Raw genomic sequence first — 92,599 nt, 5'->3', positions numbered from 1 at the left:
CCCGGCCCGCTCGCCCGGCCCGCTCGCCCGGCCCGCTCGCCCGGCCCGCTCGCCCGGCCCGCTCGCCCGGCCCGCTCGCCCGGCCCGCTCGCCCGGCCTCGCCGGCCTGATGTGACTCGCACCGGCCGCGCCCGATCTTCGCGTGCCGTCGCCAATTCCGCCCCTCCCCGGCGTGCCTTCCTCTCCTCGCCAGCCGGTAGAAGCCGGGGTCGATCCCGATGCCGCGGAGTCAACGCTGCGGGCCTGCGGTCAATGGGCCTGCACTGACGGCCAGAACCGTCCTTCGATCACGCCGCCAAGATCGAATCAGTGCCTGGCGTGGGTCAGTGTTCCCGGACGCGGGCCGCTCGGTCCTGCCGCCATGATCGAAGGACGGCCGCGGCCGCTCGGACGGCCAGCACGCTCCTTCGATCACCGGAAAGATCCACTCCGGGCGGAACAAAAAGTACACAGAGACCTATCCGGACACGGTCCCGCCGGATCGGACGCTCCAACCCCTCCCGGCGACCGCGCTTCGTTCCAGTCAAGATCGAACGGACGTGGGAGCAGTGGAGTCTCGCCATCGCCTGATCCCGCCAGTTCCGGCGCGGTCGCACCGCCACCGTTCGACCGACGCATGAACCATCGCACCGCTCGGTCACGGGCTGTCGTCGGACCCGATCGTGGCGATCTGCGCGTGATCGGGTGAATGCCGGCAGCGCCGCCTGATCGCCGGTAGGGCCGGTCACATCCCCGGACGCCAGGGGTGCGACCAGGGCACCGTCCGAACGTGACCCCGCCCCCTACAGCCGGTCGCCGCGTCGCGGACTCGGGCCGGGCACCGTCACGGGCCCGGTCGCCGCGTCGCGGGCGCCGGCCAGGGCACCGTCACTGGGTTGTCGCGACGGATGCCCGGGCCGGGCGGGGTGGGCGTCAGGGCGCCGACTTGGTCGAGGTCGGCTTCGGCGTTGCGGTCGTCGACGGCGGGCTGGACCAGCCCGACCTCGAAGGGCTGGGCGAGGTGGTCTGGTTGCCGCCGCCGGAGTTGGACTGGGGCTGCCAGACGCGCACCTCCGAGAAGGTGACGTTGGCGGGGTCCGCGGCCGTGAAAGCACCCAGGTTGACCTTGCCGCGCTTGATCAGGTCGTGGTTCTTCGTGCCGAGCTTGGTGCCGTTGACCCAGACCGAGATCTCGGTGCCGATGGCGACCAGGGTCACGTACGGGTCGCCCTCGATCTTGACGGGCCACGAGGCCAGTTCGTTGTCCGGGCTGGGGGCGTTGTCGCCCAGGGCGTACAGGCGGATGACGCCGTCGCAGACGCCGACCGTGTAGCCGCGGTCACCGGTGCGGGCCCAGATGCCGGCGCAGCCGGTTTCCCGGTGCACCTTCGCCTCGATACCGACGTCGGTCAGCGACACGTTGAGCGGGTCCTTCAATGTGCAGCCGGTCAGGCCCTGCCGCTCGGACGTGACGTGCAGGTTGCTGTCGGTCGCTTCGCACCTGCCGCCCTCGGACTCGTCCTGTGACATCCACAGGTCGTGCAGGCCGCGCTGCGGGAACAGCTTCCAGTTGTTGGGCAGCCACGACGGGCGTTCCTCGCGGGGCTTCGCGGGGATGTCCAGCACCTGGCTGGTCGACGACGAGGACGGGGCGGGGGTGGTGCTGGTCGAGGTCGAGGGCTGCTGATCGGCGGTGTTGTCGGACTTGTTGTTGCCGACCTCCGTGTAGACCACGTAACCGGCCAGGCCCAGCGCCAGGATCAGGATGCCGACCAGGAGCGGGACCGCCACGTTGCGCCGGCGGGGCGGCGGCAGCGGCTCCTCCCGCGGGATCGGCGGCGCGTAGTCCATGCGCGTCGCCGAGGGCGACACGTAGCCCTGCTGCACCGGCGGCTGCGCGAACCGCGGCGGCTGCGGCGGCTGGACCGGTGCGTGACCCTGCTGGTAGGCCTGCTGGTAGCCCGCCTGCTGCACCGGCGGCGGGGTCGTCGGACGGATCCGCTGGGTGGCCTCGGCATCACCGAAGCCGGGGCTGACCGGCGCACCCGCCGGGTAGCCGCCGTGGAACCCGCCAGGGCCGCCGCTCACCGGCGGCGGCGCGCTGACCGGCACGTTGCTCGCAGGTGGCGCGCTCATCGGCGGCCCGCTCATGGGCGGTGAACTCATCGGAGGCGCGCTCATCGGAGGGCTGCTCACGGGAGGGGCGCTCATCGGCACGGCGCTGACCGGCGCCACACCGCCGGGTGGCGTGGCGACCGCCCCCTGCGGGAATCCCGCGGCCTGCGCCGCCTGAGCCCCGCCGTAGATCGCACCGGCCGCGCCCGCGGCACCCGCGACGGCCTGCCCCTGACCGCCCTGCGGCGGCTGCGCGCCCGGCGGCTTCGCGAGGCCACCCTGCTGCGCCCCACCAGGCGCCCCACCCGGCGCCGCGGCGGCCGGCGCGGCCGCGCCGGGCTGGACGCCGACATTCACCCACGCGCGGAGGCTGCCCTCGGCGACCACCATCTCCGGCTGCTCGATGATCGTCGGCGCGACCCCGAGCTCCTTCTGCAGCAGCGTCGCAACGAGCGGGATCCGGCTCGAGCCGCCGACCAGGAACAGCCCGGCGAGCTTGCTGTTGTCCAGCCCGGCCCAGCGGACCACGGCCGCCGTGGTGCGGACCGTCTGCTCCAGCATCGGCCGGGCGAGGTCCTCGAACGCCTCGCGGGTGATGGCGACGTCGGCGGCCGCGATCGGCACGTGCAGCCCCGTCGTGGGGGTCCGCGACAGCATCTCCTTCGCCACCCGGGCGTCGTCCCACAGCAGCCGGCGGTGCCGGCGGTCCTCGGTGGTCTGCGGGCTCTCCAGCCGCGCCCACACCGGAGCGTCTTCCAGCTGCCGCTTCGCGTGGTCGACGATCAACGCGTCGAGGTCGATGCCGCCCAGATCGTCGATGCCGTCGACCGCGCGCACGTCGAAACCGTCCCCGGCGCGGGTCACCACGCTGGCGTCGAAGGTGCCGCCGCCGAAGTCGTACACGAGCAGGCCCTGCTCCGCGGTGAGGGGCTTCTGCAGCACACCGGCGAAATAGTGCGCGGCGGCCACCGGCTCGGGCATGAGCGCCGGCTGTGGCAGCCCGGCGATCGTCGCGCCCTCCACGAGCGCCAGGCGCCGCGACACGCCCCACGCCGCCGGGTGCGTCAGCGTCACCGCGCCGACCTGCCCACCGGCGACCCGGCGAGCCTCCGACGCGACGTGCGACAGCACCGCCCCGATCAACGCCGGGACCGTGAACTCACGGTCACCGAGCAGCACCGTGCCGTCGTCGATGCGCCGCTTCGGGCTCGCCTCGAACCGCGCCGGGTCGACCCGGGCCGCGTGCACCGCATCGCGGCCGACGAGGACCTGCCCGTCGGGCTGCGCGTAGACGCAGGACGGCAGCAACGGCGAACCGTCGAACAGCAAGGGGCGGACCCGCCCATCCGGCCACGCGAGCAGCGCAACGGTATGGGAGGTCCCGAAGTCGATGCCCAGACGCGGACCGGCAGCCATGCGGGCGAGTGTAGGCCCCCGGTACGACACCTGGCATGCTCGTGCCCATGACGGTCGACGTCGGCGGCGAGGCGCCGGACTTCGTGCTCAGGGACCAGAACAACCAGGAGGTCCGCCTGTCGGATTTCCGCGGCCGTAAAGCCGTGCTCCTGGTCTTCTACCCGCTCGCCTTCACCGGCACCTGCCAGGGCGAACTGTCCACGGCCGGCGACTTCCAGTCCGACGCCGTGCAGGTCCTCACCGTCAGCGTCGACTCGCCCTACAGCCACAAGGTCTGGGCCGACCGGGAAGGCTATGACTTCCCTCTCCTGTCGGACTTCTGGCCGCACGGGGCGGTGGCTCAGGCGTACGGGGTCTTCAACGACCAGCGCGGCTTCGCCGACCGCGGCACGTTCCTCATCGACACCGCCGGCGTCGTCAGGTTCGCCGAGCACCACGGCCCGGGCACGGCCCGCGACCAGGATGCCTGGCGGACAGCGATCGCATCGTTGCAGAGCTGATACACATCTGGTACCGACTGGGGCGGATGAGGCGCGGCAGGTAGCATCCTGGATACCCGGGACAGCAGTTCGGGGCGCGTAGCTCAGTGGAAGAGCACCCGCCTTACAAGCGGGGGGTCGTTGGTTCGAACCCAACCGTGCCCACAGTGTTTTCTGCGCCTTCGGCGCGGCGGGGGTTCCCACCCGCACCTCCATGGCCGCTGCACGGCCACTGACCGGCGCTGCGCGCGGTCAGCTCACCAACTCTTGTGGCGGTATCGCCGGCCGCGCTCTGCGCCTTCGCTGGACGGACCACCACCTTGCCGTCCGCACGGGGTCGCGCCTGGTCCGCCGCTGCCCGCGTCCGACCAGGTCAGACTACTCGTGGGTACGACACTTCCGGCCCGCTGGAGCGCCCTCCCTCCCGTGTGCGACACGGGCGTCCTGGGCCGCGGCCCGCCCTCCGAAGCTCATCGCGGTGGACGGCCGGCACGCAGGGCACCCTGGAGGCCAGGCTCGGCTTGCGGGCGCAGCCGCTGGAGGGCGCCGGTCGAACCGTAGATCCGGCGCGGCGGCCAGCCCGATCAGGCGCCAGGTGCGCGGTATTCGACAGCCTGCCGAACCGCTTGGTCGACCTCTGCAGGGCTGAGCAGCACCACGGTCCTGGTGGTTGCTCCACCGGATGCGCCGATCGCGAAAGCGACGGCGGCGGCGGACTTGTTGTCGGGCAGTTCGCAAATCACATGCGTGTCTTGCTCGCCGAATGTGAAGTCGAACGATTCAAGGTGCCCACCGACACTTTCGGCCATCTTGCCGGCCGCTTCGACCCGCCCGCTGCCACCGTCCTGCATGAGCCCGCGGAGTCCGTCGAGCGTGTAAGTCGCCTCGATGAGAAATCTGGGCATCGAGATCACCCCCTCCCGAACAAGGGTAGTCGCCGGGCTGCACCGGCCGGAGCGGTCTGACAGCCGGCGGCAGAACCGCTCCATTGAGGTGGCCTCGACGATGGAAATGTGTGCTACGCGCTCCAGGAACGGCGGGCGACTTTCGGTGGCCATCACCAGCGCGTCGGCCAGGGCGGTGCGCGCAACGTGATCCTGGAGCAGAGCACCAAAGGAGGCGGCCGGCATCCCAAGGCGCGGCCAGCGTCCGTACGGCAACACCTACGGCAACCGGCACGAACGCTGGGGGACTGCGCGAACCGGCGGTGGCAGGATCACCTCAACATCGACGGTCGGAGGTTCGCGTGGACGCGCCGGAGTGGCAGTACCTGGTCCCGTTCAGCGGGAGCGTGGCCGCCGCACTCGCACAGCTTCGTGCCGACTTGTTTACCCCTGATGACTACTACTGGCCGCACGGCGGCGATCGGCTGAAGCCGACGGCGGAGGATGAGCTGCTGTCCGACGGGTGGATCCTGGAGGACAGCACTCATTCGATCTTGGATATCTTCGAGGTTGGTGTCGGCGATCCCGCCGACGATGACGCCTACTGCAAAACCTTTGAGGTGACGGACGCCGAGTGCGAGCGGGCGCTTGGCACGACACGGGTGACGGCGGACGACTTGGCGCGCCTGGATGGCCAGCTGGCGGAAACCCTCGGCCACCTTCTCACGGGCTACGGGGTTGGGCGACATCTGATCATCTACGCCGACGGGATGCCCGACCAGATCTTGTTCTTCGGCCACTCGGGAGACTGACCAACGCCACGCAGACCGCTTGCGGCACGACGGGTTCGGACAGGCTCTTTGAACTGCGGAAATCCCGACCATCCTACAAGCGGGGGGTCGTTGGTTCGAACCCAACCGTGCCCACTTGACCGGCGACGGCCCCCGCACAGACGGGGGCCGTTGCCGTCCAGCACCGTCAGTAGCGGAACGAATGAACGATGGTGCGCAGGCTGCCGGAGAGCTCGGCCAGGCTACCCGGCGGCTGATGTCGTCGGTGGCCCGGGCGGTCTCCTGGGCGAGGTCCTTGACCTCGGAGGCGACGACCGCGAAGCCCTTCCCCGCGGCGCCCGCGCGGGCCGCCTCGATGGTGGCGTTGAGGGCCAGGAGGTTCGTCTGCTCGGCGATCGAGGTGATCACCTTGATGACGTTGCCGATCTCGGCGGAGGAGTCGCCGAGCTTGCTCATGACGGTGTTGGTGGTGCCGGCGACCTCGACGGCGCGGCCGGCGACGGTCACGGCCTGGGTGGCGCTCTGGGCGATCTCGCGGATCGAGGCGCCCATCTCGGTGGCGCCGGCGGCGACGGTGGAGATGGCGCCGGACATCTCGGTGGCCAGGCCGGCGACGGCGCTGGCCTGGCGGGCGCCGGTCGCGGCGCCGCCGGAGCTCTGCGCGCTGGTGGTGGCGAGCTCCTCGGAGGCGCTGGCGAGGACCGTCGAGTGCTCGGCCAGGGTCGCCACCGTCCGGCGCAGGTTGCCGGTGGCGGTCCGCAGGGCGTCGGCCATCTGGCCCACCTCGTCGCGCTGGTCGACGGCCGGGTCCTGGGTGAGGTCGCCGTCGGCGACGGCGCGCAGGACGTGCGAGACGCGGCCCAGCGGTTGCACGATCGAGCGGGCGATGTACAGCGCGAGCGCGACGGCCAGGGCGAGCGCGACGGCGAGCAGGACGATGACGGTGAAGCGGACCGAGGACACCGTGTCGCCGAACTCCTTGCCCGCGACCAGTGCCGCGTCGGCGCAGGCGATCTCCGTGTCGATGAGCCCTTCGTACACCTTGCGCAGCTCGCGGTTCGGGCCGAAGGCGGCGGTCACGGCGGCCGCCCGGTCGGTGCCGAACAGGGTGAACTCCGCCCGCAGCGCGGTGAACCAGGCGTCGGTGGCGGTCTGGATCTCCTGGACGGCGGCGTCGGACCGGGCCAGGGCCAGCGCCGAGGCCAGCGCGGTGTTGACCGTCTCCTGCCGGCCGAGCGCCTCGTCGCGGAAGGTGACGTCACCGCCGAGGAGGTAGCCGCGTTCGTCGTTGGCGGCCGCCTTCGCGGTGAGGGCCGCCTTGTTCAGCGCGGTGATGTACGGCACCGAGTGGCCGACCTCTTCGTTGCGGGTGTGGCTCAGCCCCGCGATGCCGACGAGGGCGAAGATCCCGGTCGCGGCGGTGCCGGCGATCGCGACGGCCGCGACGATGAGGATCTTGGTGTAGACGCGGAGGGAGCCCAGCCAGCGGCGCATGGGGACGTCCTTTCGGATGTTCTGTCCCGCTGAACGGCCGACGGCGACGGCATCTGAGGAAAAGCAGGCGAAGATGTCGCCGTGGACAGTTGGGTGCCGTTCCGCCGGTCGGACACCGCGAAGGTGGTCGACCTGGTGCGTGCCGTCGCGGACGCCCGCGACCCGGGTGAGCACGGCGAGGGCGTCGAGGTCGTGCTGGAGGCCCCGCGGACGCGGTGGTGGCGGGCGTTGTTCAACCGGGACGACGCCCTCGCTCAGGCGCGGATCGTGGTGACCCGCGACGGCGGTGCGGTGCGCCACCCGTTCGACATCCAGCTGGTCACCGCGCACGGCGCCGACGCGGCGCACCGGCTCGGGAGGCGCACCGGATGGGCCGTGAGCAACTCCAACGGCCTGGCGTTTCTCATCCACAAGGGGCCGGACCCCGACTTCGGCGAGCTGGTGACCGGCGCGGTCGAGGCCCTGGCGAAGCTGCGCCGCCAGCCCCGCGACGGGGGCTGGCGGGCCAGGGTGGACCGGGGCATCACAAGGAGTTGATGGTCTCCAGCTCGTCCGCGGACAGCGAGAAGCCGAGCACCGACAGGTTCTCGGTCATCCGCTCCCGGCGGGTCGACTTCGGGATGATGACGATGTCGTGGTGCAGCTGCCAGCGCAGCACCACCTGCGGCACCGTCACGCCGTGCGCCGCCGCGATCGCGACCAGCCGCGGATCGTCCAGGGGCGTGTTCTTCAGCGAGCTGTACCCCTCCACGACGACCCGCCGGGCGCGCATGTCGGCGAGGAAGTGCTCGTCGTGCTGGGCCGGGCTCCACGCGACCTGGTTGACGACGGGCACGTCGCCGGTCTCCTTGATCAGCTGGTCGATGAGCGCGGTGTCGTAGTTGCTGACCCCGATCGAGCGGGTCAGGCCGGCGTCGCGGGCCGCCTGGAACGCCACCCAGGTCGGCACCGACTTCGCCCGCGACGGCGGCCAGTGGATGAGCCACAGGTCGACGTGGTCGACGCCGAGCGCCTTGAGGCTGGCCTCGATCGTCTGCCGCTCCAGGCCGGACTGCGACGGCGGGAGCTTCGTGGTGATGAAGATGTCCGAACGGTCCACGCCGCTGTCGCGCAGCGCCCTGCCGATCTGCTCCTCGTTGCCGTACATGGTGGCGGTGTCGATGTGCCGGTAACCGACGTCGAGCGCGGTGCGGGTCGACTCGTACGCCGACGAGCCGGTGATCTGCCAGGTGCCGAAGCCGATGGTCGGCAGCTGCACCCCCGGAGCGAGCTCGACGGTCGGGATCTCGTGTGCCATGGCCCAATACTGCCCCAGCCGGTAGCGTGCGATCATGTCGGACTTTCCTCCCGGGTTCCAGTTCGGTGTCTCGACCGCCGCGTACCAGATCGAGGGCGCCGCGGAGAAGGACGGCCGCGGCCTGTCCATCTGGGACACGTTCAGCCGCACCCCCGGCACGACCAGGGGCGGTGCCACCGGCGACGTCGCCTGCGACCACTACCACCGGTGGGAGTCCGACCTCGACCTGATCCAGGAGCTCGGCGCCACCGCGTACCGGTTCTCGATCTCCTGGCCCCGCGTCCAGCCGACCGGCGCCGGCCCCGCCAACGCCGCCGGCCTGGCGTTCTACGACCGGCTCGTCGACGGCCTGCTCGCCCGCGGCATCGACCCGCTCGTGACCCTGTTCCACTGGGACCTGCCGCAGGCCCTGCAGGACCTCGGCGGCTGGGGCAACCGCGACACCGCGATGCGCCTCGGTGAGTACGCCGAACTCGTCGGCGAGGCCCTCGGCGACCGGGTGAAACTGTGGGTGACGCTCAACGAGCCCTACATCCACCTGGTGCTCGGTCACGTCCTGGGCGTCCACGCCCCCGGCCAGCAGCTCGGCCTGGACCTGCTCCCGGTCATCCACCACCAGCTCCTCGGCCACGGCCTGGCCGTGTCGGCGCTGCGCCGGGTGTCCACCGCGCCGATCACCCTCGCCAACAACTACTCGCCGGTGTGGCCGGCGAGCGACGCCGAGGACGACCAGACCTCCGCCATGTTCTACGACCTGGTGCAGAACCGGCTCTTCACCGACCCGGTCCTGCTCGGCGCGTACCCGCCGATCGTCGAGGGGCTCACCACCGCCGACATCGACTCGATCGTCCTGGACGGCGACCTGCAGGTCATCTCCCAGCCGATCGACGCCCTGGGCGTCAACTACTACAACCCGAGCCTCGTCGGCGCCCCGCAGCCCGGTGAGGACCTGCCGTTCCACCGCGCCGAGACCATCCCCGGCTACCCGACCACCGACTTCGGCTGGCCGGTCGTGCCGTCGGCGCTGCGGGACCTGCTGGTGACGTTGCGCGACACGTACGGCGAGAAGCTCCCGCCGATCTGGATCACCGAGAGCGGCTGTTCCTACGCACCGGTCGACGACCAGTTCCGCATCGACTACCACGCCGGCCACCTCACCGCCGTCCGCGAGGCGATCGCGGCCGGGGTCGACGTCCGCGGCTACTGTGCCTGGTCACTGCTGGACAATTTCGAGTGGGCCGAGGGCTACGACCAGCGCTTCGGCCTCGTCCACGTCGACTTCGACACCCAGGAGCGGACCAGGCGGCGGTCCTTCGACTGGTTCCGGGAGGTTTGCACCTCAGCTGCACCCCGCCCGGACTTGCAGGGCGGACCGACCGGATGACATCGTCGATGCGGGGCAATCCGTAGCGTTGCGCAGGTCAGTTGTGCGCAGTGTTGGGAGTCGTCGTCGTGACCGAGCAATACGCCGGAGCCCTGCTCTACCTGGTCCCGGTCATCGTGGCGGCCGTCGTCGCGTTCGTGGTCACCCGGCCGGAGAAGGACGAACCGGCCCCGGTGGCCGCCGCGCCCCTGGACGCGTTCCCGGCACCCCGCCGGATCCCGGCGCAGCGCAGCTCCAGCCCGCCGGTTTCGTCGTACACCGGCCACAACCGCCGCAACTCCACCTCGCCGCAGCAGTCCCCGACGCTGCTGCACGCCGCGCTGTCGTCGCACCTCGCCGCGGTGTCCCGCACCGCGACGTCCACCACCGCGCCGCTGTCCTCGAAGCAGCCGGTCGTCCGCCCGGCCCGGCTCGTGTCGATCCGCCGCCCGGCCCGCATCCCCCGGCGGCCGCTGCACCAGTGCCCGCACAAGCTCGGGTCATAGATGCTGCATGCCGGTGCCGACGTCGATGTGGCTCTGCGGCGACAGGCGTAGCTGCGGCCGCCGCCGCCCGTCCACGGCCTGCTTCCGCCGGCCGACCGTCAGGTGGAAGTTCACCAGGTAGGCGCCGTCCTCGCGGCGCAGCGTGGTCAGCCCGAAGTGCTCGCGCATCTCGCACAGCCGGGCACTGTGGCAGTCGACCCACAGGTGCAGCCCGTTCTCGTCCTTCACGACCGGCGACACCTGGACGGTGACCCGCTCGCCGACGAACGCCGTGCCCCAGGCCGCCACGTTCCGGCTCGGCGCCTCACCCTTCATCACCGAGATGTGCGGCCGCGCCGCCGGCTTGAACACCACGCCGGTCGGTTCCACCAAGGCGAGCGCTTCGGCGGGGACGCTCAGCAGGTACCAGTCCGGCTCGTAGACGATCTCACCCAGCAGCTGCGGGGCGCCGACGTAGTCCTCCAGCCGGGTGGACATCGCGGTCAGTCCCCGGTGGCGCCGAAGAACAGGATCTGCGCCGGCCCGTCGGCACCGTGGATGATCAGGTGCCGCCCGACGCCGCGCCCGGTGAGCAGCGCCTCGATCGGCCCCTCGAGGTCGGGCGGCAGGTCGTCCGCGGTCGGGTGGGCCGTGCCGAACACGGCCGTGCACTCGGCGTCCGTCACCTCGAACGTCCGGCCGAACGTCCTCTCGCCCCGGGGGTCGCCGGTGCCCACCTCGAAGACGTCCAGGACCGAGTGGGTCATGCTCTCGCGGACGTTCCGGTCGGCCCAGAGTTCCTCCTCGGTCGCCGGCTTCGGCCGGTCGCTGCCGTACGGCCAGTAGTAGTCGCCGGCGGCGAACACGTCGGCGCGGAGCCGCTGGAGCGTGGCCGCGACCCCGCCGTCGTAGGGGACCAGGTAGTCCCATCCTGACGCACCCATGTGGACCTCCGCCCGGTCGACCGTTGCGGAGATCCTGCCACGGCCCGGCCGGAGGCAACCTGGCGAGCCGTCCGCGTTGTGTCTCAGTTGGACGGGGGACGCGTCCGCGAGGAGGCAACATGTCGGAGCCGGCTGGATTCCGTGAGTACGTGCTGGCCCGGCAAGCCGCGCTGCTGCGCACGGCGCGGTTGTTGACCGGGGACTGGCAACAGGGCGAGGACCTGGTCCAGACGGCCCTGGTGAAGGTCTGGCCGCATTGGGAACGCCTGATCGCCGGTGGCGCCGATCCGGACGGCTACGTGCGGCGGGTCATGGTGACCAGCTACCTGACCTGGCGTCGCCGTCGCTGGTGGGGGGAGCAGCCGACGGCCCAGCTGCCGGACGTCGCCGACACCGGCGACGCGTTGGCCGGTGTGGACCTGCGGGATGTGCTCGCGCGGGTGCTGCCGGCGCTGCCGCCGGCCCAGCGCACGGTCCTGGTCCTGCGGTTCTACGAGGACCTGTCGGTGGAGCAGACCGCGCAACTGCTCGGATGTTCAGCGGGCACGGTGAAGAGCCAGACGTCGAAGGCGTTGGAGAAGCTGCAGGCCGCGGCCGTGCCGGGAGGGAACCGATGACCATGGATGACCTTGAGCAGCGGGTTTCGGTTGCGCTGGACGAGCTGGTCCAGCAACCGGCCGGGTCCCCGTCGTTGTTCGACCGGGTGGCGGACCGGGCCCGCCGCCGCCACCGTCGTCGTCTGGTGGGTGCGGCAGTGGTCGCCGTGGGGGTCGTCGCCGCCGGGAGTCTCGCGCTGCGCCCGGGCGGTGGCGACACGACGAGCGCGACAGTGGCCACCGCGTCGTGTCCGGGTCAGGATCCGGGGCGGCCCGCCAACCCCGACCGCCCGGATCTGGCTGATCGGCTCGTTCCGGGCAGACCGGTCATTGCCACCCTCTGCCGGTATCACCGACCGGACGAATCCGCCCCCTCGGGGACGCTGGCCCGTTCGGTCGTGATTCGAGACGCCGATGTGACCGCGCTCGCGGCAACGCTCAATTCGGGGCAACCGATGCTGAAGGACGCGGTGTACAGCTGCCCGGGGTTCTCGAGAGGATCGATGATCGCCATCTTCGAATACCGCGCCGGTGCGGCGGTCACGGTCTCGATCTCGTTCAGCGACTGCGAGCTCGCGTCGAACGGCCCCGTGACGGTGTTCACCCCGCAACTGGCCCTGCAGCGGCTGACGGACCTGGTCGGGAAGGACCCGGATTAGCGCGGGACCGTCGAGACGCTCGATGCCGGTGAGGTCCCACATCCGTGCGTTCTGCAATCGGGATGGAACGAGCCTCGTCGAATGCGGCGGCCCGGACGAGCCGTGCGGGCTGCGAGCTGTCTGGTCGATCTGGGTGGGCACGGTCACGCGAGGGCGTCGAGGTATCCGGCGACCGGGCCGAACGTGAGGACCCCGGACTGGGCGCCGGCGTGTTCGGCGGCGGCTGGGAGCAGGGCGGCGCGCAGGGCGCGCATCGTGGGACGGTCGTCCAGGGCCACGGCCGCGCGGGCGGCCAGGCACAGGCGGGCCTCGAGCAGGGCGTCGTGCGGTGACGGGGGCAGGGCGCGCAGCGCGGCCAGCGCCTCGGCCGGGTGGTCGGCACGCAGAAGCAGCAGTGGGCGGACCCACGGCTCGTACGGGCCCCAGTCCGTGGAGGGGTAGCTGCCGAGGCTGAGCAGGGACAGGCTCAGCAGGCCGTCGGCCATGCCGGGCATGTCGGCGCGGGACAGGGCGTCGTGCGCGGTGCGGTACGCGGGCTCCGAAGGTTGCCGCAGTGCCGTGTACAGCGCGGTGAAGACGCCGACCAGTGGCAGGTCGTAGCGGGTGGCGAGGGCTCCGGCGGCGGAGGCGTGCCGGTCGGCACGAGGCAGGTCGCCAAGGGCGGCGGCGGACTGCAGCTGGATCAGGTGGCCGAGGACCTCGAACGTGACGAGGTCGTGCCGGGCGGCCAGGTCGGTGAGTTCGGCGCCGATGGCGGCGCGGGCCGGGGCCAGGCCGGTGCGGTGGAAGGTGTGCATATAGCGGGCGTTCAGGGCCACGGCCAGTTGCAGCGGGTCCCCGGTGGTCCGGGCGATGCGTTCCGCCGCGATCGCCGCGAGCAGCCCCTGGTGGGTGGTGGTGCCGCGCAGCTCCAGGGCGAGGGTGCTCAGCAGGCGCCCCCGGTGCGCGTCGTCGAGCGGGGTGCGCAGGGCCCGGGTCGCGGCCGTGACGAGCTGCTGGGACAGGTGCTCGTCGTCGTTACGGGGCCAGACGGCGGGGACGTCGAAGGTGGTGAGGGCGGCGGGGTCGGGGGCGACGGCGGCGCGCAGGCGGCGGGACTCGGCCAGATGGCCGGTGACGGCGAGGGCGCGGGACAGGCCCATCAGCACCGCGGGGGTGGTGCCCGCCAGGCGCCAGAAGCGGGCGGCCTCGTGCGGGTCGCCGCGGCGTTCGGCCCGGGCGGCGGCGGCTTCGGCGTACCGGGCGGCAGCGGCGGCGTGCGCGGGACCGGCGTGGCCGAAATGGTGGGCGAGGGACTCGACGTCGGACGGGTGGATGCGGGCGAGCGCGAGTCCGGCGTCGGCGTGCCAGGCGCGGCGGCGCAGGGCCGACAGGTCGCCGTAGACGGTGTCGCGGATCAGGACGTGGGTGAACCGGAGGCCGCCGTCGGTGAGGAACCCGGCGTCGACGGCCGGGTCGAGGACGGACGGGTCCGGCAGGAGGGCGGCGAGGACGTCGGGGTCGACGTCGCGGCCGAGGACGGCGGCGAGCCGCAGCGCGGCCTGCGCGGGCGGCGGCAGCTGGGCGAGGCGGTGGCGCAGGACGTCGCGTACCCCGGCTGGCACTTCCTGCAGGGCGCCGGCGCCCTCGTCCTTGACGAGCCGGGCGAGCTCCCGGACGAAGAACGGGTTGCCGCCGGTGCGCCGGTGCACGGCCGCCGTGTCGAGGTCACGGCCGGCGACGGCGCGGGCGAGGGCCGCGGTGGCGGGCTCGGACAGGCCGCCGAGGAGGATCCGCAGCGGCTCGGCGCGGGCGAACCGGGCGAGGGCGGCGGTGAGCGCCGGACCGATCTCGGTGGCGCGGAACGTCCCGGCGAGCAGGACGGGACCGCGGACCGGGTCGCGTTCGGAGAACAGGCCGGTGAGCACGTCGAGGGTCCCCTCGTCGGCGCGGTGCAGGTCGTCGGCGATGAGGAGCACGGTGGCGGTCCGGGCGGCCGCGCTCAACGCCTCCACCGCGGCGCGGCGCCGGCGGAGGTGGCCGGCGGCGGGGTCGGCGATCGGCGTCGCGGTGGCCGGCCGTAGGACCTCGGGGTGGACGGCCTGGGCGCCGTCGTGTTCGGGGGCGTGGCCCCATGACACCGTCCAGCCGGCGGCGGCGAGGTCGCGGGCGAGGGCGGAGACGAGCGCGGTCTTGCCGGCGCCGGGTTCGCCGGACACGAGGGCGAGGACCGGCTGGCCCGCGGAGACGGCGTCGGCCGCGGCCCGCCGGAGCCGGTCCAGTTCCACGTCCCGCCCCACGAGGTCCGGCGCCCGGGACGGCGACCAGGACGGCCCCCAGAGCGACGACCCAGGCGCTGACAAAGGCGCTGGCCCGGACGCCGGCACCGGCGCCGCACCGGCCAGCGACGGCGACTGGGTGAGGATGCCGGTTTCCAGGGCGCGCAGGCCCGGGCCCGGGTCGATGCCGAGCTCGTCGGCGAGGACCGTCCGGGCCCGGCGCAGCGCGGCGAGGGCGTCGCCCTGGCGCCCGGACCGGTACAGGGCGAGCGCCAGCGACTGCCAGGCGTCCTCCCGCAGCGGGTGCGCGGTCGTGTGGGCCTGCAGCTCGGCGGCAGCGTCCGCGGGGCGGTCGAGGGCGAGCAGCGCGGCCGCGTGGCGTTCCACGGCGAGGGCGCGCAGCTCGTCGAGGCGGTCGATCTCGGCCCGGGCCCACGGCGACGCCTCGAACTCGGCGTAGGCGGGCCCGCGCCACCAGCGCAGCGCCTCGTCGAGCCGGCGCACCGCGTCCGCCGGGGCGAGGTCGCGGGCCGCGTCCACGGTGGCCTCGAACCGCCAGGCGTCGACATCGGCGGCCCGCAGCGCGTAGCCGGGTGGCTCCGTCACCAGCACCGTCGCCGGCCGGCGGGCGGCGCGGTCCGGTTCGATCGCGCGCCGCAGGTCGGCGACGAACGTGCGGATCGCCGCGACCGCCCCGCGCGGCGGGTGCTCGGGCCACAGGTCGTCGACGAGGACGCCGACGGGGACGACCCGGCCGCGGGCGACGACGAGCCGGGCGAGGACGGCCCGCTGGCGGGCGCCCTGCAGCGGGACGGGTCCGGCGCTGGTCGCGGCCTCCACCGGACCGAGCACGCCGAACCTGACCACCCCAGTAATCTACTGCTCATCGGACACTCATCGGCGCCGCGCAGGCTGGGCCGCATGAGGATCAACGGCTTCGACTACCAGCAGGTCCCGGTCGCCGGTGGGGTGGCGCTGCACACCGCGGTCGGCGGCGAGGGGCCGCCGGTCGTGCTCCTGCACGGCTTCCCGCAGACGCATCTGATGTGGCGGCACGTCGCCGCCGACCTGGCCGCCGACCACACTGTGATCTGTCCGGATCTGCGGGGGTACGGCGACAGCAGCAAACCCGCCGGCACCGGCGCGTACGCGAAGCGGGTCATGGCCGCCGACGTGGTCGCGCTGGCCGCCGCGCTCGGCCACGACCGGTTCGCCCTGGCCGGGCACGACCGGGGTGCCCTCGTCGCGTTCCGGGCCGGACTCGACCATCCGGACGCGGTGACGCACCTGCTGTCCCTCGACGTGCTACCGACGCTGGACATGTGGGACGTCATGCGCGGCACCACCGCCTCGGTCGGGTTCCACCTGTACCTGATGGCGCAGCCGCCGGGGTTGCCGGAGACGCTGATCGGGGCGAGCCCGGACGCGTTCTTCGGCCATTTCCTCGACCTGTGGGCGCGGGACCCGGCCACGATCCCCGCTCCGGTGCGGGACGTGTACCTCGCTGCCTGCCGTGACGCCGTCGCGTCGATCGTCGCGGACTACCGGGCCTCGGCCGGCGTGGACGTCGAGCACGACCTGGCCGACCGGGCGGCGGGCAGGTCGCTGCGGATGCCGGTGAGCGTGCTGCAGCAGGACTGGGGTGCCGCGCTCGGGTTCGACGCGGCGGCGCGGTGGCGGGCGTGGGCGCCCGACCTGGAGCACACGACCGTGCACTGCGGGCACTTCATGGCCGAGGAGTCACCGACGGAGGTGGTTCGGGCGATCCGGGCGCTGCTGGCCCGCTGAAGCTCAACTCCGGGCCGCGAGCGTCGATGCGTGAGGTAAAGACCGTCATTGGGGGCTCCCGCATGAGTACAACCTCGGCATCGCCGCGTCGCGGCATCGGTGACGTGCCGGTCGGCGCGAAGATCTTCGGCGCGGTGTTGATCGTCGTCGTGACGTTCGCGGTCGTGGTGGGCCTGTGTTTCACTGGCCTCAAACGGCTGGCCGACGGCGGGCAGGCGGTGTACGACGACGGGGTCCGGCCCACCCAGACCCTCGCCCAGCTGCGCGCGGACGTCCTCGCGGACCTGAACACGACGGTGAAGTACTACATCTCCAACGCCGAGTGGCGGGCGAAGCACCTCGAGCAGATGAAGAAGCTCGACGCCGGCATCGCCGCGTCGATGGAGCGGTACGCCGGTGAGACGGCCGACCCGGCCAGCTTCGACAGCCTCCGCAAGGACTGGGAGTCGTACAAGCAGGTGCGCGACGGCGAGGTCCTCACCGCCGCCGACAAGAGCGACCTGAACGGCTTCTGGACCGGGTACAACAAGTCCGAGCTGCTCACCGACGACATGAACAAGCGGTTCGAGAGCCTCGTCGCCAGCCAGGCCGCCGCGGCCGCCGCGGAGGCGAAGGCGGTCAAGGACAAGCGGGCCGGCACCAACTGGCTGGTCCTCGGCGGCGCGGCGCTCAGCCTGCTGCTCGGTCTTGCCGTGGCGTGGCTGGTCACCGGGGCGGTGGTGGGCCCGCTGCGCCGGGTCACGACCGTGCTGGAGGCGGTGGCCGACGGTGACCTGACCCGCCCCGCCGACGTCGGCGGTCGCGACGAGGTGGGCCAGATGGCCTCAGCGCTGAACCGGGCCATCGCCAGCATGCTCACCGCGGTCCAGACGATCAGCGCCAGCGCCACCGCGCTCGGCGGGTCGTCGCGGAACATGGCCGGCATCAGCGACAAGCTGGCCGGGGGCGCGACCCAGACCGCGCAGCGCGCCGGCGCCGTCCGGCACGCCGCCCAGGACGTGGCCGGTCACGTGCAGACCCTCGCCGCCGCGGCCGAGGAGATGGGCGCCGCGATCCGGGAGATCGCCTCGAGCGCCGGCGACGCCGCGGCCGTGGCGGGCGAGGCGGTCACCTCGGCGCGCGAGGCCACCGGCATCGTGGGCCGGCTGGGCGAGTCGTCGTCCGAGATCGGCAACATCGTCAAGGTGATCACCTCGATCGCCGAGCAGACCAACCTGCTCGCGCTGAACGCCACGATCGAGGCGGCCCGCGCCGGCGACGCGGGCAAGGGCTTCGCCGTCGTCGCGAGCGAGGTGAAGGACCTGGCCCAGGAGACGGCCCGGGCGACCGAGGACATCGCGGCCCGGATCCAGACCATCCAGGGGGAGACGACCGCCGCGGTGGCCGCCATCGAGGGGATCACGCAGATCACCGACCGCATCAGTGACCACCAGACGACGATCGCCTCGGCCGTCGAGGAGCAGACCGCCACGACCGGCGAGATCAGCCGGAGCGTCTCGGAGGCCGCCTCCGGCGCCGACGAGATCGCCCGCAACATCGGCGGCGTGGCCGACGCCACCGAGTCGACGAGCCAGACCGTCGAGGAGTCCCGGTCGGCCGCCGACGCCCTCGCCCGGACGGCGGAGGACCTCAACATGGCGGTCGGCCGCTTCCGGGTCTGACGGATCGTCCGAAAGGGTCCCCGCACAGCACAATGGCCGGCCTCCACGAGGCCGGCCATTGTGGGTGGTTCAGTGCGACGGTGCCGGTTCGAGCGGGTCGACCCGGTGCCGGCCCTCGCCGTCGCCGTCCTCGCCGCCGGAGGGCGCCGCCGGGGTGACCGCGGCGTGCCGGCCCTCCCGCTTCAGCCGGCGGCGTTCCTTCACGCCTTCGGCCATCGTGTACAGCGTGGGCACCAGCACCAGCGTCAGCAGGGTCGAGCTGATCAGGCCGCCGATGACGACGATGGCCAGGGGCTGCGAGATGAACCCGCCCTCACCGGTGAGACCGATCGCCATCGGCGCCAGGGCGCAGATCGTGGCGACGGCCGTCATCAGGATCGGGCGGAGCCGGTGCCGGCCGCCCTCGATGACCGCCTGGCGGACGGGCATGCCGCCCTCCCGGTACTGGTTGATGAGGTCCATCAGCACGATCGCGTTGGTGACCACGATGCCGATGAGCATCAGCACGCCGATCATCGCCGGCAGGCCCAGCGGGGTGCCCGTCGCGAGCAGGAGCAGGATCGCCCCGGTCGCGGCGAACGGGATCGACACCAGCAGGATGAACGGCTGGGCGATGCTGCGGAACGTCGCCACCATGATGATGAAGACGATCGCGATCGCGGCGAGCATGGCCAGGCCGAGCTGCGCGAACGCCTCCTGCTGGTCCTCGGTGACGCCGCCGAGGGTGACGGTCGCGCCGGCCGGCAGCTTCAGCGCGTCGAGCTGCTTCTGCAGGTCCCCGGAGACCTCGCTCAGGCTGTCGCCGGTGGACCGGCCGGTGACCGAGGCGCTGCGGTTGCCGTCGATGCGGGTGATGGCGACCGGGCCGGCGCCCTCCTTGACGTCGGCGACCTGGTCGAGCCGCACGAACGGCGGCGTCGCGCCCTGGACCGGGATCTGCAGCGCCTTCAGCGCCGCCAGGGTCGCCGGGGCCGGGCCGGAGCGCAGGATCAGGTCGCGCTGCTGGCCGTCGACGGTGAGCTGGGCGAGGTTCTGCCCGCGGTAGGCGGCGCTGACGATGCCACCGACCGCCGCGTCGGACAGCCCGTACTTCGCGGCCACATCGCGCTTGACCTTCACGTCGACCCGCGGGTTGCTGGCCGCCAGGTTGCTCTCGACGTCCGCGATGCCGGGCGTGCTCTTCATCGCGTCCTGAGCAAGCTTGGCCGCGGCGGCCAGGTCGTCGGTGTTGTTGGCCTTGATGACGACCTCGAGCTGGTCGCCGGAACCGCCTCCGCCACCGCCGGCGGTGATCTTCACGGTGCCGAACGCCTTGTTGTCGACGACCTGCGTGCGCAGCTCCTCGATGACCTTGTCGACGTCGGCGTCCTCCTTCGCGGTGACCGAGAAGTTGGCCGTGTTGCCCGACTGCGCGCCGGCCCAGCCGAAGCCGGCCGAGGCGCCGATGGTGACCTGGTAGGACTCGATGTCGCCACGGGCGCCGAGGAGGTCCTCGACCTTCTTCGCGGCGGCGTCGGTGACGGCGAGGCTGGAGCCGACCGGCAGCTCCTGCGAGATGGAGAACTCGGTCTGCCCGCTCTGGTCGATGAAGTTGGTCTTCAGCTGGGTGGCCAGACCGATCGTCGCGAAGAAGACGAGGATGCTGACGCCGACGGTGATCCAGCGGGTACCCCGGCTGCGGGTGACCCAGGAGATGATCGGCACGTAGGTCCGCTGGAGGCGGCCGCGCTCCTCCTTGTCGAGGGCCTTGGCGAGGATCGCCTCCCGCTCCAGGGCGCCGACCTGCTTCGGCGGCTTCAGGAACCAGTACGCGAGGACCGGCACCACGGTGAGCGAGACCAGCAGCGACGCGACCAGCGCGACGGTGATGGTGATCGCGAACGGGCGGAACAGCTGCCCGGCGAAGCCGCCGACCAGGCCGATCGGCAGGAACACCGCGACCGTGGTCAGGGTGGAGGCGACGACGGCGCTGGTGACCTCGCGGACGCCGGTGAGGATCGCGTGGCGTTTCTCCTCGCCGTATTCCAGATGTCGTTTGATGTTCTCCAGCACGACGATGGAGTCGTCGACGACCCGGCCGACGGCGATGGTGAGCGCGCCGAGGGTGAGCAGGTTCAGCGAGTAGTCGCCGAGCCACAGGCCGATCAGCGCGACGACCACCGACAGCGGGATCGACACCGCGGTGACGAGCGTCGAGCGCAGCGACACCAGGAACACCAGGATCACGATGACGGCGAAGAGCAGGCCGAGGGCGCCCTCGGTGCTGAGGCTCTTGATGGACTTCTCCACGAACGGCGCCTGGTCGAAGACCGAGGTGATCGCGACGTCGCCGCCGAGCTCCTTCTTGAGCTCGTCGAGCTTGTCCTGCACCGCGTGGCTGATCTTGACCGCGTTGCCGTCCGGCGAGGCGGTGACCGCGATGCCGAGGCTGGGCTTGCCGTTGGTGCGGGTGATCGACGTCGTCTCCGCGGTCTTGAGCTCGACCTTCGCGACGTCGCCGAGCTTCGTGGCCGGCGTGACGTTGAGCGCCTTGAGGTCCTCGATCGTGGAGAGGGCACCGCCGACCTGCACCGCGAGGGAGCGGTCACCTTCGGTGAGGGTCCCGGCGGGGAACGACACGCCGTTGGACTTGAGCGCGGCGGTCACCGTCTGGGCGTTGACCCCGGCCGGGAACGCCTTCGCCGGGTCGAGGGTGATCTCCACGTCCTGCGTCGCCGCGCCGGTGACCTCGACGGTGCGCACGCCCTCGATCCCCTGCAGCGCGGGCACGACGATGGCGTCGAGCTGCTGCGCGAACGCGATCTGGTCGCCGGTCTTGCTGGCGGCGAGGACCACGGCCGGCAGGTCGTCGGTCGAGCCGGCGATGACCTGCGGCTCGACGGTCGACGGCAGCGTCGACTTGATCCGGTTGATCGCCGTGGAGATCTTGTTGGTGATGTCGTCGATGGACGAGCCGAACTCGAACGACACCTGGACCGTCGCGACACCCTCACGCGTGGTGGAGGTGATGTCGGTGAGGCCGGGCACGCCCTGCAGGGCCTTCTCGATCGGAGCGGTGACCTGCTCCTCGACGATGTCCGGCGACACGCCCGGATAGGGCGCCAGCACGAACGCGGCTGGGAAGTCGATCGACGGGATGAGCTGCTGTTTCAGTGACGGGATGGCAATGGCGCCGAAGCCCAGGACGACGATCGCGATGATCGCGACCAGCCCCCGGTTCGCCAAACTGAGCCGGGCGAGGAACGACATGGTCTGGAGTCTTCTTCCGATCGGCTAAGACAGACGTTAGTTCGTGTGATGCTAACCGTTCGCCTCGCGCAAAGTTTTTCCAGGGGGTAAAACATTCCTGTGACGATTCACAGGAATGCGCTGCTGCTGCGCGTGATGACAGCCGAGCAGCGTCTGCGCACCCTGTTCGCGTATGACCGGACGAACCGGATTTTCTCAGTAAACCTCACGATGCAGCAGCTCAAGGTGCTTATTCTGCTCACCCGGCACGACGGGATCCCCTCGCAGGAGCTCACCAGACACCTGGGCGTGACGTTGGCCACGCTCTCCGGCATCGTGGACCGCCTCGTCGCACACGGCTACGTGACCCGGACCGAAGACCCCCACGACCGGCGGATCCGCCGGATCCACCTGTCGCCCGCCGGCCGCGAGGTGCTGACCGAGATCATGGACAGCGGCAACCGGGCGCAGCAGCGGCTCCTCCAACGCCTCGACGACGAGACCCTGCTCATGCTGGAGGCGGTGCTGTTGCGCCTGCTCGACGCCGCCCGCGCCGACGCGCTGGAGCAGGGCATCGAAATCCCGGATGACGAGGCCACTAGTCTGGAGGTGTGACGGTTCGAGTGCGTTTCGCCCCCTCCCCGACCGGGATGTTCCACGTCGGGGGTGCCCGTTCGGCCCTGCAGAACTGGATCTACGCCAAGCAGCAGGGTGGGGTGTTCGTGCTGCGGATCGAGGACACCGACGCCGCGCGCAACCGGCCGGAGTGGACCGAGGGCATCCTCAACGCCCTGGAGTGGATCGGCATCGCCCGGGACACCTACGAGGGCCCCTACTTCCAGTCCACCTACGCCGAGCAGCACACCGCCGCCGCGCACGAGCTCTACACCGCGGGCAAGGCGTATTACTGCGACTGCACCCGCGAGCAGGTCCAGGAGCGCGCCGGCGCCCAGTTCCGCGGCTACGACGGCTTCTGCCGCGACCGCGCGCTCGGCCCCGGTGAGGGCCGCGCGCTGCGCTTCCGCGCCCCCGACGAGGGCTCGACCGTCGTGGTCGACCTGGTCCGCGGCGAGCCGACGTTCGACAACAAGCTCATCGAGGACTTCGTCATCGCGCGCGCCGACGGCTCCGCGGTGTTCCTGCTCGCCAACGTCGTCGACGACATGACGATGGGCATCACCCACGTCATCCGCGCCGAGGAGCACCTGCCCAACACGCCGAAGCAGCAGCTGCTGTGGGCGGCGCTGGGCCGCACCCCGCCGGTGTGGGCGCACGTTCCGGTGGTGGTCAACGAGAAGCGCCAGAAGCTGTCGAAGCGCCGCGACAAGGTCGCCCTGGAGCAGTACCGCGACGAGGGCTACCTCGCCGACGCCATGCGCAACTACCTGATGCTGCTCGGCTGGGCGCCCTCCAACGACCGCGAGATCGTGCCGTGGTCGGTCATCGAGGACGAGTTCCGGCTCGAGGAGGTCAACCCGTCGCCGGCGTTCTTCGACGAGAAGAAGCTCCGCGCGTTCAACGGCGAATACATCCGCGCGCTGGCCCCGGAGGCGTTCGCCGAGGCGTGCCGGCCCTGGCTGACCGGCACCCCCGTCGCGCCCGGCGGGACCCCCGTCGCCGCTCCCCCGTGGGACCCGGCCGACTACGACCCGAAGGTGTTCGACGCCCTCGCCCCGCACGCGCAGACCCGCATCGCGCTGCTGGCCGAGATCGTGCCGAACGTCGACTTCGCGTTCCTCGCCGAGCCGGCCGTCGACGAGGCCGCGTGGGCGAAGGCGATGAAGGACGGCGCCGCGGACCTGCTCGGCGCGGCGATCGCCGCGTTCTCCACGGCCGCGTGGGACGCGGAGACGCTGAAGTCGACCCTGGAGGCCGTCGGCGCCGAGCGGGGCCTGAAGCTCGGCAAGGCCCAGGCCCCGATCCGGGTCGCGGTCACCGGCCGGTCGGTGGGGCTGCCGCTGTTCGAGTCCCTCGAGGTCCTCGGCCGCGACCGCACCCTCACCCGCCTCCGTGCAGCGGTGGCGAAGCTCTAGCGTTCGTCGTCCCACGCCATCGAGGTGATCAGCCACCCCGATGGCGTGCGGACGAACTGGGTGGAGATCCGGCCGGCCGCCGCGAAGGCGACCCCGTCCTGGACACCCCGCTTGTCGTAGACCGACCAGCGCTGCGCGACGTTGCCGAACACCTGCGTCTCCCCGGACCGCTCCGATTCGTGGAACTGCGTCAGCGCCCCCGACTCGACCAGCGCCAGCCGGGGTGCGATGAAGCCGTCCACCGTCGCCACCTCGGGCGCCTTCACCAGTAGCCCTTCCGGGATGAACAGGGTCCGGATCGCCTCGTAGTCCGGGCGCCCACCGGGCTCGAACGACACGGCCCGGAAGAAGTCGTGCAGCAGTGTCTCCATGTCCACGTGTGTAACACGCCCCGGCGCGGGTAGCGGTTCGCCTCGTGAGAAGCCTGGTCTGCGCCCTCGGGGTCGCCACGCTCGCCGGCGCGCTGCTGGCGCCGGCGCGGGTGCACGCCGAGCCGGCCGCCCCGCACACCGGCATCCAGGTGCGCGACGGCCGGCTGGTCGAGGCGACCGGCAGCGACCTCGTGTTGCGTGGCGTCAACCACGACGTCATGTGGTACCCGGACCGCAACGGGGCGTTCGCCGGCATCAAGGCCGCCGGGGCCAACGCCGTGCGCATCCCGCTCGGCATCGGGCATCAGTGGCGGCGCAGCGGTGCCGAAGAGATCAAGAAGGTCGTCAGCCTCTGCAAGGCGAACCGGCTGATCTGCATCCTCGACGCGCACGACACCACCGGGTTCGGCCAGGACAAGAAGGCCGCGACGATGGCGCAGGCCGTCCAGTTCTGGCTCGGGGTCCGCGACGCCCTCATCGGCGAGGAGGACCACGTCATCGTGAACATCGCCAACGAGCCCTTCGGCAACGGCGCCACGATGCCGTGGGTGCAGCAGACCACCGACGCGATCCGGGCGCTGCGGGCGGCCGGGTTCCGGCACACCCTGATGGTCGACGCGCCCGGCTGGGGCCAGGACGAGTCGTTCGTGATGCGCGACAACGCCGTGAAGGTCCGCGACGCCGACCCGACCGGCAACACGCTCTTCGACATCCACATGTACGGCGAGTTCGACACCGCGGCGAAGGTCAACTCCTACCTGAGCTCGTTCACCGACCGCCGCCTGCCGATCCTCGTCGGCGAGTTCTCCGGCGAGCACCAGTGGGGCGACCCCGACGAGGACGCGATCATGGCGTACGCGGAGGCCCGCGAGCTCGGCTACTTCGGCTGGTCGTGGAGCGGCAACGACAAGCAGTACAAGTACCTGGACCTGGTCGACGACTTCGACGCGGGGAAGCTCACCGCCTGGGGCCGCCGCTTCATCTCCGGCCCCAACGGCCTGACCACCGACACCCGCGAGGCCACGATCTACCGCAACGGCGCCGTCGCCCCGCCCCGGGCGCCGCAGCAGGTCCGGGTCGTCAATGTCACCAGCTCGACGATCACCATCGAGTGGAAGCCCCGGCGCAACGCCGTCTACCAGGTCGTCGCCGTCGACGGCGCGGCCGAGACCCGGGTCGCGACGACCAACCGGGCCACGGTCACGCTGTCCAAGCTGCGCGGCTCCACCGACTACACCTACGCGGTGTACTCCCGGGACCTGCTCGGCACCCGCTCACCGCGCTCGGCCATGGTCGCCGCCATCACCCCACCGGCCCGGCCCGGCTAGGCCACACGGCGGCGGTCAGGAACCCGGCGACCGTCAGCCAGAGCAGCGCCAGGATGCCCAGCTGCAGGACCACGTTGTGCCAGGCGCCGGCGGTGCCGTCCGACATCGCCAGGGGCCGGGGCCCGCTGACCCAGCCGTCGACGGCACCCGCCGGCCTGGCGTCCTGATAGATGCTGACCCGTTCGACTTCGAACGACCCGTCGGCGGCGCGGAACGTACCCTCACAATCGAAACCGTGCTCGAGTGCCGTGCAGTCCTCGACGGTGAGCGTGCCCCGCACCCCGCGGCCCTCGCTGGACCGGTAGGCGTCCGACAGCGACCGTGCCCCGTCGTAGGCGAACGCGAGCAGCCCGACGAGGACCGCGAGGGCGACCGCGCGGGTCCAGCCGGACCAGTCCCGGGGCCGCCACGCCGGCAGCGCCCCGCCGCGCAGGATGCCGGCCGCCCATCCGGCCACCACGACCCCGACCAGGATCCCGGCGGCGGCGTGCCCCTGCTGGATGAGGATGCGGTCGTCGTCGCCGTAGCGGCCCTTGAGTTCCTGCACGACGGTGCACGCGTAGCCGCCGTAGCCCAGGCAGAGCACCGCGGCCAGCCCGACCCACGCGGCGGCCTTGACCCTCGCTGTGATCACGCGCCGAGCGTAGGGCTCAACCCGCCGGTTCGGACGGTCGGCTTTCGGCCAGTGGCAGCAGGGTGCGGCTGCGGCCGGGACGCGGGTACTCGACCGCCGCGGCGGCGAGACGGGTGGCGTGCTCGCGCTGCTTCTGCCAGTGCCCGTACAGCGCGCCCTGCTGAGCAAGGCGGGACACGGCGCGGATCGTCTCCGGGTCGACGTCGCCCGGCGGCGCGTCCCGCCACGGCGTGCCCGGCAACGGCATGAACACGTGCGAGTGGATCCGGGCGCCGAGGTCCGCGAGCTCCTGGGCGAGCCGCAGCGACGCCTCCGCGTCCGCCGGGTCCTCCCCTGGCATCCCGAAGATCATGTCGACGTTGATCCGGAACCCCTCGGCGATGCCGATCCGCACGGCCCGCCGGACCGACTCGACGTCGTGCCCGCGTTTCGCGGCCTCGAGGACCCGCTCCGACCCGGACTGGGCGCCGACGATCAGGTTGTCGTTCGCGCAGTACCGCTTCACCAGCCGCAACGCGTCGACGGTCATGTGCTCCGGGCGGATCTCGCTCGGGAACGACCCGAAGAACACCCGCCCGTCGGGGCCGATCCCCTCCTTGCAGCTGGCCAGGAGCTCCTCGACCGCGCCGAGGTCCGGCTCCTCCCCGTCGGTGCCGTAGGACAGCGACGTCGGCGTGATGAACCGCACGTCCCGCTTGCCGAGCTCCCGCATCCGGTCGACATGCCAGCGCACGTTCTCCACGCTGCGGTGCCGGAACCTCGCGGAGAACATGAACGGGGTCTGGCAGAACCGGCACGCGTAGATGCAGCCGCGGGTGATCTCGATCGGGTTCATCCGCTTGTACGTGAGGGGAAACGCCCGGTAGGTGCCGAGCGGCTCCTTGTGCGCCTTGCCCGTGCGCGTGAGCTTCCCGTGCTCGTCGCGGTGGACGAGGCCGGTGATCCCGGCCGGGTCACCGCCGCTGTCGACGAGGTCGAGGAACGTCCGCTCCCCCTCCCCCACGGCGGCGACGTCCCAGCCCGCGTCGAGGGTCTGCACCGGCTCCGCGGTCGCGTGCACCCCGCCGGCGACGTGCACCGCCCCTGGTGCCTGTTCCTTGATGGTCGCGAGCTCCTCGGCGAGGGCGGCCGCGTCCGGCGAGTAGAACGACCACAGCACGAGCTTGCGGCCCCGCCGGGTGGTGATCGCCTCGATCGTCGCCTGCGCCGACTCGGCGAACACCACCTCGTACCGGGTGCCGGTGACGTGTTCCTCCAGCGCCGCGAGCAGCGTGTGGAAGCCGTACGTCACCGCCTTGCGGTACCGCAGGATCAGGACGAGGTCGGGGCCGCTCACCAACCCATCCTTGCAGCCTCCGATCAGGTGTAGGAAATGGCCGGGGGCTGACTGCCACGCAGCGCCTGGCCGATGAACTCGAAGAAACGGTCGGCCTCGGAGCCGAAGGGGTTGTCGGCCACCATGTAGGTCCAGGTCGAGGAGGGACGTCGCAGGCCGAGGTCGGCGAGGGTCGTGGCGTCCTCGGATGCCGCGTCGAGGGTGTGCCGGGTGGCCGCGGCGGCCGCTTGTGCCAGGCGGCGGAAGTCGTCGGTGGCGATGAGGTTGAACTCGTCGAGCGGGTCCTGGCGGCCGAGCACCCGCAGGTGGATGCCCTCGCGGACCTCGGCGAGCAGATGCAGGTGCCGGGTCCAGGCACGGTCGAGGTGGTAGAGCGCCACCTCGGTCGCGAGCCGGCGCCGGTCCGGCCGGGTCCACCGGTGCGGCTGGTCGGAACCGGCGGTCCAGACGTGCGCCAGGTGGTCCTCGAGCGCGGCCGGGTCGGTGAGCAGCCGTTCGCGGGTGTCGAGCTGCAGCCGCCGGTGCTGGTCGGTGGCCGTGTGGTAGCGGCGGGTGGTGCGATGCAGCTGCAGGAGCTTGCCCTCGGCGACGCGCTGGGCGTGCTCGTAGATCCGGCGGAACCGTTTGTCGCGGATCCGCCCGTCCGCGTCCACCGTTCGCGGGTCCATGTTGATGACCAGGTGCTCGGTCACCACGTCATCGTCGAGACTGGTGTAGTACACCGAACGACCCGGGTCGCCCTGCCGGCCCGCCCGGCCGCGGAGTTGATGGTCGAGCCTGGCGCTGTCGTAGCGCCCGAGTCCGAGCACCAGGAGCCCGCCCGCCGCGACGGCCCGCGGGGCGAGCCGGATGTCGACGCCACGACCGGCCATCTGCGTGGACACGGTGACGGCCGCGTGCTCCCCGGCGCGGGCGATGATCCCGGCTTCGGCGGCGTCGTTCTTGGCGTTGAGCACGACCGCAGCCACGCCGCGGCCGGCCAGGAGCCCGGCGAAGCGCTCGGAATCGGCCACGCTCGCCGTGCCGATCAGCACGGGCTGGCCGGCCGCATGAGCGGCCCGCACCCTGTCGGCGGCGGCCGCGTCGCGCTGCTCGGCCGTCAGATAGAGCCGGTCGGGCTCGTCGACGCGGATGCCGGGCCGGTTGGTCGGGATCGCGCCGGTGCGCAGGTCCAGGTCCTCCGCGAGACGAACGGAGGCGTCCAACGCGGTGCCGCTCATCCCGGTGACGACCCGGTAGCCACGGGCCACGGTCTCGACCAGCATCTGGTCGAGCACCTCGGCCGGCGCGGTCACCTCGAGGCCTTCCTTGCGCTCGATCGCGGCGTGCAGGCCGTCCGGCCACCGCTGACGGTCGGCGACCCGGCCGCGGGCGTCGTTGACCAGCCGCACCTGCCCCTCGGCCACGATGTAGTGCACGTCGCACTCCATGAGCGCGTGTGCGTGCAATGCCACATGCGCCGCCGTCAGCAGGCCGACGTGATCCTTGGCGTACAGGTCGTCGACGCCGAGGTGCTCCTCCAGCGCCGCGATCCCCGCCTCGTTGAACGACACGTTGCGCCGCTCGCCGTCGACCTCGTAGTCGACGCCCGCCGTCATCGCCGCGACCACCCCGGCCAGCGACGCCTCCTCCGGCCGCGGTTCGCCGTCCCCGGCGATCACCAGCGGGACCATCGCGTCGTCGAGCAGCACCGCGTCGATCTCGTCGATCACCGCCGCGTCGAGGTCCGGCACCAGCCGCTGCGCATCCTCGAACCGTTGCCGGTCGCGGAGCAGGTCGAACCCCACCTGGTGCACGGTCGCGTAGACCACGTCGCTGCGGTACGCCGCCCGCCGGTCGGCGTGGTCCATGCCGTCGACCACCGCCGCGCACGACAGCCCGAACGCCGCGAACAGGCTCGCCCCCGCGTGGGCGTCCCGACCGGCCAGATAGTCGTTGGCCGAGAGCACGTGCACCCGCCGGCCCGTCACCGCCAGCCCGGCCGCGACAAGGAACCCCACCAGGGTCTTGCCCTCACCGGTCTCCATGTCCACCACCCGGCCGCGGAGCATGCTCACCGCCGCCAGCAACTGCACCTCGAACGGCTCCATCCCCAGCCGGCGCCGCGCGACCTCGCTCGCGACCGCGAGATGTCCCACCAGGTCGCCGTCATCGGCAAGATCTGTGTTCGCGGTGCGCCCGGCGCGCTCGGACAGCGCCTCGTCGTCAAGCTCATGCAGCGCGGCACGTTCGCGCAGGACGGCCTCGACCAGCGGGGCGAACCGGCGCAGGTTTGCCGTCCCCGGCTCCTGCCGGAACCGTCGCACCAGCACAACAGCCCGCCGCCACCACGACGAGGGATCACGCAGCTGCTCCAGCCGGCCCATCATCCCAGGTTAGCCCCCGCGATCGATGTCAACGCCTGATCGCCGGCCGCCGTTCCTGGCCGCTGGTTGCGGTCCGCGGTTCTGGTCAGCGAGCAACCATCCGATCGATGGCCGAGGAGTCCAACCGCCGACCCACCACCGAATCCACAATCTTGGTGGTGATCGAGTCCTTGGTGGACTTGCTCGGCCGGCGGAAGCGGTCTGCGACCAGCGCGCTCCATCGGCTGGCGGTCCGGGCGGGTGTGCTGGACTAGATGCTGTGGTGGAGCGCTCGGTAACGCTGGTCGTGTGCGGAGCTCCGCTGACCCTGCGGACCGCCGACCTGGTCGGCGCGCCGCAGGCCGGTGGTTGGCGACCACGGGTTGTCGGGACACCGTCCTCGGCGGAGTGGCTCGACGCTGGCGCCGTCGAACGTATGACAGGACTCCCGCCGCAGTTTGACTTCCGCGCGCCCACCTTGGCCGGGCGCGCCGATCCTCCTGCAGCACTGGCAGTTTGCCCGGCGACGTTCAACACGGTGAACAAGGCCGCAGCCGGTGCGATGGACACGTACGCGCTGGGTCAGCTCTGTGAGGCACTCGGCATGAGGCTGCCAGACGACCCGCACTTCTGTGCGGGTCGTTTCGCACTGCGGGACGGTCACCTTCAGTAGCACCACGATTGCTCACAACGGCGCCACGCGACTCCACATCGCCTCGTGAACTGGCGCCGGGGCAGGTGCCGGACGCCATCATGCGAAGGGGGACGGCTCCGTGCGCAGCTCGTGGGCGCCGTCCTCGCGGGTGACCTCGTAGTAGAGGCGGCCCGGGATCGCGGTCAGGTAGCGCAGGCCGTGCGGGGCGTGCGGGGAGCCGCACGGCTCGGCGTCCGCGGCCGTCAGCGGCCCGAACAGGCCGTCGGGGCCCAGGGTGCCGCGGGCGGTGCCGGTGCGCTCCTCCCAGTTCTCCTCGGCGGTGGCGCGGCCGTCGTACGTGGCCGTCAGCTGCCCGTCGCGGACGGTCACGGCGCTCAGCCGGACGCCGCGCGCGTCCCAGCGGCCCGGGCGCGGCGCGAGGGCGACGCCCCGCCAGGTCCAGTCGACGCCGTCGGGGCTGGTGGCGTACCAGGTGGACATCCGGTCGGCGTGCTCGGCGGTTTCGAGGGGGTGCACAGAGGCCCACAGGTGCCAGCGCCGGCCGTCGAAGTGCAGGACGGGGTCCTTGACGCCGATCTCGTCGGAGCCGGGCAGCACCGTGAGCGCGGGCGCCTCGCCCAGCTTCTCCGGCTCGTCGGCCTCGAGCAGGTCGACTCTCCAGTGTTTGGTACCGGGGGTGGCGACGCTGACGTACAGCCGCCAGCGTCCCTCAGGGGTGACCACCAGCGCCGGGCGTTCCAGGGACGCGCCGCCGAAACGCTCCTTCGACACCTCCGCGACCGGGGTGAACGTCACGCCGTCGGCGGAGCGGGCGATCACGTTGGCGTAGCCGCGCCCGGATCCGATCGGCCTGCGCAGCCGGTACGCCAGAAACACCGACGACTCGTGCACGATGGCGCTGGGACCGCCGGCCCAGTTGCCGGCGCCGCCGGCAGGGGGCGCGACGACGAGCTCGGAACCGGTCTGACGGGGCAGCTCTGGCACGTGCGGATCTCCCGACTCTCAGTGGTAGTTGCTCGCGTGGTCAAGGCTCAGCCAGTCCGCGTACGACTCGCCGGAGACCTCCTGCAACAGCTCGATCTCCGCAACGAACCGCGGCAGCAGCGCGGCCCGCTGCTCCGGGGTGACCTTCGGGCGGCGGCCGTGCTGGCGGTGCAGCAGCGCCAGCAGCGGACCGCTGAACGCGTGCCGCACCGGCACCGGGAAGTGATGCCCGATCCTCCCACCGTTGCGCAGCAGGAAGCGCACTCCCGCGTTGAACCGCGTGTCGGCGACGTAGCGGCGCACGTTCTCCGGCGGGATCTGCGCCACGTGCCCGGTGGCGACGCCGAGGAACTCGCAGACCCGGTCGACGGTGCCGCCGGGGTCGTCGCGCAGGTCCTTGTACCGCAGCAGCAGGATCTGCTCCCGGGGGAAGTACTCCAGGAGGTGCCGCAGCTGGCTGCCGTACTGCCCGAGCGCGGTGTAGTGCCAGAAGTCCGCCCAGCCGGCGGCGGTGCGGGCCGGCTCCAGGGCGACCGCCTTCTCGAAGTCCGCCTCGGCCTCCAGCCCGGCGCCCCACAGGTGCGACCAGTTGGAGTGCGCCCGGTCGACCGGGTCGCGGAGCAGCAGGATGATCTTCGCCTTCGGGATCAGTCGATGGATGCGTTTGTGGGCTTCGTGGTCGTACAGGTAGAACGGCGTCGCCTCGCCCAGCAGCGCGCCCGGGGGTGCCGGGTCGAACAGCGCCTCGTACTCGTCGCGCCGCCAGATGTGTTCCTGATACGTCTGCCGGTCCCCGGGCCCGCCGTTCGTGGGCGGCGGCCCGTCGGAGAGGAAGAACTTGGGCTCCTTGACCTCGGACAGGAAGAGCTGCGGGTGTCGCACCAGCGCCGCGTGCAACGCCGACGTGCCCGCCTTCGGCACTCCGGCGACCAGGAAGTCCGGCAACGCCATCGAAGCCCCCTTTACCCATCGAATCAGTAGGGATCTAGCCTAACCGCCACGGACGAGGGACGACAACGGAGCGTGCCGATGTCATGCTGCTGCGCATGAGTGGGCCGCAGCGGAGCGAGGACCCGCGAATCGGGGGCTCAGGGTGGCGCGCTCAGGCCGGCGCCGGAGCGCAGCGGAGGTGATGGCATGAGCGTGGTCTCCGTGATCAACTACAAGGGCGGGGTCGGCAAGACCACATTGACCGCGAACATCGGCGCCGAGCTGGCCGCCCGGGGCCGCAAGGTGCTCCTCGTCGATCTCGACCCGCAGGCCAGCCTCACGTTCTCCTTCTACCGGCCGGCCGAGTTCGAGTCGCGGCCGACGATCCTGCCGTGGTTCGACGGTTACCTCGCCACCCGAGCCGCCGAGCCGCTGCACCGGTACGTGGTGAGCCCCCGCGAGGTCAACGCCGTCGTGCAGCCCCTCGGCGGCCAGCTCGACCTGCTCGCCGGCGACCTCGGGCTCATCGAGGTCGACCTCAACCTGGCGGCCGCCCTGGGCGGTGCCCGGCTGCAGACCGGCAACCCCCGCTACCTGCCGGTGCACCGTCTGATCGCCGACGCCCTCACCGACCACGCGTTCGGTGGCTACGACGCGGTCCTCATCGACTGCGCGCCCAACTTCAACCTGGTCACCCGCACCGCGATGGTCGCCAGCGACCACGTCATGGTCCCGGCCCGCCCCGACTACCTCTCGACCCGCGGCATCGACTACCTGCGGGCCCGCATGTCCCGGCTGGTCGAGGAGTACAACGCGATCGCCCCCCGCCCGATCAACCCGGAGATCATCGGCGTGGTCTACACGATGGTCCAGTACACCGGCGCCGGCCCGCTCATCTCGCAACGCACCTCGGTCAACGAGACGTCCCGGATCGAGATCCCCGTCTTCCGCCAGACCATCCGTGACAACAAGACCGCCGTCACCGACGCCGGCGAGCGCAGCCTGCCCGTCGTCCTCGCCCCGCCGGGCACCGCCTCGATCGAGACCCTACGATACGAGTTCCAGCAGCTGACCAGCGAGTTCCTGGCCCGCACCAGGATCTGAGGAGCGTCTTGCGATGACCGACCCCGCCGACCTGGCGCACGACGTGCTGCTCAAGATCGCCGCGTTCGTGAAGTCCCTGCCGGCCGACCAGCTCGCCGACCTCGCCTCGGGCGAAGCCCGGCTGTCCCTGGTCCCACGCGGCGGCCGGGCCGCCGCGCGGGCCACCCCGGCGCGGCCCCTGTCCCGGCCCGTCGCCGAGATCGAGGCGATGCTGGCGGAGATCGGGACGCGGGCGGCGGCGGTGCAGTACCTCAACGACGAGCGGCTCACGGTCGCGCAGCTCCGCGAGCTGGCGAAGGTGCTCGGGGTGGCGTTGCCCAGCAAGTCCACGAAGGATTCGATCACTACGAAGATCGTGGATTCGGTGGTGGGGCGGCGGCTGGACTCCTCGGCTATCGACCGGATGGTCGCCCGCTGACCGCATCACACGCATCCGTCATCCAATCGAGATGCGCACCGGACCTCCCTTGACTGGTCCGGTCCTGATGGTTGAGGAGCTAGCGTTGTGCGCCGCCGGCACCCGCCCCGCACCCGCTCGACCACGGCCCCAGCTACCTGCTCGAACCACGGCGCCCGCCTCGCTCAGGCGGACGGGGGAAGCCGTCGGCACGGTCGGTTCCGGGTTCAGTCGGTCTCAGTTTGAGCTTCGGCGGGTTCGACGCGCTGGCGCAACCATCGACTGAACCTCCCGGTGTTGTTCTCTGCTGCCACGTATTCCCCCGACGGCAGGATCACGCCGAGGCAGTCGACCGCGATCAACTGCATCTGCAGGCCGTCCATGGCGACGAGACCCGTTGACACGAGCCGCGAACGCAGATCGTCCGGAGACGTGCCGACTCCGTCGAGGAACCGCACCAGCTTCGGGTCATCCATGCTCACGCTCCGGCCGGCGCACAGCCGCTGCAGGACCAGAAACTCCTCCCTTGACAGGAAAGCCGGGCTCCAAGGCTCGGTTACGGGAAGTGCGGCGAGGTCCTCTTCTGTCGGCTCGACGTACGACAGGTGCCATCCGCCGGTCGCCGCTCTTGCGGTCAAGAGTTTGCGCGGAACCTCCAGGTCGAGATCATCACCCCACAGATGCGGCAGTCCGAACTGCTCATCGAGTCGAGTCCAGATCAACTCCAGGAGGATCAGCATCGGGTTGACCGGTGTGGAGACGTAGAACGGCCACTGGTCGTCGACGAGCTGCGCCGAGTACGGTCGGCCGTTCATCTTCACGATCGAGTAGTTGCCCGAGACGATGAGCTGCGGTAGCGATGCTGGGCTGAAGCCTTGCACGCCGATGTTCTCGCCGAGAAGCTTGACGAACGCCTTGCGGAAGGCCGTCTCGCTCTGGAATCCGTGGTAGCCGAGTGCGACGCGGATGATCGAATGTTGCTCATTGATCAACGCGTGAAAGATCATCTGATGCTCGACGGCGAGGCTGTCGAGCTGGTCGTACGGTGGCGCCACCAACCCGGTCGTCTCGGAGAACGCTCTGCGGGCCAGCTCGATGCTGACGGGCTCGGCCGGTGCCTCGGCGGCTCGGAGTTCCTTGTCGTTGCTCTCCAACTGCCCCAGCGACCGCAACAGATCGAGCGATTCGGCCATCTGGGCGCTGTACAGGGTCTTCTTGACCTCGATGACGGCGATGACGTCCTCGACCGGCCAGACGAAGGAGTCGGTGTAGGGGATCGACTCACCGGTGCCGTGCACAAGCATGCAGTCGAGCTGATGTGACAGGTTCCCATTGCGATCCTTGGCGAAGCCGGTGACAACGTTCAGCTCCAGGCCCTCGGGGAGAGACTGGGCCAGGAGCTCGGACGAGAGCCCTTCGTACATGTCACCGATCGTCGGCCCGTGCTTGACCTCGACCGCGTCCAGCTGCGGGATCTTCTCGTGGGTGATACTCGACAGCAGGTCTGCAACCGTCCGGATCATGGAGTCACCTTAGGTTTCCGCTGCTGGCATCCAGCCGAGCCCATCGCCGCGTACTGCCAACGAGTCAACGACTCAGCACCCTGGTGGAAGGTCGGGCTGGTCGGAGACCCTACGCGAACCGCAACATTTGTCAGGGACGGCGGTGGCGACCGGACGGCCGGGACCGCTCAACCTGCGCATCCAGCAGCGCGGCGGCCCGTTGCAGCACCTCGTCCCACATCGGCACCGGCGCGCCCCCGACCACCAGCGCGGCAAGGTCCTCGGCGAGCCGGTCCAGCTGCGCCATGTCGAGGGTCGGATCGGCGTCGGGTTCGATGACCACCCGCTGCCGCGGGATCCGTGAGGTGACGTCCGGCCCGGACTCGATCGGCAGCGGATCCCCGGCGCACACGATGTCCAGGTATCGGATCGTGCGGGTGAGCGCGACGAACAGCAGCCGGTGCCCGCGCTCGTCCTCGGCGACGATCTCCTCCGGCTCCACGACCACGACCGCGTCGAACTCCAGGCCCTTCGCCTCCTGAGGGCTGACGAGGTTGATCGCGCGGTCCAGCTCGCCCTGGTCGGCGCGGCCCCACTGCAGGTCGTTGGCGTGCAGGGCGAACTCGACCTCGGCGCGGCAGGCGGCGGGGCAGACGATGCCGACGAACCGGCCGCCGAGGGCGTGGTCCTTCGCGATGAGGGCGGCCCGGCCGGCCCGCTCGGCGGGTTCGACGACGTGGACACCGGGGTCGCCGGGGCCCTCGCGGACGGCTCTGGTCGGCTCGACGTCGGGAGCGGCGACGGGGAGGAGCTCGGCGGCCAGTTCGTAGACCTGGCGCGGGACGCGGTAGCCGTAGCGGAGCCCGACGACGACCTGGGGCAGCTGTGCGGGCAGGTGCTCGGTGACCTCACCCCAGTGGTCGCGGGCCCAGGCGCCGGTGGACTGGGCCAGGTCGCCGACGACGGTGAGGGAGCCGGTCGAGGAGCGGCGGGCGACGGCGCGCAGCTGCATGGGTGAGAGGTCCTGGGCCTCGTCGACGACGATGTGCCGGTAGCGGCGCGACACCCCGTTGAGCAGTTCCTCGAGCTCGTCGAGCAACGGCAGGTCGGTGTTGCTCCAGATCTGCTCGGAGAGCTTGTCGGCGCCGCGGCGGTGCAGCAGGGCGAGCTCGTCGGGGGTGAACTCGCCGGCGGCGGCGTTGGCCAGCCTGACCTGCGAGCCCAGCAGGGTGCGCAGGAACGCGGCGGCGCTCTGCAGCGGCCAGAGACGTTCGAGGAGGTTCTCGACCGGGCCGAGGCGTTCGGGGTCGGTCGGGCCGCCGCGGCCGCGGACGAGGTCGGCGAGCTGGGCGCGGAGGCGCTGGCGGCGTTGCGCGTAGGGGCCGCCGGCCTGCCGGGCGGCGGCGACGGCGGCGGCCACCTCGACGCCGGAGAGGGTGACGAACGTGCCGTCGAAGAGCATGCGTTCGGCGGGTTCGGGGGTGCCGACCCGGCTCTCCAGGCGCGGGCGAGCAGGCGGGCCATCCGCGCCTCACCCTTGAGCCGCCGGGTCTGCGGGCTTTCCGGCCGGCCGCGTTGCACGGGCGGGCCGAGCTGGTCGATGTCCAGCTGCGCCACGTCGGTGTCGCCGAGGCTCGGCAGGACGGTGCGGATGTAGCGGGTGAACGCCGGGTGCGGGCCGACGACGAGGACGTCCTGGGGGCGCAGCCGGTCGCGGTGGTTGAACAGCAGCCACGACACGCGGTGCAGGGCGACGGCGGTCTTCCCGGTGCCGGGGCCGCCCTCGATGACGAGCAACTGGTCCAGCGGTGATCGGATCAGCCGGGACTGGGCGCCCTGGATGGTGGCGACGATGTCGGTCATCGCGCCGGTGCGGCCCCGGTCGAGCTCGGCGAGCAGCGCGCTGTCGGGGCCTTCGAGCTCCGCGACGGCCTCGGCGAGCTGGGCGAAGACGACGTCGTCGAAGTCGCGGATCTGGTTGCCGGCGCACTGGAACGTGCGCTTGCGTTGCAGGCCGCGGGGGTCCTCGTGGGTCGCCTCGTAGTACAGCGCGCCGATCGGGGTCTGCCAGTTGACGACGAGGACCTGCCGCTGGTCGTCGAGGATCGTCTCGCGGCCGATGTAGAAGACGTCATCGACGCCGGCGTCGGCGGGCTCGCAGTCGATCCGGCCGAACGCGACCTGCTCCTCGGGTGCGGCGAGGGCCTCCTTGCGGACGCGCCGGAACAGCGCGAGGCGGCGGCCGGCGCCTGCGTTGGCGGCCGCGTCGGGGACCTCGCCGAGTTCTTCCCGGACGCGTTCGCGGTGCTTGCGGGCCAGATCGAAGTGCTGCTGCTCAGCGGCCAGCTCGGCTGACTTGGACTGCACGGGCCGCCTCTCCGCGATCTACCACGCTACGTGATCTCCAGGTTACCCGCTGACAGGGACCGCGGTCGATCCCCGTTTGGTGGGCAAACCGGCGGGTAGCGGCTCGCCGTGCTGATCAGAGCGGCGTTCCTCGCCCTGCTGCTGTCATTGCTGGGCGCGGCGTACGTCTCGGTGGAGCCCGCCTACGGGGCGACCGGGATCAAGGCCACCGGTGGGCACCTCGTCGAGGCCAACGGGGAACGCCTGGTCCTGCGCGGGGTGAACCACGGGTACTACTTCAACAAGGGTCCGGCCTCGGTGTTCGCCGACATCAAGGCGAGCGGGGCCAACTCGGTGCGGGTGGCCCTGTCCAGCGGCACCGCGTTCCCCGCGACCAGCCCGGCGGAGGTCGCCGGCATCATCGGCCAGTGCCGGGCGAACCGGCTGATCTGCGTGCTCGACGTGCACGACACGATGGGGTACGGCACGGAGCCGGGCGCGGCGACGATCGCGCACGCCGTCGACTACTGGCTGACGCTGCGCAAGGTGCTGCTGCGGCAGGAGTCCTACGTCGTGATCAACATCGCCAACGAGCCGTCGGGGCACGCGGTGAACACCGACTGGATCGGCGACACGAAGACGGCGATCCAGCGGCTGCGCACCGCCGGGCTGCTGCACGCGATCATGGTCGACGCGCCGAACTGGGGCAACGACTCGTTCAACGTCATGCACGACCACGCGGCCGAGGTGTTCGCGTCCGACCCGGAGCACAACACGATCTTCGACGTGCACATGTACGGGCCGTTCAACACCGCGCAGAAGGTCGCCGACTACCTCGACACCTACGTCCGGCAGCGGCTGCCGATCGTCGTCGGGGAGTTCTCCTCGATTCACCAGTACGGCGACCCGGACGAGGACGCGATCATGGCGTACTGCGCGCGGTACGACCTCGGGTACCTCGGCTGGGCCTGGAGCGGCAACAGCCCCGAGTACCACTATCTGGACATGGTCGACGGCTTCAAGGCCGCGAAACGCACCGACTGGGGGCGGCGGCTGATCGACGGCCCGAACGGGCTGCGGCAGACGTCGAAGGAGGCCGGGATCTACGGCGGCTTCTGGTTGGCGGCCAGACGATGAAAAGCTGTGCGGGTGACGAACCAGGAGCTGCCGGAAGGGCGTGACAGCCAGGAGCTGCCGAAAGGGCGTGATAGAGGCGGGAGCCTCGAAGCGAGCGTGCGCTCGATCGAGCGGGCGGCCGGCGCCCTCGCGACCGCGAGCGTGGCGCGGATGGACGAGACCCTGCCCTGGTTCCGGGAGCTGCCGGCCGACCAGCGCGCCTGGGTGATGCTGGTCGCGCAGGCCGGCGTGCGGTCCCTGGTCGAGTGGCTGCGCAACCGGCAGGAGGGCGGGGCGCTGCCGCCGGACAACTCCGACGAGTTCTTCGACGCCGCCCCCCGGGCCCTGGCCCGGTCGATCAACCTCGGCCAGACGGTCCAGCTGATCCGGGTGACCATCGAGGTCGTCGAGGAGCAGCTGCCGCACCTGGCCGCCGCCGGCGAGGAGGCCGGGATCCGCGAGGCGGTGCTGCACTACAGCCGGGAGGTCGCCTTCGGCGCGGCCCGGGTCTACGCGCGGGCCGCGGAGACCCGGGGCGCCTGGGACGCGCGGCTGCAGGCACTGCTGGTCGACGCGCTGCTGCGCGGCGACTCCTCCGACGTCCTGGCGAGCCGGGCGGCGGCGCTGGGCTGGGCGGACGCCCCGCCGGTCGCGGTCGCGGTCGGCCGGTCACCGGGTGGGGAGGCCACGGCGGTCCTGCACACCGTCTACCGGGCGGCGCGCCGGATCGGGGTCGAGATCCTCGGCGGGGTGCACGGTGACCGCCTGGTCGTGGTCCTCGGCGGCGCGCCCGACCCGATCGCGGCGACCGAGCGGCTCCTGGTCGGCTTCGGCGACGGGCCCGTGGTGGTCGGGCCGGCGGTGCCGTCGCTGGACGAGGCGACCGAGTCCGCCAGGGCCGCCCTGGCGGGGTTCCGGGCCGCGCCCGCATGGCCGGCCGCCCCCCGCCCGGTGGCCGCCGCCGACCTGCTGCCGGAGCGCGCCCTGGCCGGCGACGCGGAGGCCCGCCGGATCCTGCGGCAGGACATCTACGGCGCGCTGGTCCGCGCCGGTGGCGAGCTCCTGGAGACGCTGGACGCGTTCTACGCCGGCGGCGGGGTCCTGGAGAGCGCCGCACGGGGGCTGTTCGTGCACCCCAACACCGTCCGGTACCGGCTGCGCCGCATCGGCGAGGTGACCGGATTCGTCCCCCTGGTGCCACGTGACGCGTTTGCCCTGCGGATCGCGCTGACGATCGGCAGACTGGATCCGTTCGCGCCCGCGCCGTCCGGCCAGCCGCCGCAGTGACACATCCCACCGGCCCGACCACGCCGCAAAGGTGACGCATCTCGCAGCCGGGGTGACGCAGGTCGCAGCCAGGACGGGCAAAATGTAGCGGTGGGTGAGCGCACGGAACTGTTGGGGCAACACCACGCAATCTTTTGTAGACTTCCTACAAACGAGGTGGTCCACTTTGGTGCGTAGCGCTACCCGCGTGATTGACGGGAATCCGGAAAAGTCATAGACGTGCTCGCTGTACTCGCCCCAGGGCAAGGCTCCCAGAAACCCGGCTTCCTGACACCGTGGCTCGCGCTGCCCGGCGCGGAGGCCCGTCTGCGCTGGTGGTCGGTCCTCGCGGGGGTCGACCTGGTGCACCTCGGCGCCGAAGCCGACGCCGAGGAGATCAGGGACACCGCCAAGACCCAGCCGCTGCTCGTGGCGGCCGCGCTGCTCACCGCCGAGCAGCTGCCGCTGGACAACGCGAACATCTTCGCCGGCCACAGCGTCGGCGAGCTCGCCGCGTCGGCCCTGGCCGGGGTGCTCAGCGCAGAGGCCGCGGTCACCCTCGCCGGGGTCCGCGGCCGGGAGATGGCCGCCGCCTGCGCGCTGGAGCCGACCGGCATGAGCGCGATCCTCGGCGGCGACCCCGACGAGGTGCTCGCCGTCATCGAGGCCGCCGGGCTGCACCCGGCCAACCGCAACGGCGCCGGCCAGGTCGTCGCCGCCGGTTCGCTCACCGGCCTGGAGAAGCTCGCCGCCGCCCCTCCGGCCCGTGCGCGGATCATCTCGCTGCAGGTCGCCGGAGCGTTCCACACCCCGTTCATGGCGCCGGCCGAGGAGGCCCTCGCCACGATCGCGGCCGGGGTCAGCACGTCGGCGCCGACGAGGCCGCTGCTGTCCAACCTGGACGGCACGGTCGTCGACCACGGCCCGGACATGCTGCAGCGCCTGGTCCAGCAGGTGACCGCGCCGGTGCGCTGGGACCTGTGCATGGCCGCCCTCGCCGACCGCGGCGTCACCGCCGTGATCGAGCTGGCGCCCGCCGGGACCCTCGCCGGGCTGGTCAAGCGCACCATCAAGGGCATCGAGATCGCCAGCGTCAACACGCCGGACGACCTGGCCGCCGCTCGTGATCTGATCGCGCGGCACGGCAGCGCGCCCGACCAGCCGCTCGCTCGCATTGGAGACCAGCTATGAACCAGCCGACCGGGTCGAAGATCCTCGCGTTCGGGCACTACCAGCCGTCGCAGGTGGTCACCAACGACGACCTGTCCAAGGTGATCGAGACCAACGACGCCTGGATCCGCGACCGGGTCGGCATCGCCGAGCGCCGCGTCGCCGGCAGCGAGAGCGTCGCCGACATGGCGACCGCAGCCGCCGGGAAGGCCCTCGCGGCGTCCGGACTCACCGCCGCCGACATCGACCAGGTGATCGTCGCGACGTGCAGCTCGATCGACCGCTGCCCCAACGTGGCGACGCGGGTCGCGGCGAAGCTCGGCATCATGGCGCCGGCCGCGTATGACCTCAACACCGCCTGCTCCGGGTTCTGCTACGGCCTGGCCGCCGCCGACCACGCGATCCGCGCCGGCGCGAGCCGCAACACCCTGGTCATCGGCGCGGAGAAGCTCTCCGACGTGGTCGACTGGACCGACCGGACCACCGCCGTGCTCTTCGGCGACGGCGCCGGTGCCGCGGTCGTCACCGCCACCCAGGAGGGCGAGGAGGCCGGCGTCGGTCCCGTCGTCTGGGGCTCCGCGCCCGAGAAGGGCGACGTGCTGAAGATCGAGGGCTGGCGCCCGTACATCAAGCAGGAGGGCCAGGCGGTCTTCCGGTGGGCCACCACGGCCATCGCGCCGTACGCGCAGGCCGCCCTGGACCGGGCCGGCGTGCAGGGCAAGGACATCGCCGCGTTCGTGGCGCACCAGGCCAACACCCGCATCATCGACGGCATCGTCAAGCGGCTCGACCTGCCCAACGCGATCATCGTCAAGGACCTCGTCGAGTCCGGCAACACGTCGGCGGCCAGCATCCCGCTGGCACTGTCCAAGGCCATCGAGCGGCGCGAGGTGCCCTCCGGGGCGCCGGTGCTGCTGTTCGGCTTCGGTGGCGGCCTCACCTACGCGGGGCAGGTCATCCGCTGCCCGTGAGCTCCCGCTCCCGTTCCAGGCTCATTGTTGTTCCACCAGCGTTCGACTCCGTGTCGGCTCTGCGTCAACCCAAGGAAGGAAAGCTCTATGTCCACCCGTGAAGAGATCGCCGGCGGTCTCGCCGAAATCCTCGAAGAGGTCGCCGGGGTCAACCCCGACGACGTCGCCGAGGAGAAGTCGTTCACCGACGACCTGGACGTCGACTCGCTGTCGATGGTCGAGGTCGTGGTGGCGGCGGAGGAGAAGTTCGGCGTGAAGATCCCGGATGACGAGGTGCCGAACCTCAAGACCGTCGGTGACGCCGTGTCGTACATCGTGAAGTCGCAGGCCTGACAAGCCGTTGTCGCGGTCTCGGGTCCGGACGGTCACCCCGAACTGCCCGAGACCGCGCCGAAACAGAGGGTCAGCCAGAGAGGTAGTTGTGCTGTGAGTGTTGAGGTCGTCGTCACCGGTCTCGGGGCCACCACGCCCCTGGGCGGGGATGTCGCGTCCACGTGGGATGCCATGCTCGCCGGGAAGTCGGGTGTGTCGCCGCTGACCCAGGAATGGGCCGCGCAACTGACCGTGCGGATCGCCGCGCAGTTGGCCGTCGAGCCGAGCACAGTGATCGACCGGATCCAGGCCCGCCGCCTGGACCGCTCCGAGATGACCGCGATCATCGCCGCCCGCGAGGCGTGGGCCGACGCCGGTTCGCCCGAGGTCGACAAGCTGCGGCTCGCCGTCAGCGTCGGCACCGGCATCGGCGGCGCCCAGACCCTGCTCAACCAGGACGACATCCTGGAGGCCAGCGGACCCCGCAAGGTGTCCCCGCACACCGTGCCGATGCTGATGCCCAACGGCCCGGCCGCCTGGGTCGGTCTCGAGCTCGGCGCGCAGGCCGGCGTGCACTGCGTCGCCAGCGCCTGCGCCACCGGCGCCGAGGCCATCGCGCACGGCCTGGACCTGATCCGGCTCGGCCGCGCCGACGTCGTCGTCGCCGGCGGCACCGAGGCCGTCATCCACCCGCTGCCGATCGCCGGGTTCGCCGCGATGCGGGCCATGTCGATCCGCAACGACGAACCCGAGCGCGCGTCGCGCCCCTGGGACAAGGGCCGCGACGGCTTCGTCCTCGGCGAGGGCGCCGGCATCATCGTGCTCGAACGCGCCGACCACGCCCGCGCCCGCGGGGCCCGGATCTACGCCCGGCTCGCCGGCGCCGGTCTCACCTCCGACGGGTACGACATCGTCCAGCCGCACCCCGAGGGCGACGGCGCCGTGCGTGCCATCGACTTCGCGCTCCGCGACGCCGGGGTCGCCAAGTCCGACGTGGTCCACGTCAACGCGCACGCCACCTCGACCCCGGTCGGCGACCTGGCCGAGATCAAGGCGCTGCACCGGGCGCTCGGTGACCACCCGCTGCTCACCTCCACCAAGTCGATGACCGGGCACCTGCTCGGCGCGGCCGGTGCGGTGGAGTCGATCGCGACGATCCTCGCGATCTACCACGGGATCGTCCCGCCGACGATCAACCTCGACGAGCCCGACGACGAGCTGGACCTGGAGGTGGCCACGCACAAGGCGCGCCACCTGGACATCCCCGCCGCCCTGAACAACTCGTTCGGGTTCGGCGGCCACAACGCCGCGCTGGTGTTCGCCCGCGCCTGAGGCCCGTGGAGCTGCGATGACGCGCATGTCCGCCCGGATCGCGGACCTGCGCGACCCGGAGGCGCGCCTGCGTGCCCTGTTCGACCAGGGCACGCTGCGCCTGCTGGCACCCCGCGACGACAGCGGGGTGGTGACCGGGCGGGGCGCCGTCGACGGGACCCCGGTCATCGCGTTCGCGACCGACGCCACCCGGATGGGCGGCGCGATGGGCGACGCCGGCTGCCGCCGGGTCGTGGACGCCATCGACGCCGCCATCCGGGAGCGGGTCCCGGTCATCGGCGTGTGGCACTCCGGTGGTGCCCGCCTCGCCGAAGGGGTGCTCGCGCTCGACGCCGTCGGGCAGGTCTTCGCCGCCACGGTCCGGGCCTCCGGACGCGTCCCGCAGCTCTCGGTCGTGCTCGGCCCGGCCGCCGGCGGCGCCGCGTACGCCCCTGCCCTCACCGACATCGTGATCATGAGCGACGCCGGCCGGATCTTCGTCACCGGCCCCGAGCTGGTGCGCAGCGTCACCGGCGAGCAGGTGGACATGGACCGCCTCGGCGGTCCCGAGCCACACGGCCGCCGCTCCGGCGTCGTGCACGTCACCACCCGCGACGACGCGTCAGCGCTCGCCGCGGCCCGCGGCCTCGCCGCACTGCTGGGCCGGCCGGGCCGCCTCCGCGTCGACGACGTCGCCGAGGCCGACCTCGGCGCGTTCCTGCCGCCGGAGCCCGACCGGGCCTACGACGTGCGGCCCCTCGTGGACGGGGTCCTCGACGCACCCGGCGTCGAGCTGCACGCGGGCTGGGCGCAGAACGTGGTCACCACACTCGGCCGCTTCGGAGGTCGTACCGCCGGCGTCGTGGCCAACAATCCACTGCGGCTCGGCGGCTCCCTCGACGCGACGGGTGCCGAGAAGGCGGCCCGGTTCGTGCGCATGTGCGACGCCCTCGGCGTGCCGCTCATCGTCCTCGTCGACGTCCCCGGCTACCTGCCGGGGCTCGGCCAGGAGTGGGACGGCGTGGTCCGGCGCGGCGCGAAGCTGCTGCACGCGTTCGCGGAGGCGGTCGTGCCCAGGGTCACGCTCGTCACCCGCCGGGCCTATGGCGGCGCGTACATCGCGATGAACTCCCGCTCGCTCGGCGCCACCGCCGTCTTCGCCTGGCCGGGCGCCGAGATCGCCGTCATGGGCGCCGGCACCGCGGTCAACGTCCTGCACCGCAGGCGGCTCGCGGCCGCCGCCCCCGAGGACCGGGAGGAGCTGCGGGCCCGGCTCGTCGAGGAGCAGACCGAGGCCGCCGGCGGCGTCGGGCGGGCCGTGGAGATCGGGGTGGTCGACGCCGTGGTCGAGCCCGGGCTCACCCGCGGCCGGATCGCCGCGGCGCTGGCCGGCGCGCCGCTGGCCCGCGGCGCACACAGCAACATCCCGCTGTAGGCCGCCTTTTCCGTGATCCGGAAGACCTTGTGCACTCACTTGTGCACTCAGGGGTGCGCAAGGTCTTCCGGATCACGGACAGCGGGTCAGGCGCAGGCGGTGGCCGGGAGGCCCTGCACCGGCACGGGTGAGCGGCCGGGTGCCTTGGCCTTGCCGACCAGCACGTCGGCGAGGGCGGACATCGACGCCTGCGAGGACGAGTACGTCGCGACCAGGGTCCCCTTCGCGGAGCGCAGGACGTGCGGGGTGTCGAGGGCGACCGTCACCGCCGCCGACGTGGACAGGTCCGAGGCGCCCTTGCCGTAACCCACGAGCCGGACCTCCGCGCCGCCCTGCTGCACCACGGTGGCGCCGGCGGCGGTCAGGGCGGCCTCGAGCCAGCCGCGCGCCGTCTCGCTGCCGGCGGCGGTGACCCGGACCGGGCCGGTGACGAGGGCGCCGGAGCAGGGGCCGCGCAGCACGGTGACGGCCGCCGCGGCGCTCGCCCGGGCGGCCGCCTTCCCGGCGTCGCCGTTGACGGCCGAGGCGGCGGGCCGCGGGACGGCGGCGAGCCGGAACTTCAGCGTCAGGATGCGGGTCGCGGCCTCCGTGAGGCGCTGCTTCGGCAGCCGGCCGGAGCGCGCCGCGTCGAGGAGACCCTTGTAGGCGTCGGTCAGCTTCGGCGGCATCAGCAGCAGGTCGTTGCCGGCGAGGACGGCACGCACGGCGGCCTCGCCCGGGCCCCACTTCTCGGCGGGCTCCATGTTGAGCGCGTCGGTGACCACGACACCGGTGTAGCCGAGCTTCGTGCGCAGCAGGTCGATGAGGACCTTGCTGGAGAACGACGCCGGCACACCCGGGTCGATCGCCTTCACGTCGAGGTGGCCGGACATGACCAGGCCCGTCCCGGCGGAGGCGGCGGCGACGAACGGCGGCAGGTCGCCGCTCTCCAGTGCGTCGAGGCTCTGGCTGAGCACCGGCAGGCTGCTGTGGCTGTCGACGGTGGTGTGGCCGTGACCGGGGAAGTGCTTCACGGTCGCGGCGACACCGGCGGCCTGCAGCCCCCGCACCGCCGCGGCCACCTGGAGCGCCACGAGCTTCGGGTCGCTGCCGAAGGAACGGGAGCCGATGACCCCGCCGGGCTGGGCGCCGAGGACGTCGGCGTCGGGGGCGAAGTCGACGTTGATCCCGATGGCGGCAAGCTCGGTGCCGGCGGCCTTCCACGCGGCCTCGGTCAGCGCCGGGTCGTTGCCGGCGCCGAGGGCCAGGGCGCTGGGCAGCTGCACCATGCCGTCGCGGATGCGGGTGACCTGCCCGTACTCCTGGTCGGTGCCGATGAGCAGCGGGATCCTGGCGGGCAGGCCGAGCGCGGCCGCCTGCAGTCCGCCGGTGAGCTTGGTGACCTGGGCCGGCGACTCGACGTTGGTGGTCTTGTTGGTGCCGGCGGTCGGGTCGTCGGCGCTGCTGGACACCAGGATGACGCCGCCGAGGTGGTACTTCCTGACGATCTCCGCCGGAGTGGCGGCGCCGGCGTAGGCCTTGTTCGCCGACACGGAGCCGGAGGAGACCTTCTCGGCGTCGTTGCCGTACGCGTAGGGCATCAGCAGCTGTCCGACGAGCTCCTCGTCGGACAGCCTGGCGACGAGGTCGGCGGCCTGCTTCGCCGGGTCACCGCCGGGCACGACGGCGGAGTCCTGCGCCGTCGCCGACGGTGACGGCGCCGCGGGCCGGTCGTCGGTGCATCCGCTGAGCAGCACGGCGACGGCGGCGAAGGGCGCCAGCAAGCGTGGCATGGGTCCTGGCACCGTGCCACTCAATCATGCACGTGCAAGTCACCCGACCCGGGTGAGCAGTGTCATGGGGACGCCGTCGGCGGCGTGGCGGTAGGGTTCCAGCTCCGCGTCCCACGGACCGCCGAGGGCCTTCTCCATCGCGTGGGCGAGTGTCTCGTACCCCCGCGACGTGGCGATCAGGCTGCGCAGCCGGTCCTCGGACAGCACGATGTCGCCGTTGGCACTCGTCGAGCCGTGAAAAAGGCCACGGCCGGGCACGTGCATGAACCGCTCGCCGTCGACACCGGAGCTCGGCTCCTCGGTGACCTCGAAACGGATCATGGGCCACTGCCGCAGGGCAGCCGCCAGCTCGCCCCCGGTCCCAGTCGCGCCGGACCATGAGCATTGCGCCCGCCGAGCTGACGGCTCGACAGGCTGTGGCGTCCACTCGAGTCTGACCGGCGCTCCGAGGACGCGCGCGATCGCCCACTCGACGTGCGATGACACGGCGAGCGGTGACGAGTGAACATATATGACGCCACGCGTGGGCACGTATGACCTCCCGGAGACCGAGGTGCGTCTTCCCCTACGACCTCGAACCCGGCACGATCTGCCCTGTAGCTATGTGCTTGTGGGACTCATGATGACGATGTTGTGCGCGGTGCGCCAGAGAATCGGCAACTCGGGTCCTACGAAATGTCCAACGGGTGGAGCCCCCACCAGGTAACTCGTTTTTTTGACCGAACCTGCCGGGTGTTACAGTTTTGCTGTCTTCAGCAGTTCAGGCTCGACAAGGAGTTCCCGCCGTGGCGAACAACACCTCCAAGACCGCGCGGGCCTCAGTCCGCGCAGGCCAGGCCGGCGCGTCCGGCGCCCTGAGCGTGCTGGGTGAGTTCAAATACCTCATCCCGCTCAACGGCGGCAAGCACGTCTACGTGCGCAACCTGACCAACGGCAAGACCAACCGCCTCAGCACCATCTCCGACGCGTTCGTCGAGGAGATCCGCGTCCTCGCGGGCGCCGGCCACGCTGCGAAGGTGCGGGTCGAGCTGCAGGCGCTCAACATCGCCCACCCCGGCCACGGCTGGGACGCGACGGAGCGGCGCCTCGTCGACGCGGGCGTGTTCGAAGCCGCCTGACGCGTTGCACTTCCAGCCGCCGCCCGGGAGCTCCCGGGCGGCGGTTTCGTGCTGCACCGGGTTCACTCCCGGAATGCTCCCGCAGATCACCGGGGTAATTCGACGTACTTCCGGGTAACAATGGACCATGGGTACCGTCGTCTCCTCCTCCGTGGTGAGGCTCGCGGACGGCGCCGGCCTGTACAGCGTGCTGTATCCGCCCGCCTCCGACGGTGCGGGTGCGGCGCGGACCCCGGTGACGGTGGTTCTCCTGCACGGCTGGACGCTCGACAACCGCCTCTGGCGACAGCAGATCGCCGACCTCCCGGCCCGCCTCGGCGCCGTCGTCGACATGCCGGTCCAGCTCCTCACCTTCGACCTGCGCGGCCACGGCCGCTCCTCCGCCACGTCGGGCACCGACGCGACCCTCGAGCAGCTCGGCGACGACCTCGCCGAGGTCCTGGACGCCCTGGTGCCCACCGGGCCGGTCGTGCTCGTCGGGCACTCCCTCGGCGGCATGGCGATCATGGAGTACGCACAACGCCACGCGAAGTCGTTCGCCGCCCGCACCGTCGGCGTCGTGCTCGTGTCGACGTCGGCGGAGGGTTCGTCCCGGACCAGCTACGGGCTGAGCCCGCGGCTGGCCCGGGTGATGCGGATCCTGGAGATCCAGGGCGCCGGCCTGCTCGCCCGCTCCGGCGCGTGGCGGCCGCACCGCCGGCTGATGCCACTGCTGGCGCCGGGGGTCCGCTGGCTGGTGTTCGGCCACCGGGTCGACACGTCGTGGGTGGCGCTGACCGCGTCCATGGTCGGCAACGCGCCGCTGTGCGCGATCGGCGGGTTCCGGCCGTCGGTCGACCTGCACCACCGCGTCGACACCCTGGCCGCGATGCGGGGCCTGCCGGCCGCGGTCCTGGTCGGCACCCTGGACCGGCTGACGCCACCGGCCTGCGCGGCGACGATCACCGGCGAACTGCCCGACGCCGAGCTGATCACGTGCGAGGACGCCGGGCACATGCTGCCGATCGAGCGACCCGACATGGTCACCGACGCGATCGTCGGCGTGGTCCGGCGGGCGGCGAGGTCCACGGGAGCGGTCCCGGCGCGGACGAAACGCGTGCCGACGAAACGTGGACCGGCAGCGGTCCTGGCGCCGGCGAGGCGCGAGCCGACGAAACGCGAGTCGGCAGCGGCAGCGGTCCCGGAGCCGACGAAACGCGAGTCGGCAGCGGTCCTGGCGCCGGCGAGGCGCGAGCCACCGAAACGCGAACCGGCAGCGGTTCCGGCGCCCGCGAAACGCGAGACGCCGAAACGTGAACCGACGAAACGTGACGAGGGCATCCCTGCACCGACGACGACTACGGAACCGGTCCCGGTGTCGGCGACCGGCTTCCTAGCCACCGTACATCAGCCCAAAAAATCCACCGATATTCCGTCACCGCTGACGAACGCAGTGTGACAACGCCGGCGTGTCGGCGCCGCACAGCCTGTGTCAATCACGCCGTCTGCGTCAGTCACGCAGGGCGTTTGCTTCAGTCACGCAGTCAGCGTCACTGCGGTGCGGTCACCGTGACGCCGTCCAGCGTACGCACGAAGTCGGCGCCGAGCGCGGTCGCCGGCGTGTGCGTGCCGGGCGCGATCCCGCCGGCGAGCACCCGCTGCACCGCCCGCAGCGACGCGTCGGCCGTCAGCGCGTACGCGTTCGGCCCGGTCAGCGTCGCCGTCATGGTGTTCCCGGCGCCGTCGGTCACCTCGCCCCACACCTCACAGCCGGTGGCGGCGCGGCGCGTCGTGGACGGGCCGCCGGCCGGGACCAGGGCCCTGGCGACGGCCCGCAGCGGGCCGAACTTCAGCAGCCGGACCAGCGGCGACCCGGCATTGCGGGGCAGCCGCATGTATACCGTGATGTCCCCGATCCCGGTGGAGTGGTGGGCGGTCACGAGGTCGCCCCACCGGGTCGCGCCCACGGTCCGCTCCCCCGACGGGAAGGGCACGGTCCGCGACGGCGTGCCGAACGGCGTCGCGACCAGGGTCCCGCCGACGCGGCGGCGGCCACCGGACGCCGCCTCGCCGAGGGAGGTCCGGGCCGTGCCGCGGCTGAGCCCGCCCGGCGCGTCGAACGCCAGCTCGAGGGTCGTGGCGCCCGGCATGGCGGCGACGAGCATCGCGGCGAGGCAGTCGGTCGGCACGACGTCGAACCCGGCGCCGGTGAGCAGGACGACGCCGGCGGTCACCGCCCGTGACGACTGCGCGAACATCCAGTCGAAGACGTCGAGTTCGCCGGTGATGTCGAGGTAGTGCACGCCGGCGGCGAGGCAGGCGTCCACCAGGGGGCGGGCGGTGTCGGCGAACGGGCCGGCGCAATTGACGACGGCGGTGACGCCGTCGAGGTCGGGTGCGGAGAGCGGGAACGCCCGGTGCGGCAGTCCGAGCTCACCGGCCAGACCCGCCACGGCGGCCGACCGGCCGGCGAGAACCGGACGTTCGCCGCGGTCGGCCGCGAGCCGGGCAAGAAGTGACCCGCTGTAACCGTTCGCGCCATACACCATCCACGTCACGGTCGTCACCGTATGAGAGGGTGGAGGCGAAGACCACCGCGGGGAGGCGACTGTGCATCACATCGAGACGTGGATGGCCACCCTCTCGCCCATCTGGGTTTATCTGCTCGTCGGCGGTGTGATCGGGATCGAGAGCATGGGGATCCCGGTGCCGGGCGAGATCACGCTCGTCACCGCGTCGCTGCTGTCGGTGACGACCAGGATCGACCCGTGGCTGGTGGCCGCGTCGGCGTCCGCGGGCGCGATCATCGGCGACTCGATCGGCTACTTCATCGGCCGGCGCGGCGGGCGGCATCTCCTGGAGCGGGTGGGGCGGCGGTTCCCGAAGCATTTCGGGCCGGCGCACCTGGCGAAGGCCGAGCGGGCGTTCCAGCGGTGGGGCGTGTGGGCGGTGTTCTTCGGCCGGTTCATCGCGCTGCTGCGCATCCTCGCCGGGCCGCTCGCGGGCGCCCTGCACGTGCCCTATGGCAAGTTCCTGGTCGCCAATGCCCTGGGCGGTCTCACCTGGGCGTTCGGCACCGTCTTCGCCATCTACACGATCGGCCAGGCGGCGGAGAAGTGGCTGAAGGACTTCTCCTGGATCGCCCTCGCGGTGGCGGTCGTCGCGGGCCTGGCCACGACCCTGTGGCTGCGCCGCAAGGCGGCCGCGGAGGCCCGGGCACTGCGCGAGGAAGCCGAGAAAGCGCCGGCCATCACACCGTGAAGCGCGACAAAACGCCGGCCACCACACCGTGAAGTAGGCTCGTAGGGTTGTTTTTTCAACCCGGGTGCTAGGGGTGGGGCGTTGAACGACGCGGTTCGCGAGTCGGAGATCGCCGCCGAGCAGGCATACCTCGACCGGGTCTACACCCGTCTCGACCAGTTGCGGATCACCGCCGCCGAGGTCGAGCGCGAGGGATACAGCCTGGCCAAGGTCGGTAACTTCGGCGCGCTGGTCGAGCGCGACGCCATGGTCTACCACGCCGCGAAGCGGCGCCGGGCCCTGGAGAGCGAGCACGACGGTCTGGTCTTCGGCCGGTTGGATCTCGGCCCGGACGGCCGTTCCGGCGACGGCGCGGACGCCGCCTCGGCGGATCCGGTCGTGCCCGGGGGTGAGGTTCGTTACATCGGCCGGCTCGGGCTGCGCGACGAGACCTATGAGTCGCTCGTCGTGGACTGGCGGGCGCCGGCGGCGGCACCGTTCTACCGGGCCACCCCCACCGACCGGATGGGGGTCGTGCGCCGGCGGAGCATCCGCAGCAGCAACGAGAAGGTCATCAGCATCGAGGACGACCTGCTCGACCCGGAGGCCGCGCCGAGCGAGATGGCGGTGATCGGCGACGGGGCGCTGCTGGCGAACCTGTCCCGCGCGACGGGCACCGGCATGAAGGACATCGTCGCGACGATCCAGCGTGAGCAGGACGACGCGATCCGCTCCCCCAGCCTGGGCGTGACGATCGTGCGCGGCGGGCCCGGCACCGGCAAGACCGCGGTCGCCCTGCACCGCGCGGCCTACCTGCTGTATGCGGACCGTAACCGCTACGAGTCGGGCGGTGTGCTCGTCGTCGGCCCGTCGGACGTGTTCGTCGGATACGTGTCGCGGGTGCTGCCGTCCCTCGGCGAGGACACCGCGTCGCTGCGCTCCCTCGGCCAGCTCCTGGAGGGCGTGCAGGGCAGCCGGCACGAGCCGCCGGAGGTCGCCGCGATCAAGGGCTCGCTGCGCATGCAGCGGGTGCTGAGCCGGGCGGCCCGCGGCCCGGTGCCCGACTCGCCGGACCGCCTGCGCGTGTTGTACCGCGGCGAGTTGCTGGTCCTGGAGCGCCCGGCGCTGGACGACCTGCGCCGCACGGTGCTCAACCTGGGGGTGCGGCGCAACGCCGCGCGGGCGAAGGCGGCCGGTCACGTGCTGGACGCGTTGTGGCGGCAGAGCGTCGAGCTGCTGCCGTCGGGGCGGCAGCAGAAGCGTGAGGAGTTCGCGCCGGACATCGCCGAGCGCCCCGAGTTCGTGGCGTTCATGCGGGCCTGGTGGCCGGTGCTGCGCCCGGCGCAGGTGCTCGGCTGGCTCACCGACCGTCACCGGGTGTCACGGTGGGCGAACGGCGTGCTGAGCAACCGGGAGATCGCGGTGCTCGCCGGCGCGATCCACCCCGACGACCCGTCGGTCGAGGACGTGGCGCTGCTGGACGAGCTGCAGGAGCTGCTCGGCGACCCGCCGGTGCGCAAGCGCGCGGCGCGGGACCCGTTCCAGGTCGCGGAGGGTGTCCGGGAGGTCACCACCTACTCGGACCGGATGGCGGCGGCCCGGGCGCAGGCCGTGGAGCGCCCGACCGACTACCGTGACTACGCGCACATCATCGTCGACGAGTCGCAGGACGTGTCGCCGATGCAGTGGCGGATGATCGGCCGCCGCGGACCCAACGCGACGTGGACGATCGTCGGCGACCCGGCGCAGGCGGCGTGGGGTGACGCGGCCGAGGCGGACCGCGCGATGGACGGCGCGATCGGCAGCCGGCGGCGCTCGGCGTTCACGCTGACCACCAACTACCGCAACTCGGCTGAGATCTTCGAGGTGGCCGCCCGGGTCATCCGCGCGGCGCAGCCGGACATCGAGCTGCCGACCGCGGTGCGGTCCTCCCACCAGAAGCCGGTGCTGACGACCGTGGACGCGCCGGACCTGGAGGCGGCGACGCGGGCGGCCGCCCAGACGCTCCTCGACCAGGTCGAGGGCACCGTGGGGATCATCACGCCCACGGCCCGCCGGGACGAGATCGCGAAGTGGGTCGACGGGATCGACGAGCGGGTGCAGACCGTCGGCGCGCTGGACTCGAAGGGCATGGAGTACGACGCGGTCCTGGTGGTCGAGCCGGCGCAGATCAGGGACGAGGCGAAGACCGGGTTCCGCACGCTCTACGTGGCGTTGTCCCGGGCAACCCAACGTTTGACCACGGTCGGAACCGCGCCCTTCTGAACATTGTTCCCACAGTTCCCTGTTCGAGTTTGTTGACTTCTGGTCGGCTAGGTTCGAAGCTGTAGCGCATGCGAGCGCACCCAGCCGCCCTTCAAGGGGGTGTCCACCCGGCCGTCAACTTCGGCCGGGCCACCGGGGTGCACACCGTCCCTGGCGCCGTAACGTCTGCGTTGGAATCTGCGATGGGATTTGCCATCCGCGCAGCCGCGCCAGCCGCTGCGCCTGCGAAGGGAACGGCGTGATGCTCGCACAGCAACGTCAAACGGCCATTCTGGATCTGGTGCGCCGGCACGGTGGCGTTCGGGTGAGCCAGTTGGTGCGCCAGTTCGGCGTGTCCGACATGACCATCCGCCGGGACCTGGAGGCCCTTGCCGACCGCGGTCTGGTCGACAAGGTCCACGGTGGCGCCACCATCGCCGGCCCCGGGTCCACCGAGGAGCCCGGCTTCGACGCCAAGTCGGTGCGCCAGCGCAACGAGAAGGCGGCCATCGTCGAGCGGGCCGCCAAACTCATCGAACCGCACACGGCGGTCGCGCTGTCCGCCGGCACGACAACGGCGGCGCTCGCCGCACATCTGGTCGATGTCCCGGGACTGACCATCGTCACCAACTCGATCCCGGTCGCCGACACGCTGTACCACGCCGGGCGGCCCGACCAGACGGTCGTGCTCACCGGCGGCATCCGCACCCCGTCCGACGCCCTCGCCGGCCCGGTCGCGGAGGCGGCGATCGGCTCGCTCAACGTCGACGTGCTGTTCCTCGGCGTCCACGGCATGAGCCCCCGCACGGGTTTCACCACGCCGAACCTCATGGAGGCCGGCACCAACCGCCTGATGGTCTCCGCCGCCCGCAGGCTGGTCGTGCTGGCTGATCACACCAAATGGGAGATGGTCGGGATTGCGACCATCACCCCGCTCGACGAGGCGGACATCCTCATCACCGACGTCGGGCTCGCCGCCGAGGCACGGGTGCAGCTCGCAGAGCGCGTCGGTGAACTCATCGTGGTCGATCCGAACGGTTAGCCACCCCAACTGGAGAACGAGTGAAGCGCACGGTCACCCACCTCGCCGACGGTCGGGAACTCATCTACTACGACGAACGCGACGACGCGTCCCGGGACGCCGTCGACCAGCGGGAGCTACCGCCTCCGCCCGCAGCGTCAGAGATGCGTCACGACCCCATCCTCGATGAGTGGGTGGCCATCGCCGCGCACCGGCAGTCCAGGATCTACCATCCGCCGTCCGACCAGTGCCCGTTGTGCCCGTCCACCCCGGACTGGCAGAGCGAGATCCCGGCGGGCGAGTACGACGTGGTGGTGTTCGAGAACCGGTTCCCCTCGTTCAGCCACCGGGTGGGGCCCGAGCAGGGCGACATCCTGCCGGGCCTGGTGCCGACCCGGCCGGGCGCGGGCCGCTGCGAGGTCGTCTGCTTCACCTCCGACCACAACGCGTCGTTCGCGTCGCTGTCCACGGCCCGGGTCCGCACCGTGATGGAGGCCTGGGCCGATCGCACCGCGGACCTGTCGACCCGGGACGACGTCGAGCAGATCTTCTGTTTCGAGAACCGCGGGACCGAGATCGGCGTGACGCTGTCGCACCCGCACGGGCAGATCTACGCGTACCCGTTCGTCACGCCGAGGACCCGGCAGATGCTCGCGTCCGCCCGCGCCTACAAGAAGGGCAACCTCTTCGCCGACGTCCTCGCCGCCGAGCAGGCCGACGGGTCGCGGGTGGTGGCGCGCAACGCGCACTGGACCGCGTTCGTGCCGGCGGTGGCCCGCTGGCCGTTCGAGGTCCACCTGTACCCGCACCGGCAGGTCGCCGACATCCCGGCGCTGGGTGTGGCCGAGCGGGACGCGTTCGCCCCCATCTACCTGGAGGTGCTGCGCCGCCTCGACGGGATGTTCGGCCTGCAGATGCCGTACATCTCCGCGTGGCACCAGGCGCCGGTCCGGGTCGACCGGGACCTGGCCTACCTGCACCTGCAGCTGTTCAGCACCCGCCGGACGGCGACCAAGCTCAAGCACCTGGCCGGATCCGAGTCCGGCATGGGTGTGTTCGTCAACGACGTGCGGCCGGAGCACGCCGCCGAGATGCTGCGGGGGGTCCAGCTGTGACGACAGCCGCGGAGCGCCTTCAAGAGGCCGGGAAGGCCGACAGCCTGTGGGTGAGCCCGGGCCGGGTCAACCTCATCGGCGAGCACACCGACTACAACGACGGGTTCGTGCTGCCGTTCGCCCTGCCGCACGCGACGGCGGTGAGCGGGACCCGGATCCCCGAACGGCACTGGGTGGTCACGTCGGAGCAGACCGGTGAGACCGTCACCTTCGACCTGAGCGAGAAGGTCGAGGGCTGGGCCGCCTACGTCGCCGCCGTCGTGTGGGTGCTGCGCGAGGCGGGCGTGGACGTGCCCGGCGCGCAGCTGCGGATCACCTCCGACGTGCCGTTCGGCGCCGGCCTGTCGTCGTCGGCGGCCCTGGAGTGCGCGACGATGGCCGTGCTGGCGGATCTGGCGGAAGCCGACCTGCCGCTGCGGGACCGGCCGCGGCTGGCGCAGCGGGCCGAGAACGAATACGTGGGCGCGCCGACCGGCATCATGGACCAGGCCGCGTCGACGCTGTGCCAGGAGGGTCACGCCCTGTTCCTGGACTGCCGGTCCCTGGCGACCGAGCAGGTGCCGTTCGACCTCGCCGCGGCCGGGCTGAAGATCCTGGTGGTGGACAGCAAGGCGCCGCACGCGCACGTCGACGGCGAGTACGCGGCCCGCCGCAAGGCCTGCGAGGAGGCCGCCGGGATCCTCGGGGTGGCGGCGCTGCGCGACATCGACGTCGCCGGGCTGCCCGACGCCTTGGCGAAGCTCGACGACGAGACGATGCGCCGCCGGGTGCGGCACGTGGTGACGGAGGACCAGCGGGTCCTGGACACGGTCGCCGCGCTGCGCGCCGGTGACCTGCGCGCGGCGGGGCCGCTGATGACGGCGTCGCACGAGTCGATGCGTGACGACTACGAGATCACGGTGCCGCAGGTCGACACGGCGGTGCGGGTGGCTCTGGAGCACGGCGCGCACGGCGCCCGGATGACCGGCGGCGGGTTCGGCGGCTGCGTCCTGGCGCTGGTCGACGAGGAGGACTGCGACGCGGTGGAGGCGGCGGTGCGGGAGGCGTTCGCCGCGAACGGCTTCACGCCCCCCGACACCTTCGTGGTGACCCCGGGACCGGGGACCAGCAACATCAACAAATGAGGCGGGCGTCGGCCCAGTCGGCGTGGTCGTAGTCGATGGAGCCGGCGCCGGCGGTGACGAGCCGCAGGTTGGTGCGGCCGGCCACGGCCACGTCGACGGCGGCGGGGGCCGCCGCGGTCACGGTCGGGCTGGTCCACAGCGTGACGCCGTCGGCGACGACGCTGAACACCACGCCGGTGGACGACGTGCCGACCTCGGCGTCGATGCCGGCGACGGCGGTGAACCGGCTGCACGCCCCGCCGAGCGGCACGGTGACGTCGCCGGCGGCGTGGACACCGACCCCCTTCGGGTAGCTGACCCCGCCGACGGTGATGAGGCTGCCGTCGCCGGCCGCCTGTTCGCCGTTGGAGGTGTCCCGTTCGGCGGGTCCCCAGCCGTTCACGGCTGTGCCCCAGGTGCGGTCGCTGACGGCCGTACCGGCGCCGCTGCCGCCGCAGACCAGGGTCGGTGATCCCCAGTCGGCGTGGTCGTAGCTGATGCCGTTGCGAGCGTCGGTGACCCGCAGTTCCAGGGTCAGGTAGCCCCCGGTGGACACGGTCAGCCTGGTCGGCGCCTGCCCGCCGGATTTCACGCCGGTGAAGCCGAGCAGCCGGCCGTCGCCGTACACCGCGAACCGCACCGATCCGTTGGTGCCGACCTCGCCGTCGACGCCCACCTGCGCGGTGAACGTGCGGCAGTTGCGGCCGAGGTAGACGTGGACGGCGGCGTCGGCGTGCACCCCGATGCCCTTGCTGAACGTGGTCCCGCCGACGCTGAGGCCGGGCCCGTCGGCGGCGGCCTGCTCGCCGTTGGCCCGGTCGCGTTCCGCGGGCCCCCAGCCGTTGCTGGAGGCGAGCCAGGGCAGGTCGCTCACCTGGAGCGTGCCAGCGGCCGGCGGCGCGGCCAGGGTGCCGGCCCGGGTGACCCGGAACATCACGACACCGTGTGCCGGCACGCTCGCCGAGAGCGTTCCCGACGTGGTCGCGGTGGCACCTGTCCAGAGGTTTTTCGTGGTGTACGACGATGAGCCGCCCAGACCGAGTGCCGCGGTGGACGTGGAGACGGTCGTCGCCGATCCGCCGCGGTTGAACAGCACGGTCGCGACGGAGCCGTCGCTCATCGGTTTGGCCCACACCTCGGTGTCGCCGTTGTCCGCGACGCGGCGGCCCTGTGAGCCGCCCCAGTCCTGGTTGACGGCGATGACGTCGGCGTTGCGCAGGACGCCGAGCGTCGTGGCGGAGACGCTGCGCAGGTCGTTGCCGAGCAGCAGCGGCGAGGACAGCAGCGACCAGAGCGAGAAGTGCGCGACGTTCTCGTCCTGGGTCAGGCCGCCGTTGCCGACCTCGAGCATGTCGGGGTCGTTGTAGTAGCCCTTGCGGGCGAAGGTCTCCAGGCCCGCCTGCTGGTCCAGCAGCGAGGTGACGCTGCCCCAGCTGTCGTTGATGTCGCCGGTGGTGCGCCAGAGGCTGCCGCCCACGTTCGGCGCGAACTCCCACGGCGCGTCGTTGCCCCAGTTGCAGATGCTGTAGACGATGTGCCGTCCGGTGGCCTTCAGCGCGTCGCCCATCGCCTTGTACCGCTGGGCGGCGGGCCGGCCCTGGTTGTTGCAGTTGTCGTACTTGAGCAGGTCGACGCCCCACGACGCCCAGGTCTGCGCGTCGACGGTTTCGTGGTCGAGGCTGGCCGGCAGCCCCTGGCAGGTGGCGGTGCCCGCCGAGGAGTAGATGCCGAGCTTGAGACCGCGGGCGTGCACGTAGTCGGCGATGGCGGCGATCCCGCCGGGGAAGCGGACCGGGTCGGGACGCAGCCGGCCCTGCCCGTCGCGGGTCGAGGCCATCCAGCAGTCGTCGATGTTGACGTACGTGTAGCCGGACGCCTTCAGCCCGGTGCTCACCATGGCGTCGGCGGTCGCCTTGATGAGGTTCTCGTCGATGTTGCAGCCGAACCGGTTCCAGCTGTTCCAACCCATCACGGGGGCGGTGACCGGGCCGGGCTGCGGGGTGGCGGTGGCGTCCGCCGGTTTTGTCGCGATCATAGTGACGACTGTTGATGCGAGCAGGGCCGTGGCGGCGGCCGTCAGGGCGCGTTTCAGCGCCCGGGGACTTCGGGTCATCCCAGCTCCCAGGTTCAGTAGGATCGAAAGTGTTGGATATTGTGGCATACGCGGGGAGCGAATGGACACGATCGATCGCCCCGGTGTCGGGACAACTTCGGCAAGGTCTCGAGCATGTGACAGTTGGTGTTTGGTTTTGGGCGGGTGGGTGGAAGTCTTGACAGAAAAAGTTGGAGGATGAGTGAATGCGGTACACCCCGAACGCGGCGTAGCTCGCGCACGGGATCTCGACCATCTACCAGGAGGTCAACCTCGTCCCGCTGATGAGCGTGGCGCGCAACCTCTTCCTCGGCCGGGAACCCCGCAACCGGCTCGGCCTCGTCGACGTCGCCCGGATGAACCGGGAGGCCGCCGAGATCCTGGCCGGCTACGGCATCACCTCCGACGTGCGCCGCCCGCTGGGCCTCATGGCGCTCGGCGCGCAGCAGATGGTCGCGCTGGCCCGCGCGGTCATGGTCGACGCCCGCGTCGTCGTCATGGACGAACCGACGTCATCGCTCGAACCCCGCGAGGTCGAGACGCTGTTCGGGGTCATCCAGCGCCTGCACGAACGCGGCGTCGGCATCATCTACGTCAGCCACCGCCTCGACGAGCTGTACCGCATCTGCGACGCCGTCACCATCCTGCGCGACGGCAAGCTCGTGCACACCGGCCTCATCAAGGACCTCGACCGGCTGCAACTGGTCTCGCACATGCTCGGCCGGCCGATGTCCGACGTGCGCAAGGCCGGCTTCACCAGCTTCGGCGGCGAGCACTCGGCCGCCGGCGGCAGGCCCGTCCTGCGGTGCGCCGACCTCAACAGCCGGCACAAGCTCACCGGGATCAGCTTCGAGGTGCTCCCCGGCGAGGTCGTCGGCCTCGGCGGGCTGCTCGGCGCCGGTCGCAGCGAGACCATCAAGGCCGTCGCCGGGGCGCTGCCACTGGACAGCGGCACCGTCGAGGTCGACGGCGCCGCCCTGCGCCGGCCCAACCCGGTCGCCGCGCTCAAGGCCGGCATCGCGGTGCAGCCCGAGGACCGCAAGGCCGAGGGCCTCGCCCTGGGCCTGTCGATCCGGGAGAACATCGCCCTGGCCGTCCTGCCCCGCCTGTCGACCGCCGGCGTCGTCTCCGAACGCAAGATCGACAAGATCGTCGAGACCTTCATCTCCCGGCTGCGGATCAAGGCCTCCGGCCCGCACCAGCGCGTCGGCGACCTGTCCGGCGGCAACCAGCAGAAGGTCCTCCTCGCCCGGCTCCTCGCGACCGGGCCCAAGGTGCTGCTGCTGGACGAGCCCACCTGCGGCATCGACGTCGGCGCGAAGGCCGAGGTCCAGGCGCTCATCGACGAGCTCGCCGCGGAAGGCCTCGGCGTCGTCCTCGTCTCCTCCGACGCCGAGGAACTCGTCGAGGGTTCCGACCGTGTGGTCGTGCTGCGCGACGGCGCCGTCGCCGGCGAGCTGCGCGGCGCCGAAGTGACTACGGAGCATCTGATGAACGTGATCGCGACGGCGGCGTCATGACGGCGCCGTCCCTTGCCAAGAGCCGCGGCTTCGACGCGGCAACCGTGCGCCGGCTGCTGCCCGTGTACGGCGTGTACGTGGCGCTCGCCGTCCTCGTGCTGTTCAACATCGCCTGGACCGACAACTTCCTCGCCTGGAACAACCTGCGCATCCAGCTCGTCCAGGTCACCCCGGTCGTCATCGTCGCGCTCGGGATGGCCCTGGTCATCGGCACCGAGGGCATCGACCTGTCCGTCGGGTCCGTGATGGCGCTCGGCGCCGCGCTCATCCCCCTGTACCTCGGGTACGGGATGATCCCGGCGATCGCGCTCGCCGTCGTCGGCGGCGTGTTCGTGGGCCTCATCAACGGCAGCCTCGTGGCGTTCGTCGGGCTCCAGCCGATCGTGGCGACCCTCGCCATGCTCGTCGCCGGCCGCGGCGTCGCCCTGGTCGTGTCCAACGGCAAGTACAAGGACATCCGCGACAAGGACTTCCTCGCCATCGGCACCGACGCGTTCCTCGGCGTGCCCTACACGGTGTGGATCGCCGCCGTCCTCGCCGTCGTCGTCGGGTTCGTCGTGCGCCGGACCGTGTTCGGCCGGCGGCTGCTCGCCGTCGGCGACAACCGGGCCGCCGCCCAGCTCGCCGGCGTCCCCGTCAAGCGGGTCCTGATCACCGTGTACGTCATCGCCGCGGTCCTCGCCGCGATCGCCGGCGTGATCCAGGTGTCCCGGATCGGCTCCGCCGACGCGTCCCGCATCGGCCTGCTCATCGAGCTGTCCGCGATCACCGCGGTGGTCGTCGGCGGCACCCCGCTGACCGGCGGCAAGGTCCGCGTCCTCGGCACCGTCGCCGGCGCCTTCCTCATGCAGCTGCTGACCGCGACGATGATCGCCAACAACCTGAAGGACTCGACCGCCCAGATGGTCCAGGCGGTCATCATCCTGGTCGCGGTCTACACGGCCCGCGAACGGAGGACCCGATGACGCTCGTCGCCGAACCCAAGCTCGAGAAGGCCGAGGCGGCCTCGCTGCGCACCGAGCGCATCGTCGAGCTCGTCCAGCGCCAGGGCGCCCTCGCCGTCCTCGCCATCGTGCTCGTCGTCGGCCTCGTCGTGTACGACGACTTCCGTAGCTTCGACAACGCCGGCACCATTCTCGTCTCGGCCGCGCCGGCGGCCCTGATCGCGCTCGGCATGACCTTCGTGATCATCACCGGCGGGATCGACCTGTCCGTCGGCTCGCTCTACGTCCTCGGCGGGGTCCTCGCGGCGTGGGCCTCGCAGTACGGGATCGCGGCCGCGTTCGCGGTGCCCCTCGCGGTCTGCGGGCTGTTCGGGCTCGTGCAGGGCCTCGTCATCGCGTACGCGCGGCTGGCGCCGTTCATCGTGACGCTCGCCGGGCTCCTCGGCGCGCGGGGGCTCATGCTCGCCCTGTCCGACGAGGGCGGCACCACCTACCTCGTGGACCCCGGCGCCTTCAAGGACTTCGGCAAGGGCGAGCTGTTCGGCATCAAGTACGCCGTCTACCTGGTCGCGGTGCTCTTCGTGATCGGCATGGTGACGCTGTACCGCACCCGCTTCGGGCAGTCCGTCTACGCCATCGGCGGCAGTGAGGACGCGGCCCGGCTGATGGGCGTGCGGATCCGCGGCACCCAGATCCGGGTCTACGTCCTGTCCGGGCTCCTCGCCGGGCTCGCCGGGTCGATCAACGCGGCCCGCCTCGGCTCCGGCGTCACCGTGCTCGGCACCGGCATGGAGCTCGACGCGATCGCCGCCGTCGTCGTCGGCGGGACCCTGCTCACCGGCGGCGCCGGCACCCTCGGCGGCACGATCGCCGGGGTCCTGCTGCTCCAGGTGATCCAGAACCTGATCAACCAGGACGGCGGCGTCTCGTCGGCCTGGCAGACGGTGATCAGCGGGACGTTCATCGCGCTGGTCGTCGTCGCCCAGACGTACCTCGCCAAGCTGCGGCGGGTCGCGTCGGGCTAGCGCTCCCCCGCTCTCCAGGGGCACTCCGGTCGTACTTTCGGCCAGAGTGCCCCTGCCGTTTTGCATCTTGCATCGCTGACTCACCGACACAGAGCGCACACGTTGTGCGACTCTGGCGGCTGTGAAACACCCAACATGAACTCCTTGCCGCGTCGGAACTACCCCTGGGAACCCGTCGGCGTTGGGAGGTCAGTGTGAGCGTGCCTGGGTACCGCGACATACCAGGTCAGCAGTGGGATCCGCACCTGTCCGTAGATCCCCGGGAGGCGGAGGACTTCCTCGAGCAGTACTACCGGGAGAACCCGCAGCGGGGCGACCTGAGGGAACGCCTCGCCCGGATCACCGACGAGATCGCCGAAACGGGCACGTACGCCCATACGCACGCCGAACTGGTCTTCGGCTGCCGCGTCGCGTGGCGCAACGCGAGCCGCTGCATCGGCCGGCTCTACTGGCGCAGCCTCGTGGTGCGCGACCTACGCAAGATCGTCGCCCCGGACGAGATCTTCGAGGAGCTCGTGCGGCACCTGCGCCTGGCAGGCCAGCGCGAACGCAACGTGATCCGCCCCGTCATCTCCGTCTTCGCCCAGCACGTCCCCGGCCGCGACAACTCCCGCCTGTGGAACGAGCAGCTGATCCGCTACGCCGGCCACCGCCACACCGACGGGCCCCACGCCGGCACGATCGTCGGCGACCCCCGCTACACCCAGTTCACCGAGACGCTGCAGCAGTACGGCTGGCGCGGCAAACCCGACAACCCCTTCGACGTGCTCCCCATCGCGATCGAAGGCCCAGGCGGCGACGTCAACCTCTACGACCTGCCCGAGAGCGCGGTCTGGGAGGTGCCGATCGAGCACCCGACCCTGCGCTGGTTCGCCGAACTCGGCCTGCGCTGGCACGCCGTCCCCGCGATCGCCAACATGCGGCTCACCATCGGCGGGGTCGACTACCCCCTCGCCCCGTTCAACGGCTGGTACATGGGCACCGAGATCGGCGCCCGCAACCTCGCCGACGCCGACCGCTACAACCTGCTGCCGGTCATCGCCGAACGCATGGGCCTGGACACCAGCACCGAACGGTCCCTGTGGCGCGACGGCGCCCTGCTCGAACTCAACCGGGCCGTGCTGTGGTCCTTCGACCAGGCCGGCGCCCGGATCAGCGACCACCACAGCGAGTCGGAGCGGTTCCTGGCCCACATCGCCAGCGAGGAACGCGCCGGCCGGGAGACCCCCGCGGACTGGAGCTGGATCGTCCCGCCGATGAGCGGCGCGGCGACCGGGGTGTTCCACCGGTACTACCACGAGGCAGACCAGCGGCCCGCCTTCTACCTGGACACCGACGCCCGTGAGCTCGGCCGGCGGGGCCGCTCGCCGATCGTGCCGCAGGTCCCGGACGAGCCGACGGCGTGCCCGTTCCACGAGTCCGAGCCGGCCGCCGCCGGCGAACACCGCGGCTGGTTCGGCCGCCTGTTCCACCGCACCTGACCCGAGTCCGAGCCGGCCACTCTCCCCGAGCACCGCGGCCGGTTCGGCTGACCCGTCGCCGCACCCGCGAACCGCGGACCGTCGCTCCAACCCGCGAACCGTCGTCACTCCACCCGCGGACCGCCGCTCGATCCTCGGACCGAACGTCGGAGGTTCGGTCCCGGCCGGCTGCTCACTGGCACCGTACCCCAACACTCCTAATCGATCTCCGAACCCGTCGCCAACCCATCACCATGCGTGGCAACGGGTTGGCGGCGGTCAGCCTTCAGCCCTTCAGCACCACGTGCAGCGCGTTGACGGCCACGTCCACTTCCTGCTTGCTCACCAGCAGCGGCGGGGCAAGCCGCAGCGTCGAGCCGTGGGTGTCCTTCGCCAGGACGCCGTGGGCCATCAGCGCCTCGCACGCCTGCCGGCCCGTCATCAGCGCCGGGTCGATGTCGATGCCCGCCCACAGGCCGCGCCCGCGGATGGCGGTCAGGCCATGGCCGACGAGGGCGTTGAGGCGCTCGTGCAGGTGCGCGCCGACGGTCCTGGCGTTCGCCTGGGGTTCGCCGGTGTTCAGCAGGGCGATGACGGCACGGGCGACGGCGCACGCGAGGGGGTTGCCGCCGAACGTGGAGCCGTGCTCGCCGGGGCGCAGGACGCCGAGGATGTCGTGTGAGGCCGCGATCGCCGACACCGGCACGATGCCGCCGCCGAGGGCCTTGCCCAGCACGTACATGTCGGGGACGACCGGGGTGGAGGCGAACGTCTCGCCGGTGCGGCCGAGGCCGGACTGGACCTCGTCGGCGATGAAGAGCACGTTGCGGGACGTGCACAGCTGCCGGACGCCGGGCAGGTAGTCGCCGGGCGGGACGAGCACACCGGCCTCGCCCTGGATGGGTTCGATGAGCACGGCGACGGTGGTGTCGTCGACGGCGTCGGCGAGGGCGGCCAGGTCGCCGTACGGCACGATCCGGAAGCCGGGCGTGTACGGGCCGAAGTCGGCGCGCGCGTCCGGGTCCGTGGAGAAGCTGATGATCGTGGTGGTGCGGCCGTGGAAGTTGTCGGCGGCCACGACGATGGTGGCCTGGCCGTCGGGGACGCCCTTGACCTTGTAGCCCCACTTGCGGGCCACCTTGATCGCGGTCTCGACGGCCTCGGCGCCGGTGTTCATCGGCAGGACCAGGTCCTTGCCGCACAGTTCCGCGAGCTCCTGGCAGAACGGGCCGAACTGGTCGTGCAGGAACGCGCGGCTGGTCAGCGTGATCCGGTCCAGCTGCTCGTGCGCGGCCCCGATCAACGCCGGGTGGCGGTGGCCGAAGTTGAGCGCGGAGTAGCCGGCGAGGCAGTCCAGGTAGCGGCGGCCGTCGACGTCGGTGACCCAGGCGCCCTCACCGGAGGCGAGGACGACCGGCAGCGGGTGGTAGTTGTGCGCGGTCCAGCGCTCGGCCTGATCGACAAGAAGGCCGGTGTGCCCGGTGAGAGCGGTGGTCATGCGCGCACCTCCAGCGTGCAGCACTTCGGTCCGCCACCGGCCTTGTGCAGTTCGGACACGTCGACCGGAACCGGCTGGAACCCTTTCGACGCTAGCGCTTCGGCGAGGCGGGTGGCGGCGGACGGCAGGACGACGCGGTGGCCGTCGCTGACGGCGTTGAGGCCGAGGACGGCGGCGTCGGCGGCGGTGGCGATGACGGCGTCCGGGTACAGCCGGCGCAGCACCGCCTGGCTGCCGGGCGAGAACGCGCCCGGGTAGTAGGCGACGTTGGTCGGCGACAGGACCGTGAGCGCGGTGTCGAGGTGGTAGTAGCGCGGGTCGACGAGCTGCAGGGTGATCACGGGCCGGCCGAACAGTTCCTGGGCCTCGGCGTGCGCGGCGAGCTCGGTGCGCAGGCCGGTGCCGGCGAGGAGGTGCTCACCGGCGAGGAGGATGTCGCCTTCGCCCTCGTTGACGCTCTTCGCCGCGTACACGTCGAAGCCCTGCTGGTCGAACCACGCCAGGTAGGCGGGGCCCTCGTCGGCGCGCTCCGGGTGGCGGAACTGGGCGCCGTAGACCTTGCCGTCCACGACGGTGGCGCCGTTGGCGGCGAACACCATGTCGGGCAGCCCGGGCAGCGGGTCGATGAGGTCGACGGTGTGACCGAGGGACAGGTAGAGCTCGTGCAGCCTGGTCCACTGTGCGACGGCGAGGCCGGCGTCGACGGGCGCGGTCGGGTCCATCCAGGGGTTGATCGCGTAGTCAACGGCGAAGTACGTGGGTCGACACATCAGGTAGCGACGGCTCATGCGATCAAACCTAGGCGGGCCGAGCTCAGCGTTCCATTGCGGAAAATTGCTTGTTGTCGCGTTTTCCTTGTCTGGTACGCCCAGCGAACAGCGATTCGTTGCGTCAACCGGGTGCAGCACGGTTGCCGCCACCCGCCTCCCGGTCGACGCCGCCCGCCACGGGCACGCTCAGCGCAGCTCCCGCCACTCCCCCGGCTGGGCCAGCAGCCCGGAGACGCAGTCCATCGCGGGCTCCTCGGCGTCGAACTCGTAGGTGCGCACCCGCCCCTCGGCGCCGCCCTCACGGGACTCGACCCACCAGTGACCGGCGTCCTCGAACAGATAGATGTCGCGGCGGGCGAGCCGCCCCCAGGTGCCGTTCCACCAGTGCTTCCTACGCTCCATGAGGAGATATTCGAACACACGTGCCAACCCCCGCGGAAGTCCGCCACGCCCATATCGATCAGGTCTGCTGCATGACGGTTAGCCGGGTGGCGCGCCGGGTACGCCAACGCATGCCTGAGCCACGGAATCTGGGGGGCTGACCATGGTGCAGGACCTCGTCGGCCTGCTCGTCGCCGAACACCGCCGGCTCGAGTCGCTGTTCGCCGACATCGAGACGGCGCAGTCGCCGGCTGCCCGGCGGACCGCCCTCGACGCCGCGGTCACCATGCTGGCCGCGCACACCGCGACCGAGGAGCGGCTGCTGCACGGGCACCTGCCGGCCGAACTCGCCGAGTACGAGGCCGCCGAGCACCAGCGCATCGACGAACTCGTGGCGCGGCTGACCGCGCTCAACGACGTGGACCCCGAGTTCCGGCTGCTGCTGGAGACGCTGCTGGAGACGGTCCGGGAACACGTTCAGGAGGAGGAGACCGAACTCTTCCCGCGGCTGCCGCAATCGGTGCGTGTGACGGAATGACCTGACGGGTAAGCCGCTATTTATGGCAGTTCCGGAGGACAGGCAGCCGCTGATCGCCACGCTGAAACGCGCCGCGTATCACCTGAAGGACTCGGGCATCCCGTTCTGCCTGGCCGGCAGCTTCGCGGTCTACGCGCGCGGCGGCGAGTCCGTCGACCACGACATCGACTTCCTCATCAAGGCCGAGGACGCCGAACGGGTCCTGACCGCCCTGTCGGATGTCGGGTTCCGCGGTGAGGTGCCGCCCGAGGGCTGGCTGGTGAAGGCGTTCGACTCAGTGGGGGATCAGGACAACCTGATCGACTTCATCTTCTGCCCGGTGCAACGGCCGGTGACGGACGCGACCCTCGCCGACACCGACGTGATCGCCGTCAACGCGTCCCACATGCCGGTGCTGTCCGCGACCGAACTGATGATCCACAAGGTGCTGACGTGGTCGGCGCACTACTGCGACTACGCCCGGGGGTTGCCGGTCGCGCGGTCACTGCGGGAACAGATCGATTGGCCCCGCGTCTACCGGGAAACGGCACACTCCCCGTACGCACATGCTTTCCTGTTCTTGATCGACCGCCTCGGCGTGATGTCGCTGGACGAGACCAGCGCCCTCGCCGCTTCCCTGTGAGGAGGCACTCGTGATCATTGACCAGCACGTCGAGAGCGAGCTGCACCAACTGCTGATCGAGGACGTCCGGATCGCCGAACAGGGCATCCGGGTGGTCCGCACCGAGGACGGGGTCAGCCTCGTCGGCGAGGTGGAGAGCGCCGAACGCCGCGATTTGATCTGCCGGGTAGTCGCCGAGGCGTTCCCGGCGCTGCCGGTGCGCTGCAACATCGGGCTCACCCGGGTCAACGAGCCGAGCGACGTGGAGGAACTATGACGTCCGAAGCCGAAGGTTGCGTCAGTGGTTGCGTCAGGGTCGCCGCGGTCGGCGACGTCCACCTCGACGCCGACGTGCTCGGCCGGTACCGGCCGGCCCTCGAACACGTCGGCGCCAAGGCCGACATGCTGCTGCTGGCCGGTGACCTGACCCGGCACGGCACCGCCGACGAGGCGCGGTGCGTGGCACAGGAGTTCGGCGGGCTCGCGGTGCCGGTGATCGCGATCCTCGGCAACCACGACTATCACTGCGACGAGCAGGCGGACGTGACGAAGGTGCTCGAGAGCGGCGGGATCACCGTCCTGGAGTGCTCCGGCACCGTCCTGCGGGTCGGTGACGTCCGCGTCGGGATCGCCGGGACGAAGGGGTTCGGCGGCGGGTTCGCGGGCGCCTGTGCCAGCGAGTTCGGCGAACCGGAGATGAAGGCGTTCACCCGGCACAGCCGGGAGCTGGCGGAGTGCTTCGGGGCCGCCCTCGCTGAGCTCGACTGCGACGTGCGGATCGCGTTGACGCATTATTCGCCGGTGCCGGAGACGCTGCAGGGCGAGCCGCTGGAGATCTACCCGTTCCTCGGTTCGTATCTCCTGGCGCAGGCGATCGACGCGGCGCCCGGGGTCGGGCTCGCGGTCCACGGGCACGCGCACGCCGGATCGGAGCGGGGGACGACGCCTGGCGGTGTTCCCGTCCGGAACGTCGCCCACCCGGTGATCAAGCAGGCCTACAACGTGTACCAGCTGTCCTCGGTGCTGGCCCACGCGTAGCGGGGGCTGCCGCCCTTCGCCCTCAGCGACGTCACAGCGGTGCCACCAGGGCGCCGCGCAGGTGGGTCAGGGCGTGGGCGAGCAGCCGGGAGACGTGCATCTGGGAGATGCCGAGCCGGTCGGCGATCTGGGTCTGGGTCATGTTGCCGAAGAACCGCATCGCGATGATCTTCTGCTCGCGCTCCGGCAGCTGGACGATCAGCGGCCGCAGCGACTCCCGGTCGTCGACGGCCTCCAGGTCGCGGTCGACACTGCCGAGGAGATCTGCGAGCTCGGCGCCGGCCTCCTCGCCGTTGGCCGGCGCGTTGATCGACAGGGCCCGGTAGGCGTGACCGGACTCGATGCCCTCGATGACGTCCTCCTCGCTCACCTCGAGCTTCTTCGCGAGGTCGGCGACGGTCGGTGAGCGGCCGAGCTCCTGCGCGAGGTCACCGGAGACCTTGGAGATCTCCAGGCGGAGCTCCTGCAGGCGGCGGGGCACGCGCACGTCCCAGCCCTTGTCCCGGAAGTGCCGCTTGAGCTCGCCGACGATCATCGGGATGGCGTAGCTGGTGAACACGGCACCGCGGGCCGGGTCGTAGCCGTCGACGGCCTTGATGAGGCCGATGGTGGCGACCTGGTTCAGGTCGTCGAGGAGCTCGCCGCGGTTGCGGAACCGGCGGGCGAGGTACTCGGCGAGCGGCAGGTGCAGCTCGATGATCCGGGCGCGGGTGCGCTCCCGGGCGGGGCTGCCGGCGGGCAGGTCGGGCAGGAGCTGGAGCAGCGAGTGCGCCTCGACCTCGCCGTCCCGGTGCCGGCCGCGGTTGCGCCCTCGGCCGGGCGGGGCGGGGGCGACCGGCCGGACCGCCGGTTCGACGACCAACTGCGCGACGACGACCGTCGGCGCGACGACCTGCGTGACGGTCTGCGCCGCACGCCGAGCGGCCGGTTCCGCTGTGGTTTTCGCCGCCCGGCGGCGGGTGGCGGCGGGTGGCGCGGCCGACTGCACCGCCTGCTGCGCGGTGGGTTTCGCGGTCCGGCGGCGGGCGGTGGCGGGCTTGGTCACGGGACGGTGGGCGGTGGCGGTCATGGGGGATCCCCCTGCCTGCGCTGCCATGGCCGTGCGCCACTGTGCGGGCTGCGGCCACGGGAGGAGAGTCGCCAGATGAACGCCCTGGTCTCGAGCGTCCGGCGCGCACCCGCCGACGGCGATCGCGGCTGTTTGACGATCGCGGATATCAGCTGTTCAGCTGATGCTGCGGGTCATACAAACGTACGCCTGCCGCCCTGTGATGACAAGGTTACGAAGTGACGTCGGTGAGCGCCTCGTCGTCGGCGTCGGCATCGGCGTCGGTCTCGGCGTCGCCGGTCGTGGTGCCCTCCCCGGTCACCGCCCGGTAGACCCGTTCGACGTCCGCGGCGGTGCGTTCCCAGGTGTACCGGGAGCGGACCCGGTCGATCGCGGCGCTGGCGTAGCTCATCCGGCGCACCTCGTCGCCGAGCAGCCCGCGCAGCGCGCCCGCCATCGCCGGCACGTCCCGCGGTGGCACCAGCAGGCCCGTCACGTTGTCGATGACGCTCTCCCCGATGCCGCCGACCTCGTACGCGACGACCGGCACCCCGCACGACATCGCCTCCAGGGGCGTGAGGCCGAACGGCTCGTACCAGGGCGCGCAGGCGAGGACGTCGGCGGAGCGGTACCAGCCGGGCAGGTCCTGCTGCGGCACCGCACCGACGAGCCGGACCCGGTCACCGACGCCGCACCGGTCGGCGAGCTCCATCAGCCGCCGCGCCTCCGGGTCACGGTCGATCCGGTCCGGTGCCGGTCCCCCGACGACGACGAGCTCGGCACCGGGGACCCGGCGCAGCGCCTCGACGAGATCGGCGAAGCCCTTGCGGGGCAGGAGCGGCCCGACGCTGAGGATGCGGCGCATCCCGGGCCGCAGATGGTCGGCGCGGGGGCCGCTGGGCGCGAACCGTTCACCGTCGACGCCGGACGGCACGATCACCGTGTCGGCGCGGCGGATACCCATCCGGCCGAGCTCGGTGACCTCGTCCTCGCACTGCGCGACGACCCGGTCGGCCATCGTGCCGAGGGTGCGTTCCAGGCCGACCCGGGCCTCGGGGCTGCTGTCGTGGTCCTTGAGCAGGCGCCGCTTGACCGTGCCGAGCCCGTGGTACGTCTGCACGACCGGGATCCGGTGCTCGGCGGTGGCGGTGAGGGCGGCCAGCCCGCTGAGCCAGAAGTGGCCGTGGATGACGTCGGGGCGGGCCGCGTCGTCGCGCCAGTGCGCGGCGAGCCACCGGCCGAAGTCACCGACGTGCGGCAGCAGCGCGTCGACGGGCAGTTCCTCCGCGGGGCCGGCCGGCACGTGCTCGACGGTGTACCCGTCCGCGGTCCGGACCACGTCGTCGGGCGCGGCCCCGTCCCGGCGGGTGTAGACCCGCACGTCGTGCCCGCGGCGTCCGAGCGCCTCGGCGAGCGCGGTGACGTGGGTGTGCTGGCCGCCGGTGCCCGAACCCCCGAGCGCGAGGGGGCTCGCGTGCACCGACACGATCGCGATCCTCAACCCGCACCCGCCCGCGACGAAGATGCCTGTTGCACTGTGCGCACCTCCACCTGGCCGACTGCCCTGACCTGCCAAGGCCCCTACCCGGGCAGGATGGTGGTAAACATCAACGGTCGAGTCGCAACCGGCTCGGTGGACGCAGGTACGGACGCGGGTCGTGCGGCAGCACGGAGCGAGGATGTGGAGGGCATGGTGGCCAAGCCGTCGGGCACTGGTCGGTCGGGCACCGAGCCGGCTGGGCAGGCGTCTGGGCAGGCGCCCGCCGATGGCGGCAGCGCCGAGCCGGCCGAGGCGCTCGCCGCGCTGGTCGCCAAGCTGCGGGCCGAGCTCACCGGCGTCCGCACCGCGATGCGCAACCGCGCCGTGATCGAGCAGGCCAAGGGTGTGCTCGTGGAGCGGCTCGGGGTCAGCCCGGACCAGGGGTTCGATCAGCTGGTCCGGTTGTCGCAGCGCACCAACATCAAGCTGATCGAGGTCGCCGCGGCGATCGTCGGCACCACGTCACCGGACCCGGACGCACCCGATGTGGTGAATCTCATCGATGACGAGCTGCGGCAGCACGTGGCGCGCAGCCGGACCCGGACAGTGCCGGCTTCCGACGTACCGGCGCCGCAGGTGGAAAAGCCACGGCGCCGGGCGAGCCGCACGCCCGAGGTCGAGGCCCTGCAGTCGCAGCACCAGCTGCTCAGCGCGCGGATCGCAGCGACGCGCGGCTACGACGAGATCGCCGAGGTGCTCGGCACCGCCCCGACCGCGTGGCCCCCGCCGACCGCGATCATGATCACACTGCTCGACCCGGACGGGGCGCAGCGCTGCGTCGGCGCGTTCGGCATCCCCGGCGAGGTCCGCAGCCGCTGGTCGCGCATCCCCCCGGACCCGGCGCTGCCGCTGGTCGTCGCCGTCCAGGAGGTCGAGACGATCTGGCTCGTCGGCGGCGAGGAGGTCACCCGCCGGTTCCCGGTGATGGACCAGCTGCCGTTCAGCGGCGACACCGTGCTCGCGTCGCCGCTGATCTCCGGCGAGCGGGTCCTCGGCGCGATCATCATGAGCTGGGCCGACGGCCTGCCCGACGGCGACGAGCTGCGGCGATACGTGGCGGCGCTGCTCGAACCGGTCGCCCGGCAGATCGACACGCTCATCGGCGACGAGATCGCCAGCGCCTGGTTCCACGTCGAGGGCGAGGAGAGCGCGCAGGCCGCCCCGGCGCAGGTGTGGCTGCCGACCGTCGTGGACGTCCTGCACAACCCCGCGGCGCTGTTGTCCCCGGTCACCGTCGACGGCCAGCTCGTCGACTTCCGCGTCGAATACGCCAACGTCATGGCCCGGCAGGTCTTCACCGCCGCCCGGGTCGACCCGGACGAGGCCACGCTCCTCGCCGCGTATCCGACCCTGGGCAGCACGACCCTGCTGCCGGAGTTCGCCCGGATGCTGCAGGACGGTCAGCCCCGCCGCCTCGAAGGGCTGCGCGCCGACCCGCGCACCGACGGGGTGCCGGCGGCGCAGACCATCTCCGTGCACGCCGTGCGGCTGTGGGACCGCGTGTTCGCGGTGTGGCGCATCGCCACCGAGGCCGACCTGCTCTACGACCAGTTGCTGCAGGCGGAGCGGATCGCCGGGGTCGGCTCGTTCTGCTGGGAGCTGCGCGACCCCGAGCCCCGCTGCTCGCCGGAGCTGATCCGGCTCTTCCACGGCGGCCGCGACGCCGCCCGGGTCCCGGTCGACGAGCTCACCGCCAGCGTCCACGCCGACGACCTCCTGGCGGTGCAGGACGCCGTGCGGCGCACCGTCGTGGAGGGCAAGCACCTGCTGGCCGAGGTCCGCGGCGCGGGCCGGGTCAACGGCCGGCGGCTGCGCCTCACCGCGGAACCCCTGTTCGACGACACCGGCAACGTCACCGCCGTGCGCGGCACCGTCCAGGACGTCACCGAGGAACGCGCGATCGAGGCCCGGCTCCGCCGCGCCGAGGAGGCCCTGGCCGCGCAACGGCACCGCCTCGCCGACGAACGCCGCGCCGCGCAGGCCCTGCAGAAGGCCCTCCTGCCGACCGACCCCGAACTCGGCCACATGGAGGGCGTCGAGATCTGCGGCCACTGCCGCTCCGCGGACCGCGTCGGCACCGTCGACGGCGACTGGTTCGACGCCACCTCCCTGCCCGACGGCGGCACGATCCTGGTCCTCGGCGACGTCGACGACCGCGGCCTGTCCTCGATGACGACCGCGGCGCGGCTGCGGTATGCGGTGCGCGCCTACGCGGCCCTGGACCTGACACCCGGCGCCATCCTCAGTGCCGTCAACGGCATGCTGTGCGCGATGGAGGTCGAGCACACCGCCTGCCTCGTCGTGGCCCGCTACTCCCCCGCGACCCGCGAGCTGCGCTGGGCCGCCGCGGGGCAGGTCGCCCCGGTCCGCTACACCGCCGCCGGCCAGGGCACCGTCCTGTCCGGCCCGCTGGGTCTGCCGCTCGGCGAGGTGACGGAGATGCAGTACTCCGACACGACCGTGACCCTGGCGCCCGGCGACCGGGTGCTGCTCTACACCGGCGGCCAGGCCCGCGCCGACCGCCGGCGCGGTGGTGGCCTGGACCTCGTCCGCCGCGCCGGCGAGCACATCGACCTCAGCGACTTCGACGCCATGGTCACCCACCTCGTCACCAGCCTCAACATCCCGGAGGACGAGGATGTGTGCGCAATGCTGGTACACGTGCCGTGACCATGTGTTGCTACGGAGGGTGATGGAACCGTTCGGGACATTCCGGGCCGATTTGGAGTGCTGGGCTACGGTGTAGTCAAGCGGTCAGCCGGCACCGGCACCCCACCCGTCACACGGTCCGGGTGTCCAGTCCCACACGGTTGCGGTGCTGGCGTTCCAGCCTCACACGGTCCGGGTGTCCCAGTCCCACGGCAGGCCGAGGCCGTCGAAGCGGCCAAGGGCGTCGCGGTGGCGGGCGGCCAGGACGATCCGGTCGGGGCCGAGGTGGCCGAGCAGGTCGTCGTCGCCGTAGTAGCGGGTCGCCGGGTCGGGCCAGCGCCACAGCGGGTCGTCCAGCTCGCGCAGGCGAAGCCGGACCTGACGCAGCTCGTCGGGGGCCGGCGACATGTAGACGAGGCCGTGCAGCGGTGTGTACGTCGCCTCGTACACCGCCGCGTACACCAGGAACCGGGACAACGGCACGCCCGTGCCGACCGTGTCGTTCTCGATCACGAGCGGGTCGAAGGCGCCACGGGCGTGGTCGGAACCTCCAGGGCCGTCGTCGGAACCTCCAGGGCCGTGGTCGGAACCTCCAGGGCCGTGGTCGGAGTCTCCGCGGGCGTGGTCGGAGTCTCCAGGGCCGTGGTCGGAGTCTCTGGGGGCGTACGAGTACCAGTCGTCGACGCCGGCCCAGAAACGGACCAGGCCGCCGGACTCGACGAGGTCGGCGGGGTCGATCATCACGTGGTCGCGGCTCAGCGGCAGCGAGTACCGGGCCGCGACGCGGTGCCACTCGGCGAGGGGTTCCGGCAGGAGGTCCGGCGCGCCGGACAGGTCCCGGCGGGGGCGGTCGGGCAGCCCGTACCACCTGGCGACGAAGCGCCCGAGGCTGTCGGCGGCGATCACGTCGAGCTCGTACACGCCACAAATCATGCCTGGTGACCCACCGTTGCCGATTCGCGACCAAAAGCTGAACAATCACGGTTACGAATATTCATGAAATCTTGTACTCTCCGCCCGTGCCGGAACCTGACAACGCCAGGCCGGGCGTGGTGGAGCCCGCCGCAGACCCCGGGCCGAACCCTGCCCGGAACCCCGATCCGGACACCGCCGACACCGACCCCACCCGCGCGGCCGTCGACGCCGAGACCTCCACGAACGAGACCCCCAAGAACGAGCCGCTCGAGAACGAGCCGCTCGAGAACGAGCCGCTCGAGAACGAGACCGTCGAGGCGGCGGCCGTCGAGGATGTGGACTCGACCCTCAAGAACGAGAGCGTCCGGGAGCTCGCCGCCCAGTTCGAGGACGAGAAGCCGGGCCGGCGCCTCCGCGGCCCGGTCGAGGCCGGCGTCACCGCCGTCGCCGCGGCGTCCGCGGTGCTGGTGCTGTGGCAGGTGTTCCGCCCGCTCGCCCAGGGCGGTCAATACTACCTCGCCGTCTTCCTCAGCGGCGTCCTGCCGCTCGTCTTCGTGGTGTACCCATCCGGCCTGCAGATCCGGCGGAAGCGGACCGGCGCCCCTACCCCCGCGAACACCGCGGGCGGACCGACCGTCGTGGACTGGCTGCTCGCCGTGGCGACCCTCGTGGCGTGCGCCTATCCGCTGCTCCCGTTCGCCAGCGGCGGCTACAACGCGTTCCTGGACCGGCAGGGTCAGCTGGACCCGATCGACGTCGCCATGGGAACGGCGTTGCTCGTGCTCGTCATCGAAGCCTGCCGGCGGACCACGGGCTGGGTCCTGCCGGTGGTGTGCGGGGTGTTTCTCGCCTACGACTACTACGGCGGGTATCTGCCGCAGCACTGGTCGCTCGCCCACCTCGGGCTGGACTTCGATCAGATCGTCGACGCGCTGTACAACTCGCAGAGCGGCTTCTACGGCACGCCGCTGGACGTCGCCGCGTCGTACATCGTGCTGTTCACCATCTACGGCGCAGTGCTGGACGCGTCCGGCGCAGGGGCGTTCTTCGTGGAGCTGTCGGTGGCGGCGTTCCGGCGGTCGCGGTCCGCCGCGGGCCGCACGGCCGTCGCGTCGGGGTTTCTGCTCGGCACCGTCTCCGGGTCGGGCGCGGCGACGACGGTGAGCATCGGCGCGGTCACCTGGCCGATCCTGCGCCGGGCCGGCTACCCCGCGGACCGGGCCGGCGGGATGCTGGCGGCGGCCGGGGTCGGCGCGATCCTGTCGCCGCCGACGCTGGGCGCGGCCGCGTTCATCATCGCCGAGTACCTCAACGTGTCGTACCTGTCGGTTCTCGGCTGGGCGACGATCCCGACGCTGCTGTACTACCTCGGCATCCTGCTCGCCGTCGAGATCGACGCCCGGCGGTTCGGGGCGCGGCCGGTGGCGTTGCGGGTCCGGTCGCCGTGGGCGTTGCTGGGCCGGTTCGGGTACCACTTCGCGTCGCTGCTGGTGATCATCGTGCTGCTGGCGCTGGAGCAGCCGGCCACCCGCGCGGTCATCTACGCCACGGTCCTCGCCGCGTTGCTGTCGTTCCTGGACCGCCGGCACCGACTGACACCGCGCCGTCTTGTCGAATCATTGGCGGCAGGTGTACGCAGTGTGCTCCCCGTCGTCGCGGTCTGCGTCGCCGCCGGCATCATCACCGCCAGCACCACGAAGACGGGTCTCGGCCCGCAGATGTCGGGGCTGATGGTCGACTGGGCGCAGTCCCTGGCGAGCGGGCACACCGCGGTGATCGCGTTGACGGCCGTGTTCGCCGCGATCGCGCTGACCCTGCTCGGGCTCGCGGTGCCGGTGACCGCGTCGTTCATCATCGGCTGGGTCATCATCGGGCAGGCGCTGCTCGACCTCGGCATCGACGAGCCCGCGACCGCGATGTTCATCTTCTACTTCGCGGTGCTGTCCGAGGCTACCCCGCCGACCGCGCTCGCGTCCGTGGCCGCCGCGGCCGTCACCGGCGGCAAGGTCTTCCCGACGATGTGGCAGACACTGCGGTACGCCCTGCCCGCGTATCTGGTGCCGATCGCGTTCGTGGTCACCCCGGCCGGCCGGGGCCTGCTGGGTTTCGGCGGCTGGGACGACATCGGGTTCGCGCTGGTCGCGTCCGCGCTCGGCGTCCTCGCGCTGTCCGTCGCCGCCGGTGGCTGGCTCCTCGGCGTCGGCCGGGCGGGTGTCGTGGCCCGGGTCGTCGCCGGGCTCGCCGCCCTGGCCCTGTTGTGGCTGTCCCTCTGGACAGTCGTCACCGGCGTCGCGCTGCTGCTGGTCGCCGCACTGCTGGTGTTCGTCCAGGTATCTCGTGCAACCCCATCTCTGGAGGAGGAACCCGCGTGAAATCCCGGATTCTGGTCGCCACATTGACCCTCATCGCGTTGGCCGGCTGCGGGGGCCGGCAGGACGCGAACACGAAGGACACCAACACCGCCGCGGCGATCACCTGCGAGGTGACCGCCGACACCCGTATCTCGATCGCGACCGGCAACACCACCGGCGTCTACTACGTCGTCGGCAACGCCTTCGCAACCCAGGTCACGAAGGCCACCAACGACAAGGTGAAGGCGACCGCGGCGGAGACCAGCGCGTCCGTCGCCAACATCCAGGGCCTCGACAAGGACCAGTACCAGGTCGCGTTCTCCCTGTTCGACAGCGCCACCGACGCCGTGCAGGGCAAGGCCGCCTTCGACGGCAAGCCGGTGAAGATCACCGCGCTGGGCCGCATCTATGACAACGCCACCCAGGTCGTCGTCCGCAAGGACGCCGGCATCACGTCCGTCGCCGGCATGAAGGGCAAGCGGATCTCGACCGGCTCGCCGAACTCGGGCACCGAGGTCATCGCCAAGCGCATCCTCACCGCCGCCGGCCTGAACCCCGACACCGACATCCAGCCGCAGCGCCTCGACCTGGGCAAGACGACCGACGCGATGAAGGCCGGCACGATCGACGCCTTCTTCTTCTCCGGCGGCCTGCCCACCGGCGGCCTCACGGACCTGTTCACCACCACCGGCGACAAGGTCCAGCTGCTGGACCTCGGCAGCCTCCTGCCGGAGATGCAGAAGCTCGGCCCCGCCTACCAGGAGGGCACGATCCCCGCGTCCATCTACAAGACCTCGGCGGACGTGAAGACGATCGTGGTGCCCAACGTCCTGCTCGTCCGCGAGGACATGGACGCCAACCTCGCCTGCGTGCTGACGAAGACCCTCATCGAGAAGCGTGCAGAGCTCGCCCAGGCCAACGCCGCCGCCAAGGGCATCACCTTGGAGACGGTCCGCAAGACCGACCCGGTGCCCCTGCACCGCGGTGCCGTCGCCGCCCTGGACAAGGCCGGCGCGAAGTAACAGCTACCGGGCCGCCCCGTCTCCTGCACGACGGGGCGGCCCGGTAACCCGGCCTCTTTCCGGCTCCCGAAGCTCACCGGGCCGCGGCCCGGTGCGACGCGACGATGGTGTGCAGGGCCGCCTGGATTTCCCGCGCTGCCAGTTCGGCCCGGCGCAGCGACGCGAGGTCGTCGGCGTCGGCTGGGTAGAACGTCAGCCGCCCGTCGTCGTCCAACGTCATCGGCACGTCCACCCGGTCCAGGATCACGGCGAGCAGCTCCTGCCCGTGCCGCAGTGCCGCGGACGACCTGCGCAGCGCGTCGGCGGTGGCCCGGCGCTCGTCCCGCAGCCGCAGCGCCGCCTCCCGCATCGCCCGCCAGTCCCCGCGGACCCGCCACACATCGTCGACCGTGATCGTCGCAGCCATACCTCCGACGGTAGGCGCCGGTCGTCTGCGGCCGGTAGCAAGATCTTTTTCCTGTGGATAACGTCGCGGTGGTTGACCACGCGGCCCGGTCGCCCCTGCCGGGTCCGTTGCGGTCTGCGTGGGTTTTTCGACCAGACCTTCAAATATTCGCCCAACGTTGCGGGGACTTGATGGCACCGCCCGGCCGCTGGCGCGTCCGTGCGACAGGGTGGCGTGGTCACCCTGACAGCCGTCTCGCGGTGATGCCAAGCCAGGTCCGCACTCACATGATCCAGCACCGTCGAAGTCGTCATTCGGTGCTACAACACCGCCTGCAGCCAAAGAACGAAAGCCATCGATCACTGGACTGGGTGGTACCAGCGCTCCCGAACAGGAATCTTGAACTACCCGGTGGATTACCCCCCGTGGGACAACAGCGATCCACCGGGTAGCGAGGATGCACCGGGTTGTTCTGCGGGTCCGGAGCGGCAGTCTTGCACTACCTGGTGGATTGGTGGTCGCCGGCGACCACTGATCCACCAGGTAGTTCGAACGTCGGGTCCGGCGTGGGCGGGGCGGGGAGATTGCGGCTTTTGTGACCGGCGGCGGTGTGGCACCACCGAATGACGACCTCGACGGCGCTGGACCATGTGAGTGCGGACCTGGCTTGGCATCACCGCAAGACGGCACGGACCGGGACCACGCCACCCTGTCGCACGGCCGAAGGCCGGGCGGTGCCATCAAGTCCCCGCAACGTTCGGGCGAATATTTGAAGGTCATGCTGACCAGAACCGCGGACCGCAACCAGCGGCCAGGAACGGGCGACCACAGCGCCGGCCAGCCAAACCACGAACCGGCCGGCGCCAGGAAGACCCGGAAAAGGCAGCTCAGACCGTCGCGGTAACCGCCACAGCCGCCAGCTCACTGGAGTGGCTGCCGAACACCCCCACCGTGGAAGGACGCGGAACAAAGCCCGGCAACCCCTCCAGCCCGTCGCTGCCGTCCACCAGCCGGAGCTGCAACGGCCCGGTGCCCTCCAGGACCAGGGTGACCTCGATGCCGTCGGTGGGTGGGCCGTGGAAGACGACGCCGAAGCGGTCCTGGCCGGTGAGGAACGGCACGGCGTCGCGGCCTTCGACGGTGGCCTGCTGGACGCGGTGCGAGCCGACCTCGCCGTAGAACGAGACGAAGCGGACCGGGCGCTGCGAGGCGAGGCGGAAGCGGACGGTGCGGCGGTCGCCGGCGGTGGTGTCGGACAGGACGGTCACCGTCGGGGCGGGCAGGGAAGCCGCCGCCGCGGGGCCGACGGACAGCTTGCCGGCGGGCAGGACCGGGAAGAGGCGGTCGAGGGCCTGGTGGTTGTGGACGTACCGCGAGGTCCAGGCGCCCGGCGACTGCTCGAGGCTGACCCATTCGGCGGTGTTGGTGTCGCGGTCCAGGGCATACATGAGGTGGGTCGGCTCGGGGTGCCCGGCGTCCCAGCGGTCGACGACCATGCCGGTGGTGGTGCAGGCCAGTGCGACCGCGAGGGCCGCGGCGGCGGGGGCGGCGCCGAGCGGCCGGTGCCGGGTGGCCGAGGCGGGCCGGAACAGGGGCTCGAGCACGGGCAGAGCGGCGAGGCCGAGCAGCGCGGCGAACAGGGCGGGGGCGGCGCCGGTGGCGAGGCCCAGGGCGGGGAAGAACAGGGCGACGGTCGGGGCGAGGATCAGCACGGCGACGCCGGCCCCGGCGGTGAGGACGGCGGTCGCGAGCCAGGGGCGCGGCACGTAGAGCGCGGCGATGCCGGCCAAGGCGCCGGCCAGGGCGGGCAGCGCGACGAGATAGGAACCGCCGGGGATGGCGGCGGCGAAGAGCAGGCCGAGGACCGCGAGGAGGCCCAGGGCGCCGGTGGCGAGCGAGACCGGGCCGAGCCGGCGGCGGGTCAGGGCATACCAGGCGAGCAGGACGGCGGCGGTGAGGGCGACGACGCCGAAGCGGAACCAGGTGGGCCGGGCCGGGTCGAGCAACTCACCGTAACCGGGGCGCACCGCGACCAGCAGCGCCCACAGCAGCTGGGCGGCGACGGCGACGGCGATGAGCGGCACGAGGGCCAGGCCGACGCCGGCGAGGGTGCGCGGGACGGAAGTCAGGCCGCGGCGGCGGGCCAGGAACACCAGGGCGGCGACGGCGAGCAGGGCGAGGGCGGCGATCGGCCAGGTGAGCGCGGACGGGTAGCGCAGCAGGAAGCCGGCGAACGGGAAGTAGACGGCGTCGCCGGAGGCGGGGCGCAGCAGCGGCGGGAGGTCGGCGCCGCCGAACTCGCGGGCGAGGGCGAGGGCGTTGTCGCCGTGGTGCTGCAGGCTGGCCCGGTCCATCGTTGAGGGCCGGTCGAACGGGCTGTGGTAGACGCTGGACCCGTCGATGTAGGCGGTGTTGAGGCCGGTGAAGCGGGGCTGCGCGAGGAACGGGGTGAAGTCGGTGTCGTTGGACAGCAGCCGGTAGACCTCGACGGCGAGGCTGGTGCCGACGGGGTGCGGGGTGCGGGCATAGACGTCGATGAGGTCGGCGTTGCCGACGGACGTCTGGAACATGACGGCGGGGCCGCTGCTGCCGCGGGCCTCGAAGTTGAGCACGACGGACGGTTTCTGGCCGAGGGGGTGCCGGCTGACGAACGCCTCGGCGCCGCAGAGGCAGGCCTCCTCGGCGTCGGTGAACAGGAACACGATGTCGTTGCGGGGTTTCGCACCGGTGGTCAGGGCACGGGCGACCTCGAGCAGGGTGCTGGTGCCGGCGCCGTCGTCGTTGGCGCCGTAGCTGACCTGGACGGAGTCGTAGTGCGCCATCAGGACGACCTGGCCGGTGGAGGCGGAACCGGGCAGGACGGCGACGACGTTGCGGACGTGGGCCATGCCGCCGTCGCCGAACTTGCCCGCGTTGACCCCGACGGTGTCCTGGACCTCGGGCCGCAGCCCGTAGCCGGTGAGGGTGGCCGTGATGTGCTCGCGGACCCGGTCGGCGGCGGGGCTGCCGGTGACGTGGACCTCCTGGCCGATCCGCTCGACGTGGGTGAACGCGCGGGCGGCGGAGAAGTCACCGGCGGGCGCCGAGGCGGGGCGCGGCGCCGGCGGCTGCACGTCGTAGACGCCGAGGAACGCGAGCACGGCGAGGGCCGCGAGTGCCGCAAGGGCCGCGAGGGGTCGCCGCGGCGGTGCGGCGAAGCTTCGGTCGGACAAGGTGTGCCTCCTGTGGGGTGCCCACATTCTGCACGGCACCACCGACAGAAACGTTCAGCCCCACCAGGAACGAAACCAGGAGAAAAGCAAGGGTTTGTCGCCCGGACGGAGTGCAGTGGGTCATGAACGGGTGCCGGATGGTTGTTGGGGGTTCCACAACCCCCCGGACTGCCTAGCGTCATCGGACATGAGCAACGAACGCACCCCCGCCACCCAGTCCGTCAACGCCTTCGACGCGAGCTACCTCGCCACCGCCGAGCTCGACGCCCGGTTCTACCTGGACCAGGTCATGGCCATGGTCGGCGTCGACGGCCTGGTCGAGGCCCTCGCGCAGCCGTTCCTGCTGGCGAAGGTCGACCAGCACGCCGCCGCGGTCCGGCAGAGCATCACCGCGGCCGGGAAGGCGATCGACTCGATCTCCCTCGCCGGGTACGCCCGCAGCGTCATCGCCGTCCACCAGCGGCACGGCCGGCCGCTGCCGACCCCGGACAGCATCGACTGGACGGACGCGGACTGGACGGTGCTGCGCCTGGTGTCGGTCTGCTCCCTCGCCGACGCAGCCGACGCGTTCTGAAGACAACCGAAAAGGGTTCTCAGGACAACCGGAAAGGGTTCTGAGGACAACCGAAAGGCCGGCACGCGCGTCGATGTTCCATGACCCGTCTGTCGCTGCTCGTCCCGGTCGTCCTGCTCGCCGGCTGCGCCCCGGTCTCCTCGGGGAGCCAGCCCCAAACGGCGACATCCGCCCCGGCGGCAACAAGCACAAGCACAAGCGCATCTGGTACGGCGACAGCCCCGGGCTGGACCGTTCCCACGCAGAAGGTCAGCGTCCCGCACGACCCCGCCGTCCCCCCGGTGCCGGTCCTGGTCGAGGTGCGCGCCGGTGATCATGCCGATGACGGCTACGAGCGGGTCACGTTCGCGTTCCGGGGGCCGCTGCCCTCGTACACCTTCCAGATCGTGCCGCAGGTGACGCGGGACGGCTCCGGAGACCCCGTCACGCTGCCCGGCGCGACGTTCCTGAGCATCGTGTTCACCCCGGCCCGCAGCGAGGCCGGCACGGGCCCGCGCGCCGTCGGCTACCGCCGGGTGCGGGGCTACGAGCAGGTCGGCGACTACGAGGGCTACGTCAGCTACGGCATCGGCTTGAACAGCCCAGATGGCGCCACGGTGCAGGTCCGCACCGGTGAGAGCACCCGCGCGGACGGGACGAACGTGGTCGCACTGGACATCAAGGTCTAGCGGCGGCCGCGGCCGGTGGACTCGTTCCAGCGGAAGTGCACGAACAGGCGGCCGAAGTTGTCGGAGTCCTTCTCGACCCGGTGGTAGAGCGCCTTGATCTCACGCTGGTCCAGGAACCGCAGGACGCGCTTCTTGAGCGCTCCCGACCCCTTCCCCGGGATGATCTCCACGAGGGTGGCGCGTTTCGCCACGGCCTCGTTGATGATCCCCTTCAGCGCACGGTCGATGTCGCCGTTGCGGTTGAAGATGTCGTGGAGGTCGAGCTTCAGCTTCACGCGTCCAGTTTGACACTTCCGGCGACCGGCAGTCCGGCCCGCTTCCAGGCCTGGAAGCCGCCGGCCAGGTCGGTGGCCCGGTGCAGGCCGAGGTCCTGCAGCGCGGCGGCGGCGAGGGAGGACGTGTAGCCCTCGGAACAGAAGACGACGACGGGCAGGTCGTAGCGGTCGGCGATGGGCAGCCGGGCGTCGCTGCGCGGGTCGAACCGCCACTCCAGGACGTTGCGCTCCACGATCAGCGCGCCCGGGATCTCGCCCTCCGCCGCGCGTTGCGCGGCCGGCCGGATGTCGACGAGCACCGCGTCGGCGGGCACCTCGCCGGGCGTCAGCCGGACCAGGCGGGCCCGGGCGTCCGCGAGGATGTCGTCGATCGAGCGACCTGTCACCAGTCGGCTCCTGCCTGCTGAATGGACTCCACGGTGAGGCGTCCCTCGTGCAGACGGTAGCGGGTCATGACGGTGAGTGCGGGACCGTACACGTGCACGGTGATGGCGGGGCGGGTGCCGGCGTTGACGACGCGGTGCACGTGGTGCGCGCCGAAGCGGCGGGCGCTGCCCTCGGCCATCGTGGTGTTGCGCAGTGACCCGTCGTGCACGGTCTGCTCGACGATCTCGCCGGACACGACGGTGAACGCGCCGGCCGAGCCGCCGTGGTCGTGCAGGTCGGTGGCCTGGCCCGGGAGCCAGGTGAGCAGCCAGACCTCGTGGTCGTCGGCGGTGTGCAGCTTGCCGTACCAGCGGGTCCGCGGGTTGAAGCGGGGCTCGAACGGCCAGGCCGCGGGGTCCGAGGCGTGCCAGCGGGCGACGGAGAGCAGGTCCGTCCGGGTTGCAACAGTCATCGCAGATTCTCCAGTATTCGCATCTACTTAGTAGGAATTACTATCACACCCGGCCGCCGTGTGCGATGAGGACAGGCGGATGTGCGTGAAATGACAGCGGCGTGCGCCACCCTGACGAAGGACAGATCAAAGGGGGAACGCACCATGAGCTTCGCTTTCCAGGCCACCGGCCTGGTCAAGCGGTTCGGCAGGACCACCGCCCTGGCGGGCGTGGACCTCGCCGCCGAGCCCGGCACCGTGCTCGGGGTCCTCGGACCGAACGGCGCCGGCAAGACGACCGCCGTGCGCATCCTCGCCACCCTGCTGCGCCCCGACGCGGGCACCGCGGTCGTCGGCGGGTACGACGTCGTCAAGCATCCCGCCGCGGTCCGCCGCATCAGCGGGCTGACCGGGCAGTTCGCCTCCGTGGACGAGGACCTGACCGGCACCGAGAACCTGGTCCTCATCGGCCAGCTGCTGGACCTGCGCCGCGGCGAGGCGAAGTCGCGGGCGGCGGGGCTGCTCGCCGACTTCGACCTCAGCGAGGCCGCCGACCGGCCGGTCAAGACCTACTCCGGCGGCATGCGGCGGCGCCTCGACCTGGCCGCGAGCCTGGTCGGGCGGCCCGCCATCGTCTACCTCGACGAGCCGACCACCGGCCTGGACCCCGCGAAACGCGAGGACGTCTGGAACATGGTCCGGGCCCAGGTGCGGGAGGGCACCACGGTCCTGCTCACCACGCAGTACCTGGAGGAGGCCGACGCGCTCGCCGACAAGATCTCCGTGATCGACCACGGCAAGGTGATCGCGCACGGCACGCCGGCACAGCTCAAGCACATCGTCGGCGGCCAGACGATCAGCGTGCGGCCGGCCGACCCGGCGCACCTGGACGCCGTCTCGGTGATCCTGGCCGGCACCACCAAGGGCCAGGTCGAGTCCCGCGGTCGCGGGGTGCTCTCGGTGCCGGTCGACGACGCGAAGGTGCTCGGCACCGTGATCCGGCAGCTGGAGCAGGCCGGCATCGACGTCATCGAGCTGTCGCTGCACCTGCCGAGCCTCGACGAGGTCTTCTTCACCCTGACCCGCGGCACCGAGAAGAAGCAGGAGGTGGCGGCGTGACCACGATCACCAAGGAGACGCCGATCATCGCGGCGGTGCCGGGCCGGCCGTTCGGCCTGGTCAGGCACAGCCTGGTGATGGCCAGGCGCAGCCTCATCAAGACCATGCGCACCCCGGAGCAGCTGCTGGACGTGACGCTGCAGCCGATCATCTTCATCGTGCTGTTCGTGTATCTGCTGGGCGGCGCCATCGCCGGCTCCCGGCACGACTACCTGCAGTTCCTGCTGCCGGCGCTGCTGGTGCAGAACGTGCTGTTCGCGTCGGCGCCGACCGGGGTCAGCCTCAACACCGACATCAAGACGGGCGTCTTCGACCGGTTCCGCAGCCTGCCGATCGGCCGGTCCGCGCCGCTCATCGGCGGGGTGCTCGGCGACATGATCCGCTTCGTGGTGGCGATCGTGGTGATGCTCGGCTTCGGGTACGTCCTGGGGTTCCGCTTCGGCACGAACCCCCTGGCCGTGCTCGCGGCGTGCCTGCTGGTGATGTTCATGGCGTTCAGCTTCAGCTGGATGTTCGTGCTGCTGGGCATGGTCGTCCGGGAGCCCGGCGCGGTGCAGGGCCTCGGCTTCGTGATCATGTTCCCGTTGACGTTCGGCACCAACGTGCTCGTCCCGACGGACACGCTGCCGGGCTGGCTGCAGGCGTGGGTGAAGGTCAACCCGGTCGCCGACGCGATGCAGGCCGCGCGCGGGTTGATGGTCGGCGGGCCGGTGCTCGACGCGGTGGTGAAGACCCTGCTGTGGTCCGTGGGCATCCTTGCGGTCTTCGCGCCGCTCGCCGTCCGGGCGTACCGCCGCAAGACCTGAGCCGCTACGGCTGGATGAGCGACATCGCCGCGGCGCGGTCCAGGGCCGCGCCGCGGCGCACGGCGTCGTCGAAGGCGGCGGCGCCGAGGGTGTCACGCAGCGCCGCGGACTGCGCGAGCAGGTCCGAGTTGGACCGGTCGTCTCCCCCGGCGAGCTGCCGGGCCACGCCGAGGATCTCCGCGGCGGTCACCGGCGCACCGGCGGCCGCCGCGAGCGCCGCCGAGCCGATCGCGACCTGCGCCACGACCGGCATGTCCCGCACCGGCAGGGCCAGCTCCAGCGCCTGGATCAGCCGCCCCCGGGCCGCCTCGGCGTCGCCCCGCCGCAGGTCCAGCTGCGCCATGCCGACCTGCACGATCGCCCGGTACTGCGGCGCGACGAGCGGCGTCTCGGCCTGCCGCCGCCACGCCTCCAGGTAGCAGCGCTCCGCCTCGTCGAGGTCGCCGGCGTGCCGGGCCAGCTGGCCGAGCTCCAGCATCGCGTGAGACACGTCCCGCGGCAGCGAGGCCGGGTCCTCGGCGAAGCGGCGCAGCTCGGCGCGGGCGGCCTCGGGGCCGTCGGTGTGGCGGCGCAGGGCCGCCAGGCGGATCCGCTGGTACGCGTCGTTGGTGCGGACCCCCAGCTGGTGGTACAGGTCGATCGACTCGGCGAACAGCGCGGTGGCAGCGGTGAAGTCACCGCGGCGGGCCCGCGCGTCGGCGATCGAGGCGAGCGTCATCGACAGCCCCCACCGCTCGCCGACCTCCCGGAACGCGGCCGCGGCCGCCTCCTGGGCCTGCAGCATGCCCGCCAGGTCGCCGTCGTTCTCCCGCAGGTAGCCGAGGATCGCCAGCAGCATCCCCCGCGACCACGGCTCGAGCGGCTCGGCAAGGCGGCGCTCGATCGCGGTGGCGCCGTTGGCGCTGTCGTCGCGGAACATCATCACGACCGGTTCGACCAGCGCGACGAACGGGTGGCCGGTGCCCGGCGGCACCCGGGCGGCGAGGGCGAGGACGTCCTCGAGCATCCCCTCGGCGAACTGGAAGTCGCCGGCGAAGCCGCTGTTGATCACGTAGACGGCCATGACGACCGTGCGCACGTCCAGCGGCACGTCACCGGGGACCGCCAGGATCCGCCCGAGCAGGCCGGCGGCCTCCGCGTGGTTGTCCTCGAACGTCCAGAACCACGCGGACGCGGCCCCGAGCCGGAACGCGGTCACGGTGTCGCCGGTGTCGCAGGCGTGCGCGACCGCGGCGTGCAGGTTCGCCCGCTCGGGGCGCAGGCGGGCCAGCCATTCGACCTGCGCGCCGGTGCGCAGGTGCGGCTCGGCCCGCTCGACGAGGGCCAGGAAGTGCGCCGCGTGCCCGGACCTGACCCGCTCGACCCGGCCGGCGCGGACGAGTTCCTCCAGCGCGAACTCGCGGATCGTCTCCAGCATCCGGTACCGGACGGTGTCCCCGGCGACCACCTGCAGCAGCGAACGGTCGACCAGCAGGTCGAGGAGCGGTTCGACGTCCCGCACACCGGCCACCGCCGCTGCCGCGTCGGCGTCGAAGGTGCCCGGGAACACCGCGATCGCCGCGCCGAAGTCACGCTCCGGCGGCTCGAGCAGGTCCCAGCTCCAGGCGACGACCGCGTGCAGGGTCCGGTGCCGGGGCAGGGCGGTGCGGCTGCCACCGGTGAGCAGGCGGAACCGGTCGTCGAGGCGGTCCACGAGCTGCTCGGCGGTGAACGAGCGCAGCCTGGCCGCGGCCAGTTCGATGGCCAGGGGCAGCCCGTCGAGGCGGCGGCAGATCTCCGCCGCGGTGGCCGGGGTGACCTGGAACCCGGGTCGCACCGCCTCGGCCCGGTCCCGCAGCAGCTGGACCGCCGGCTCCGGCGCCAGGGGCCCGACCGGGAACAGGCGCTCGCCGAGGATGCCGAGCGGCTCGCGGCTGGTGGCCAGGATGCGCAGCTTCGGGCAGCGGCCCAGCAGGTCCTCGCTGAGTTTCGCGGCGGCCTCGACGACGTGCTCGCAGTTGTCGAGGACGAGCAGCGCGTCGGCGGGGGCGAGGATCTCGGCGAGGCGGCCGGTGACGTCGAGGCGGCGGATCCCGGGCGGCGTCTCGAGCTGACCGCCGGCGTCCAGTGCGCGCAGGACGGCGGCGGGCACGTCGGCGGCCTCGATGACCGGGGCGAGCTCGACCAGCCAGGCCGCGTGCGGGTCACGGGCGGCGACGGTCGTGGCGAGCCGGGTCTTGCCGGCGCCGCCCGGCCCGACGAGGGTGACCAGGCGGCCGTCCAGGACCTGCGTGGCGAGGCGGTCGACGTCGTCGTCGCGGCCGACGAAACTCGTCAGCGGGATGCGCAGGTTCCCCCAGGGCCGGCCGGTGGTTGCCAGGTCGGTGAGTGCCAGCAGGTGCGCTTGGCGCAGCTGCGGCGACGGGTCGACGCCGAGCTCCTCGGCGAGCCGGTGCCGGCACTCCTCGAACGCGGCGAGGGCCTCGGCCCGCCGGCCCTCGGCGTGCAGCGCCATGACCAGATGCGCGGCGAGCCGCTCGCGCAGCGGGTGCGCGGCGGTGAGCTCCCGCAGCCGGGCCACCAGGCCGGGAGCGCGCGGGCCGACGGCCTCGACGTGGTCCTCGACGGCGCCGAGCCGCAGCTCCTCCCAGCGGGCCGCCAGGGCGTCGTCGACGTCCGGGGTGCCGCGCCACAGGTCCAGGGCCTCGGTCAGCAGGGCCGCGGCGCGGGCCGGGTCGCCGTCGCGCAGCGCCCGCCGGCCCTCGCCGGCGAGCCGCTCGAAGCGGTGCGCGTCGACGTCGTCGGGGGCGACGCCGAGGCGGTACCCGCCGGCGCCGGACTCCAGTGCCGGGTGCCCGTCGAGGGTCTTGCGCAGCCGCGAGACGAGGGACTGCACGGCGTTCGCCGGGTCGGTGGGGGTGGCGTCCGGCCACAGGGCCTCGGCGAGCCGCTCCACGGGGACCAGCCGGCCGGGTTCGCAGGCGAGCCGGATCAGCAGGGTGCGCAGCCGGGCGCCGGTGACCTCGACGGGCCGCCCGTCGACGGCGACCGTCAACGGCCCCAGGATCCCCACCCGCATGCGCACCACTGTGCCACCCTCGATCGAAGGGTGGCACAGTGGCGTTCGGGGGTGCTGGGGGTCAGTACACGCTGACGCCGTAGACGCTGAGCGCCTCGGTGACCGGCTGGAAGTACGTGACGCCGCCGCTGCTGCAGTTGCCGCTGCCGCCGGAGGTCAGGCCCAGCGCCGTGGAGCCGGCGAAGAGCGAGCCGCCGCTGTCACCGGGCTCGGCGCAGACGGTGGTGCGGATCAGGCCGGTGACCCGGCCCTGCGAGTAGGTGACGGTCGCGCCGGTCTGCGTGACCGAGCCGCTGTGCACGCCGGTGGTGGAGCCGCTGCGGCGCACCGACTGCCCGACGGTCGCGTTGGCCGCGCCGGTGATGTCCTGGAACGAGCCGTTGTACAGCGACACGTTGCCGGGGTGCGCGACGCCGGCGGCGTAGCGCACGATGCCGTAGTCGTTGCCGGGGAAGCTCGTGCCGGTCCGGGTGCCGAGGACCGAGCCGCTGCTGGTCGTCCACGTCGCGCCGATGTTGGTGCAGTGCCCGGCGGTCAGGAAGTAGTACGTGCTGCCGCTGACCACGTTGAAGCCGAGCGAGCAGCGGGAGCCGCCGGCGTAGATCGCCTGGCCGCCGGAGATGGTCGGCTGCAGCGCACCGGCGAGCCGCTCGATCCGGGCGCCGCTGCCGAGCGCCGCGACGGTCGCCTCGATGGTCTTGACGTGCTCGGGCGCGACCGTCGGGTCGATGGAGACGACCACCTGGTTGAGCACCGGGTCGACGGCCCAGGCGGTGCCCGGGACGGAGACCTTCGCGTCCAGCGTCGAGGTGATGCGGGCCAGTTCGGCGCCGCTGTGCTTGACCTTGCGGGCGACGGCACCGGTCGACTCGACGCTCTTGGCGGTGTTCGCGTCGGTGACGGTGACGACCATCCGGCCGAGCTGGGCGTCCCAGTAGGAGCCGGCGGTGGCGAGCCCGAGCTGCTCGACGAGTGCGTCGGTGCTGCCGATCGGCGCGGCCTGGGCCGGCGACGGCGTGAGGACCGAGCCGGCGACGAGCGCGGTGCCGGCGGCGATGACCACGGCACGACGGAGTATGGACCTTGTGAGTCTCACGTGAGCCTCCCCTATATCGGAGCCGATAAATATCGGCCGCGACCGATGCTTTCATCGGACGGGGAGGCTCACAAGGCGCCAGGTCCAAATTGCCCCATAGCACCCGTGTCATATCACTAAGCGACTATCCCTTCTAGGAGGTATGCGCTGATCGGCTGGTACAGGTGCGGCTGGACGTTGTCGTCGATCGGCACCGTGACCGCGACCCGGCCCTCGGCCTCGCCGACGAACAGCGCCGGGTCGTTGCTGTCCGCGAACGACACCACGTCCAGACCCGCGGCAGCCGCCGCACCCGCGAACCCGTGATCGGCGAAGACCAGATCCGGCATGGCCGCGCCCTGCGCCTCGAGCTCGTCGAGGATCGCCCGCGTCCCGTCCGGCGAGTGCGTGTGCCACAGCGCGATGCCCCGCTCGGCGGCCATGGCGACACCGCCGACGTAGCGCAGCGCGAGGGGGAACTCCCGGCCGTCGTAGCGGCCCGGACGCGCGAACGGCACCCCGGCCGCCGGCGTCAGGATCTCGCACCCGGCCGCCCGCAACGCCGCGACGACCGCGAGGTGCACCTCGACGATCCCGGCCGGGTGACCGGAGGCCACCAGGACCCGCTCCCGTCGCCGCGCCGCGACCCGCAGCCGGTCCCGCATCCGATCGAGGGCCGCCACGGTCTTGTACGGGTCGATCACGTCGGTGCCCGTCGACCGCTCCGGATCCGGGTCGATGCCGACCCGCTCCGCCATCACACCCAGCACCTGCGCCAGTGTCCACGTCTTCAGCGGTGCCAGGCCGAACAGGTAACCCTCGTCGCCCTCGGCGAACGCCGCGGCGTTGCCATGGTTGGAGTCCCGGGTGGTCTCGACATCGCCGGCGAGGAGTGCTTCACGAAGATAACTCACAAGCTCAGGCATGTGACCCATGGTATGCAAGCACCTCTGCGACGCCGAGGAAAGCGGCCTAAGGTCACAGTCATGGCCGACGTGTATCTCGAGGTGACGGACAAGAAGGTGTTCGCGGCCAGCCTGGACTGGCCGGGCTGGGGCCGCTTCGCGAAGTCCGAGGACGACGCGCTCGCCGCCCTCGCCGACTACGGAGCGCGGTTCGCGCCGATCGCGGCCGCCGCCGGATACAGCTTCCCCGCCGCGCCCACGTTCAAGGTCGTCGAACGCGTCCCGGGGACCGCCTCCACCCAGTTCGGCGTCCCCGACGCCCACCCGGACGCCGACAACCGCGCCGTGACGAAGGCCGTCGCCGACCGGCAGAGGAAGCTGCTCACCGCCGCGTGGGAGGCGTTCGCCGGGTTCGCCGCGACCGCGCCCGCGGCGCTGCGCAAGGGTCCGCGCGGCGGCGGCCGGGACCGCGACAAGATGATCGACCACGTCTACGGCGCCGAGGCCGGCTACGGCCGCAAGATCGGGTTCAAGCTGCCCGCCCCGGCGATCGACGACACCGCGGCGATCACCGCCGTGCACGACGAGGTCCTCGCCGTCCTCGGCCGGCCGCACGACGGCGGGCCGCTGGTCGACAACGGCTGGACGTCCCGGTATGCGGCGCGCCGGTATGCCTGGCACGTCCTGGACCACCTGTGGGAGATGCAGGACCGCGCTGAGTAGCCCCTTCTCATGATCCGGAAGACCTTGTGCACCCCAGGGCACCCAAGGTCTTCCGGATCACAGCGCAACGACCGTCAGCCCTGCAGGCCGCGCAGGAGCAGGGCGGTCAGGGTGTCGATGGCCTCGTCGTCGGGCAGGCGCGGCTCCGGCGCGGTCAGGTGCGCATAGGCGAACATCGCCAGCATCGCCCCCATCGCGTCGGCGACGACGGCCGGCCGGCCCGGCAGCCGGTGCCCGCGGGCCTCCAGGAACTCCAGGTGCTGCCGGAGCATGTCGGTGTCCTCGGCGAGCCGCGCGCGGGCCTGGCCGCTGAACGGCGCCTCCAGCATCGAGGACTGGAAGAGCGCGACCATCACCGGCAGGTGGGTCCGGAACGTGTGCCAGGCGGCGGCGACGTGGAAGCGCAGCTGCGCCTCGTCGGACAGGTCGTGGTCCGGGTCGTGATCGGGCAGCGCCTCGTCGGCGGTGTCCTGCATGTCCGCGAAGAGGGCCTGCAGCAGCTCCTCCTTGCTCGCGAAGTGGTCGTAGAACGAGCCGACCGCGCGACCGGCCTCCGCCGTGATGTCACTGATCTTGGTGTTGAGGTAGCCGCGGGTGGCGAACAGGTGGCGGGCCGCGTCCTTGAGGGCGGCGGAGGTCTGGGCCGCCTTCTCCTTGCGCGTCGCCATCGCCATCACAACCTTGTCCCGCCCCAGCTCTTGACGCCCGACGGTAGCAGCCCGTAAAACTGAATCGCAATTCACCGAATTGTGATTCAGTAAAAGCGAGGGGGTACGGGCATGGAAGCCATGGTCATCGGTGGTGGGGTCGCGGGGCCGGTCGCGGCGATTGCGCTGCGGCGGATCGGCTGGGACGTGACGGTGTACGAGGCGTATCCGGACCCGGCCGGGGACGTCGGGTCGTTCGTGAGCCTCGGCGAGAACGGGCTGCGGGCCCTCGACGCGATCGGGTGCCGGGACGCCGTCGCCGCCCGCGGCACCGAGCTGCCGCTGCTGCGGCTCTGGAGCGGCCGGGG

General features: G+C 71.8%; 81 protein-coding genes and 1 tRNA gene (1 of these 82 cut by a window edge). 47 read left to right on the top strand and 35 right to left on the bottom strand.

What is annotated here, in order from left to right; all coding sequences use genetic code 11:
* Positions 1 to 912 precede the first annotated feature (912 nt).
* On the bottom strand, positions 913 to 3,510 hold the full coding sequence (locus ACFPIJ_RS28455; protein ID WP_380119153.1) for an Hsp70 family protein: 2,598 nt from the start codon (positions 3,508 to 3,510) through the stop codon (positions 913 to 915).
* Between the two features lie 47 nt (positions 3,511 to 3,557).
* Between ACFPIJ_RS28455 and ACFPIJ_RS28450 the strand changes: the two genes are divergently transcribed.
* Together ACFPIJ_RS28450 and ACFPIJ_RS28445 are read left to right on the top strand one after the other, a co-directional pair.
* Positions 3,558 to 4,010 carry a peroxiredoxin gene (locus ACFPIJ_RS28450; protein ID WP_380119151.1) on the top strand — a complete coding sequence of 151 codons (453 nt, stop codon included), beginning with the start codon at positions 3,558 to 3,560 and terminating at the stop codon, positions 4,008 to 4,010.
* Between the two features lie 72 nt (positions 4,011 to 4,082).
* Positions 4,083 to 4,154: transfer RNA gene (locus tag ACFPIJ_RS28445), tRNA-Val, on the top strand.
* Between the two features lie 419 nt (positions 4,155 to 4,573).
* Here the strand turns inward: ACFPIJ_RS28445 and ACFPIJ_RS28440 are convergent.
* The gene (locus ACFPIJ_RS28440; protein WP_380119148.1) at positions 4,574 to 5,152 is read right to left on the bottom strand and encodes a GYD domain-containing protein; all 579 of its coding nucleotides are present in this window, start codon (positions 5,150 to 5,152) and stop codon (positions 4,574 to 4,576) included.
* 53 nt (positions 5,153 to 5,205) lie between these two features.
* On the bottom strand, positions 5,206 to 7,158 hold the full coding sequence (locus ACFPIJ_RS28435) for a methyl-accepting chemotaxis protein (RefSeq protein ID WP_380119146.1): 1,953 nt from the start codon (positions 7,156 to 7,158) through the stop codon (positions 5,206 to 5,208).
* Positions 7,159 to 7,239: 81 nt separating this feature from the next.
* Between ACFPIJ_RS28435 and ACFPIJ_RS28430 the strand changes: the two genes are divergently transcribed.
* A complete protein-coding gene (locus ACFPIJ_RS28430; protein ID WP_380119144.1) occupies positions 7,240 to 7,695 on the top strand; it encodes a hypothetical protein in 456 nt (151 codons plus the stop codon).
* Here ACFPIJ_RS28430 and ACFPIJ_RS28425 read toward each other — a convergent pair.
* Positions 7,682 to 8,491, bottom strand: coding sequence for an aldo/keto reductase (locus ACFPIJ_RS28425; protein ID WP_380119141.1), 810 nt, complete (start codon positions 8,489 to 8,491; stop codon positions 7,682 to 7,684). The genes ACFPIJ_RS28430 and ACFPIJ_RS28425 overlap by 14 nt on opposite strands.
* On the opposite strand from ACFPIJ_RS28425, the gene ACFPIJ_RS28420 reads away from it, so the two are divergent.
* Positions 8,490 to 9,839, top strand: coding sequence for a GH1 family beta-glucosidase (locus ACFPIJ_RS28420; protein WP_380119140.1), 1,350 nt, complete (start codon positions 8,490 to 8,492; stop codon positions 9,837 to 9,839). The genes ACFPIJ_RS28425 and ACFPIJ_RS28420 overlap by 2 nt on opposite strands.
* A 68-nt stretch (positions 9,840 to 9,907) precedes the next feature.
* Positions 9,908 to 10,324, top strand: coding sequence for a hypothetical protein (locus ACFPIJ_RS28415; RefSeq protein WP_380119138.1), 417 nt, complete (start codon positions 9,908 to 9,910; stop codon positions 10,322 to 10,324).
* On the opposite strand, the gene ACFPIJ_RS28410 is transcribed toward ACFPIJ_RS28415, so the two are convergent.
* Together ACFPIJ_RS28410 and ACFPIJ_RS28405 are read right to left on the bottom strand one after the other, a co-directional pair.
* Positions 10,319 to 10,801, bottom strand: a complete 483-nt coding sequence (locus ACFPIJ_RS28410; protein ID WP_380119136.1) for a hypothetical protein — start codon at positions 10,799 to 10,801, stop codon at positions 10,319 to 10,321. The two genes, ACFPIJ_RS28415 and ACFPIJ_RS28410, sit on opposite strands and share 6 nt — an antisense overlap.
* Positions 10,802 to 10,806: 5 nt before the next feature.
* Complete coding sequence (locus ACFPIJ_RS28405) at positions 10,807 to 11,247, bottom strand: hypothetical protein (protein WP_380119133.1); 441 nt, start codon at positions 11,245 to 11,247, stop codon at positions 10,807 to 10,809.
* A 119-nt stretch (positions 11,248 to 11,366) separates the two neighbouring features.
* On the opposite strand from ACFPIJ_RS28405, the gene ACFPIJ_RS28400 reads away from it, so the two are divergent.
* Entirely contained in the window at positions 11,367 to 11,864 is a 498-nt protein-coding gene (locus ACFPIJ_RS28400) for a SigE family RNA polymerase sigma factor (protein WP_380119130.1), read from the top strand.
* Complete coding sequence (locus ACFPIJ_RS28395; RefSeq protein ID WP_380119128.1) at positions 11,861 to 12,502, top strand: hypothetical protein; 642 nt, start codon at positions 11,861 to 11,863, stop codon at positions 12,500 to 12,502. Before ACFPIJ_RS28400 ends, ACFPIJ_RS28395 begins: the two co-directional genes overlap by 4 nt.
* Before the next feature lie 143 nt (positions 12,503 to 12,645).
* Here the strand turns inward: ACFPIJ_RS28395 and ACFPIJ_RS28390 are convergent, their stop codons facing one another.
* Positions 12,646 to 15,627, bottom strand: coding sequence for a BTAD domain-containing putative transcriptional regulator (locus ACFPIJ_RS28390; RefSeq protein ID WP_380119126.1), 2,982 nt, complete (start codon positions 15,625 to 15,627; stop codon positions 12,646 to 12,648).
* 54 nt (positions 15,628 to 15,681) lie between these two features.
* Between ACFPIJ_RS28390 and ACFPIJ_RS28385 the strand changes: the two genes are divergently transcribed.
* Complete coding sequence (locus tag ACFPIJ_RS28385) at positions 15,682 to 16,548, top strand: alpha/beta fold hydrolase (protein WP_380119124.1); 867 nt, start codon at positions 15,682 to 15,684, stop codon at positions 16,546 to 16,548.
* 62 nt (positions 16,549 to 16,610) lie between these two features.
* Positions 16,611 to 18,209 (top strand): methyl-accepting chemotaxis protein, encoded by a 1,599-nt coding sequence (locus tag ACFPIJ_RS28380; protein ID WP_380119121.1) that lies wholly within the window; start codon positions 16,611 to 16,613, stop codon positions 18,207 to 18,209.
* Between the two features lie 69 nt (positions 18,210 to 18,278).
* On the opposite strand, the gene ACFPIJ_RS28375 is transcribed toward ACFPIJ_RS28380, so the two are convergent.
* Positions 18,279 to 21,458: an efflux RND transporter permease subunit gene (locus ACFPIJ_RS28375; RefSeq protein WP_380119118.1), complete on the bottom strand. Its 3,180-nt coding sequence runs from the start codon at positions 21,456 to 21,458 to the stop codon at positions 18,279 to 18,281.
* A gap of 99 nt (positions 21,459 to 21,557) precedes the next feature.
* Between ACFPIJ_RS28375 and ACFPIJ_RS28370 the strand changes: the two genes are divergently transcribed.
* Both ACFPIJ_RS28370 and gltX read left to right on the top strand, forming a co-directional pair.
* Positions 21,558 to 22,052 (top strand): MarR family winged helix-turn-helix transcriptional regulator, encoded by a 495-nt coding sequence (locus tag ACFPIJ_RS28370; protein ID WP_380119116.1) that lies wholly within the window; start codon positions 21,558 to 21,560, stop codon positions 22,050 to 22,052.
* Positions 22,049 to 23,470 carry a glutamate--tRNA ligase gene (gene gltX, locus ACFPIJ_RS28365; protein WP_380119113.1) on the top strand — a complete coding sequence of 474 codons (1,422 nt, stop codon included), beginning with the start codon at positions 22,049 to 22,051 and terminating at the stop codon, positions 23,468 to 23,470. The genes ACFPIJ_RS28370 and gltX overlap by 4 nt, the downstream gene beginning before the upstream one ends.
* Here gltX and ACFPIJ_RS28360 read toward each other — a convergent pair.
* Positions 23,467 to 23,841, bottom strand: a complete 375-nt coding sequence (locus tag ACFPIJ_RS28360) for a DUF4440 domain-containing protein (protein ID WP_380119111.1) — start codon at positions 23,839 to 23,841, stop codon at positions 23,467 to 23,469. The two genes, gltX and ACFPIJ_RS28360, sit on opposite strands and share 4 nt — an antisense overlap.
* 44 nt (positions 23,842 to 23,885) lie before the next feature.
* Between ACFPIJ_RS28360 and ACFPIJ_RS28355 the strand changes: the two genes are divergently transcribed.
* The gene (locus ACFPIJ_RS28355; RefSeq protein ID WP_380119109.1) at positions 23,886 to 25,169 is read left to right on the top strand and encodes a cellulase family glycosylhydrolase; all 1,284 of its coding nucleotides are present in this window, start codon (positions 23,886 to 23,888) and stop codon (positions 25,167 to 25,169) included.
* On the opposite strand, the gene ACFPIJ_RS28350 is transcribed toward ACFPIJ_RS28355, so the two are convergent.
* The 5 genes from ACFPIJ_RS28350 to ACFPIJ_RS28330 all read right to left on the bottom strand — a co-directional run bounded on the left by ACFPIJ_RS28350 (position 25,144) and on the right by ACFPIJ_RS28330 (position 32,074).
* Positions 25,144 to 25,803 carry a hypothetical protein gene (locus ACFPIJ_RS28350; protein WP_380119107.1) on the bottom strand — a complete coding sequence of 220 codons (660 nt, stop codon included), beginning with the start codon at positions 25,801 to 25,803 and terminating at the stop codon, positions 25,144 to 25,146. The two genes, ACFPIJ_RS28355 and ACFPIJ_RS28350, sit on opposite strands and share 26 nt — an antisense overlap.
* A gap of 16 nt (positions 25,804 to 25,819) precedes the next feature.
* The gene (locus ACFPIJ_RS28345) at positions 25,820 to 27,139 is read right to left on the bottom strand and encodes a TIGR04013 family B12-binding domain/radical SAM domain-containing protein (protein ID WP_380119105.1); all 1,320 of its coding nucleotides are present in this window, start codon (positions 27,137 to 27,139) and stop codon (positions 25,820 to 25,822) included.
* 23 nt (positions 27,140 to 27,162) lie between these two features.
* A complete protein-coding gene (gene secA2, locus ACFPIJ_RS28340) occupies positions 27,163 to 29,505 on the bottom strand; it encodes an accessory Sec system translocase SecA2 (protein ID WP_380119103.1) in 2,343 nt (780 codons plus the stop codon).
* Positions 29,506 to 30,235: 730 nt separating this feature from the next.
* On the bottom strand, positions 30,236 to 31,123 hold the full coding sequence (locus tag ACFPIJ_RS28335; protein ID WP_380119101.1) for a glycoside hydrolase family protein: 888 nt from the start codon (positions 31,121 to 31,123) through the stop codon (positions 30,236 to 30,238).
* Between the two features lie 18 nt (positions 31,124 to 31,141).
* The gene (locus ACFPIJ_RS28330; RefSeq protein ID WP_380119099.1) at positions 31,142 to 32,074 is read right to left on the bottom strand and encodes a sulfotransferase domain-containing protein; all 933 of its coding nucleotides are present in this window, start codon (positions 32,072 to 32,074) and stop codon (positions 31,142 to 31,144) included.
* Between the two features lie 186 nt (positions 32,075 to 32,260).
* Between ACFPIJ_RS28330 and ACFPIJ_RS28325 the strand changes: the two genes are divergently transcribed.
* Positions 32,261 to 33,157: a ParA family protein gene (locus tag ACFPIJ_RS28325; RefSeq protein WP_380119097.1), complete on the top strand. Its 897-nt coding sequence runs from the start codon at positions 32,261 to 32,263 to the stop codon at positions 33,155 to 33,157.
* A 13-nt stretch (positions 33,158 to 33,170) separates the two neighbouring features.
* Positions 33,171 to 33,575, top strand: coding sequence for a hypothetical protein (locus ACFPIJ_RS28320; protein WP_380119095.1), 405 nt, complete (start codon positions 33,171 to 33,173; stop codon positions 33,573 to 33,575).
* Between the two features lie 206 nt (positions 33,576 to 33,781).
* Here ACFPIJ_RS28320 and ACFPIJ_RS28315 read toward each other — a convergent pair whose 3' ends face one another.
* A complete protein-coding gene (locus ACFPIJ_RS28315; protein ID WP_380119092.1) occupies positions 33,782 to 35,077 on the bottom strand; it encodes a DUF6602 domain-containing protein in 1,296 nt (431 codons plus the stop codon).
* 130 nt (positions 35,078 to 35,207) lie between these two features.
* Positions 35,208 to 36,518, bottom strand: coding sequence for a UvrD-helicase domain-containing protein (locus ACFPIJ_RS28310; protein WP_380119090.1), 1,311 nt, complete (start codon positions 36,516 to 36,518; stop codon positions 35,208 to 35,210).
* 113 nt (positions 36,519 to 36,631) lie between these two features.
* Here ACFPIJ_RS28310 and ACFPIJ_RS28305 point away from each other — a divergent pair, with 113 nt between their 5' ends.
* The 9 genes from ACFPIJ_RS28305 (at position 36,632) to ACFPIJ_RS28265 (ending at position 44,983) form a co-directional block, all read left to right on the top strand.
* Positions 36,632 to 36,868 (top strand): hypothetical protein, encoded by a 237-nt coding sequence (locus ACFPIJ_RS28305; protein WP_380119088.1) that lies wholly within the window; start codon positions 36,632 to 36,634, stop codon positions 36,866 to 36,868.
* Positions 36,869 to 37,063: 195 nt separating this feature from the next.
* The gene (locus ACFPIJ_RS28300; protein WP_380119086.1) at positions 37,064 to 37,411 is read left to right on the top strand and encodes a hypothetical protein; all 348 of its coding nucleotides are present in this window, start codon (positions 37,064 to 37,066) and stop codon (positions 37,409 to 37,411) included.
* 120 nt (positions 37,412 to 37,531) lie between these two features.
* A complete protein-coding gene (locus ACFPIJ_RS28295) occupies positions 37,532 to 38,539 on the top strand; it encodes a cellulase family glycosylhydrolase (RefSeq protein WP_380119084.1) in 1,008 nt (335 codons plus the stop codon).
* 54 nt (positions 38,540 to 38,593) lie between these two features.
* A complete protein-coding gene (locus ACFPIJ_RS28290) occupies positions 38,594 to 39,805 on the top strand; it encodes a PucR family transcriptional regulator (RefSeq protein ID WP_380119180.1) in 1,212 nt (403 codons plus the stop codon).
* Positions 39,806 to 40,024: 219 nt separating this feature from the next.
* Positions 40,025 to 40,975 carry an ACP S-malonyltransferase gene (locus ACFPIJ_RS28285; protein ID WP_380119081.1) on the top strand — a complete coding sequence of 317 codons (951 nt, stop codon included), beginning with the start codon at positions 40,025 to 40,027 and terminating at the stop codon, positions 40,973 to 40,975.
* Positions 40,972 to 41,925, top strand: coding sequence for a beta-ketoacyl-ACP synthase III (locus ACFPIJ_RS28280; protein WP_380119079.1), 954 nt, complete (start codon positions 40,972 to 40,974; stop codon positions 41,923 to 41,925). The genes ACFPIJ_RS28285 and ACFPIJ_RS28280 overlap by 4 nt, the downstream gene beginning before the upstream one ends.
* An 87-nt stretch (positions 41,926 to 42,012) precedes the next feature.
* On the top strand, positions 42,013 to 42,258 hold the full coding sequence (locus tag ACFPIJ_RS28275) for an acyl carrier protein (RefSeq protein ID WP_203847813.1): 246 nt from the start codon (positions 42,013 to 42,015) through the stop codon (positions 42,256 to 42,258).
* A gap of 93 nt (positions 42,259 to 42,351) precedes the next feature.
* Positions 42,352 to 43,569 (top strand): beta-ketoacyl-ACP synthase II, encoded by a 1,218-nt coding sequence (gene fabF / locus ACFPIJ_RS28270; RefSeq protein ID WP_380119077.1) that lies wholly within the window; start codon positions 42,352 to 42,354, stop codon positions 43,567 to 43,569.
* 16 nt (positions 43,570 to 43,585) lie between these two features.
* A complete protein-coding gene (locus ACFPIJ_RS28265; RefSeq protein WP_380119074.1) occupies positions 43,586 to 44,983 on the top strand; it encodes an acyl-CoA carboxylase subunit beta in 1,398 nt (465 codons plus the stop codon).
* 86 nt (positions 44,984 to 45,069) lie between these two features.
* Here the strand turns inward: ACFPIJ_RS28265 and ACFPIJ_RS28260 are convergent, their stop codons facing one another.
* Together ACFPIJ_RS28260 and ACFPIJ_RS28255 are read right to left on the bottom strand one after the other, a co-directional pair.
* The gene (locus ACFPIJ_RS28260; protein WP_380119072.1) at positions 45,070 to 46,755 is read right to left on the bottom strand and encodes a glycoside hydrolase family 3 protein; all 1,686 of its coding nucleotides are present in this window, start codon (positions 46,753 to 46,755) and stop codon (positions 45,070 to 45,072) included.
* Between the two features lie 39 nt (positions 46,756 to 46,794).
* Positions 46,795 to 47,286: a DUF3145 domain-containing protein gene (locus tag ACFPIJ_RS28255; RefSeq protein ID WP_327008955.1), complete on the bottom strand. Its 492-nt coding sequence runs from the start codon at positions 47,284 to 47,286 to the stop codon at positions 46,795 to 46,797.
* 254 nt (positions 47,287 to 47,540) lie between these two features.
* Here ACFPIJ_RS28255 and ACFPIJ_RS28250 point away from each other — a divergent pair, with 254 nt between their 5' ends.
* The gene (locus tag ACFPIJ_RS28250; RefSeq protein WP_380119069.1) at positions 47,541 to 47,873 is read left to right on the top strand and encodes a hypothetical protein; all 333 of its coding nucleotides are present in this window, start codon (positions 47,541 to 47,543) and stop codon (positions 47,871 to 47,873) included.
* 127 nt (positions 47,874 to 48,000) lie between these two features.
* The gene (locus ACFPIJ_RS28245; RefSeq protein ID WP_380119066.1) at positions 48,001 to 49,311 is read left to right on the top strand and encodes an alpha/beta fold hydrolase; all 1,311 of its coding nucleotides are present in this window, start codon (positions 48,001 to 48,003) and stop codon (positions 49,309 to 49,311) included.
* Positions 49,312 to 49,402: 91 nt separating this feature from the next.
* Here ACFPIJ_RS28245 and ACFPIJ_RS28240 read toward each other — a convergent pair whose 3' ends face one another.
* Positions 49,403 to 50,401: a saccharopine dehydrogenase family protein gene (locus tag ACFPIJ_RS28240; protein WP_380119178.1), complete on the bottom strand. Its 999-nt coding sequence runs from the start codon at positions 50,399 to 50,401 to the stop codon at positions 49,403 to 49,405.
* Between the two features lie 61 nt (positions 50,402 to 50,462).
* On the opposite strand from ACFPIJ_RS28240, the gene ACFPIJ_RS28235 reads away from it, so the two are divergent.
* The 5 genes from ACFPIJ_RS28235 (at position 50,463) to galK (ending at position 56,596) form a co-directional block, all read left to right on the top strand.
* Positions 50,463 to 51,113, top strand: a complete 651-nt coding sequence (locus ACFPIJ_RS28235) for a DedA family protein (protein WP_380119064.1) — start codon at positions 50,463 to 50,465, stop codon at positions 51,111 to 51,113.
* An 81-nt stretch (positions 51,114 to 51,194) separates the two neighbouring features.
* On the top strand, positions 51,195 to 53,357 hold the full coding sequence (locus ACFPIJ_RS28230; RefSeq protein ID WP_380119061.1) for a HelD family protein: 2,163 nt from the start codon (positions 51,195 to 51,197) through the stop codon (positions 53,355 to 53,357).
* A 241-nt stretch (positions 53,358 to 53,598) separates the two neighbouring features.
* Positions 53,599 to 54,378: a DeoR/GlpR family DNA-binding transcription regulator gene (locus tag ACFPIJ_RS28225; RefSeq protein ID WP_354782746.1), complete on the top strand. Its 780-nt coding sequence runs from the start codon at positions 53,599 to 53,601 to the stop codon at positions 54,376 to 54,378.
* Between the two features lie 20 nt (positions 54,379 to 54,398).
* Positions 54,399 to 55,472, top strand: coding sequence for a galactose-1-phosphate uridylyltransferase (gene galT / locus ACFPIJ_RS28220; protein ID WP_380119058.1), 1,074 nt, complete (start codon positions 54,399 to 54,401; stop codon positions 55,470 to 55,472).
* A complete protein-coding gene (galK, locus tag ACFPIJ_RS28215; RefSeq protein ID WP_380119056.1) occupies positions 55,469 to 56,596 on the top strand; it encodes a galactokinase in 1,128 nt (375 codons plus the stop codon). The genes galT and galK overlap by 4 nt, the downstream gene beginning before the upstream one ends.
* Here the strand turns inward: galK and ACFPIJ_RS28210 are convergent.
* Positions 56,586 to 58,610 (bottom strand): NPCBM/NEW2 domain-containing protein, encoded by a 2,025-nt coding sequence (locus ACFPIJ_RS28210; RefSeq protein WP_380119054.1) that lies wholly within the window; start codon positions 58,608 to 58,610, stop codon positions 56,586 to 56,588. The genes galK and ACFPIJ_RS28210 overlap by 11 nt on opposite strands.
* 302 nt (positions 58,611 to 58,912) lie before the next feature.
* Between ACFPIJ_RS28210 and ACFPIJ_RS28205 the strand changes: the two genes are divergently transcribed.
* The 4 genes from ACFPIJ_RS28205 to ACFPIJ_RS28190 all read left to right on the top strand — a co-directional run bounded on the left by ACFPIJ_RS28205 (position 58,913) and on the right by ACFPIJ_RS28190 (position 63,637).
* Entirely contained in the window at positions 58,913 to 60,187 is a 1,275-nt protein-coding gene (locus ACFPIJ_RS28205; protein ID WP_380119175.1) for a sugar ABC transporter ATP-binding protein, read from the top strand.
* The gene (locus tag ACFPIJ_RS28200; protein ID WP_380119052.1) at positions 60,184 to 61,152 is read left to right on the top strand and encodes an ABC transporter permease; all 969 of its coding nucleotides are present in this window, start codon (positions 60,184 to 60,186) and stop codon (positions 61,150 to 61,152) included. Before ACFPIJ_RS28205 ends, ACFPIJ_RS28200 begins: the two co-directional genes overlap by 4 nt.
* Positions 61,149 to 62,156, top strand: a complete 1,008-nt coding sequence (locus tag ACFPIJ_RS28195) for an ABC transporter permease (protein ID WP_380119050.1) — start codon at positions 61,149 to 61,151, stop codon at positions 62,154 to 62,156. Before ACFPIJ_RS28200 ends, ACFPIJ_RS28195 begins: the two co-directional genes overlap by 4 nt.
* 194 nt (positions 62,157 to 62,350) lie before the next feature.
* Complete coding sequence (locus tag ACFPIJ_RS28190) at positions 62,351 to 63,637, top strand: nitric oxide synthase oxygenase (RefSeq protein ID WP_380119048.1); 1,287 nt, start codon at positions 62,351 to 62,353, stop codon at positions 63,635 to 63,637.
* A 265-nt stretch (positions 63,638 to 63,902) separates the two neighbouring features.
* On the opposite strand, the gene rocD is transcribed toward ACFPIJ_RS28190, so the two are convergent.
* The 3 genes from rocD to ACFPIJ_RS28175 form a co-directional block, all read right to left on the bottom strand.
* Positions 63,903 to 65,114: an ornithine--oxo-acid transaminase gene (gene rocD / locus ACFPIJ_RS28185; protein ID WP_380119046.1), complete on the bottom strand. Its 1,212-nt coding sequence runs from the start codon at positions 65,112 to 65,114 to the stop codon at positions 63,903 to 63,905.
* Positions 65,111 to 65,902, bottom strand: a complete 792-nt coding sequence (gene ddaH / locus ACFPIJ_RS28180; RefSeq protein WP_380119044.1) for a dimethylargininase — start codon at positions 65,900 to 65,902, stop codon at positions 65,111 to 65,113. The genes rocD and ddaH overlap by 4 nt, the downstream gene beginning before the upstream one ends.
* 168 nt (positions 65,903 to 66,070) lie before the next feature.
* Entirely contained in the window at positions 66,071 to 66,286 is a 216-nt protein-coding gene (locus ACFPIJ_RS28175; protein ID WP_380119041.1) for a hypothetical protein, read from the bottom strand.
* 142 nt (positions 66,287 to 66,428) lie between these two features.
* On the opposite strand from ACFPIJ_RS28175, the gene ACFPIJ_RS28170 reads away from it, so the two are divergent.
* Genes ACFPIJ_RS28170 through ACFPIJ_RS28155 form a run of 4 tightly spaced genes read left to right on the top strand, consistent with a single transcriptional unit; the run spans position 66,429 to position 68,442 of the window.
* A complete protein-coding gene (locus ACFPIJ_RS28170; RefSeq protein ID WP_380119039.1) occupies positions 66,429 to 66,803 on the top strand; it encodes a hemerythrin domain-containing protein in 375 nt (124 codons plus the stop codon).
* Between the two features lie 22 nt (positions 66,804 to 66,825).
* Positions 66,826 to 67,425, top strand: a complete 600-nt coding sequence (locus tag ACFPIJ_RS28165; protein WP_380119036.1) for a nucleotidyltransferase domain-containing protein — start codon at positions 66,826 to 66,828, stop codon at positions 67,423 to 67,425.
* A 10-nt stretch (positions 67,426 to 67,435) separates the two neighbouring features.
* The gene (locus ACFPIJ_RS28160) at positions 67,436 to 67,681 is read left to right on the top strand and encodes a hypothetical protein (protein ID WP_380119034.1); all 246 of its coding nucleotides are present in this window, start codon (positions 67,436 to 67,438) and stop codon (positions 67,679 to 67,681) included.
* The gene (locus ACFPIJ_RS28155) at positions 67,678 to 68,442 is read left to right on the top strand and encodes a metallophosphoesterase family protein (protein ID WP_380119032.1); all 765 of its coding nucleotides are present in this window, start codon (positions 67,678 to 67,680) and stop codon (positions 68,440 to 68,442) included. Before ACFPIJ_RS28160 ends, ACFPIJ_RS28155 begins: the two co-directional genes overlap by 4 nt.
* Positions 68,443 to 68,473: 31 nt before the next feature.
* Here ACFPIJ_RS28155 and ACFPIJ_RS28150 read toward each other — a convergent pair whose 3' ends face one another.
* Entirely contained in the window at positions 68,474 to 69,511 is a 1,038-nt protein-coding gene (locus ACFPIJ_RS28150; protein WP_380119030.1) for an RNA polymerase sigma factor SigF, read from the bottom strand.
* Positions 69,512 to 69,722: 211 nt separating this feature from the next.
* A complete protein-coding gene (locus tag ACFPIJ_RS28145; RefSeq protein ID WP_380119028.1) occupies positions 69,723 to 70,991 on the bottom strand; it encodes a glycosyltransferase in 1,269 nt (422 codons plus the stop codon).
* 189 nt (positions 70,992 to 71,180) lie between these two features.
* Here ACFPIJ_RS28145 and ACFPIJ_RS28140 point away from each other — a divergent pair, with 189 nt between their 5' ends.
* Positions 71,181 to 73,700, top strand: a complete 2,520-nt coding sequence (locus ACFPIJ_RS28140; RefSeq protein ID WP_380119173.1) for a SpoIIE family protein phosphatase — start codon at positions 71,181 to 71,183, stop codon at positions 73,698 to 73,700.
* A 162-nt stretch (positions 73,701 to 73,862) separates the two neighbouring features.
* Here the strand turns inward: ACFPIJ_RS28140 and ACFPIJ_RS28135 are convergent, their stop codons facing one another.
* Positions 73,863 to 74,600 (bottom strand): hypothetical protein, encoded by a 738-nt coding sequence (locus ACFPIJ_RS28135; RefSeq protein WP_380119026.1) that lies wholly within the window; start codon positions 74,598 to 74,600, stop codon positions 73,863 to 73,865.
* A 98-nt stretch (positions 74,601 to 74,698) separates the two neighbouring features.
* Here ACFPIJ_RS28135 and ACFPIJ_RS28130 point away from each other — a divergent pair, with 98 nt between their 5' ends.
* Together ACFPIJ_RS28130 and ACFPIJ_RS28125 are read left to right on the top strand one after the other, a co-directional pair.
* The gene (locus tag ACFPIJ_RS28130) at positions 74,699 to 76,966 is read left to right on the top strand and encodes a TRAP transporter permease (protein ID WP_380119024.1); all 2,268 of its coding nucleotides are present in this window, start codon (positions 74,699 to 74,701) and stop codon (positions 76,964 to 76,966) included.
* A complete protein-coding gene (locus ACFPIJ_RS28125) occupies positions 76,963 to 77,967 on the top strand; it encodes a TAXI family TRAP transporter solute-binding subunit (protein WP_380119022.1) in 1,005 nt (334 codons plus the stop codon). Before ACFPIJ_RS28130 ends, ACFPIJ_RS28125 begins: the two co-directional genes overlap by 4 nt.
* Positions 77,968 to 78,040: 73 nt before the next feature.
* On the opposite strand, the gene ACFPIJ_RS28120 is transcribed toward ACFPIJ_RS28125, so the two are convergent.
* The gene (locus ACFPIJ_RS28120) at positions 78,041 to 78,373 is read right to left on the bottom strand and encodes a hypothetical protein (protein WP_380119020.1); all 333 of its coding nucleotides are present in this window, start codon (positions 78,371 to 78,373) and stop codon (positions 78,041 to 78,043) included.
* 866 nt (positions 78,374 to 79,239) lie between these two features.
* Positions 79,240 to 81,564 (bottom strand): M28 family peptidase, encoded by a 2,325-nt coding sequence (locus ACFPIJ_RS28115; protein ID WP_380119017.1) that lies wholly within the window; start codon positions 81,562 to 81,564, stop codon positions 79,240 to 79,242.
* Between the two features lie 187 nt (positions 81,565 to 81,751).
* Between ACFPIJ_RS28115 and ACFPIJ_RS28110 the strand changes: the two genes are divergently transcribed.
* A complete protein-coding gene (locus ACFPIJ_RS28110) occupies positions 81,752 to 82,138 on the top strand; it encodes a DUF6401 family natural product biosynthesis protein (protein WP_380119014.1) in 387 nt (128 codons plus the stop codon).
* Positions 82,139 to 82,218: 80 nt separating this feature from the next.
* Positions 82,219 to 82,806 (top strand): AMIN-like domain-containing (lipo)protein, encoded by a 588-nt coding sequence (locus tag ACFPIJ_RS28105; protein WP_380119012.1) that lies wholly within the window; start codon positions 82,219 to 82,221, stop codon positions 82,804 to 82,806.
* Here ACFPIJ_RS28105 and ACFPIJ_RS28100 read toward each other — a convergent pair.
* The 3 genes from ACFPIJ_RS28100 to ACFPIJ_RS28090 are packed head-to-tail and all read right to left on the bottom strand — an operon-like array spanning position 82,803 to position 83,919.
* Positions 82,803 to 83,081, bottom strand: a complete 279-nt coding sequence (locus tag ACFPIJ_RS28100) for a Smr/MutS family protein (protein WP_380119010.1) — start codon at positions 83,079 to 83,081, stop codon at positions 82,803 to 82,805. The two genes, ACFPIJ_RS28105 and ACFPIJ_RS28100, sit on opposite strands and share 4 nt — an antisense overlap.
* Positions 83,078 to 83,467, bottom strand: coding sequence for a rhodanese-like domain-containing protein (locus tag ACFPIJ_RS28095; RefSeq protein ID WP_380119008.1), 390 nt, complete (start codon positions 83,465 to 83,467; stop codon positions 83,078 to 83,080). The genes ACFPIJ_RS28100 and ACFPIJ_RS28095 overlap by 4 nt, the downstream gene beginning before the upstream one ends.
* Positions 83,464 to 83,919 carry a cysteine dioxygenase gene (locus tag ACFPIJ_RS28090; RefSeq protein ID WP_380119006.1) on the bottom strand — a complete coding sequence of 152 codons (456 nt, stop codon included), beginning with the start codon at positions 83,917 to 83,919 and terminating at the stop codon, positions 83,464 to 83,466. Before ACFPIJ_RS28090 ends, ACFPIJ_RS28095 begins: the two co-directional genes overlap by 4 nt.
* A gap of 144 nt (positions 83,920 to 84,063) precedes the next feature.
* Here ACFPIJ_RS28090 and ACFPIJ_RS28085 point away from each other — a divergent pair, with 144 nt between their 5' ends.
* Both ACFPIJ_RS28085 and ACFPIJ_RS28080 read left to right on the top strand, forming a co-directional pair.
* Positions 84,064 to 85,017, top strand: coding sequence for an ATP-binding cassette domain-containing protein (locus ACFPIJ_RS28085; RefSeq protein ID WP_380119003.1), 954 nt, complete (start codon positions 84,064 to 84,066; stop codon positions 85,015 to 85,017).
* Positions 85,014 to 85,823 carry an ABC transporter permease gene (locus ACFPIJ_RS28080; RefSeq protein WP_380119001.1) on the top strand — a complete coding sequence of 270 codons (810 nt, stop codon included), beginning with the start codon at positions 85,014 to 85,016 and terminating at the stop codon, positions 85,821 to 85,823. Before ACFPIJ_RS28085 ends, ACFPIJ_RS28080 begins: the two co-directional genes overlap by 4 nt.
* A gap of 4 nt (positions 85,824 to 85,827) precedes the next feature.
* Here the strand turns inward: ACFPIJ_RS28080 and ACFPIJ_RS28075 are convergent, their stop codons facing one another.
* From ACFPIJ_RS28075 to ACFPIJ_RS28065, 3 genes are all read right to left on the bottom strand, one after another.
* Positions 85,828 to 88,881 carry an AfsR/SARP family transcriptional regulator gene (locus tag ACFPIJ_RS28075; protein ID WP_380118999.1) on the bottom strand — a complete coding sequence of 1,018 codons (3,054 nt, stop codon included), beginning with the start codon at positions 88,879 to 88,881 and terminating at the stop codon, positions 85,828 to 85,830.
* Positions 88,882 to 88,942: 61 nt separating this feature from the next.
* On the bottom strand, positions 88,943 to 89,977 hold the full coding sequence (locus tag ACFPIJ_RS28070) for a S1 family peptidase (protein ID WP_380118997.1): 1,035 nt from the start codon (positions 89,975 to 89,977) through the stop codon (positions 88,943 to 88,945).
* Positions 89,978 to 90,093: 116 nt separating this feature from the next.
* Positions 90,094 to 90,882, bottom strand: coding sequence for a phosphatase (locus ACFPIJ_RS28065; RefSeq protein WP_380118995.1), 789 nt, complete (start codon positions 90,880 to 90,882; stop codon positions 90,094 to 90,096).
* A gap of 60 nt (positions 90,883 to 90,942) precedes the next feature.
* Here ACFPIJ_RS28065 and ACFPIJ_RS28060 point away from each other — a divergent pair, with 60 nt between their 5' ends.
* Positions 90,943 to 91,584, top strand: coding sequence for a hypothetical protein (locus ACFPIJ_RS28060; protein ID WP_380118992.1), 642 nt, complete (start codon positions 90,943 to 90,945; stop codon positions 91,582 to 91,584).
* Between the two features lie 74 nt (positions 91,585 to 91,658).
* On the opposite strand, the gene ACFPIJ_RS28055 is transcribed toward ACFPIJ_RS28060, so the two are convergent.
* Complete coding sequence (locus tag ACFPIJ_RS28055; protein ID WP_380118990.1) at positions 91,659 to 92,252, bottom strand: TetR/AcrR family transcriptional regulator; 594 nt, start codon at positions 92,250 to 92,252, stop codon at positions 91,659 to 91,661.
* Positions 92,253 to 92,363: 111 nt separating this feature from the next.
* Here ACFPIJ_RS28055 and ACFPIJ_RS28050 point away from each other — a divergent pair, with 111 nt between their 5' ends.
* On the top strand, positions 92,364 to 92,599 hold the start of the coding sequence (locus ACFPIJ_RS28050) for an FAD-dependent oxidoreductase (protein ID WP_380118988.1). It continues 889 nt past the right edge of the window; only the first 236 of its 1,125 coding nucleotides appear in the window; it begins with the start codon at positions 92,364 to 92,366; its stop codon lies off the right edge, out of view.

Origin of the sequence: Dactylosporangium cerinum (assembly GCF_042653625.1) — a bacterium.
Classification (GTDB): Bacteria; Actinomycetota; Actinomycetes; order Mycobacteriales; family Micromonosporaceae; genus Dactylosporangium; species Dactylosporangium cerinum.
Note: the sequence above shows the minus strand (reverse complement) of the source record. Positions and strands in the feature narration are given on the sequence as shown.

Excerpts from the sequence above, each read along its gene's own strand:
- ACFPIJ_RS28330 (WP_380119099.1), bottom strand. The coding sequence starts at position 32,074 with ATGGCGTTGCCGGACTTCCTGGTCGCCGGAGTGCCGAAGGCGGGCACG.
- ACFPIJ_RS28310 (WP_380119090.1), bottom strand. The coding sequence starts at position 36,518 with ATGCTCTTCGACGGCACGTTCGTCACCCTCTCCGGCGTCGAGGTGGCC.
- ACFPIJ_RS28195 (WP_380119050.1), top strand. The coding sequence starts at position 61,149 with ATGACGCTCGTCGCCGAACCCAAGCTCGAGAAGGCCGAGGCGGCCTCG.
- ACFPIJ_RS28210 (WP_380119054.1), bottom strand. The coding sequence starts at position 58,610 with ATGATCGCGACAAAACCGGCGGACGCCACCGCCACCCCGCAGCCCGGC.
- ACFPIJ_RS28375 (WP_380119118.1), bottom strand. The coding sequence starts at position 21,458 with ATGTCGTTCCTCGCCCGGCTCAGTTTGGCGAACCGGGGGCTGGTCGCG.
- ACFPIJ_RS28320 (WP_380119095.1), top strand. The coding sequence starts at position 33,171 with ATGACCGACCCCGCCGACCTGGCGCACGACGTGCTGCTCAAGATCGCC.
- ACFPIJ_RS28260 (WP_380119072.1), bottom strand. The coding sequence starts at position 46,755 with ATGCCACGCTTGCTGGCGCCCTTCGCCGCCGTCGCCGTGCTGCTCAGC.
- ACFPIJ_RS28385 (WP_380119124.1), top strand. The coding sequence starts at position 15,682 with ATGAGGATCAACGGCTTCGACTACCAGCAGGTCCCGGTCGCCGGTGGG.
- ddaH (WP_380119044.1), bottom strand. The coding sequence starts at position 65,902 with ATGAGCCGTCGCTACCTGATGTGTCGACCCACGTACTTCGCCGTTGAC.
- ACFPIJ_RS28225 (WP_354782746.1), top strand. The coding sequence starts at position 53,599 with ATGCTCGCACAGCAACGTCAAACGGCCATTCTGGATCTGGTGCGCCGG.
- ACFPIJ_RS28090 (WP_380119006.1), bottom strand. The coding sequence starts at position 83,919 with ATGACTGTTGCAACCCGGACGGACCTGCTCTCCGTCGCCCGCTGGCAC.
- ACFPIJ_RS28405 (WP_380119133.1), bottom strand. The coding sequence starts at position 11,247 with ATGGGTGCGTCAGGATGGGACTACCTGGTCCCCTACGACGGCGGGGTC.
- ACFPIJ_RS28395 (WP_380119128.1), top strand. The coding sequence starts at position 11,861 with ATGACCATGGATGACCTTGAGCAGCGGGTTTCGGTTGCGCTGGACGAG.
- ACFPIJ_RS28325 (WP_380119097.1), top strand. The coding sequence starts at position 32,261 with ATGAGCGTGGTCTCCGTGATCAACTACAAGGGCGGGGTCGGCAAGACC.
- ACFPIJ_RS28165 (WP_380119036.1), top strand. The coding sequence starts at position 66,826 with ATGGCAGTTCCGGAGGACAGGCAGCCGCTGATCGCCACGCTGAAACGC.
- ACFPIJ_RS28055 (WP_380118990.1), bottom strand. The coding sequence starts at position 92,252 with ATGGCGACGCGCAAGGAGAAGGCGGCCCAGACCTCCGCCGCCCTCAAG.
- ACFPIJ_RS28240 (WP_380119178.1), bottom strand. The coding sequence starts at position 50,401 with ATGGTGTATGGCGCGAACGGTTACAGCGGGTCACTTCTTGCCCGGCTC.
- ACFPIJ_RS28275 (WP_203847813.1), top strand. The coding sequence starts at position 42,013 with ATGTCCACCCGTGAAGAGATCGCCGGCGGTCTCGCCGAAATCCTCGAA.
- ACFPIJ_RS28450 (WP_380119151.1), top strand. The coding sequence starts at position 3,558 with ATGACGGTCGACGTCGGCGGCGAGGCGCCGGACTTCGTGCTCAGGGAC.
- ACFPIJ_RS28105 (WP_380119012.1), top strand. The coding sequence starts at position 82,219 with ATGACCCGTCTGTCGCTGCTCGTCCCGGTCGTCCTGCTCGCCGGCTGC.
- ACFPIJ_RS28120 (WP_380119020.1), bottom strand. The coding sequence starts at position 78,373 with ATGGCTGCGACGATCACGGTCGACGATGTGTGGCGGGTCCGCGGGGAC.
- ACFPIJ_RS28110 (WP_380119014.1), top strand. The coding sequence starts at position 81,752 with ATGAGCAACGAACGCACCCCCGCCACCCAGTCCGTCAACGCCTTCGAC.
- ACFPIJ_RS28060 (WP_380118992.1), top strand. The coding sequence starts at position 90,943 with ATGGCCGACGTGTATCTCGAGGTGACGGACAAGAAGGTGTTCGCGGCC.
- ACFPIJ_RS28360 (WP_380119111.1), bottom strand. The coding sequence starts at position 23,841 with ATGGAGACACTGCTGCACGACTTCTTCCGGGCCGTGTCGTTCGAGCCC.
- ACFPIJ_RS28075 (WP_380118999.1), bottom strand. The coding sequence starts at position 88,881 with ATGCGGGTGGGGATCCTGGGGCCGTTGACGGTCGCCGTCGACGGGCGG.
- ACFPIJ_RS28455 (WP_380119153.1), bottom strand. The coding sequence starts at position 3,510 with ATGGCTGCCGGTCCGCGTCTGGGCATCGACTTCGGGACCTCCCATACC.
- rocD (WP_380119046.1), bottom strand. The coding sequence starts at position 65,114 with ATGACCACCGCTCTCACCGGGCACACCGGCCTTCTTGTCGATCAGGCC.
- ACFPIJ_RS28435 (WP_380119146.1), bottom strand. The coding sequence starts at position 7,158 with ATGCGCCGCTGGCTGGGCTCCCTCCGCGTCTACACCAAGATCCTCATC.
- ACFPIJ_RS28410 (WP_380119136.1), bottom strand. The coding sequence starts at position 10,801 with ATGTCCACCCGGCTGGAGGACTACGTCGGCGCCCCGCAGCTGCTGGGT.
- ACFPIJ_RS28085 (WP_380119003.1), top strand. The coding sequence starts at position 84,064 with ATGAGCTTCGCTTTCCAGGCCACCGGCCTGGTCAAGCGGTTCGGCAGG.
- ACFPIJ_RS28170 (WP_380119039.1), top strand. The coding sequence starts at position 66,429 with ATGGTGCAGGACCTCGTCGGCCTGCTCGTCGCCGAACACCGCCGGCTC.
- ACFPIJ_RS28400 (WP_380119130.1), top strand. The coding sequence starts at position 11,367 with ATGTCGGAGCCGGCTGGATTCCGTGAGTACGTGCTGGCCCGGCAAGCC.
- ACFPIJ_RS28280 (WP_380119079.1), top strand. The coding sequence starts at position 40,972 with ATGAACCAGCCGACCGGGTCGAAGATCCTCGCGTTCGGGCACTACCAG.
- ACFPIJ_RS28150 (WP_380119030.1), bottom strand. The coding sequence starts at position 69,511 with ATGACCGCCACCGCCCACCGTCCCGTGACCAAGCCCGCCACCGCCCGC.
- ACFPIJ_RS28315 (WP_380119092.1), bottom strand. The coding sequence starts at position 35,077 with ATGATCCGGACGGTTGCAGACCTGCTGTCGAGTATCACCCACGAGAAG.
- ACFPIJ_RS28265 (WP_380119074.1), top strand. The coding sequence starts at position 43,586 with ATGACGCGCATGTCCGCCCGGATCGCGGACCTGCGCGACCCGGAGGCG.
- secA2 (WP_380119103.1), bottom strand. The coding sequence starts at position 29,505 with ATGGGCCGGCTGGAGCAGCTGCGTGATCCCTCGTCGTGGTGGCGGCGG.
- ACFPIJ_RS28200 (WP_380119052.1), top strand. The coding sequence starts at position 60,184 with ATGACGGCGCCGTCCCTTGCCAAGAGCCGCGGCTTCGACGCGGCAACC.
- ACFPIJ_RS28175 (WP_380119041.1), bottom strand. The coding sequence starts at position 66,286 with ATGGAGCGTAGGAAGCACTGGTGGAACGGCACCTGGGGGCGGCTCGCC.
- ACFPIJ_RS28420 (WP_380119140.1), top strand. The coding sequence starts at position 8,490 with ATGTCGGACTTTCCTCCCGGGTTCCAGTTCGGTGTCTCGACCGCCGCG.
- ACFPIJ_RS28245 (WP_380119066.1), top strand. The coding sequence starts at position 48,001 with ATGGGTACCGTCGTCTCCTCCTCCGTGGTGAGGCTCGCGGACGGCGCC.
- ACFPIJ_RS28155 (WP_380119032.1), top strand. The coding sequence starts at position 67,678 with ATGACGTCCGAAGCCGAAGGTTGCGTCAGTGGTTGCGTCAGGGTCGCC.
- ACFPIJ_RS28380 (WP_380119121.1), top strand. The coding sequence starts at position 16,611 with ATGAGTACAACCTCGGCATCGCCGCGTCGCGGCATCGGTGACGTGCCG.
- ACFPIJ_RS28140 (WP_380119173.1), top strand. The coding sequence starts at position 71,181 with ATGGTGGCCAAGCCGTCGGGCACTGGTCGGTCGGGCACCGAGCCGGCT.
- ACFPIJ_RS28425 (WP_380119141.1), bottom strand. The coding sequence starts at position 8,491 with ATGATCGCACGCTACCGGCTGGGGCAGTATTGGGCCATGGCACACGAG.
- ACFPIJ_RS28065 (WP_380118995.1), bottom strand. The coding sequence starts at position 90,882 with ATGCCTGAGCTTGTGAGTTATCTTCGTGAAGCACTCCTCGCCGGCGAT.